Source organism: Asanoa sp. NPDC049475, from assembly GCF_040676915.1.
Classification (GTDB): domain Bacteria; phylum Actinomycetota; class Actinomycetes; order Mycobacteriales; family Micromonosporaceae; genus Asanoa.
In genome coordinates, this window is record NZ_JBFAPY010000011.1 from 113357 (window position 1) to 228699 (window position 115343).

A 115343-nucleotide genomic window follows, 5' to 3' on the forward strand; every position below is an offset into this window, starting at 1 on the left:
CCGCGACGGCGGTGTCGGCGGGCTGCTCATGGCGGCGGTGCTGGCCGAGGCCCGCACGCTCGGCCTGGAGCACGTGACGGTGCACTCCAGCGACCGTGCGGTTCCGTTCTATCAACGGGTCGGCTTCGCCCACGACCGCACGCTGCTCTACTGGACCCCCTAGGGGTGTCTCGTGGATCAGGCCGGCACCCCGCCTGGACCTCGCCAGGGCACCACCCTGATCCACGAGACACCCCTAGCCCGCGTGGGCCGCCAGGAACGTGTCCACGTCGGACTCGATCGTGCCGAGCATGTCCCAGCCGTGCAGGCGGCTGTCCTTCAGCTCGATCAGCTTCTTGTCGGTGGCCGCGACCGCGTCGAAGAAGCCCTGGTCGCCGTCGCCGCAGAAGGCTGACGGGTCCTCGTCGGCGCAGGCGAACAGCAGCGGCACCTTGATCGCCTCGGCGGCGTCGCCCGGCGTGGTCGGCGTGCTGGCGGCGGCCACGAAGGTCGGGTCGTGCGCCGAGAGCGACACCACCGCGTCCACGTCGGTCTCCGGATGCGCGGCGGCGACCAGCGCGATCGCGGCGCCCCGCGACGCGCCGACCAGCTGTACGGTGCTCGCGCCGGAGCGGCGTAGCTCGGCCACCGCGGCCGGCACGTCCGTCGCTGGCTCCGGGCCGCCGCACTCGCTGAGGCCGTCGCAGCGTTGGTCGAAGGCGAGCACCTGGTAGCCCTCGCCCGCCCAGCGCTGGGCCTGCGGGAACCAGCCGCACAGGTCGCTGCCGAGCTGGTGCACCAGGACCAGTCCGCGCGGGCCGGTGCCGAACCGGGCGGCGGCCAGCTCCACGCCGTCGCTGGTGGTCAGCACGACCTTGGCGACGTCGCCGGAGCCGCCGCAGCGCTCCGCGGGTGCGGGCGCCTCGTCGGCGGTGGACGGTGGGGTCGGTGGAACGTCGTCGCCGCTGCTGCCGCAGGCGCCAGCGGACGCGACCGTCAGAACAGCGCAGCACAGCAGGGCCGCCAAGCGGCGTGGGAGCGCTTCCATGCGCGCGAGTCTATCGTGGACAGACGCGCGTCATCGCCCCGTTCTCAGTCGGATATCCGCGCGAGATCGTGCAGGATGCGGCCCAGGTGGTCGCGGTCGGCGGGCGACAGGGAGCCGAAGAAGCGCTCGGACTCGGCCGTACGCGCGGTGCGGATCGCCGTCGCGGTGGACGTGCCGTCGGGCGTCAGGGCGACCAGCGTCGCCCGGCGGTCGGCCGGGTCGGGGTGACGCTCGACCAGCCCGCGGCGCTCGAGGTCGTCGACCACCTCGGTGGTCGAGCGGGGCGCGATGTGCAGCTTCTCGGCCAGGTCGCCGAGGCGCAGCGGGCCGTGGTCGACCAGGACGTTGATCGCCCGCCACTGGGCCGGCGTCACCTCCCAGGGCGCCATCGTCTCCCGATTGAGGTGCCGCAACCGCCGGGCCACGCCCCAGAACGCCTCGGAGAGGCTCTCCCCCTGGTCCACGCGGAATACCGTACCAACTGATCTGGTTGTAACCTCATGTTGAGGGAACCTCAGCAATGCACACGTGGGAGGAAAACCGGACCTTGCCTTCGTACGAACGTGGCCGACGCCCCAGCGAGGCCGAAAAGACCCAGGCGCGACAGGTGTCGCTGCGCCGGATCGGGCGGCTCTTCACGCCGTACCGCTGGCCCCTGGGCATTGTCACTTTGATCATCATCGTCTCGTCGATCATCGCGATGGCGTCGCCGTTCCTGTTGCGCGCCGTGATCGACCAGGCATTGCCGCAACAGAACCTGCGGCTGCTGGTCTGGCTGGTGATCGGCATGATCGGCGTCGCCGCCGCCACCGCCGCCCTCGGGGTCGTCCAGACCTGGATCTCGACCTCCGTCGGGCAGAGGGTGATGCACGCGCTGCGCACCAGCGTCTTCGGCCACCTGCACCGGCAGTCGGTCGGCTTCTTCACACGGACGCGCACCGGTGAGGTGCAGTCCCGGATCACCAACGACATCGGCGGCATGGAGGCCGTGGTCACCACGACCGCCACCTCGATCGCGTCGAACCTCACCACCACCATCGCCACCATGGCCGCGATGGTCGCGCTCTCCTGGCAGCTGTCCCTGGTCTCCCTGGTGGTGCTGCCCCCGGCGATCTACCTGACCCGCCGGGTGGCCCAGATGCGCCGCACGATCACCGAGCAGCGCCAGCGGGAGCTCGCCGACCTCAACGTCACCATCGAGGAGGGCCTCTCGGTCAGCGGCGCGCACCTGTCGAAGACGCTGTCCACCGGTGCCGCGCTGGTCGACCGGTTCACCGCGTCGTCGCGCCGGCTGATCGACCTGGAGCTGCGCTCGGAGCTCGCCGGCCGCTGGCGGATGGCCTCGATGAGCATCATCTTCGCCGCGATCCCGGCGCTGATCTACCTGAGCGCCGGACTGCCGTTCACCTCCGGTGCCCTGAGCATCGGCACGCTGGTCGCCTTCACCGCGTTGCAGTCCGGCCTGTTCCGGCCGCTGATGGGCCTGCTCAACGTCGGCGTCACGCTGACCAGCTCGCTGGCCCTGTTCGCGCGGATCTTCGAGTACCTGGACCTGCCGGTCGAGGTCGACGACCCGGCGACGCCCGTGCGGCTGGACCGCGTCGAGGGGCACCTGCGTCTGGAGGACGTCAGCTTCACGTACCCCGGGAGCTCGGTTCCCGCCGTGTCCGGCGTGACGCTCGACGTGCCGGCCGGGACGTCTCTGGCGCTGGTCGGCGAGACCGGTTCCGGGAAGAGCACCCTCGCGAGCCTGGTCGCCCGGTTGTACGACCCGACCTCCGGCCGCGTGACGATCGACGGCGTCGACGTGCGTGACCTGCGGCTGGCCGATCTGGCCGGGATCGTCGGTGTGGTCAGCCAGGAGACCTACCTGCTGCACACCACGATCCGGGAGAACCTGCGGTACGCGAAGCCGTCGGCGACCGATGCCGAGTTGGAGACGGCCGCGCGGGCCGCGCAGATCCACGACGTGATCGCCGGGCTCCCGGACGGCTACGACACCATGGTCGGCTCGCGTGGGCACCGGTTCTCCGGTGGGGAGAAACAGCGCATCGCGATCGCGCGTACGCTGCTGCGCGATCCGAAGATCCTGGTGCTCGACGAGGCGACCAGCGCGCTCGACACCGAGACGGAACGGGCCGTGCAGCGCGCGTTCGACCAGCTCGCCCGCGGCCGCACCACGGTGATGATCGCGCACCGCCTCTCGACGATCCGCGACGCGGACCAGATCGTGGTGGTCGACCACGGCCGGATCCTGGAGTCGGGCACGCACGAGACGCTGGTCGACTCGGCCGGCCGGTATGCGGCGCTGGCCGCCTAGGTCTCCGCTGGCCGCCTAGGTCTCCTCGTAGCGGGTGGGCGGGAACGGGTTGTCCGCGCTGAGCGGGCGGGTCTCGTCCTCGTCCTCCTGGCGCGCGGCGACGCCCTCGATGTCCTCGACCAGCGCCGAGTCGCTCAGGTCGGTGGGCACGGGCTCGTCGGTGGCCGGTGGCACGTCGTCGGGGTCGTAGTCGGACGTCCCGGCGTCGACCCGCTCCTCCGCGGTGCGGCGCGCCAGCTCGTCGTCGTCGAGCCGCTGCGGCGCGCCACCGTGGAACCGCCGGTCCCGCTGGCCCTCGGCCGCCTCGGTGGTGAAGTCCTCTTCCCTAGCCATCCATCCAGTCTTACCCCGGCCGCGGCTGGTTTGCCGGCTTTCAGAGCGGGTCGAGGCCGGCCGCGCGCAGGTTAGAGACGGCGTCGCCGACCTCCAGCTCGCTCGGCGCGGGAATGGGCACCCTCGGCGTCCCACCCGACTGCCCGTACGCCCTCCTGATGGCCTTGATCAGTCCCAACGGGGTCTTCCCCTCGCGCAACAAGGACCCGTGCGCGAACTCGCCCGCCGCCATGATCCAACCGAGCCGCTTCTGCGCGTCGTGCCACTGTCCTTTCTCGACGGCGACGAAGAACTCGTGCAGGTACGGCTGGCGCGGCGTCTGCAGGAAGAGCGCGCGGCTCGACCCCATCACGACGTCGGGCGCGACCTCGGGATAGAGCATGCGGGCGACCAGGAAGTACTCCTCGACGGGGCTGGTCACCATGACGTCCCGGCCGACCGCCTCCAGCGTCTCCAGGAAGACGTCGAGCCGCACCGCGCCGTCGAGCAGCAGCGCGATCTGCGGCCGTTGCGCCAGCTCGCGCAGCAGCGGCAGGTCCATCTCGTACCCGATCTCGGACAGGCTGGTGTTGTAGAACCCGAACGGCGCGGGCACCCGGCCGAGCACGTAGTCGAAGAAGGCCAGCACCCCGCCGTGCCCGCGTGGTCCGAAGAACGGCGGCCAGAGCATGATCATGCCGGCGCCGGACTCGGCCGCGTGCGTCGCGAGCTCGGCCGCGTCGTCGGGCGCGGTGTGCGTGGCCGACACCGCGACCGGGACCCGGCCCGCGACGGCGTCGAGCACGATCTCGGTCAGACGCTTGCGCTCGGCCACCGTCAGCAGCCAGAACTCCTGCCAGACGGAGCCCACGTAGAGGCCGCCGACGCCGGGGAGGCTCAGCGTGTACTCGACGTCGTTGCGCACCGCCGCCTCGTCGATCGCACCCGAGTCCGTGTACGGGGTGAACATCACCGGGATGTAGCCGGACAGGTTGGTCCGGGCCCACCGTTTCTCCTCGGTCAACGGACGCCTCCTCGTCTCACCATCGGTTCTCCAGCCACTGGTCGACGCGGGTGAGCGTCGCCAGGTCGACGGGGGTCAGCAGCGGCAACGGTCCGGGCTCGTCGGTCAACGCGGCCGCGAGCTCGTGGGTCATGCCGGTCACCGCGGACGCAATGAGCAGCTGCGACATCAGGTAGAGGCCGAACCCGAGCCGGCGCGCCTCGTCCACGGGAAGATGGCGCCCGGTGGGGGAGTGCACGACCAGGCTTTTCGGGGGTACGCGCTCGGTCAGGAACTGGTACGCGGACATCCGGCGCTCACGGTCGGCCGGCGTGTCCGGGTAGCTGAGGTAGCGGGTCATCAGCGGGAAGACCAGGTCGGCCCCGGCGTCCAGATAGGACTCACAGCGCGCCCGGGCGTCGTCGACGGACTCGCGCACGGCGTCCGTCCGCACGATCACGGTGGTCTCGCGGCCGACCTCGTGCCGGACGTCAGCGATCTCGCGGCCTACTTCGGCCATGGTCCGCAGCGGCCGGTCCTTGCCGAAGGCCTGACGATCCTCGATCACGAACCCGGCCGCGCCTGCGGAGAAGGCGTCCGCGGCCCGTTCCTGGGCGCTGCGGTTGCCCTCGAGGCCTGTCTGGCCGTCGACGATGATCGCGAGGCCGGAGGCGTCCACGAGCTCTCTGGCCAGGTCCAGGTAGCGCTCCCAAGGGTCGTGGGGGGCGTGCGGGCTGGGGGCGTCGGCTGCTTGGAAGCCGAACGGGGTGAGGTAGGCGGCCTCGAGGCCGGCTGCTTCCAGGACTCTTGCCCCCAGGACGTCGTAGCAGCCCGGGGCTACGACCAGGCCGCCGCTGGTGAGGGCGTCTCGGAGGATCGCTCTGGGCACGGGCGCCACATCGACCCCGTCGACCCCACTTCGATGCTGGTGCTGCTCTACGTCACCGACGCTTGCGGCAGCGCCCGCAGGCGGTGTGCTGTCCGCTGCGCGGTCGGTGCCGCAGCGCGCGGCGGCGTTGGCGGCGCCGGGGTTGTTTGGGGCGTTGCGGGCGACCCCGGCGGTGTCGGATCCCGTCGGGTTGTCGGCGTTGGCGGCGGTCCTGGCGTTGCGGGAAGCGGTGGGGTTGTTGGCGGCGCCGGCGTTGTCAGCGGGCGTGGCGCTGGCGGCGGGCGCGGCCCGGTCGGCGGGCGCGGCGTGGTCGGCGGTCCTTGCGTTGCCGGAAGCCGTGGGGTTGTTGGCGTTGCCGGTAGGTCGGTCACGGCCGCCGGTGGCATCGCCGGCGGGCGGGGTTTCGCCGTCGGCGGTCTCGTCTTGCACGTGCCGGCGGGAGGTGACCGGCACGCGCCGTTTTTCCGCGTCCAGGTCCGCGAAGCGCGACTGCTCGGTGCTGGGTGGGCGCCCCTCGTTGCGGCTGCTCCGGCCCCGCGCGATCATCAACTCGTCACCGAGCACTTACGGAACGCTACGCTGCTGCACCTCGGGCTCGCCACAAATGGGGCAATTTTGGGTTAGTGGTTGCCGCCATGTGGTGGTTGCCCCTACTCCGGGAAGTGGCGTGACCCCGCCGACGTGAACGACCGCGTCGAAGGCTGCCAGCGGATTGACCGGGGTGGCCTGTCCGCAAGTCGAGCGGATGGCGGCGAAGCCGCCGGTCCGCATGCCGCAATGACGAAGGGCGTCGCGGAGCGGGGCTCGCCTGGCTCGTCGGTACTCAGTACTACCGTGTAGCGGTACTCGGTGCTACGGTATAGCGGTACTCGGTGGTACGAGGTACTGAGGAGCCGCGGTGGAAGACCTGACGGAGATGCTGAAAGGCACGCTGGAGGGTTGCGTGCTCGAGATCATCAGCGGCGAGGAGACCTACGGGTACGCGATCACGCGCCGGCTGAACGAGCTCGGCTTCACGGACGTCATCGAGGGCACGGTCTACACGATCCTGCTGCGGCTGGAGCGCAACGGACTCGTCGAGGTGACGAAACGGCCGTCGGAGGTGGGCCCGCCGCGCAAGTTCTACGCACTCAACGAAGCCGGCCGCGCGGAGCTGTCGACGTTCTGGGCGAAATGGGAGTACGTCTCATCACGCATCGACGAGCTCAAGGAGGGCCGGAGATGACCTTCTGGGAAACCATCACAGGCAGCGATCTGACCAGGGAATGGAAGGCGTTCGAGGCCCGGGCGGAAGCACTGCCGGCCGACTACCGAGCGGCATGGGAACAGATCAAAGGAAATCTGTTCCCGTACGGCGACTTCACCGGCCGCAACCTGATGCCGATCCTCGACGCCGCCCTGGGCCTGCTCGAGTCGGCAGCGGCAGACGGCCAGTCCATCCAGGACGTACTGGGCGACGACATCCCAGGCTTCTGCGCGGCGTTGGCGGGGGGCCAGGGAGCCCGAACCTACCGCGACCGCTGGCGTGAGCAGTTGAACAGGAACGTGGCCAGGAAACTGGGCCGGCTAGGAGGCTGACGTGGGCATCCAGGACATCGTCGAAGGCAAGAAGCAGTGGCGGGCACACGTGGCCCGGGTCAAAGCGCTCCCGCCGGACTATCAGATCGTCTACAAGGAAATGCAGAAGTACCTGTTCAAGGTCGGCCCGATCGACCTCGCCGACGGGCGCCTACTCCCGGAGATCGTCGACTTCTTCGAAGAAGGCGCCGCGTCGGCCAAGGGAGTGCTGGAACTCATCGGCAGTGACGTGGCCGCCTTCTGCGACGACCTGATCAAAGACACCCGCACCTACGCGGACGTCTACCAGGAGTCCATCAGCGAGAAGCCGGGCACCAACGAGAGGTGACGCGAGCTCCGGTTCGCCCGCCGTAGGTGAGGCCGTTGTCCACCCAGCGCGCTTGTCGGCGCTTGGGCCTCGTCCGTCTCGGCGGCAGCCCTTTCAACCCGAATCCTGGAACGCTTGGGCGCGCGATTCGCGTGCGGTCAGTCCGGGAGCATCGGCATCTCCAGACCCGGATTGTGGCCGACCAGGACGCCGCGGGTGACGGCTGCTGAGCCGAAGCGGTCGCGGACCGCGTCGAGGGCTGCGTCGAGGGCGACACCGTCCTTCTCCTCGAAGGGGAGCGGGAGCTGCATGTAGCGGTCGTCGAGGTTGCCGACCGAGATGCCGATCAGCGTTATGCCGCGTTCCTCGATCATCGGTAGCGCCGCTGCCAGCAGGCGCCGAGTCGCGTCCAGGATCGTCTGGGTGTGCGACGTCGCGCGGGGGAGGGTGTGCGAGCGGGTCGCTCGGGTGAAATCCGTGAAACGCAACCGCAGCACCACCGTGCGGCCGGTGCGGCCGGCGCCGCGCATCCGCCGGGTCACCCGGTCGACCAACCCCGCCAGCATCGCGTCGAGTGCTGCTGGCGTGCGCGGAGATCTGCCCAGCGCCCGTTGGGCGCCCATCGAACCGCGGCGCTTGCCGGTCTGCACCGCGCGTGGGTCGCGGTTGTGGGCCAGCGCGTCGAGGTGCCGGCCCGCCGCCCGGCCCAGCAACGACACCAGGCCCGCCTCGCCCAACCGCGCCAGCTGCCCGACCGTGAAGATCCGGCGGTCGCGTAGCTTCGCCGCGGTCACCGGCCCCACACCCCACAATCGCTCGACCGGCAGCGGATGCAGGAAATCGAGCTCCTTCTCGGTGGGGACCACGAGCAGGCCGTCGGGCTTGGCGACCCCGCTCGCCACCTTGGCCAGGAACTTGGTGCGCGCCACCCCGACCGTGATGGGCAACCCGACCTGGTCGCGCACCGCCTTGCGTAGGTCGGCCGCGATCTCCGACGGCGGCCCCGCGATCCGCCGCAACCCGCTGACATCAAGGAACGCCTCGTCGATCGACAGGCCCTCGACCGACGGCGTGGTCTGCCGGAACACCTCGAAGACCGCCCGGCTCGCCCGCGTGTAGGCGGACATCCTCGGCTCGACGACGATCGCGTCCGGGCACAGTTGCCGGGCCGCACGGCCGCCCATTGCCGTGCGTACCCCTGCGGCCTTTGCCTCATAGCTCGCCGCCAGGACCACGCCGCCGCCGACGATCACCGGACGGCCCCGCAGCCGTGGGTGGTCGCGCTGCTCCACCGACGCGTAGAAGGCGTCGAGGTCGGCGTGGAGAATGGTCCCCTCGGGCATAGAACATATGTTCGCATGGGCAGGTCAAGCGATGTCCAGCGAGTGCAGGGATATTGCGGTGAAGAAGATCTGACTCCGTCGGTAGGCTGCCCGTCCGTGACCGATCAGGGCGATTTGGCGCGGCTGTCCGCGCGGGTTCTGCTGCTCGACGGCGACTCCCGCGTCCTGCTCCTGAGGTTCGCATTCGACCAGCGCGACGTGTCGGAATTCGGCGCATATGGATGGTGCGCGCCCGGTGGGGGCGTCGAACCCGGCGAGTCGTCCGCAGAGGCGGCCGCTCGGGAGGTGCGCGAGGAGATCGGGTTGGCGGTCGCGCCTGACGATCTCGGCCGGCCGGTCGCGTACGTCGCCGGATATGCAGACCTCGGCTGGGCGCGGGGCGTGTTCCGGGACGACTTCTTCGTGCTGCGGGTCGACGCCTTCGAGCCGGACACCTCAGCCATGCTCGATCACGAGGCCGCGTACCACGTCGGGCACCGTTGGTGGACGAGCGCTGAGCTGGCGGTTCCGTCAGAGACGGTCTTCCCGTACGGGCTGGCCGGGCTCGTCGGCGAGCTCGGGGCCGGGCGTCGACCGGTGCGGGCGGTGGAGTTGCCGTGGCATCACGGCGCCGACTCGAGATAACGATCCTGTGAAGGAGACCCCACCGTTTCTGTGCAATCGGTCCCCGGTGGCTGTCTGAAGAGGACGTTTGCGCCCGCGTACCCCCTGAATTGTCCGTCTGGTTCACCCGCTTGCAATGTCGTAGCCCTTCGGTAACGTCCCGTCCGTCGATGTCCGAGGGGGGAAGATGTCCATACCTGGATCCATCCGGCGCGTGGTCGGCCTGATCGCCGCGCTGGTGCTCGTGGCCACCCTGCCCGCCGCTCCAGCCGTCGCCGGGGGCCGCGACGACGACCTGCCCGCGCGCCATTCACTACGCGAGCCGGTGACCGACGAGAACTTCTACTTCGTCATGGCCGACCGGTTCGCCAACGGCGACACCGCCAACGACCAGGGCGGCCTAGGCTCCGACTCGCTGGTGTCCGGCTTCGACCCGACCCGCAAGGGCTTCTACAACGGCGGCGACCTCAAGGGCCTGCGCTCGAAGATCGACTACATCAAGGGCCTCGGCACGACCTCCATCTGGCTCACGCCCAGCTTCAAGAACAAGGCGGTCCAGCTCGAAGACGGGCCGTCGGCGGGCTACCACGGCTACTGGATCACCGACTTCACCCAGATCGACCCGCACCTCGGCACGAACGCCGACCTGCGCGCCCTGATCGACACCGCGCACGCCAAGGGCATGAAGGTCTACTTCGACATCATCACCAACCACACCGCGGACGTCATCGGGTACGCGGAGGGCGCGCGCAAGGGCTACGTCAGCAAGGACGTGGCGCCCTACAAGACCGCGTCCGGCGCGACCTTCGACGACCGCGACTTCGCCGGCAAGGCGTCGTTCCCGGCGCTCGACCCGGCGACCTCGTTCCCCTACAAGCCGGTGCTCGACCCCGCCGAGCAGAACCTCAAGGTGCCGGCCTGGCTCAACGACGTCACGCTCTACCACAACCGTGGCGACACGACGTTCGTCGGCGAGAACTCCTACTACGGCGACTTCTTCGGCCTCGACGACCTGTTCACCGAGAACCCGCGGGTGGTCCGCGGAATGATCGACATCTACAAGACCTGGATCCGCGACTTCGGTGTCGACGGCTTCCGCATCGACACCATGAAGCACGTCAACGACGAGTTCTGGCAGGAGTTCGGTCCGGAGATCCTCGACTACGCCCACCGCCAGGGCAAGCCCGAGTTCTTCATGTTCGGCGAGGTCTTCGACACCACGAAGAGCTTCACCTCGCAGTTCACCACCCGCGACCGGATGCAGTCGGTGCTCGACTTCCCGTTCCAGGACGCGGCCCGCAACTTCGCGTCCCGCGGGCAGCCGGCCGGCGCGCTGCAGACGTTCTTCGCCGGTGACGACTGGTACACGGACGCCGACTCGAACGTCTACCAACTGCCGACGTTCCTCGGAAACCACGACATGGGCCGGATCGGCGGATTCGTCCGGGGCGACAACCCCGGCGCGACCGACGCCGAGTGGGTGGCCCGCGACCGGCTCGCCCACGAGCTCATGTACCTGTCCCGCGGCAACCCCGTCATCTACTACGGCGACGAGCAGGGCTTCACCGGCCCCGGCGGCGACCAGGACGCGCGGCAGACGCTGTTCGCCAGCCGAGTTCCCGACTACCTCGACGACGACCTGCTCGGCACCGACGCGACGCATGCCCAGGACAACTTCGTCACGACCCACCCGTTGTACGCGTCGATCGGTGGCCTGGCCGCGCTGACCAAGCGGCACCCCGCCCTGCGTGACGGCGCCCAGCAGCACCGCTATGCGAGTGACGGCCCTGGCATCTACGCCTTCTCCCGGGTCGACCGGCGGGACCAGCGCGAATACGTGGTCGCGCTCAACAACAGCGAGACGGCCCAGTCGGCGGCGATCCCGACCTACGCGACGGGTCGGGCGACCTTCAAGAACGTCTACGGCGATGGGCCGAAGACGGTGCGCACGGGCAACGACGGTCGGCTGTCCGTGACGGTGCCGCCGCTGTCGGCGGTGGTCTACCAGGCTTCCGGCAAGGTGCCTGGCTCGCGCTCGGCGCCGTCGGTGTCGCTAGGCGCGCCGGCGCCGGCACCCGGCTCCCGCGGCCGGTTGCAGGTGACGGCCGACGTCGCGGGTTCCTCGTTCTACGAGGTCACCTTCTACGCGTCGGTCGCTGGTGGACCGTGGCGGCCGGTCGGCACCGACGACAACGCGCCCTACCAGGTCTTCGACGACGTGAGCGACCAGCGGGCCGGCACCTCGGTGCGCTACCGCGCGGTGGTGCTCGACAACAAGGGACACAGCCGGGAGTCGGGCGTCCGGTCCGGGGTCGTGCCGGCTCCGCTCGTCACGATCGAGGCGCCCTCCGAGGGCAGTGGCGTCCGCGGCACGGTCGAGGTGCGCGCGGTGGTCGACCCGGAGCGGGCAACCAACGTGGTCGCGATCGAGCGTCGCGTCGGCGACGGCCCGTGGACGCGGGTCGGCACGGACTCGTCCTCGCCGGCCTACACGGTGTTCGACGACCTGACGCCGCTCGATCTGGCGGCCAACACCCCGGTCGAGTACCGGGCGGTGCTCCTACCCGGCGGCCTCGCCGGCCCGGGTGCGACGTCCGAGCCACGCCGGGTCCGCGCTGCCGGCCCACCGGCCACCTCGGCGACGGTGCACTACTACCGACCGGCCGGCGACTACGGCGACCCGGCGGCGGGCTGGGGGCTGCACATGTGGGGCGACGCGGTGGCGCCGGAGGTGCTGGCCCAGATCGCCTGGGACAAGCCCTGGCCACGCTCGGGAGTGACCGACGGCTGGGCCGACTACGCGATCCCGCTGGCCAGCGACACGCAGCCGGTCAACTTCATCATGCACCTACCCAGCGGCGACTCGGTCCCGTCGACCAGAGAGCCGGGCGGTGACCGCTCCTTCCTACCGATCAACACACCGGAGATCTGGCTCATCCAGGGCGACCCCACGATCTACACGAGCAAACCGGCGGTCTAGCCGCCCGGCCACCTTGTGTCCCGCCGTCGCCCGCGCGGCGGCGGGACCAGGAAAAGGCGGCTCCCGCGGTGCCGGGGTGGCTCGGTCTTGCTGTCGGGGCGGTGCCCGGATCGCGAGCGCGGGTCGGGAGGTGGCGGCGTCTCGATCCCGCCTCCGCGCAACGGCGGGCCAGGAAGGCGGCTCCGGCGGTGCCGGGGGTGCCTCGGTCACGCCGCCGTCCAGCGGTGGGCTACCAAGCGGCTCCGGCGATGCCGGGGTGCCGTCGCCGAGCAGGACCAGAGCATGCGGTCATCGCCCTCAGGGGTGAGGCGGACCGCGACGCCGCCACGGGACTGTGCAGGCGGTGCGCCGGGAGTTCGACGGAGCGGGCGGGGCAGGTCGCATCGGTCCCGCCCCGCGCAGCAGCGGGACAGTGGCGCGGCTCTGGCGGTGCTGGGGAGCGTCGCCTGATCGTGGCGGTCGACACGGCCGGGAATGTGTTCCCCGCGTCAGGTGCTGGATCGAGTCGTGACTGTGACGCAGGCTACCGACGACCTCAGCGACGTGTTGGAACGGCTCCGCTGGTCGGTGGGCGCCTACCGCAAGGAGACGTTGCGAGCCGGCGAGCGGCGCTCCGTCGGTGGTGCGGGGATGCGATTCCACTTCGTCGCCCAGGGTGGGCTTGATGTGCGGGGCGTCACGGGGAAGCGGCTCGGCACAGGCGACTTTCTGCTGCTGCCGCGCGGCGGCGAACATGTGCTCGTCGCGCAAGGCGAGACGGTGGTGCACACGGGTGACCTGGAGTACGCCTCACCCGTCGCCGCCCAGGTGGCGGCCGTGATGCCGGACATGCTGGTCGCTTGCTGCTTCACGACCCGCGAGCCGGTGGTCGCCGCGCTGATCGAGGGCATGGCCGGCGAGGCGTGCGGCGAGCGGCCAGGCTCGCGGTCGGTGATCTCGCAACTCGCCAACATCGTCGCGGCCGCCGCTATCCGGAACTGGGTGGAGTCCGGGTGCGGGAGCCTGCCGCTGTTGGCGGTGCCGCTGCGGGATACCGACATCGCGCGCGCCGTGGAGGCCATCCACGACGACCCGGGCTCGCCATGGACGGTCGAGACGCTCGCGCGGGTCGCGCTCGCCTCACGGTCGGCGTTCGCCAAGCGGTTCCGGGACACGGTGGGGGACTCGCCCGCCCGCTACCTCGCCCGCATCCGGATGGAGCACGCGAAACGCCTGCTCGCCGAACGGGGAAGCGTCGCCGAGGTCGCGGTCCAGCTCGGGTACGGCTCCGAGGCCGCCTTCAGCCGCGCCTTCCGCCGGCACGCCGGCGTGCCACCCACACAGTGGCGGCACACCAGCGATGAACCGCTGAGACTGCCCGTCTGACAGGCGACCGTCGACCGATCGCGACCAGTGCGGGCATCGCGTTCGGACATCGCCATCGAACGGTGGACGATGCTGGTCGTGCGGGTGCTGAGGCTCGCGCAGCGTGCCCGTGCACCCGCGGTGTCGTGCCCAGGTAGGGCGCGGTGCGCCGGACGGCGCCACCAACACACGGGCCGGCGCACGGCCAGCCTGCCCCACCGGCCAGGACGCCGGACTGCTGGCCGCCCGCGGCATCGCGGTCGCCATCTCACCTCAGAAGCGGCGGGCGCTCGTGAACAGGGCGCCGCCGGCGATGGCGGCGACTCCGGCCACCACCAGGGCCACCTGGACGTCGAACGCGTCGACCAGGACGCCGCCGACAGCCGCGCCGAGGGCGATCGCTACCTGGAACATCGCCGTCGCCAGGCTGCCGGCCGGTTCCAGGCGGGTCGGTTCTACCCGGGCCACCCAGGTCAGTACCAGCGTGGGTAGGCCGCCGAACGCGAGTCCCCAGACGCCCACCGCGGCCGCGACCGCGCCGTACGAACCCGACATCACCGCGAAGACCGTTACTGCCGCGCCGATCAACAGGGGCGCCACCAGGACGCCGAGGCGGAGGCGGCGGTCGGCCAGGGGGCCGGCGAGCATCGTGCCGACGAAGGCCGCGATGCCGAAGATCGTCAGTAGGAGCGCGAGGGACGACGGCGTGATGTCGGGCACGCGCTCGGCCGCCGGCCGGATGTAGGTGAACGCCGCGAAGTGGCCGCCCGCGACCAGGAGGATCGCGATCATGCCCAGGATCATCGTGCGGCCGCGGGCCGTGTCGACCAGGGCGCGCAGCGGTGGTGCGCCGGAGGCGGCTACCGGTGGGAGCCAGGCCAGCAGCAGGAGCAGCGCGACGATCGCCATGCCCCCGGCCAGCCAGAACACCGGGCGCCAGCCCCAGGCCTCGCCGAGGTAGGTGCCGACCGGTACCGCCGTGACCGTCGCCAGCGAGACGCCCAGGTTGACCACCGTCATCGCGCGGCCCAGTCTGTCGTCGCTGACGAGTTGGCCTACCACCGCGAGCGCCATCGCCCAGAAGCCGGCAATCGCGACGCCGAGGATGAGGCGGCCGAGGAGCAGCAGCGGGTACCACGGGGCCAGCGCCACCAGCACGTCCGAGACGACCGCCAGCACGATCAGCAGGGCCAGGAGGCGGCGACGGTCCAGACGGGGTACGACGATCGCGATCGTCGGCGCCGTGATCGCTCCCATGATCGCCGTTGCGGTGACCGCCTGACCGGCCACGCCTTCGGTGACGTTCATGTCGGCGGCGATCCTGGGCAGCAGGCTCGCCGGCAGGAACTCACTGGTCACGAGGGCGAAGATGCTGAGCCCGACGGCCGCGACCGCGAACCACGGCGAACGCGCCGGACGTGCGGCGGCGCCGACCGCGGGCTCACGAAGATCAGAGGTCAGAGTCACCGCGCAAGCGTCGCCGCGAATGACCCGCAATGCTTGATCGTCCGTCGCCGCTGTTTGACGAATCGTCCACGTCTGGGCGACCGACGGTCGTAGCGTTCGAGGAGGAACCGGCGCTCCACCTCGTCGGCAGTCAGGGCCAAGGTCTCCTCGTGCGCCGAGGCCGCCTCCGAGACCCGACCAGCACCGTCGGTGCGGATCCCTCAGAGCGACCCGAGGCGTTCGAGAAGGAACCGGCGCTCGACGTCGTTGGACGTCAGGACCAGGGCCTCCTCGTACGCCGAGGCCGCCTCCGGGATCCGTCCGAGCCGCCGCAGGAAGTCGGCCCGCGCCGCGCTCAGGTAGGGATACGTCGCCAGCGCCGGCTCGCTCAAGAGCGGAGACAGCGCGTCCAACCCGGCAGACGGCCCGTCCCGCATCCCGACCGCCACAGCTCGGTTCAGCGCGACCACCGGAGACGGCCACAGCACGAACAGCCGCTCGTACAGCGCGACGATCTCCTGCCAGTCGGTCGCCTCCCACGACGGAGCGGAAGCGTGCGTGGCCGCGATCGCCGCCTGGAGTGTGTAACGGCTCGGCGGACCACGGCGCAGCGCCTCGACCAACAACGCGACGCCCTGCTCGATCAGCGTCGCATTCCACAGTGAACGGTCCTGTTCGGACAACAACAGCAGGCGCCCGGAGGCGGACACCCGGGCCGTGGCCCGGGAAGAGGTGAACAGCATCAACGCGAGTTGGGCCGAGACCTCGGCCGACGTCGGCATCAGCAGGTGCAGCAGCCGACCCAGGTCCAACGCCCGGTCGAGCAGGTCGTGCCGCACCAGTCCCGGCCCCGCCGGCGCCGTGTGCCCGGTGGTGAAGATGAGCTGCACCACCTCCAGCACCACCGAGAGCCGTTCGCCCAGCGACTCCGGGGGCGGCGTCCGGTACGGGATCCGGGCCGTCGCGATCTTCTTCTTGGCCCGGGTCAGCCGCGCCGCCATCGTCGCCTCGGACACGAGAAAAGCTCGGGCCACCTCGCCTGTCGACAGTCCGCAGACCAGCCGCAGCGTCAACGCCGCCTGCGCCTCCCGGGACAGCGCCGGGTGGCAGCACGTGAAGACCAGCCGGAGCCGGTCGTCGTCCAGCGCGGAGTCCGGCGGGGAGACGGAACCGTCGGTGACCAGCAACGGCAGGCGCTGCCGGAACGCCGCCCGCCGGCGCAGCTCGTCAAGAGCGCGGTTGCGGGCGACCCGGGTCAGCCACGCACCCGGCCGGTCCGGAACGCCGGACGTCGGCCACACCACCAACGCCGAGGCGAACGCCTCCTGGACGCACTCCTCGGCGAGGTCCAGGTCCCCGGTCGTCCGCGCCAGCACGGCCAGCAGCTGTGCCCACTCGCGGCGGTGGGCCAGTGCCACCGCCGCGTCGACGGACTCGCTCATCCGTGGTCGACTACTGGCCGGATCTCCACCGCGCTGTGCGAGGCCCGCACCTCCGGCAGCAGAGCCGCCAGCTTGGTGACCTGGTCGAGGTCGTCGGCCTCGACCAGGTAGTACCCGCCGAGCCCTTCCTTGGTCTCCAGGAACGGCCCGTCGGTCAGCAGCAGGCCGCCGTCGGAGCCGGCCCGCAGCGTCGTGGCCACCTGCGGCGACTCCAGTTGCGCGCCACCTTTGACGCCCGCACCGGCGGCGTCCCGGAACGCCTCGTGCGCGGCGTCGTGCGTCTTCCACTCCTCCGGCGTCATCGCGTCCCACTGGGCCTGGTCGCCAAAGATCAACAGCATGTACTTCGCCATGGGATGGCCTTCCGGACGTGGGGCCGCGGCGCGGCCCCCTCACCGCACCGACGAACCCCACGATGCCGGAATCGACGCCCGGACGGAAATTTCTTAGGGCCGGGCCTCGTACACCAGGTTGAACGGGGTCTCGGAGACCCGGCGGAAGCGCGTGAAGCCGGCCTCCGTCGCGATCCGGCGGATGGCCGCCTCGCCGGCCTGGGCGCCCAGCGCGTAGCCGCCGTCCTGCGAGAGCGCGTTCGGCACGCACAGGAACGTGGAGAACCCGTAGTAGACCCGCCCAACCGGGTTGAGGTTGTCGGCGACCGTGTCGCCGGCGATCGGCTCGACGATCATCCAGGTGCCGTCGGTGGCCAGCGACTCGCGGACGTGCCGGGCCGCGCCCAGCGGGTCGCCCATGTCGTGGATCGCGTCGAACGTCGTCACCAGGTCGTACGGGCCGCCGCTGAACGTCTGCGCGGTCGCCGCCTCGAACGACGCCCGTTCGGCCACACCGGCGTCCGCGGCCCGCTTGTGCGCCTGCATGATCGACTGGTCGTGGTAGTCCGAGCCCGAGAACCGCGACGCCGGGAACGCCTTGGCCATCAGCACGGTCGACGCGCCGTGCCCGCAGCCGATGTCGGCGACGCTGGCACCCGCGCGCAGCTTGTCCTCGACCCCGTCCAGCGCCGGCAGCCAGGCCGTGGTCAGGTTCGCCAGGTAGCCGGGCCGGAAGAACCGCTCGCACCCTTCGAACACCTCGGCGTCGTGCTCGTGCCAGCCCATGCCGTCGCCGCTGCGGATCGCCGCCGTGATCCGGGGCTCGGCCCGCAGCGCGCCCAGCGCGAGCTGGAACGCACCCGGCACGAACACCGGGCCTTCCGGGTCGGTGAGCGCGAACGCCTGCTCCTCGGTCAGCGAGTAGGAGCCGGTGGCCGCGTCGTACTGCACGTAGCCGCCGGCCGCCTGCCCGCGCAGCCACTCGTCGACGTACCGCGTGTCGGTGCCGGTCGCCTCGGCCAGGTCGGCCGGCGTGCGGGGCGCCGCGGCGAGCGCGCGGTAGAGCCCGAGCCGCTCGCCGACCACCACGTTGCCGGCCGCCATCGTCGCGCCCAGGTCACCGACGAACCGGCCGAGGAACTCCATCAACCGGTCGTTGTCCAAAGCCATGATCATTTCCCCCTCTGAAAGGTCGTGTCCGGGCATAGGTTCCGCAGCGTCGTTGCAGGGCGCTTGCAACCGCATTGCAATGCCGCCCGGCAGGCTTGCCGACATGCGGGCACGGGAACCAGACATCGAGGGGTACGTCAAACGCGACGGCGTCCGGATCGGGTACGAGGTGTTCGACCCGGGCGACCCCGACGCACCGACCGTCGTGCTGCTGCCGGCCTGGTCGATCGTCGACTCGCGGCACTGGAAGGCACAGGTGCCGTACCTGTCGCGCGAGTTCCGGGTGATCACGATCGACCCGCCCGGCAACGGCCGCTCGGACCGGCCGACCGACCCGGCCGCCTACAGCGACGACGCGCACCTGGGCTACCTGCTCGCGGTGCTGGACGCCGTCGGGGCCGACCGGGTGGTGCTGGTCGGCCTGAGCCGTGGCGGCTGGTGGTCGCTGGTCGGCGCCGCCCGCCTGCCCGACCGGGTGCTCGGAGCCGTGGCCATCGCGCCCGTCGCCCCGTTCCTCGACGAGCAGCCCCCGCACCGCCAGGTCGCGCACTTCGAGCGGCAGCGCGACTCGTACGACGGCTGGCAGATGTTCAACCGCCACTTCTGGCAGCAGAACCTGCGGGGTTTCGCCGAGTTCTTCTTCACCACGGTGATCAGCGAGCCGCACTCGACCAAGCAGATCGAGGACGCGGTCGGCTGGTCGACGCAGACCACGCCGGAGTCGCTGATCGCCGCGGAGCGCAGCCAGCGGTGCGTCCGCGACCGCGACGAGACCGAGGCGCTGCTGCGCGGGATCGACCGCCCGGTGCTGGTCATCCGGGGCTCCGACGACCACTGCCGCACCCCCGACGAGATGGCGCGCGCGGCGCGGTTGTCAGGCGCGCACGACGTGGTGCTCGACGGCGCCGACCACATGCCGCACACCCGCGAGCCGGTGGTGGTCAACCGGCTGCTCCGCGACTTCGTCCGGCAGGCGACCGCGACACCGCCGAAGCAGATCCGCTGGCAACGGCCGCTGAACCGGCCACGGCGGGTGCTCTACCTGTCGTCACCCATCGGGCTCGGGCACGTCGAGCGGGACGCCGCGATCGTCGACGCCCTGCGCCGCAAGCGGCCCGGCGTGCAGGTCGACTGGCTCGCGCAGCATCCGGTGACGGAGGTGCTGGAGCGGCGCGGCGAGCACGTGCATCCGGCCTCCCGGCACCTGGTCACCGAGTCCGCGCACATCGAGAGCGAGGCCGGCGAGCACGACCTGCACGCGTTCCAGGCCATCCGGCGCATGGACGAGATCCTGGTCGCCAACTTCATGGTGTTCGCCGACCTGGCCGAGCACGAGCCGTACGACCTCTGGGTCGGCGACGAGGCCTGGGAGCTCGACTACTTCCTGCACGAGAATCCCGAGCTCAAGCGCACCGCGTACGCGTGGCTGACCGACTTCGTCGGCTGGCTGCCGATGAACCCCGGCGAGGAGCATCTCACCGGCGACTACAACGCCGAGATGGTCGAGCAGATCGCCCGCTTCCCGAGGCTGCGCGACCGGGCCGTGTTCGTGGGCAACCCCGACGACCTGGTCGACGACCCGCTCGGGCCGGGCCTGCCGAGCGTCCGCGACTGGACGCTGGAGCACTTCGCGTTCAGCGGCTACGTCGCCGACTTCCCGCCGGTCGACGACGACGGACGCGCCCGGCTGCGGGCCGACCTCGGCTGGGCGCCCGACGAGCCGGTGTGCGTCGCGACCGTCGGCGGCTCCGGCGTGGGTGGCGACCTGCTGCGCAAGGTGGTCGACGCCTTCCCGGCCGCCCGGCGGGCGGTGCCGGGGCTGCGGCTCGTCGTCGTGACCGGTCCACGGCTGGACCCGGCTCCGATCGCCAAGCGCGAGGGGCTGGAGGTGCACGGCTACGTCCATGGCCTGCACCGGCTGCTGGCCGCCTGCGACCTGGCCGTCACGCACGGCGGCCTGACCACCACGATGACCCTCACCGCGCACCGCCGCCCGTTCCTCTACGTCCCGCTGCGCAACCACTTCGAGCAGAACCGGCACGTCCGGCACCGGCTCGACGCGTACCGGGCCGGTCAGCACGTCGACTATGGACAGACCGACCCGGAGAACCTGGCGGCGTTGATCGCCCAATCGATCGGCCGGCGCGTCGACTACCGGCCGGTGGAGACCGACGGTGCCGAGCGGGCGGCGGACCTGCTGGCCGAGCTGTTCTGAAGAGCCCGGGCGGCGGCCAGTGGTGCGCGCCAGCCGGTCCGCTCGCCGGCGGCCAGCAGCGGCGCCAGCACCGCGGCGGCGCGCTCGGGCTCGTCGCGGGCCAGCCAGGCCCGAGCCACCGACGTGTACGCGTCGGCGCCGTAGAGCCAGGCCGCGTCCGGTGGGGCGACGACCGAGCGGAGCAGGGCGTCGGCCTCGTCGAGCAGGTCCGGTGCGCCGGTCGCCTCGGCCAGCGGCGCGAGGCAGCGCAGCCGATAGGCGGCCGTGCGGTGCGACGCGGTGACGGCGAGGCCGCGCTCCAGCACGGGGATGGCCGCCGCGCGGTCGCCGAACTCGACCAGCGTGGTGCCGTGCATCGCGTCGACCGCGGCCGCGAACCAGGCGTGCGACTCCATCGTGGATGCCCGGTGTCCCAGCGCCAGCGCGTCGGCGCGGCGGCCGTCCAGGCGGGCGATCCAGCCGAGGTGGGCCAGGTACCAGGGCGCGTAGCTCCGGTAGCCGCTGCGCTCGTTGATCGCCATCGCCTCGCCGACCCGAGCGGCCGCCTCCCCCCAGCGGCCCGCCGCGAGGTGCGGAAAGGCCGACTCGAACCGGCACCACTGCAGGAGCGACAGGTCGCCCCGCACCAGCGGCTCGAGCTCGGTCAGCAGGGCGGACAGCTCGGTCACCTCGCCGAGATAGGCGTACGCCGTCTTCAGCCCGTCGAAGGCCGCCGCGAGCGCCGGGCCGCCGGGCGCCACCTCCCGTGCCCGCCGGCCGTAGGCGAGCGCTTCGACGAACCGCAGCTGGTTGCAGCTCAGCACGGCCAGCCAGCCGAGCAGCTCCGCCTCGGCGCCCCGGTCGCCCAGCTGCTCGGCGAGCGCGAGCGCGGCGCGCATGTGCCCGATGCCGTCCTCGACCGGCCGCCCGACCCCGGCCCAGGCCGGCCCGCCCAGCTCGCGCAGCGCGGCCATCTCGGCCCGGCGGTCGCCGGTCTCGCGGCTGAGCCCGAGCGCGACGGCGGCGTCGGCGAGCGCGTCGTCGTAGCGGAACATCGTCTCGCGTACCCGGGCGCGCAGCAGCAGCGCGGTCGTCCGCAGCTCGAGGTCGGCGCACCGGTCGGCAGCCGCGACCGCGTTGTCGAGCAACGCGTCGGCGTCGGCCGCGGCGTAGCGCTTGGCGGCCCGCTGCCCGGCGGCCAGCCAGGCGCGGCCCGCGCGGCGGTCGTCGCCCGCCGCCTGCGCGTGCCGGGCCACGGCCTCCGGGTTGTCGGCCAGCAGGTCCGCGGCGCGCAGGTGGTGGGCCAGCCGGGTGGGCGGCGGCGTCGAGTCGTAGAGCACCTCCTGGACGAGGTCGTTGGCGAACTCGTACGCCCGGCCGGCCACCCGGGTCAGCCGCGTCTCCAGCAGCCGCTCGCAGCGCAGCGTCGCCTCCGCCGCCCCGACGCCGAGCAGGCCCGCGACCGCTGCCGGCGCGAACGACGGGCCCAGCACGGCGGCGGCCCGCAGCAGCTCCTCGGCACCGGCGCCGGCGGCCCGCACCCGGGCCAGCACGCTGGCCCGCAGCGACTCCGGGACGCCGGTGTCGCCGGCCGCGAGCGCTCGCAGGGTCTCCACCACGAACAGCGTGTGCCCGCGGGTCCGGCGGGCGATCTCGGCCACGTGGGCCTGCTGCCCGGCCGCCTTGGCCAGCGCCGCGATGGCGGGCTCGTCGAGCGGCCCGAGCGGCACGGTCGCGGCGACGCCGTCGAGGGTGGCGACCGCCTGCCGGCCCTCCGCCGCCCGTACGGTCGCGACGACGAGCAGCCGGGCGGTGCCGGCGTGCCGGGCCAGGTAGTGCAGCAGCTCGACCGTGGCCGCGCCGGCGTGCTGGAGGTCGTCGACCACGAGCAGCACCGGACGCGGCTGGGAGAGCCGGAGCAGGAAGGTCGTCACCGCGTCGTACGCGGCCCGGCGCTCCGCCTCGGGGCTGCCGCGCTCGGCCGGCGGGGCCCCCAGGACGGCCGCCGCGGCGGGGACCAGGGCGGCCAGCGCTCCGGCCCGGCCGGTGGCGGCGGCACGCACCCCGTCCGGCGGGGTCGCCGTGACCAGCTCGCCGACCGCCTCGACCACCGGTTGCAGGAACAGTGAGCGTTCGGCGGCGTAACAGCGGACGGTGACCACGGTGCCGGGCGTCGCCCGGGCCAGCCGGGCCAGCTCCTGCGCGAGCCGGGTCTTGCCGATGCCGGGCTCACCGGTCAGCAGGACCACTCCCGGCCGGCCGCCGATGGCGTCCTGCCAGGCGGCGAGCAGCTCGCCGGTCTCGCGCTCGCGGCCGGCCAGCCTGTTGCGTCCCGCCCGCTCCGGGCCGACGGACGTGCCGCGCAGCACCGCCACGTGCAGGTCGCGGGTCGCGGGGGAGGGGTCGACGCCGAGATCCTCGGCGAGCACCGCGCGGAGTCGCTCGTAGACGGCGAGGGCGCGGGCCGGCTCCCCGAGCGCGTCGTGCGCACGGATCAGGGCGCGCGCGGCGTCCTCGTCGAAGGGGTCGACCCGCAGGGCGGCGTCGGCCGCGTCGCGGGCGCGGGCGGGCACCCCCGCCGCCAGGGCCGCCGCGGCGACCGTCTGCCGGGCGCGGCGCAGGTGACCGGCCTGCTCGGAGCGGACGGCCGCGGCCCAGTCGGCCGCCGGCTCGGCGATCAGTGCCGGTGCGGCGGCCAACACCGCTTCGGCGTGGCCCGCCACCTCCAGCGCGGCCGCGGGGTCTCGGGTCAGCTGAGCCTGCGCGGAGGTCACCAGGCGGGCCGCCTCGTGCAGGTCGACCGTGACCTCGTCGGCCAGCCGGTAGCCGCCGCGACCGCCCTCGACCAGCGCCTGGCCGAGCGCGGCCCGCACGCGGCTGACCAGCGTGGCGACGTTGTCGGCGGGCCGTTGCGGCGGCCGGCCGGGCCACAGCACGGCCACGATCCGGTCGACGGTGACGATCCGGCGCTCGGCGGCCAGCAGCGCCAGCAGCGTCCGGGCCTTGCGGCTGCCCACCTCGGCATCGGGCAGCACCCGCTCGCCGCGCGCCACGGCGAACGGCCCGATGAGCCGGATGCCCGTCGTCCCCACGTGGTCTTGCTACGTCGCCGGGTTCGGGCAGGTCAACCCTTCGTTCGGCAATCCGACGGTCAGGAGAGCACGGAGCTGTAGGCGTTGAGGGCCGGCTGGCCGCCGAGGTGGGCGTAGAGCACGTTGGAGTCGCGCGGGATCTCGCCCTCGCGGACCAGGTCGATCAGGGCCGCCATCGACTTGCCTTCGTAGACCGGGTCGATGATCATGCCCTCGAGCCGCGCGGTGAGCCGGATCGCGTCCACCGTGGACGCCACCGGGATGCCGTAGAGGTCGCCGGCCCAGCCCTCCAGCACCGTGATCTCGTCGGCGCGCAGGTCCCGGCCGAGACCGATCAGCTCGGCCGTGTTGCGGGCGATCTTCTCCACCTGGGCGCGGGTCTCGTCGATCTTCGCGGAGGCGTCGATTCCCAGCACCCGCCGTGGCCGGTCCTGGCCGGCGAAACCCGCGATCATCCCGGCCTGGGTGCTGCCGGTGACGCTGCAGACGACGACGGTGTCGAAGAAGACGCCGAGCTCGGCCTCCTGGCGCTGCACCTCGTAGGCCCAGTTGGCGAACCCGAGGCCGCCCAGCCGGTGGTCGGACGCGCCGGCCGGGATCGCGTAGGGGACACCGCCGGCGGACCGCACGTCGTCGAGCGCCCGCTGCCAGCTCTCCTTGAAGCCGATGCCGAAGCCCTCGTCGACCAGGCGCACGTCGGCGCCGAGGATGCGCGAGAGCAGGATGTTGCCGACCTTGTCGTTGACCGGGTCCGGCCAGTCGACCCAGCTCTCCTGCACCAGCACGGCGGCCAGCCCGGCGCGAGCCGCCACCGCCGCTACCTGCCGGGTGTGGTTGGACTGGATGCCACCGATGCTGACGAGCGTGTCGGCGCCGGTGGCCAGCGCGTCGGCGAGCAGGTATTCGAGCTTGCGGGTCTTGTTGCCGCCGTACGCCAGGCCGCTGTTGCAGTCTTCGCGCTTGGCCCAGATCCTGGGGCCGCCGAGGTGCGCGGTGAGGCGGTCGAGCGGGTGCACCGGGCTCGGGCCGAACAGCAGTGGGTAGCGCTCGAAGTCGTCGAGGGGCACGGTCACTCTCCTTGCGGCAGGAGCCAGGGGGTGACCCCAAGCAGCGGCATGCAACATATTGCACTCCACACATCGCCGGACGTCAAGACGTTCGCGGACCGCTGAACCTCGCTGCTGCCAGCAGCGCGGCCTGGTGGGCCGCCGTTCGACGAACGCATGGTGGGCTCACAGCACGCGACGTGAGGAGACACGCATGCAGAGCTTGACGGGCGGGATGTCGCTCGACGACCAGTTGGCGACCCGGCTGCTGCACCAACGGATCATCGTTCTCGGAGCGGAGGTGGACGACCCGATCGCCAACCGGTTGTGCGCGCAGTTGCTGCTGCTGTCGGCCGAGGACCCGCAGTCGGACATCAGCCTCTACATCAACTCGCCGGGCGGCTCGGTCAGCGCCGGGCTGGCCATCTACGACACGATGCGGGTGATCCCCAACGACGTGCGGACCGTCGCGATGGGGCTGGCCGGCAGCATGGCGCAGTTCCTGCTCTGCGCGGGCACCGCGGGCAAGCGGTTCGCCCTGCCGAACGCGCAGGTGCTGATGCACCAGGGGAGCGCCGGCTTCGGCGGCACCGCGGCCGACATCGAGATCTACGCCGGCCAGCTCGAGCGGATCGGGCGCACGCTCGTCGAGCTCATCGCCCGGCACACCGGCCAGCCGGTCGAGGTCGTCGACCGGGACAGCGGGCGGGACCGGTGGTTCAGCGCCGACGAGGCCCTCGCCTACGGGATGGTCGACCGGGTGGTGGACCGCGTCGACGACGTGCGCCCGGCGGTCACCCGCCAGCCGGTGGGGCTGTGAGCATGAGCCAGTACACGATCCCGACCGTCATCGAGCGCACCTCGACCGGCGAACGCGCCTTCGACATCTACTCCCGGCTGCTGGCCGAGCGGATCATCTTCCTCGGCACCGAGATCGACGACGGCGTCGCCAACGTCGTGATGGCCCAGCTCCTGCACCTGGAGTCGGCCAACAGCGACATGGAGATCGGCCTCTACATCAATTCGCCGGGCGGCTCGTTCAGCGCGCTGACCGCCATCTACGACACCATGCGGTTCGTACGCCCGAACATCGCCACGTTCTGCCTCGGCCAGGCGTCGTCGGCCGCGGCCGTGCTGCTCGCCGCCGGCACGCCGGGCAAGCGCGCGGTGCTCAAGCACGCGAAGGTGACGCTGCACCAGCCGTCCAGCCAGGCCCGCGGCACGCTGCCGGACCTCGCCGTCCAGGCCAAGGAGGTGGGTCGCGTACGCGCGGAGATGGAGGAGATCCTCGCCGAGGTCAGCGGACACCAGACCGGGAAGATCCGCGCCGACATCGACCGCAACCTGACGCTGTCGGCGGACGAGGCGGTGGCGTACGGCCTGGCCGACCACGTCGTGCGGAGCCGCAAGGGCGCGCCACTTGCCCGCGTCGGTTAGGCCGCGACCAGCAGCCGGACCTCGCCGGCGCGGCTCGTCGACGGGGGACGGCCCACGCGGGCGTCGGCCAGCCGCAGGACGGGTGCCACGGGCCGGGCGGCGAGGAGGTCGCGGCCCGCCGCGGCCAGCAGGTCGGGCAGGTCGATGCCGAGCGCCGTGCAGACGGCCGCGAGGACCTCGGACGACGGCTCCTTGCGGCCGCGCTCGACCTCAGAGAGGTATTGCGCCGAGACCCGTGCCCGTGCCGCCACCTCGGCCAGCGTGCGTCCCTGCCGCAGCCGGACCCGGCGCAGCAGCTTGCCGAACACCTCGCGAAGCGGCGGATCGGTCACGCGGCTGACTCTAGGCGGGTCCGCCCGCGAGGTGGCCCGGTTTCGCGCTCGGCGTAGCTAGGTTAATCACCATGACGAACGACGCCGCGCCGTTCCGGGACATCGACGCCTTGCCGGAGCCCGTCTTCGACGCGATCTTCGGCGTGCTGCGGGCGATGGCCGGACACCCGGAGATCCAGCGGGTACGCGCGGCCGCGTGGGAGGCGCTGCGTCCCGCACCGGGCCAGCGGCTGCTCGACGCGGGCGCCGGTGCCGGAGAGGTCGCCCGGGACCTGGCCGTCGCGGTCGGCCGGGACGGCGAGGTCGTGGCGATGGACGCGTCCCAGCGGACCCTGGCTGGCGCTCGGGCCTTGACACCGCCCGACCTGCCGATCCGGTTCGTCCAGGGCGACATCACCCACCTCGAGTTCCAGGCCGACACCTTCGACGGAGTCCGCTCCGAGCGCGTGCTCCAGCACCTCGCCGACCCGGACGCCGCGGTGCGCGAGCTGGTGCGGGTCACCCGGCCCGGCGGGCGGGTCTGCCTCGTCGACACCGACTGGGAGTCGCTGGCCGTCGACGGCATCCGGACCGACCTGACCCTCGCGTTGCGCGAGCGGCTCCTCGGCGTGGACCCGAACCATCACGACGACATGGGCCGCACGCTGCGCCGGCGCCTGGTCCAGGTCGGCCTCGCCGACGTGGCCGCCACCCCGGTGACCTGCTACTTCCCCGATCCCGCCTCGGCCGCCGTGGTGGTGCCGCTGTTTGACCCGGCGGTGCCGCCGGAGGCCAGGATGATCCCCGACGACCTGCGCGACACCTGGTTCTCCGAGCTCGCCGCGGCCGGCGAGCGTGGCGAGTTCCTGGCCGTGCTGACGATCTGGGTGGCCGCCGGAGTCGTCAGCTGAGCGCGGTCTTCAGCAGCAGCGGTGCCGCCGCGGCCCATGCCTGCGGTGAGCAGGAGTGCGGATAGGGGACCGGCGTCTGGCCGGCCCGGCGCGGCATGCCGGTCAGCACCTCGGGCAGTCGCCCGCCCGCGGACGCGGCCGCCGCGACCAGGCCGTCGGCGATCCGGGCGGCCGCGGCGGTGTGGCCGACCCGGGCCAGCCCGGCGACCGTCAGCGCCGTGTCGTGTGGCCAGACGCCGCCCCGGTGGTACGAGAGCGGATGGTACGGCGGCTGGCCCTCGGCCAGCGTGCGGATGCCCCAGCCGGAGAAGAAGTCGTCCTCGGCGAGCCGCTCGGCGACCAGGGTGGCCCAGGAGTCGTCGAGGATGCCGGACCACAGCACGTGGCCGGCGTTGGAGGCCAGCGCGTCGACCTGGCGGTCGGCGCCGTCCAGGGCCAGCGCCACGAACGCGTTCGGGAGCCGGAAGTCGGCGGAGAACATCGCCCGGAGGCGGTCGGCACGGCGGTCGAGCTCCGCGGCCCAGGTCGGGTCGCCCCACGCGGACCGGGCGAGCTCGGCGGTGCCGCGCAGCGCCCGGTACGCGTACCCCTGTGCCTCACTGACGGCGATCGGCCCGGCGGCGACCTGGCCGTCGGCGAAGACCATCGAGTCCGCGGAGTCCTTCCAGCAGTGGTGCACCAGCCCGGGGCCGTCGGTCCGGTATCTCAGGTAGCCGGTGGCCTGGATGCCGCCGTCGTCGAGCATCCACGCGACCGCGGCCCGGGCGGCCGGCTCCAGGTCCTTGGCCACGACCGTGTCGCCGGTGACCGTGTGGTGCTCGGCGAGCAGCACGAGGAACAGCGGCGTCGCGTCGACCGTGCCGTAGTAGCGGCCGTACGGGACCTCGCCGAGCGTGGCGAGCTCGCCCTGGCGCAGCTCGTGCAGGATCTTGCCGGGCTCCTCGACCCGCTCGGCGTCGGTCACCCGGCCCTGGGTCGCGGCCAGCAGCCGCAGCGTCCCCTCGGCCAGCTCGGGCCGGTACGGCAGGGCGAACAGCGAGGTCAGCAGGCTGTCGCGGCCGAAAAGGGTGAGGAACCACGGCGCGCCCGCGGCCGGCACCGCCGCCCCGGTGGGCAGGTCGACGCCGGCGATCGGCGGCAGGTCGGCGGCCGGCACGCGGAGGCTGTCGAGGTCGGCCAGGCCGCGCGCGACGCACCGGGCGAGATCGTCGGTCGGGGCCGCCGCGACCAGCGCGGGTGGCGGACCAGGAAGCGGCGCGGCGTCACCGGCGCTGACCACCGCGCGCAGCGTCACTGTGCCGTGTGCCGGCACCGTGACCGTCCACTGGGCACCGTCGGCGGAGAGCCGGGCCGGCGGCGACGCGGTGATCCTGGTCCGGCGGCGGAACCCCTGCCGGGCGTAGCCGAACACCAGCTCGGCCTCGGCGACCGAGACGTCGCGGACGGCGTCCGACTTGTCGAACAGGCGCGACGAGCGCAGCTCGAACTGGTCGGCGAAGTCGGCCTCGGCGGACAGCGCCACCCGCACCGTCTGCGGCGACGACACGAAGCTGGTCAGCGTCAGCTCCTCGACCAGCGACCCGGACCCGAGCCGCTGGACGCGGCGCAGCACGAACGGCGGGTTCTCGTTGCGGGCGGTCGGCGGCGCCAGCACCACCTCGCCGGCCGACTCGGCCAGGGCGCGCAGGGCGCGGCCGTGCACGGTCAGCACCCAGCGCGACAGGTGCCGGGTGTCGGCGACGAAGAGTCCGCCGGTGTCGGTGACGTTGCCGCCGGCGTCCGTCAGCAGGCAGGTGACGCCGGAAACCAGGGTTCGCATACCGGGGTCAACGACTCAGCGACGCGGCCCGGTGCGGATGAGGTCCAGGGTCAGCGCCGCCGTCCAGCTGAAGTCGTCCGTGCCGTGGCCGGCGCCGGTGAGCGGGTCGACGTACTCCCGGAAACCGCACGTCCGCACCCGGGCCAGCAAGCGGTCGCGCAGGTCGTCGGCGAGCGCGGTCTCGCCGTGCAGGCGCAGGCCGTGCCAGAAGAGCCAGCTGGTGTTGACCCACCCGGGGCCGCGCCAGTAGCGGCCCCGCTCGTGATCCTCGGCGGTGAGGTCGTAGCTCGGTATCGGGCACGCGTCGGCCAGCCGGAAGCGGTCGCCGAGCGCGGTCTTGACCAGGTCGGTCCCCACCGGCAGGTCCGGCACCACCAACGGCAGCAGACCCGCGATCGAGTACGACCGCAGGACCGCGTCGCCGAGGACGTCGTACGCGAAGAAGACACCAGCGCCGCCGTCCCACAGCTCGGTCATCAGCGCGTCGGTGACCTCCTGGGCGCGCACCAGGTGGCGGCTCGGGTCCTGCCCGAGCTCCGTGGCGATCGAGGCCAGCGCGTACTCGCCGGCCGCCAGCAGCCCGTTGCACAGCGGGTCCTCGACGGCGAAACCGGGCGTCGCCTCGTAACGGGAGTCGCGGTAGTCCCGGGCGAGCCGGATGTAGCGCCCGTAGTCCTCGTCCGTCGGGCGTTCCGTGGCGGCGGCGTGCGCGAGGTCGCGCCGGGCCAGGTCGGTCGGTGGCAGCGGCACGACCCGGGACAGCGGGAGGTCCCAGGCCGGGCTGTTGTCCATGCCGGACTCCCAGGGGTGCACCACGGACACCAGGCCGCGCCCGCGCAGGTCGCGCGCGGTCAGCAGCCAGTCGTGCCAGGCGACCAGCCGGGGGTAGAGCCGCTCCAGGAACCGCCGGGAGCGGGACACGGCCGGTGCGGCCCGGTGCGTCTCCCACGCGGCCAGGGCGTGCACGGGCGGCTGGACGATCCCGGAGGTCGGCACGCCCGGCGTGCCGGAGCGGTCGGTGGAGCGCCAGAACGCGGGACCGGGGAAGTACGCGTCGGCCGGCACCAGCGGGTCGAAGACGATGTGCGGCACCCGGCCGTCGGCCCACTGCGCACCGAACAGCGACTCGAGCTCGCGCTGCGCCCGCACCGGCGAGAAGTGCCGCAGCCCGAGCGCGATGAAGGCGGAGTCCCAGCTCCACTGGTGCGGGTAGAGGCCGCCGGCGGGCACCGTCGCGCCGCGCCGCCAGTTGGCCGCCAGCACGCGCCGCGCCGCCCGGTCGAGCGACGCGGACGGCGATATCGCGGTGCGGACCAGCGGCCGTTCGGGGGCGATGGTCACGACCACCTCCGCAGGAAGCCCGGGATCGCCGCGACCGCCGCCGCCGGCTCGCCGCGCAGCCGGCACTCGACGGCCAGGTGCCCGTCGTAGCCGACCGCGTCCAGCGTGCCGAGCAGCGCACCCCAGTCGATGTGCCCGGCGCCGGGTTGAAAGCGGTTCGAGTCGCTGACCTGGACGTGCCCGAGGTGGTCGGCGGCCTTGACCAGCGCGCTGGTGGGCTCGTCCTCCTCGATGTTCATGTGGTACGTGTCGGCCAGCACCCGCACGGAGCGCAGCCCGACCTCGTCGACCAGCGAGACGGCCTCGTCGAGCCGGTTGACCATATGGTCCTCGTAGCGGTTCAGCGGCTCCAGCACCAGCGTCACCCCGGCCGACTCGGCGTGCCGGCCGAGGTCGGTGAGGGCCGCGAGCAGCACCGCCCGGTCGGCCTCGGGGGAGCGGGGCGGCTCGAACGGGGGCAGCCGCCGGGAGAACATGCCGTACGAGGCGGGCGTGCAGGCCACCGTGCCGCCGATCTCCGCGAGCACGGAGAGCTGGGAGCGGAGCTGGGCGACGGCGTCGCGGCGCAGGTCGGCGTCGAAGGCGCCGATGAAGTGCAGCATGTCGACGCAGACCGAGGGCATGGGCACGCCGTCGCGGGCGGCCTGGCGCAGCTCGGGCAGCCGGTCGCGGAAGGCGAAGTCGCCCTTGGCCCGCAGCTCGATGCCGTCGTAGCCGGCGCGGGCGGCGAAGTCCCACTTCGCCTGGAGGCTCTCGCCGGGGAGCAGCTGCTCCTGGCAGGAGATCTTGATCATGAGAACTTCAACACCACCTGGAGTGCTTCCTGCGGACGGTGGTCGAGCATGGCGAACGCCTCCGCCGCCTCTTCCACCGCGATGACGTGCGTGACGAGGCCGACGGGGTCGACCGCGCCCTGCTGCGCGAGGCTCAGGAACGCCTGGTTGAGGCGGGCCTGGTTCCAGCGCCCGGCGAGCTCCGGCGGCACGCCCCCGATCTGGGAGGAGACGATCCGGACCCGGTTGTGGTGGAACTCGTCGCCGAGCCGCAGCCCGGCGCCGTCGCCCTGGTAGAAGCCGGAGGCCACGACCCGGCCGTCGACCGCGACCGCGCGGATCGCGTCGTGCAGGGCCGGGTAGTGGCCGCTGATCTCGATCGCCACGTCGGCGCCGCGCCCGTCGGTCAGCCCGCGCAGGGCGATCCCCACGTCGGTCGCGGCGGCGTCGACGACGTGCGCCGCCCCGTATTCACGGGCCTTCTCCAGCCGGGCCGGCAGCGTGTCGACCGCGACCACGGTGGCGCCGGAGAGCTGGGCCAGCCGGGTGGCGAGCAGTCCGAGCACGCCCTGGCCGAAGACCACGACCACCTCCGAGAGGTGGATGTCGGCGGCCAGCACGCCGTTGAGCGCCACCGCGCCGACCCGCGCGAAGGTGGCCGCGACCGGGTCGAGGCCCGGCGGCACCACGCAGCCGCGGACCTTCTCGATCGGCACCACGGCCTCGCCGCGGTGCCCCCAGATGCCCCACACCTGCTGGCCGGGGAGCGGATCTTGAGGATGGGGCTCGTTGGACAGCACCTCGACGACTTCGCCGACCTCGGAGTAGCCGAGGCCCGCCACCGGGTAGTTCAGCCCGCTGGACCCGTCGACGAACAGCCGCAGGTCCGGGTCCCAGTCGCGGTTGAGGTAGGGGTTGGTGCCCCGGTAGGCGGTGAGCTCGGTGCCGGCGGAGATCCCGGAGTAGCTGGTGCGGATCCGCACCTGCCCCGGCCGCAGCTCCACGTGGGGTTGGTCGACGACCTCCACGTGGCGGGGAGAGGTGAACTGCACTATCTGCGGCACGACGGCATTCCACCCATGCTCGAAGAGAGAAGCGCGCGACATAACGACGGGTCGTTCCGCCGAGATGTTACGCACTTATGTCTGGCAATCAAGTATAAGTCCGGATCGCCACCACCCGTGTCAAATGTGGACAAAGGACTCGCGGCCCCCGAACGTTACGTACACATGTCTTGCCTTCGCGTATAAGACCTTGGTGTTATTCGTCCGTAGATCGTGGACAAAGGAGCGAGATCGATAAATCGGACGAAGGAGCGAACCGCGTGAACGCGAGAAAGCTGCTCACCGCCCTGTGCGCGGCGACCCTGGTGACTGGCCTGGGCGCCTGCGGGGGCGACGACCCCGACGACGCCAGCGGCTCGATCACCGTGTGGAGCCTGGAGAACCAGACCGACCGGGTCCAGGCCACCCAGAAGATCGCCGATCAGTTCACCGCCGCGACCGGCATCCAGGTCAAGATCGTGGCGACCGACGAGAACCAGTTCACCACCCTGATCGCCTCGGCGGCCGGCTCCGGCGAGCTGCCCGACGTGGTCGGCGCGCTGCCGCTGGCGGCGGTCTCCCAGATGGCGACCAACGACCTGCTCGACACCGACGCCGCCAAGGCCGTCGTCGACGAGCTCGGCCGCGGCACCTTCTCACCGCGTGCCCTGGAGCTCACCGCGCAGGACGGCAACCAGCTCGCGGTGCCGAGCGACGGCTGGGCTCAGCTGCTGTTCTACCGCAAGGACCTGTTCGACAAGGCGGGGCTGCAGGCGCCGGACACCTTCGACAAGATCCGCGCGGCCGCGCAGAAGCTGAACACCGGCGGGGTCGCGGGCATCACGATGGCCACCGTCCCCAACGACGCCTTCACCGAGCAGACGTTCGAGAACTTCGCCCTCGGCAACGGCTGCGAGCTGGTCGACGACGCCAAGAACGTCACGCTCGACACGCCCCAGTGCGTGGCCACGTTCCAGCTGTACGAGGACCTGATCAAGAACTGGTCGGTGCCCGGCGCGCAGGACGTCGACACCACCCGGGCCACGTACTTCGCAGGCAAGGCCGCGATGGTGGTCTGGTCGTCGTTCCTGCTCGACGAGATGGCCGGGCTCCGCAACGACGCCCTGCCGACCTGCCCCGAGTGCAAGGCCGACCCGGCCTACCTGGCCAAGAACAGCGGCATCGTGACCGCCGTGGCCGGGCCGAACGGGCAGCCGGCCCAGTTCGGCGAGATCACCAGCTGGGCGATCACCAAGGACGGCCCGAGCACCGACCAGGCCCGCAAGTTCGTCGCGTACATGATGAACGAGGGCTACCCCGGCTGGCTCGGCATCGCGCCCGAGGGCAAGTTCCCGGTGCGCAAGGGCGACTCGGCCGATCCGGAGAAGTTCGCGACCGCCTGGAACACGCTGCCGGCCGGTGTCGACACCCGCAAGCCGCTCGCCGACAGCTACCCGGCCGACGTGCTGGAGGCGCTGCGCACCAGCCCTGACACGTTCAAGCGCTGGGCACTGCCGCAGAAGCAGGGCGCGCTGCTCGGTGCCACCCTCGGCGAGCTGCCCGTACCCAAGGCGGTCAACGCCCTGACCGGGGGCGAGGTCGATGCCGCCGGCGCGGCGAAACGCGCCGCGGACGACGTGCGGGCGATCCAGAAGTCGCTGGACTGATGGTCGCGACCCGCGAAGAGCGGCCGGCGGCGCCCGAACAGCGCCGCCGGCCGGCCCGGCCGCTCACCCGCCGCCAGCGGGAGAACCGCGCCGGCCTGGCCTACCTGTCGCCGACGCTCGTCGTCGTGCTGGTCGTGGTCGTCGTCCCGATCCTGTGGACGATCCTGCTGGCGTTCCAGCGGCTGCGGCTGATCAACATCCGGCGCACCGGCCTGTTCGGCGACTTCACCCTGCGCAACTTCGAGTACGTGTTCACCTCGCCGGGCTTCTGGAGCTCGCTGTGGACCACCCTGGTCTACACGGTCGGCGGCACCGCGTTCTCGATCCTGTTCGGGCTGATCGCCGCGCTCGCGCTGCGCAAGCGGTTCCCCGGTCGCACGCTGGTGCGGGCCAGCGTGCTGCTGCCGTACGTGGCGCCGGTGGTCGCGGTGACCTTCGTCTGGGAGATCATGCTCAGCCCGCAGTTCGGCGTCGCCAACGACTGGGGCCAGCGCTTCCTCGGCTGGGACCGGCCGATCGCCTTCCTCAGCCAACGCGAGTACAGCCTCTGGGGCGTCGACGTCCCGCTCGCGCTGATCACCGTGATCGCGTTCGAGGCCTGGCGCTACTTCCCGTTCGCGTTCCTGTTCATCCTGGCCCGGCTCCAGGCGGTGCCGAAGGACCTCGAAGAGGCGGCGGTGGTCGACGGCGCCGCGCCGACCCAGCTCTTCCGGCACATCCTGCTCCCGCAGCTCGGCGCCGTGATCGCCCTGCTGTCGGTGCTGCGCTTCATCATGACCTTCAACAAGTTCGACGACGTCTGGCTGCTCACGGGCGGTGGCGCCGGCACGCAGGTGGCCAGCGTCCGGGTCTACGACTTCCTCACCTCGCGCCTCGACATCGGCGCGGCCGCGGCCCAGGGCCTCGTGCTCGCCGCCGCCCTGGTCGTGCTGCTCGTGGTCTATCTCAAGTTCTTCGCGCCCCGGGAGGATGAGTCGTGATGGACCGGGCGACCTTCGAGACCCGCCTGTTCGGCGTGCTGCGCTGGGTCGTGATCGCGGTGCTGATCGTGGTCACGCTGTTCCCGTTCTACTACATGGTGCTGCTCTCGATCCGGCCGATCGAGGCGGTGCTGCAGGACCCGGGCAGCCTGTGGGCCGGCCCGGCGGAGTGGACCGTCTCCACGTACCGCGAGGTGCTCGGCTCCGTCTCCACCGGGGGCCAAGGGTTCGTGCGGCTGATCCTCAACACGCTGCTGGTCGCGGCGTCCGCCACGGTGCTGACGCTGCTCGTGTCGATTCCCGGCTCGTACGCGGTGAGCCGGTTGCGCTTCGTCGGCCGCCGGCAGGTGCACTTCCTGTTCCTGGCGGTGTACCTGTTCCCGGCGATCCTGCTGGCCATCCCGCTGTTCACCGTGTTCACGCGGTTGGGCCTGCGTGGCTCGCTGGCCGGGCTGATCGTGGTCTACATCGCGCAGACGATCCCCGTGTCGATCTACATGCTGCGCAACTACCTGAGCACGATCCCGGAGAGTCTCGAAGAAGCCGCCGCTGTTGACGGTTACACACGGTTACAAACCCTGCGTAAGGTAATCTTGCCGCTCGCGGCACCGGCCGTGATGGCGAACGCACTCTACGTCTTCATGATCGCATGGAACGAGTATCTGTTCGCCCTCCTGTTTCTGGTCGAGAACCGTCAAAACTGGACGGTCTCCCTCGGCCTCGCCCAGCTTGCCGGAGGCATCGAAGTGAGCAAGACGGTTTTGATGGCAGGGTCGGTGGTGCTTACCCTGCCCATCGTGATCATCTTCTTCGCGACGGAGCGGCTGCTGACGGAGGGGCTGACCGCCGGTGCCGACAAGGGATAGGCCGCCGGCCCAGGGCGGCCCACCCGGCTCGCCGGCCGTCGTCCGCGGTGGCACGGCCGGCAACCAGAACTCCGCCGGTCACCTCCTCGCGCTGGTGCGCACCGGCCGGGCACGGACCCGGTCGGAGCTCCAGTCCTACACGGGGCTGTCGCGATCGACGGTGGTCGCGCGGATCGACGCGCTGCGCGCGGCCGGCTACCTGCGCAGCTCCGGGGTGGAGGAGTCGACCGGCGGCCGGCCCGCCGAGCTGCTGGAGTTCGACACCGGCCACGGCGTGGTGCTGGTCGCCGACCTGGGCGCCAACCACGCCCGGGCGGCGGTGCTCGACGTGGGCGGCACGCTGTTGGGCGAGGAGCACGAGCACATCAAGATCGGCGAGGGCCCTTCGTTCGTGCTCGACTGGGTCGACGCCGCCTTCGCCCGCCTGCTGGCCGGGGCGGGCGAGTCCCGCGGGCGGGTGCGGGGGATCGGCGTCGGGGTGCCCGGCCCCGTCGAGTACGACGCCGGCGTGGTCACCGAGCCCCCGATCATGCCGGGCTGGGACGGCTTCCCGATCGCCGACCGGCTCCGCGCGACGTGGGGCTGCCCGGTCTTCGTCGACAACGACGCCAACCTGATGGCGCTGGGCGAGCAGGTCGCGTTCTATCCCGACTGTCCGGCGCTGCTGCTGGTCAAGGTCGCGACGGGCATCGGCGCCGGCATCGTGATCGACGGCCGGGTCTACCGCGGCATCGACGGAGGTGCCGGCGACATCGGACACATCCGCCTTGCCTCTTTCCCGGACGCTCGGTGCGAGTGCGGCCTCTACGGCTGCCTGTCGGCGGTGGCCAGCGGGTTGGCGCTGGCGCAACGGCTGACGCAGGGTGGCACGCCCACCCAGTCGGGTCCGGAGCTGGTCGAGCGGATCCGGGAGGGCCACGGCGAGGCGGTGCATCTTGCCCGCGAGGCCGGTCGCCTGGCCGGCGAGGTCCTGGCCACGGTGGTCTGCCTGGTCAACCCCGGCGTCCTGGTGATCGCCGGCGACCTGGCCGAGACCCATTTCGTCACCGGCGTACGCGAGATGCTCTACCGCTACGCCCTGCCCCGCGCGACCCGCCACCTGGAGGTCACGACGAGCCGGCTGGGTCCGCAGTCGGCGGTCACTGGCGCCCACGCCATGGTGCTGGACGAGATCTACTCGCCGAGCGCGGTCGACGCGGAGCTCGCCGCTGGTGATCTGTCCCGCAGTCGCTGACTACCGCGGGCCCAGCCATCGGAAGACGGCCGACCAGCGTGAGCCGTTCCTGTGTCGGGTCTGGGCAGCTTTGAGTTCCGTGAGCTCCGAGTGCAGCGCGTCCAGACGGCGATCGAGCCGCACACCCAGAGCGGAAAGATCGCTCAACTCCGACGAGATCGTGGCCACCGCCTGGGCGGTCGGTGCTCGTCGGGCGAGGAGACTCTGGAACAGCACGAAGGTCACCGCCGCGCCGAGCAACCCCGCTCCCAGATTCGTCAGGGCATCGGTCATGAACTCACCGGGACCGGCGCCGTTCAGGCGGCTCATCACGTAACCGGCCGTCAGCGCGGCGATGCCTACAGCGGCCACACCGCCGAAGAGCAGGCGGTCCGTGTCGGACGCATATCGGCTGTCTGCCGCCTGCTGTTGCAGTCGGGTCATCGAGAACAGGACGAGGACAGCCAGGAAACCCACGATCGTCACCAGTGGATCCAACGTGTCGGCCAGCCGGGTCGCCGGGCTCGTCACGGTGAGGGAGTGTACGAACCTCGTCGTGTCCCCGTAGCGGACCTCGAACCACAGCCCCTGACCCTCGACCACCTCGCCGTCGACGGCCCGCACGATGATCAACTGTTGGCCGCGATCAAGGGCAGCCGAGACGTCACATGACAACCTCGGGCAGCTGCGTAGGTTCGCCTCGTGACGGACGTAGGCTGCTTCCGCTCCGCCAACCTTCTCGAACGATTCGGCGGCCCATCGATACGCGAGGAATGCTCCGATCAGCGCGAGTCCTGGCAACAGGATTGCCAGCGGGCGCAGGAACACTGTTCCGGATCGCATGGTCAACGCCTCCTATGGGCTCAGGCGCGCGGGCGGGGAGCGGTGATCGTCCGCACCGCCCGAGACAGCACGCCGCTAGGCGGGGCCCAGACGTGCCGGTCCTCATACGACCAGGCGTAGGTCGGGTTGCCGTCCCGCACCAGGTGGCACAGGTCCGGCTGGTTGAGCTCCCGTGCGGACCACTCGTACAGCCGCTGGAGTCGGGGTTGGATCACGCCGTAGTCGAGGAGCCGCCCGAACCGGTTCTCGTGGTCGAGGTAGGACCGGAGCTCATCGTCCGCCGGATAGCGGTCCGGCAGGACACGCCGGAGCGAGAGGAACACCCCGGCGCCGCCGAGGCGAGGGTCGCCGACCGTCCTGCCGAGGATCGCGAACGGGCCGAGCGCCAGCTTCGGCGCGGCGACCAGGGCGTGGGTATAGAGGACCCGCAACAGCACGACGTTGAGGAAGAAGCGCTCCGGCGCGGGCTCCCGCTCGGCGAGGCTCCGGCTGGCCAGGTAGCCGGCGACGATGCTGGCGTTGTGGGCGCGGTACCAGTTGCCGGCCGTCGGCTCGTCGACGAAAGCCGTCCATTGGTCGACCGTCGGGTCGGAGCTCGCGCCGGCCAACCCGCCGGACCGGGCCATCGCCTCGCAACCATCGCGGATGAGCCGGTCGTTGACCGCCCGCCACCACTGGCTGCCGGTCGCGGGGTCGAGCACGCCGCGGCCCGCCTGCCAGCGCATGAACGACAGCGCCGCCCGCCGGAACGGCAGGTGTTTGGGCGCGTGGCCGAACGGGCCGTGGTAGGTGCGTGCCAGCAGCTCGATCCGCTGCCGCGGGTGGTCGCGCACGGCGGCCAACTGCGCGGCGGCCCAGTCCGCGGCACTCTCGGTCATCGCATCATGGTCTCGCGTGTTCGGCGGCCTCCGAAAGACATCGCCGGCTAGCTAGGCGACGGGCTGCTTCGCGCGGACCCGCGCGGTTGGCCGGGTCTCCGCGGCGGCGAGGTCTCGGACCGACGGCTCGCGGGGCGTCCGGACCGCGCCGACGCTGGCACTGATGACCAGGGCCGTGGCCAGCCCTTCGGTCGGGGTCAGGTGCTGGCGCAGCACGAGGAAGCCGGCGAGGGTGGCGATGGCCGGTCCGAGGCTCATCAGCACGGCGAAGGTGGCGGTGGGCATGCGGCGCAGGGCCGTGAGCTCGAGGGTGTAGGGCAGCAGCGACGAGAGGACCGCGACCGCGGCGCCCAGTGCGAGGACCGGTGGCTGCGCGAGCGTGGGGCCGATGCCCATCGGCAGGGTCAGCGCCGCGGCGACCGTCATCGCCAGGGCCAGGCCGTCGAGCTTGGGGAAGCGGCCGCCGACCTTCGCGCTGAGCATGATGTACGCCGCCCACATGGCACCCGCGCCCAGGGCGAAGGCGATGCCGGCCGGGTCGAGGTGGCCCGCGCCGGTGCGGCCCAGCAGCGCGACGCCGACGAGGGCGAGGCCGGCCCAGAGCCAGTTGGCGGCGCGGTGGCCGGTCAGGACGGAGAGCGCCAGCGGGCCGAGCACCTCCAGCGTCACGGCCAGGCCGAGCGGGATGCGGTCGATCGCGTGGTAGAAGAGCGTGTTCATGCCGGCCAGGGCCACGCCGAAGCCGGCGATCGCGGCCCAGTCCGCGCGCGCGTAACCGCGGACGCGGGGTCGGCACACGACCAGCAGCACGATCGCGGCGATCGCCAGCCGCAGCGTCACCACCGTCGACACGCCCGCCCGCGGGAACAGCAGCGCGGCGACCGCGCTGCCGAACTGCACCGACAACGCTCCGCCCAGCACGAGTCCGACGCCCGCGTGGCGCCCGGTATCTCTCACGAGTCGACGCTATGAGCCGGCGCACGACCCCGGAAATGCCGCTTCGGCTGTGGTTATGCTTCACGGTTATGACCGTCGAGGTGCGTCACCTGAGGGCGTTCCTCGCCATCGCCGAGGAGGGCACGATCACCCGGGCCGCCGCCCGGCTCCACCTGACCCAGCCCGCGCTGTCCCGCACGCTGCGCCAGCTGGAGACCCATCTCGGACTGAGCCTCGTCGAGCGGTCCACCCACCATCTGCGGCTGACGGCGGCGGGGGAGGCCTACCGTGACCGGGCGGCGGCGGCCGTCGCCGCCGTGGACGACGCACTCGACCCGGCGCGCGCCGGCACCTGGCCGCTGCGGCTCGGGCATGCCTGGTCGGCGCTGGGCGCGCACACCACCACGCTGCTGCGCCGGTGGCAGCAGGAGCACCCGCGGATCCCGCTGGAGCTGCTGCGCATCGACGAGCGGACCGGTGGCCTGGCACGCGGCGGTGTCGACGTCGCGATCCTTCGCGCGCCGGTCGACCTGCCCGACATCGAGGCGGTGGCCCTGACGAGCGAGGCGCGGGTGGCCGCGGTGCCCGTCGACAGCCCGCTCGCCGGCCTGCCGGTGCTGCGTCTGGCCGACCTGGCCGCGTACCCCATCGCCGTCAACTCCCTCAGCGGCACCACCACGCTCGACCTGTGGCCGCCGTCGCAGACTCCGGCCGCCGCGGTCGAGACCGCCAACACGGACGACTGGCTGGCCGCCATCACCGCCGGCCGGGCGGTCGGCGTGACCACGGAAGCCACGGCCGCCATGCATCCCCATCCGGCGGTCGCGTACGTACCCCTGGCCGATGCCCCGTCCGTCGCCGTCTCGCTCGCCTGGCGCCGGCCGCCCAGCCACCCGGCCGTGGCCGACCTGGTGGCCCTCGCCCGCGAAATCGTGCGCTGACCGCACCGGGGTTGGCATCGTAGGGACGTGACCACCTTCCGACAGGCGGCGAAGCTGCTGGCCGAGCGGGATCCGGTGATGGCGCGGTTGGTGGCGGGGGCACCGCCGCCGCGGATCCCGCTGTGGAAGGAGAGCAACTTCGAGTCGCTGGTACGCGGGATCGTGTTCCAGCAGCTCGCCCGGCCGGCCGCGGTGGCGATCCTCGGGCGCCTGATCGACGCGGCGGGTGGCTTCCTGACGCCCGAGTCGGTGCTGCCGCTCTCGGACCCGGTGCTGCGCGAGGTGGGCCTGTCCGCCCGCAAGGTGATCTCGCTGCGCGACCTGGCCACCAAGGTCCGCGACGGCGACGTGGTGCTCGACAACCGGCGGCTGGGCCACCTCGACGACGACGAGATCATCCGCCGGCTGTCGACGGTCAAGGGCATCGGGCCGTGGTCGTCGCAGCTCTTCATCATGTTCCAGCTCCGCCGGCCCGACGTGTGGCCGGTCGGCGACCTGGGCATCCGGCGCGGCTACGGGGTCGCCTACGACATCCCGACGCCGACGGAGCGCGAGCTGGAACCGCTCGGCGACCAGTTCCGGCCCTACCGCACCACGGCCGCCTGGTACTGCTGGATGGCAGAGGCCGTCGTCGCCGGCCGCACGCCGACGTTGCCGATCGGCGACGACCCGATCCTGCTGGCGCACGGCGTGGCGCGCCGGCCCGGGTCGCGTGGCAAGGCTTGAATGTCGACTGTGGAAGAGCCGCCGGTGCGGGTCGGCCTGGTCGGCGCCGGCCACTGGGCCGAGGTGATGCACGGCCCGACCCTGGCGGCCGGGCCGGAGACCGCCCTGGTCGGGGTCTGGGCGCGGCGTCCCGAGGCGGCGGGGCGGCTGGCGACCCGGCTGGGCACGAGCGCGGCGCCGTCGTTCGACGCGCTGCTCGACCGGTGCGAGGCGGTCGCGTTCGCGGTGCCGCCCGACATCCAGGCCGACCTCGCGGTGCGAGCGGCCGAGGCCGGGCGGGCGGTGCTGCTGGAGAAGCCGGTCGCCCTCACCGTCGCCGACGCCGAGCGGGTCGCGAAGGCCGTCCGCGAGAACGGCGTCGTCAGCCAGCTCGTGCTGACGAAGCGGTACCACCCCGCCACCCGTGCCTTCCTGGCGGCGGCCGCGAGCTTCCCGGCGATCGGAGCCCGGTCGCGGTATCTGCACGGCGGCTTCCTCGCCGGGCCGTTCGCCACCGGGTGGCGCCTCGACCATGGCGCGCTGTACGACCTCGGCCCGCACCTGCTCGACCTGCTCGAGGCCGCCCTCGGCCCGATCGAGGCGATCGACCGCCATGGGGCCACCCCTTGGCTGGAGCTGACCTGCCGCCACCGCGCCGGCGCGATCAGCCAGCTGTCGCTGTCGGGCGCGGTCGGCGGCCTCTCCGGTTCGCGGGCCGGGGTCGAGCTCTACGGCCCCACCGGCGTACTGGAGATTGACTTCGCCACCGTCGACCACGCCGAGTGCTGGCCCGTGCTGCGCGCGGAGTTCGCCCACGCCGTGCGCACCGGCACGCCGCACGCGCTCGACGCGGACCACGGCGTACACCTTCAGCGGTTGCTCGCTAGTTGTTGACCAGCCCGGCGAGCAGGTTGATCGCGCCGGCCACGATGGCGACCCCGAACACGTAGGACAGCAGGGCGTGGGCCAACGCCGTCCGGCGGATCGGGGAGCTGCGCAGGGTGGTGTCGGAGACCTGGTAGGTCATGCCGATCGTGAAGGCGAGGTAGGCGAAGTCGCGGTAGTTCGGCTTGTGCTCCGACACCGGCTCCCCGAAGTCGATCCTGCTGCCGTGGCTCTGGTAGTCGAGCTTCGCGTACCGCAGCGTGTAGACGGTGTTCATCGTGAACCACGCGGTGGCCACCGTGAGCACGGCGATCCCGATCAGCACGCCCCGGAACGCGCCGTGCTCGTTGGCGGCCTCGCCGAGTGCGAACCCGACGCCGAGCAGGCTGACCAGGCACGCCGCGACCAGCAGGGCCGTCGCGGAGCCGTGGGTCTGGTCCTCGCGGCCGGCCAGCTTCTCCGTCTTGGACCCGTCGGCGCTCATGAAGATCGGCCAGACCGACGCCAGGAAGGTCAGCGACGCCGCGTCGTAGCCGGCGATGACGGCGAGCTCCCAGTCGATCGGGCTGACGGCCAGCGCGGCGGCGACGATCACCCAGATGACGATCACCGCGCCGGCACGGCGGATCGCCGGGCCGTGCCAGCCCAGCATGCGGCGTCGCATCGGATCTGCCGGCGGGCTGGCCACATAGGAAGTCTGGCAGGGAAGTGGCGCGGCGATCCAGACACGCCGGATCTCGGTAACCGGACAAACTGGGCGGATAGGGCAGCATCGAGGTATGGCGTTGACCGAGAGTCGCCGGGACCACTTCCGCACGCTCGCGGCCGACTGGAACTGCGGCTACGTCGAGCTCAGCGAGGAGTGGATCGACCCCGAGGTGCAGGCGGGGTACGACCCGGCCGCGCTCGCCCGCGACGCCTGGCTGCCGCTGCACGTGGACGACGAGGGCTACGTGCTCGTCGCCGTCGCGGCCGAGCCCACGCCCGAGCGGATCGCGCTGATCGAGGAGGCTGTCGGCGCCCCGGTCTGCGTGGCGGTCACCAGCGATGTGGACCTCGCGGAGGCGATCCGGACGGCGTACCCGAAGCGGAACCGTCTCCGCTGGATCGCCGTGGTGGCCGCCCTGCTGGTCGTGGGGACCGCCCTCGTGACGGCGCCCGTGCCGACCGTCGTCGTGCTCGCCCTGGTCACCAGCGCCGGGTTCCTGGCCGGCGTCGCGGCCACGGTCACCGACCACCCGGCCGCGCCGCTCGCCCGCGACGTCGCCCTCCTGCTCACCCCGCTCCTGTACGCCCTGTTCGTCGCCGCCCTCGTGCTGCCCGCCGCGCGGGTGTTCCCGGCCTGGTCGGTCGGCATCACCATGGCCAGCCTGCTGGCCGGCAACGCCGCGCTGGTCTACGCCGACCTGCTGGACGCGTTCCGCGGCGGCGGCGCCGTCGGTCCCGCGCTGCGCGCCCCGCTGCGCTGGCTGCTCTACTCCGCCGTGGCCCTGCGGCGGCCCTCGACCCGGGAGAAGGCCAGGCATGGCGATCGCACCGTCCACAGTGGCAGTCCCTCGGTGGCAGCGGTGGAGCGAGGCTGAGGAACGCTGGCCGGCCGGCACCGTCACGCGCTGGCTGCTGCGCCTGGGTCTGGCGCTGCCCTTCGCGGGCCTCGCGCTCTACGCGGAGTCGCGCGGTTTCGCGCCCCGGTCGGCCGGGCCGTTGTCCGCCGTGGCCACCGCGCTCGGCCCGCTGGGCCTGGGCCTGGTCGCCGCGGCCGCCACCGGGTTCGCGCTCGCCGCGCTGGGGGAGCGGCTGGTGCGCTGGCAGGTCCCGGTCCGGGTCGGTGTGCCGCTGGTCCTGGGGCCGGCGCTGGCGTACACGGGCTCCGCCGACCCTCTGGCCGTGCTCACCGTCGCCCTCCTGGCGCTGGCCGTCGAGGGCTTCCTGGACTTCGCGGTCGCGGGCCAACCGGAGGGTGCGGTCCGGGCCGGGCTGATGCTCTCGGGAGCGGTGCTGTGTGACCCGGCCGCGATCGGGTACGCGCTCGCCTTCGCCGCCGTCGCGCCGTTCGTCGCCGCCGGTCGCCGCGGCCCGTCGATCCACGCGGCCCCCACCAGGGCCGTGCTGCTGTTCCCGCCGCTGGCCGTGCTCGTCGGCGCGGTGCTGCTCACCTGGCGCCTGACCGGCGTGGCCGGGATCGGCTTCGACTCCGCCGGACTGCTGGGGGCGCTCGGCGGCGCGGCGGTGGCGGTCGTGCACACGCCGCTCTACGCGGCGGTCGCGGTCGTCTACGCGGTACGCCGCCCGCGCGCCCTGGCCGCCTACTTCACCCCGGTCGCGGTGGTCTTCGTGACCCTGCTGGCGGGGCTGGCGTACTCGGCGGTGACGAACTACCTGCTCCTGACCACGATCGCGCTGATGGCGGTGCCGAGGTCCCCGAGTCGCCGCCTGGGCGCCTTCCTCGGCACGGTGGCGCTGCTGCAATGGGCACAGCTGATCACCTGGCCGCCGATGAGCCCGGCCTTCGAGGAGTGGCTACGCGTCGTGTGGGGGTTCTGAGCGCTTCCGGAACCAGCGCCGCGGCTTGGCTCTTGACGGCTTCTCGGGGTCCGGGGCTTGGCGGGCCGCGGCGAACCGGGCCTCCAGCGCCTCGCGCCACAGCGCCACCATCGCGTCGGCGTCGATCCGGCGGACCGGTACGAACGGGGGCGTCGGGCGCACCTGGTAGTCGAGGATGTCGCGGTTGAGCTCGGCGACCGTCTCGCGTACGCGCTGCTCCGAGGGAAGCTTGCGGATCTCCTCGGGGAGCCGCTCGACCTGTCGGGCGAGCTGGATCGACGGCGGCAGCATGGCGGCGCCGGTGATGCCCTCGCGGCGGACGAACTCCTTCAGCCACCACTGCTCGTCGTAGGGCTCCGTGTGGCCGGGCAGCGGCTTGCCGGCGCCCGGGAGATCGTCGAACTCGCCGTTCTCCCGGGCAGCACGGATCTGCGCCTCGATGATCGACTCGATGCGGTCGCCCATCGACCCAATATAACTAGAGCCTCGTCAACCGGATCGCGTCGGCGATCACCAGGCCTGTGCCGTTCGTCCAGCGGCTGACCGCGACCCGGTTCGCGTCGCCGGCGGGCAGGTTGAACGTGCCGATCGAGCGCCAGGCTCCGCCGCCCGTACGCTGGTCGACGTTGACCGTCTGGTTTCCGCTCGTGGTCGCCACGATGTAGGGGGCGGCGCTGTTGTAGCCCGCGTTCGCCGCGTACCAGACGTCGACCCGGTAGGCGCCCGCCGTCGGCACGGCGAACTTGTACCAGGCGGGGTCGCTGGCGGCGACCGGGTCGGCGAAGCGGTAGTCGGTGCCGTAGCGCTGCGTGGAGTACGAGGACGTGCCCCAGTTGGCGCTCGCGGTGAACCGGCCGGACGTGGTGTTGTCGACGATCGACGACCACGTACCACCGCCGCCGCTCATCTTCGCCGCGACGTCGGCGCGCATCACGTCGAGGTCGATGAACGACGGGTCGATCTTGCCCGTCGTGCTGGTCTCCCGGTGGCCACGGGCATAGCTGGAGTTGCGGCCGAGCCGGGTCAGCACGGCCGCCGTCGCGGCGATCGACGCGTTGTACTGCGCTGAGGTCATCGACTGGTTGACCCCGTTGTAGTCGATCTCCCAGCCGATCATGAGCGTGTTGCCGTCGCCGGCCGGGATCGGGCCGCTGCCGCGGCTCGTGCCCGCGTGGTTGGCGCGTCCGGCCGAGATCAGGTGGAACACGCCGTTGTAGTCGACCAGCGCCTGGCACAGCGGACCGGCCAGGTCGGACCGCCCGTTGATGCAGACGTTCAGCGCCGGGTGCGGGTTGCTGGCGCTGGACGTGGCGGCGGTGTGGTGCCAGAGCACGCCGATGGGGTCGAACGAGCCGGGGCGGTAGCGGTTGACCCAGTCACCTTCGGTGACGCACGTGACGCCGGCGCCGCGCAGGACGTCGAGCAACCAGGGGACGTTGGCCATCAGGCACCTCGCGCCAGGCTGGGTTCGGCGGTGATCAGGTCGGCGACGCACTCGGGCTTGGCGGCCGCGGGGGCCGCGGCGGCGGCCGGGTGGGCGGCGACGGTGACGGCTGCGGCGGCCAGGGCCGGCAGGCCGAGCACGACGCGCCGGCGGAACCGGCGGGGTGGGAAGTCGGTCACAGCACTCCTTCGGTCAGCGCGGGTGTGGTGGTGGTAGGTGAGGCGCACGCTATACCGTGAAGCCTGTCTATGTCGATAGTTGCCGATCTCTGACTTGATGCTGAAACTTACTTTCAACCAGGGCGTGATAGACCTTTCTCATGGAGTTCGGAGTCGGTTACTTCCCCACCTTTGACGGCATGAAGCCGGGCGAGGTCGCCCGGCTGGCCGAGGAGCGCGGTGCGGACGCGATCTATTTCGCGGAGCACACGCACATCCCGGCCGCCGAGACCGATCGCTTCCCCGGCCAACCCCTCCCCAACAAGTACTGGAAGACGTACGACCTGTTCGTCTCCCTCACGGCGGCCGCCGCGGCGACCACCCGCCTGCGCGTGTGCAGCGGCATCTGCCTGGTCATCGAGCGTGACCCGATCACCACCGCGAAGGAGGTCGCCAGCGTCGACCACCTCTCCGGGGGTCGTCTCGAGTTCGGCGTCGGCGCGGGCTGGAACCGCACGGAGATGAAGAACCACGGCACGGATCCGCGGGTACGCATGCGCGTGCTCAAAGAGCGCGTCGAGGCGATGAAGACGATCTGGACGCAGGACGAGGCGAGCTACTCGGGCCGCTACGTCAACTTCGAGAACATCTGGTCGTGGCCGAAGCCGGCCCAGAAGCCGCACCCGCCGGTCCTGGTCGGCGGCACCGGCCCGACGGTCCTCGACCGCGTGCTCTCCTTCGGCGACGCGTGGTTCCCCAACTACCACGACGGCATCCTCGACCGGATCGCCGAGCTCCGCGCCCGGGCCGAACGACCGATCGAGGTCCAGGTGATGAGCGTGCCGGCAGACCCGAAGATCTTCGAGCGACTTCGCGAGGCGGGCGTACGCCGGGTCGCGCGCTGGTTCCCCTCCGGCCCGCGGTCGCGCGTCGAGAAGGCGTTCGACCAGTGGGAGGCGGCGATCGCGGAGTACAACCCCGAGTGACCCCCGACGAAGCCCGGGCCCGGTTCGCCGAGGCCCGGGTGGCCCGCCTGGCGACGGTCTCCGTGACAGGCCAGCCGCACCTGGTGCCGATCACGTTCGCGCTGCGGGGGGAGACGGTCTACAGCGCGGTCGACGCCAAGCCCAAGCGGTCGACGACGCTGCGCCGCCTGGCCAACGTGGAGGCCAACCCGCGCGTGTCGATGCTGGTCGACGTCTACGACGACGACTGGTCACGGCTGTGGTGGGTCCGCGCGGACGGCACGGCCCGCGTCCTTTCTTCGGGCCCGGAGATGGACCTGGCCGCGGGTCTGCTCGGGGAGCGCTACCCGGCGTTCGCGCTGCGTGGCCCGGTCCTGGCCGTCGACGTGCGCCGATGGTCGGGCTGGTCGGCGGTGTGATCCAGCACTGAGCTCGGGACATCGCGCCCGAAAAGCCCCTAAATCACCCGACCGAGAGGGCGTGGCCTGGGTCACAACGCGGGTGGGGAACAGAGTGCATGCTTTGTAACTTGAGTACGGACATGGCAACTCTTCCCGTTCTGCCGTTGACCGATGCCGTCCTGCTGCCTGGCATGACCATCCCGGTCACCCTCGATAACAACACTCAGGCCGCTGTCGACGCCGCGCGCGCCGCTGGCGACAACCGTGTGCTTGCCGTGCCGCGTGTCGACGGCGAGTACGGGTCGGTCGGCGTCATGGCGCTGATCGAGAAGGTGGGCCGACTGCCCAGCGGCGAGCCGGCCGCCGTCATCCGTGGCGAGGCTCGGGCCAAGATCGGTTCCGGCGTCCCCGGACCCGGTGCCGCCCTGTGGGTCGAGGCCACCGAACTGACCGAGACGCCGCCTGCGGGCAAGGCCCGTGAGCTGGCGAGTGAATACAAGGCCCTGGTCAAGTCCGTGCTCCAGCAGCGCGGCGCCTGGCAGGTCATCGACGCCGTCGAGCGCATGACCGACCTGTCCGAGCTGGCCGACTCCGCCGGCTACGCGCCGTGGCTGACCCTCGAGCAGAAGATCGAACTGCTGGGGGCGCCGGACGTGACGGCCCGGCTCGAGCTGCTGGTCGGTTGGGTGCGTGACTACCTCACCGAGCAGGAGGTCAACGAGGGCATCGCCAACGACGTCCGCGAGGGCCTCGAGAAGTCGCAGCGCGAGTTCCTGCTCCGCCAGCAGCTCGCCGCGATCCGCAAGGAGCTGGGCGAGGACGAGCCCGACGGCTCGGCCGACTACCGGTCCCGCGTCGAGTCCGCCGACCTGCCCGAGAAGGTCCGCGAGGCGGCGATGCGCGAGGTCGGCAAGCTGGAGCGCGCGAGCGACCAGTCGCCCGAGACCAGCTGGATCCGGACCTGGCTCGACACCGTACTCGAGATGCCCTGGTCGACCCGGACCGACGACAACACGGACCTGAAGGCGGCGCGCGAGGTGCTCGACGCCGACCACGCCGGCCTGGCCGACGTGAAGGACCGCATCCTGGAGTACCTGGCCGTCCGCAACCGGCGTGCCGAGCGCAACCTCCAGGTGGTCGGCGGCCGTGGCTCCGGCGCGGTGCTGGCCCTCGGTGGCCCTCCCGGCGTCGGCAAGACCAGCCTCGGCGAGTCCGTCGCGCGGGCCCTCGGGCGCAAGTTCGTCCGGGTCAGCCTCGGCGGCGTGCGGGACGAGGCCGAGATCCGTGGCCACCGGCGTACCTATGTCGGCTCGGCTCCGGGCCGGATCGTCCGGGCGCTGAAGGAGGCCGGTTCGATGAACCCGGTCGTGCTGCTCGACGAGGTCGACAAGCTGGCCGTCGGTTACTCCGGCGACCCGGCGGCGGCCCTGCTCGAGGTGCTCGACCCGGCGCAGAACCACACGTTCCGCGACCACTACCTGGAGGTCGACCTGGACCTCTCGGACGTGCTGTTCCTCGCGACCGCCAACGTCGTCGAGAACATCCCCGGCCCGCTGCTGGACCGGATGGAGCTCGTGACGCTGGACGGCTACACCGAGGAGGAGAAGGTCGCCATCGGCCGTGACCACCTGTGGCCACGGCAGGTCGAGCGGGCCGGCCTGACCGCCGACGAGGTGTCCATCTCCGACGAGGCGCTGCGGGCGATCGCCGGCGAGTACACCCGTGAGGCGGGCGTGCGGCAGCTCGAGCGAGGGCTGGCCAAGGTCCTCCGCAAGGTCGCGGTCGCGCTGGCCAGCGAGACGGCCCCGGTGCGGGTCGACGAGACCGACCTGGTCCGCTACCTCGGCCGTCCCCGGTTCACCCCGGAGTCGGCGGAGCGCACGGCGACCCCGGGTGTGGCGACCGGCCTAGCGGTCACCGGCGCGGGTGGTGACGTGCTGTTCATCGAGGCGACCTCGATGGAGGGCGAGCCCGGCCTGACCCTGACCGGTCAGCTCGGCGACGTCATGAAGGAGTCGGCGCACATCGCCCTCTCCTACCTGCGGTCCAACGGCCGGAAGCTGGGCATCGACCCGAACGAGCTCGCCGGCAAGCGGATCCACCTGCACGTGCCGGCCGGCGCGGTGCCGAAGGACGGCCCGTCCGCGGGCATCACGATGGTCACCGCCCTGGCGTCGCTGGCGACGGGCCGCCCGGTCCGCCCGGAGTTCGGGATGACCGGCGAGGTCACCCTCTCGGGCCGGGTCCTGCCGATCGGCGGCGTCAAGCAGAAGCTGCTGGCGGCGCACCGGGCAGGCCTGACCGAGGTGATCATCCCGGCCCGCAACGAGCCGGACCTGGACGACCTGCCGCAGGAGGTCCGGGACGCCCTGACCATCCACGTGCTGGGTGACGTCAGCGACGTGCTGGCGCTGGCCCTGCGCCCGGCCGACGAGCGCGAGCTGCTCGCCGCCGCATAACTCCACAGCAAAGGCCGCCCTGGGCGTACGCCCAGGGCGGCCTTTGTCATGCCCGGCTGGTCGCCATCGGCGTCGCTGCGGTGCCCTCCCGGTCGTCGGCTTCGCGGTCCGGCGGGCGGGTCAGGTGCAATGCGGCCCAGACCACCACGACCGTCAGGCCGCCGGCCGTGGCGATCGCGGCGAGCAGGGCCAGGCCCGCGTCCGGTGCGACCGCGAGCAGCGCCATCATCAGCAGCGTCAGGCCGATGGCCAGGCAGAGGAAGCCGGACCAGTCGTCGGGTTGGTCCTCGGCGGCGCGGCGACCGGGCCAGCGGGCCAGGACGCTAGCGACCACGAAGTACACCGTCGCCACCAGCAGCAGGCTGCCGACCACGTCGCTGAACCGGTGCCAGCCCGCGATCATCGTGGCGGCGGCGATGACCGACACCCCCGAGGCTCCGGGAACCGCCGCCCACCAGCGCAGCCGCGCCGGGAGCACCAGCAGGAAGCCCAACAGCAGCGCGGCGGCCATGGCGACGTGGCCGCTCGGGAAGCTGTTGTGCGTCGACGAGCCGATGACGCCGAGCTCCGGCCGGGTGATCGCCTGCTTGGCCAGGCCGGCGGCGCCCGTCGACCCGATCACGACGACCGCGCCGGCGATGCCGGACCGCAGCCGGCCGGCCAGCACGGCCAGCACCACGATGCCGAGCACCAGCGCGCCGATGAGCAGCGGATTGCCGAACCGGCCGAGCACCCGGGCGGCGGGTCCCAAGAGGACGGTGTCCTGGGCGTAGCCACCACCGCGCTCCGACCGGGGCAGCACCCGGCCGTCGATCACCTGTCCCGTGGCGGTCCGCACGAACAGCAGCCAGGTGAGCCCGAACGCGACCATGGAAGCGGCGGCCGCCGCGAGCAGCCTGAGGGGTTGGGTTCCCAGGTTCACGCGAACCATCCTGGCGCCCGCTGTTCCGCATCCCGTCCGGAAAATGTCTTGGTTCTGTCACAAAGCGCAAGTCGGAGGTAGAGAAACAGTCCGCATCGTGCCGCTTCAGGGCAGCGGCCGTGGTGGATGTTCGCTGTGATCGTGGGATGCCCATTCCCGCGGACTCAGCGTCGGACCTGGAGTGGTTGTCGTTGGAGCAGGCCGGCGTCGTCACGTATCGGCAGGCGGTCGCCGAGCTCGGTCCAGGCGCGGTGCGGCACCGGCTCGCCTCGAACCGTTGGCGGCGGGTCTGTCTGGGTGTGCTCGTCACCCGACCCGGCCCGCTCGGTGTCGAACAGCAAGCCTGGGTCGCGGTGCTGGCGGCGGGTCCGGGCGCGCTGCTCGGGGGTCTCGCGGCGGCTACCGCGGGCGGGCTGCGTGGCAGGTGGCGACGCACCGCGATCGACGTGCTGGTGCCGGGTGACCGCAAGTCACCCGACCTGCTGCGTCGGTTGCCGGTCGACCTTCCCGCCGTCAAGGTGCACCGGACGTCGGTGCTCCCGGAGGAGGACCGGCAACGGGCGCGGCCGGATCGCACGAGCATGGCGCGGTCGGTGGTGGACGCCGCCGCGTGGGCACCGAGCGACGACGAGGCACGAGCGGTGATCGCGGCCGCGTGCCAACAGGGCCTCGTGCTGCCGGCGGAGATCATCGCAGTCACGGACCGGATGCCGCGCGCCCGACGCCGCCGGCTGGTGTCGACCACGGCGACGGACGTGGCGGGCGGTGCTGGTTCGCTGGCGGAGATCGATTTCGTGCGCCTCTGCCGCAGTCGCGGCCTTCCTCGGCCGGACCTCCAGCGCCGACGCACCGACGCGACCGGACGGACCCGTTACATGGACGCGTACTGGGAGGCGTTCGGCATCCATGTCGAGGTCGACGGCGGGCACCACACGGAGGCGAGGCAGTGGGAGTCCGACATGACCCGCCACAACGACCTCTGGATAGCCGGCGACCTTCTCCTCCGCTTCTCAGCGGCCCAGATTCGCTCAAACCCTGACAAAGTCACAACTCAACTCCTCCGCGCCCTCGTCTCACGCGGCTACACCCCGAGATCTAGGTAATCCATTGCACCCGTAGCGACAGCCGTTTACCTAGATCTGCTGGAGGTGCGGCGGGGCGGCGTGCGCCATGCCGGTGGCCAGAGGGAGTCGCGCAACGGGTGCGGGGTCCGCTGAGCTGATCTAGGGTGGTGGCGTGGGGGTCCGGACGTGGATCGAAGGGTGGCCGGTTTACCGGCAGCTCACCGGCACCGACCCGCTTGGACGCGGGCATGCCGCCCGTTCCGCGCGCACCGACGCGCTCGAGCCCCGCACCAAGACCGCTGACTCCGTCGCCAAGTCCGTCTGTCCCTACTGTGCCGTCGGGTGTGGGCAGCGGGTGTTCGTCAAGGACGGCCAGGTCACCCAGATCGAGGGTGATCCGGACAGCCCCATCTCGCGCGGCCGCCTATGCCCGAAGGGCTCGGCCAGCAAGAGCCTCGTGACCAGCGACCGCAGGATCAAGACGGTTCTCTACCGGCGGCCTTACGCGAAGGACTGGGAAGAGCTCGACCTCGACACCGCCATGGAGATGATCGCCGACCGGGTGGTCAAGGCGCGAGCCGACACCTGGGAGGACAAGGACGCTGACGGGCGTCCGCTCAACCGCACCCTGGGCATCTCGAGCCTGGGTGGCGCCACGCTGGACAACGAAGAGAACTACCTGATCAAGAAGTTGTTCACGGCGATGGGCGCGATCCAGATCGAGAACCAGGCCCGTATTTGACACTCCTCCACCGTCCCCGGTCTGGGGACCAGCTTCGGCCGTGGCGGGGCCACCGGGTTCCAGCAGGACCTGGCTAACGCCGACTGCATCATCATCCAAGGCTCGAACATGGCCGAGGCACATCCGGTCGGGTTCCAGTGGGTGATGGAGGCGAAGAAGCGCGGTGCGACGGTGATCCACGTCGACCCGCGGTTCACCCGGACAAGTGCCGTGGCCGACGAGTTCGTGCCGTTGCGGGTCGGCTCCGACATCGCGTTCCTCGGTGGGGTGATCAACTACATCCTGTCCAACGAGCTCGACTTCCGGGACTACGTGCTCGCGTACACGAACGCGGCCACGATCGTCAGCGCCGACTTCCAGGACACCGAGGACCTGGGCGGGCTGTTCTCCGGCTACAACCCCGAAACCGGCACGTACGACCCGGTCAGCTGGCAGTACCAGGGCCACGAGGAGCACGCACCGAGCCAAGGCGAGAGCCACACGCAACGGGAGACCGGCGCCGGCCTGCAGCAGGAGTCACACGGTCCGCCCGTGCCCGGAGGCACCGAGCGCGACGAGACGCTCCAGGACCCCCGCACCGTCTACCAGATCCTCAAGCGGCACTACTCCCGCTATACCCCCGAGGTGGTCGAGCGGATCTGCGGCGTCAGCCCGGAGCAGTTCCAGCGGGTCTGCGAGGCGTGGACCCGCAACTCCGGCCGCGAGCGCACGAGTGCCCTCGTCTACTCCGTCGGCTGGACCCAGCACAGCGTCGGCGTGCAGTACATCCGCACCGGCGCGATCGTCCAACTCCTGCTCGGCAACATGGGTCGCCCGGGCGGCGGCATCATGGCGCTGCGCGGGCACGCCAGCATCCAGGGCTCCACGGACATCCCGACGCTGTTCAACCTGCTGCCCGGGTACCTACCGATGCCCCACCACAAGCAGAACGAGACGTTCGACGAGTGGGTCGACGCCATAAGGCATCCGGGTCAGAAGGGCTTCTGGGCCAATGCCCGGTCGTACGCCGTGAGCCTGCTCAAGGCCTACTTCGGCGAGCACGCGACGGCCGACAACGACTGGGGCTACGGCTGGCTGCCCAGGATGACCGGCGACCACGGCACCTATCAGCAGGTGCTCAACATGATCGACGGGAAGATCCAGGGCTACTTCCTGCTCGGCCAGAACCCGGCGGTCGGCTCGGCGCACGGTCGGGCGCAGCGGCTCGGCATGGCCAACCTCGACTGGTTGGTGGTCCGCGACCTCTACATGATCGAGAGCGCGACGTTCTGGAAGGACTCGCCCGAGATCGAGACCGGCGAGATCGTCACGGAGGAGTGCCGCACCGAGGTGTTCTTCCTGCCGGCGGCGTCCCATGTGGAGAAGGAAGGCACCTTCACCCAGACCCAGCGCATGCTGCAGTGGCGCGAGAAGGCCGTCGACCCACCGCAGGACTGCCGCTCGGAGCTGTGGTTCTTCTACCACCTCGGCCGGCTGGTCCGGGAGCGCCTCGCGACGTCCACACTGGAGCGTGACGACGCCGTCAGGAACCTCGCCTGGAGCTATCCGACCAGTGGGCGGCACGACGAGCCCGACGCCGAGGCGGTGCTCAAGGAGATCAACGGGTACGACGTGGCCACCGGCGCGCCGCTGCCCGGCTTCACGTCGCTCAAGGACGACGGCTCCACCGCCTGCGGCTGCTGGATCTACAGTGGAGTGTTCGCGGACGGTGTCAACCAGGCCGCCCGGCGCAAGCCGGGCAAGGAGCAGAGCTGGGTCGCGCCCGAGTGGGGCTGGGCCTGGCCCGCCAACCGTCGCATCCTCTACAACCGCGCCTCGGCCGACCCGCAGGGCGTGCCGTGGAGCGAGCGGAAGGCGTACGTGTGGTGGGACGCCGACAAGGGCGAGTGGACCGGCCACGACGTGCCCGACTTCGAGAAGACCAAGGATCCCGCCTATCGGCCCGCGAAGGACGCGGCCGGTGTCGCCGCGCTGGCCGGGGACGACGCGTTCATCATGCAGGGCGACGGAAAGGGCTGGCTGTACGCGCCGCAGGGCCTGATCGACGGCCCGATGCCGACCCACTACGAGCCGGTCGAGTCGCCGCTGCGCAACCCCCTCTACGCGCAGCAGGCGAACCCCACCCGCAAGGTGTACGACCGGCCCGACAACCAGCTCAACCCGGCGCCGCCGGACGCGCACTCCGACGTGTTCCCCTACGTCTTCACCACCAGCCGTCTCACCGAGCACCACACCGCGGGCGGGATGAGCCGGCAGCTGGCCTACCTTTCGGAGCTTCAGCCGGCGATGTTCGTCGAGGTCTCGCCGGCGCTGGCCGAGGAGCGCGGGCTCGAGCACATGGGCTGGGCGCATGTGATCACCGGCCGGGCCGCCGTCGAGGCGCGGGTGCTGGTCACGGCCCGCCTCCGCCCGTTGCGGCTCGACGGGCGGGTCATCCACCAGATCTGGCTGCCGTACCACTGGGGCGGTTCGGGTCTGACCACCGGTGACTCGGCCAACGACCTGTTCGGCATCACCCTCGACCCCAACGTGCTGATCCAGGAGAGCAAGGTCGGCACGTGCGACATCCGACCCGGCCGCCGGCCGACCGGACCGGCCCTGCTCGACTACGTCGCCGACTACCTGCGCCGGGCCGGGCTGGACGCCTCGCACTACGCGCCTTTGGAAACACCGGGAGCGGGGGAGTCATGAACAGCCTCTACGGACCGGTCGACCCGGCACCCGACGCGGGCTACACCGACGCGCCGCCGCGGATGGGCTTCTTCACCGACACCAGCGTCTGCATCGGCTGCAAGGCCTGCGAGGTCGCCTGCAAGGAGTGGAACGCCGTCCCGGACGACGGCTTCGACCTGCTCGGCATGTCGTACGACAACACGGGTGGCCTGTCCGCCAACACCTGGCGGCACGTGGCATTCGTCGAACAGGCCGCACCGAGCCCGGCGGCCATGGACGTGCTGCGCGAGGCCGAGTCGACGGTGTCGACCCAGTTCCTCGGGATGCCGTCGACGACGCTGCCCGGCGCGACCGGCCGCGAGGGCCGCGACCTGCGCTGGCTGATGATGTCGAACGTGTGCAAGCACTGCACGCACGCCGCCTGCCTCGACGTCTGCCCGACGGGGTCGCTGTTCCGCACGGAGTACGGCACCGTCGTCGTGCAGGAGGACATCTGCAACGGCTGTGGCTACTGCGTCCCCGCGTGCCCGTACGGCGTGATCGACCGGCGGGAGGACGACGGCCGGGCCTGGAAGTGCACGCTCTGTTACGACCGGATCGGCGAGGGCATGACCCCCGCGTGCGCGCAGGCGTGCCCGACCCAGTCGATCCAATACGGCGAGCTCGACGAGCTCCGTGAGCGGGCGGCCGAGCGGGTCGAGGTGCTGCACCAGCGCGGGGTGACCGAGGCGAAGCTCTACGGCCACGACCCGAACGACGGCGTCGGCGGCGACGGCGCGTTCTTCCTGCTCCTGGACGAGCCCGAGGTGTACGGCCTGCCGCCGGATCCGGTGGTCACCACGCGCGACCTGCCGAGCATGTGGAAGCATGCTGGCGTGGCAGCGTTGAGCATGGCGGCCGCGGCGGTCGTGGCGTTTCTGGGGCGGCGGCCGTGACGAAACCTGACCGGGCCGCGCACCAGAGTGACAAGCGGGTCCGCGGCGGCAAGGGCGACCGGGTCATGGTGCCGCCCGCCGAGTTCCGGTCCTACTACGGGCGTCCGATCGTCAAGGCGCCCGTCTGGACGCACGACATCTCCGCCTACTTCTTCACCGGCGGGTTGGCGGCCGGCTCCGCCCTGCTCGCGGCCGGGGCTGACCTGACCGACCGGCCCGCGCTGCGTGCCACCGGCCGCCTCACGGCCCTGGCCGCGCTCGGTGCCAGCGCCTACTTCCTGATCGTCGACCTGGGCCGGCCGAGCCGCTTCATCAACATGCTGCGGGTGGCCAAGCCGACCTCGCCCATGTCGATGGGCACCTGGATCTTCAGCGCGTTCGGTGCGGCCGCGGGCGTGGCGGCCGCCGCCGAGGCCGCGCCCTACCTGCCCCGCCGGGGTGCGCTCGGGCTGGCCGCCCGCGCGCTGCCGACCGTCGGCCGGGCCGGCGGGCTCGCCGCCGCCGCTCTCGCGCCGGCCATGGCCACGTACACCGCGGTGCTCATCTCCGACACCGCGACGCCCGCCTGGCACGAGGCGTACCCCCGGCTGCCCTTCGTCTTCGCCGGCAGCGCGCTGGCCAGTGGCGGCGCCGCCGGCCTGATCGGTGCACCGACGGCCCAGGCCGGCCCGGCGCGGACCCTCGCGGTGGCCGGCGCCGCCATGGAGCTGACCGCCACCCACGGGGTCGAGCACCGGATGGGCCTGCTCAGCGAGCCCTACCGCACGGGCAAGGCGGGCAAGCTGCTGCGCGCCGCCCGGGTGCTGACCGCCGCCGGGGCCGTCGGTGCCCTGCTCGGCTCGCGGAGCCGCACGGTGTCGGCGCTCGCGGGAGGTGCGCTGCTCGCCGGCTCCCTGGCGACCCGCCTCGGGGTCTTCGAAGCGGGCCTGGCGTCGGCGGAGGACCCGAAGTACACCGTGGTGCCGCAACGGGAACGTCTGGGCGCCTGACCGTCGATGGGTCACGACCACCCGCCCGCGCCGCGGGCGCCCCGCCGCCTGCGGATCATCCTCGCCGCCGTCCTGGTGCCCGCCTTCGTGGCGACCGCCATCGCCACCGTGCTGCTCTGGCCGCGAGACGTGCCCAAGCCCGATCAGGCCGACCCGGTGCCGCGTTTCCACGCCACGGTCACGTCGATCGTGACGTCGCTCTGCCCGCCGACCCCGTCGGGTGAGTCGGAGCCGGGGCCGTGCGGCGCCGCCACTGTCACCCTGGACTCCGGCCCCGACAAGGGGCAGACGCGGGAGACGGAGCTGCCGTCCGGCCCGGGCGCACCCAGCGTCGAGGTCGGCGACGCGGTGATCGTCACCCCGCTGACCGACTCCGAGGACCCGACGGCCACGGTCTACACGATCGCCGACCACCAGCGCGGTTCGCCTTTGCTCTGGCTCGTGGTCGCGTTCGCGGCGGCGATCATCGCTTTCGGGCGTTGGCGGGGGCTGGCCGCGCTGGCCGGGCTCGCGGTCAGCTTCGCGGTGCTGCTCGGCTTCATCCTGCCGGCCATCCTCGGCGGCGGCCCACCGCTGCCGATCGCGGTCACCGGCGCCGCGTTGATCATGTTCGTGGTGCTCTACCTGACCCACGGCCTCACCGCCCAGACCTCGGTCGCGGTGCTCGGCACCCTGGCCAGCCTGGTGCTCGCGGGCGGCGTCGGCACGCTGGCGATCGCGTTCTCACACCTCACGGGGTACGGAGACGAGAACGCGATCACCCTCTCCCTGCTGCACGGCGACGTGGACCTGCACGGCCTGCTGCTGGCCGGCATCATCATCGGCTCGCTCGGGGTGCTCGACGACGTCACGGTCACCCAGGCGGCGACGGTCGGTGAGCTGGCCCGGGCGAACCCGTCGCTGAGCCGGCGCGAGCTCTATCGGGGCGGCACCCGCGTCGGCCGGGCGCACATCGCGTCGACGGTCAACACCATCGTCCTGGCGTACGCCGGTGCCTCCCTCCCGGTCCTGCTTCTGGTGATCGCGGGCGGGCGCGGGGTCGGCGAGGTCCTGACCGCGGAGTTCATCGCCCAGGAGATCGTGCGCAGTGTCGTCGGCACGCTGGGTCTCGTGGCCGCGGTGCCGATCACGACGGCCCTGGCCGCGTTCGTGGCGACGGCGAGCAACCGGCCGCCTCGTGCTGGTCGCCCTCCGAAGCCGCGCACCGACCGCTCGGAAGTACTGGCCGCGTTGGCCCCGGACGAGAAGGTCGACCGGTGACCGCTGTCGCTGCGGTGCTAGACCGGTCCGACCGCGACCTTCGCGCGGTGGTGCCTCGGTCGCTCGGTCTCGTCGACCACGGCGACGGCCAGATCCGCGTACGCGAAGAGGATGTCGCCCGTCGGTAGCACCTGGTTGTCGCCGCCCGTTCGGTAGGTGCCGGTGCCGTTCGCCGCGTCGTCGAGCAGGGTGGGTGGTGGCACGAGCAGGACCCAGTCGAGGTCGGCCGCTCGCAACACGTCGACCTGGGCGGCGTGGCCGAGGGAGAAGGCGCGGTGCTCGGCCGGGAAATCGGGGGTGTCGTGGACGGCCAGTCCCGGCGCGACCTCCAGCGTGGTGCCGATGCCGATCGCCACGAGGCGTGGGACGTCGGCTTCGGCCAGGCCGGCGACGAGCGCCCGTGCCGCGTCGGCGAAGAAGTCGGCCTGGTCGATCCGCGCGGCGGCGTGCACGGCGGCGTCGTGGCCCTTGCTCAGGGCGGCGACCTGTCGGGCGTCGGTCACGTCACCGCTCACGGCGGTCCCTTCGAGATCGGGATGGCGCGCGGGGTCGCGGACGACGGCGGTGACCCGGTGGCCCCGGGCGATTGCTTCGGCGACGATCCGCCGCCCGGCCCGCCCACCGGCGCCGAAGACGATGATGCTTTTCATGGCGCGGACGGTAGCCCTCGGTATGCCGGTTACCGCAACGAAACTGGCTACGGTTGCTGATGTGACCCTGGATCCGGACCTCTTCAGCGACTGCACCGCGGACCGCCCGCTGATCCGCATCGGTGACAAGTGGACGATGAAGATCATCGTGTGCCTGCGCGACGGCCCACGCCGCTTCGGCGAGCTGATCGTGCCGTTGCGTGTGACGGCGAAGGTGCTCACGGAGTCGCTGCGGGCGATGGAGCGCGACGGGCTGCTGACCCGCACCGCGTACGGGGAGAATCCACCAAGGGTCGAGTACGCGCTGACTCCGCTGGGCCGCACCCTGCTGGAACCGCTGGCGGCCATCTGCGCGTGGACCGCGGCGCACCAGCCCGAGGTGCTGCGGGCGCGCTCGGCATGACCGCGCCGACGATCGGGGTCGACATCGGGGGCACGAAGATGCTGCTGGTGGCCCGCCTTCCTGGGGGCTCGATCATGGCCTCGTCGCGGGTCCCGACCGGGCCGTCGGCTGGTCCGCGGGAGCTCGAGGAGCACCTCCGATCGTTCGCGGGTTCGCTGCCGGTAGCGGCGCGAGCCGTTGGGGTGGCGGTCCCCGGTCTCGTCGACGACGGGCGGGTCGAGATCTCCGACGTGTTGCCGCGCCTGGCCGGCTGGCGGCCTGGCGACCTGCTCGGGGTGCCGCAGATACTGGTCAACGACATCCGCGCGGCCCTGGCGCAGGTGGGCCGGACGTTGCCCGCTGACGCGACGGCCGCGGTGCTGGTAGCCGGCACGGCGATCGGAATGGCCTGGATGGCCGAAGGCCGCGTGGTCAACGGGGTCAGCGGCTGGGCGGGCGAGATCGGCAGCATCCCGGTGCCGTCACCTGGCGGCGGCGTGAGCCGGCTCGACGAGGTGGCCGGTGGCGCCGCGATCCTGACGGCGACGGGGCTCGCGCCGGCCGGGGTGCACGCGGCACTGCGGGTGGCCGACCCGCGCGTGGGTGAGGCCGTCCGTGTCGCCGGCGAGGCGTTGGGCCGAGCCATCGCGACGGTCGTGAACCTGCTGAACCCGCAGGCGGTGGTCCTGGCGGGCGGCACGCTCGAGTATGCGGGTTACGTGCGGGCGGCATTGCGGGCGGCGGAGGAGTACGCGCTGCCGCAGCTCTGGCAGGCCTGCACCGTGCGGCAGGCCGAGGACCCGGCCAACCTCGTGGTCCTGGGTGCTCTGCACCTGGCCGAGCAGGTGGGATCGAAGCACATTCCCACCGTCTCCCCATGAACCTTTCGGCTGGTCAGGCGAAGCGGGCGTGGGTGAGGGTCGCGAGACCGAGCGGGCGCAGGGCGTCGGTGCGGGACCACATCGATGCCGGGACCGCGACGTGGGCGTCGGGCTGGGTCAGCACCTTCCAGCCGTGTCGGGCGAGGAGGGCGGCCGCGTCGGCGGGTGACCACGTCGAGCGCCACGGCTCGCCCCCGGCGGCGGCTACGGCGCCCACCTGCTCCGCATAGAGGTTGCCGTCCGCGTCCCGGAGGTCAGGCGGGAGCATGTGGTCGAAGACCAGTTCCGAGCCAGGCGCGAGGGCATCCGTGAGCAGCGCGATCGTGTGATCCACCTGGTCCGGCGACAGGTACATCACCACACCGAGCCAGCTCACGAACGTCGGCCGGGAGCGGTCGAGGGCGGGCAGCGGCGCGCCGGCCGCGAGGTCGACCGCCGCGAACGTCACGTGGCTGGCGTCGACGCCGGCAGCCGACAGCGCCGCACGTTTCGCGGCCTGGGTGGCCGGGTGGTCGATCTCGACGACCGGCGTCCCGTTGAGGTCCAGCCGGTAGGCGGAGCTGTCGAACCCCGCGCCGAGCACGACGTACTGCGCGGGTCCACGATGGACAAGACTGCCCAACGCGGCCTCGGCGAAGGCGCTGCGGACCACGGTCTGCGCCCGGGCGCCGGCCAGGATCGGGTGGTCGCCGTGCAGGCGGTGGTATGCGAGCAGTTCCTCGGCCCGGTCGCCGAGCAGCGGCTCGGCCAGGTAGTCGTCGAGGATGTGGGGCGCGCTGTCGACGAGGCGGTGGGCCGCGCGGGCGGCGGCTGCGAGGAGAGCGGTTTGGCTGGTCTGCACGGACCGAAGGCTAGCCACCAACAACGGACATCATAGCACAAAAAGGAATTTGTTTCAAGACCCGTCCGGGTCGGTGGGTGCCAGGAGAGCGGCTACCTCGGAGTGTCCGAAGAACCGCGCCCAGTCGCCCGGAGTGGCGCCGAAGCGGGCGTCGCGCACCGCCTGGTCGGCGCCGCGGGCCAACAGGTCCCGGGCCAGCGCCTCGTCGCCGGTCTCCGCTGCCGCGTGCAGTGCCGTCTGCCACGGGTCGTCGCGCGGCAGGTCGGTGCGGCCGAGCGCGTCGACCGGCCAACCGGCGTCGAGCAGCAGGCCGACCGCACCGGGGCGGCCGTGGGCGGCGGCCCAGACCGCCAAGCCGGGCCGGTGGGCGCGCAGCCTCGCCACGACCGCCGGGTCGGCCGCCTCGCAGGTCGACCGGTCGGCCGCCAGGGCCGCGGCCACGAACGCGTCCGCCGGCGCGAGCTCCGGCGTCGGCACCTCGAGGGCGGCGACCAGCTCCGGGTAGCCCGACGTCAGCGCCAGCACGGCCGGGGTCGGCCCGCCATCGAACGGAGTGGTGAGGTCGACGTGGTGTGCGGCGAGCAGCCGTACCCGTGCGGTCATGCCATGCGTCACCGCCCAGTGCAGCTGGTAGCGCAGCAGTGAGCGCCCGGCGTCGCTCGAACCGAGGCCGTAGGCGAACAGCAGCTCCAGGTGGCTGTCGTCCGCGGTGAACATCCGGTTGTAGAGGGCCTGCCCGTCGTCGGGGTCGGCACCGGCGTCGAGCAGCACGCGCGCCAGTGCCGTCGCGTGCGGGTGGGGTGGCTGGCCGCGCTCGCCGCCGCCGAACGCACCGGTCAGCGCCGTGAACGGCGGGTCCAGACCGCGCCAGTGGAACCGCGCGTTCGGGTCCGCGCCGGCCGACAGCAGCAGCCGGGCCGTGGCCAGCACGGCCGCTTCGTCCAGGGCGGGATCGTGCCGGGCGAAACAGAGATAGAGCAGGGGCGGCCAGTCGTACGGTCCGCCGGCCCGATCGGCCGCGCCCGGGTCGGCGTCGAGCAGCTTCCGCAGCGAGTCCACATCGGACGCCGCTGCCGCGACGTGCGGGTCGGTGCGGGGCAGGTCCGGATGCTCGGCGAGGACCCGGGCGGCGGCCAGCGCGCGCTGCGGCGCCTCGTCGTCGTCCTCGGCGTACGAGAGGCAGGCCAGTCGCAGGTACGCGGCACCGGGCGGCTGCACCATCCCAACCTAGCCCGTCTAAGGTCGGCTGGTGACCAGCACCGCCCTTGAGTTGGTGACCGGCGCGGAGATCGCGCGGGTCGCCGACCTGATCCGTCCGTACGTCCGGGAGACTCCCGTGCTGACCGTCGACCGGGCGGACTTCGGCCTGTCGCCCGGTCCGCTCGTCCTCAAGCTGGAGTTCCTCCAGCATTCGGGCTCGTTCAAGGCACGCGGCGCGTTCGCCAACCTGCTGTTGCGCCCGGTGCCGTCGGCCGGCGTCGTCGCCGCGTCCGGAGGCAATCACGGCGCCGCCGCGGCGTACGCGGCCCGCGCTCTTGGCATCCCCGCCCACGTCTTCGTGCCGACGGTCTCCTCACCGGCCAAGATCGAACGGATTCGGGGGTACGGAGCGGAGCTTGTCGTCGAGGGCGACAGCTACAACGACGCCCTGGCGGCCAGTGAGCGCTTCCGGGCCACGTCGGGCGCGCTGCGGCTGCACGCGTTCGACGAGATCGAGACGATGCTCGGCACCGGGACGATCGCGGTCGAGGTCGCACGCCAGGTGCCCGGCCCGACCACGCTGCTGGCCGCCGTGGGCGGTGGCGGCCTGCTCGCCGGTCTGGTCGCCGGCCACCCGGGACCGGTGTACGGGGTCGAGCCGACCGGCGCGCCGACACTGCGGGAGGCGCTGGACGCGGGGGCACCGGTCGACGCGCCGGTGGGCAGCGTGGCGATCGACTCGCTGGCGCCGCTCCGGATCGGCGTCAACACGTACCCGGTGATCGCCGCTGGTGTCCGGGATGTCCTGTTGGTCTCGGACGACGAGATCCGCGCCGCCCAGCGGGCCCTGTGGGAGACCCTGCGGGTGGTGGTGGAGCCCGGCGGCGCGACGGCGTTCGCGGCCCTGCTCAGCGGCCGTTATGCGCCGGGACCCGACGAGGTGCCGGTGTTCGTCCTGAGCGGCGCCAACACCACGGCGGTTGATCTCTAGCTCGCCGGGCGAAGCGGCGGCCTGATCGTTGAACCTTCCGCCGCTCCACCGGTACTCATCACCATGAGCGCCAAACTGGTCCACCGCGCGTCAGCGCACCTCCAGCGCCACTCCGTCGGCTCGGGCTGGCACGAGCTCGCCGACCACCGGATAGCCCGGCAGTTCGCCCGCCACCAGGAGGCCGCCCGAGGTCTGGGCGTCGGCGAGCAGGAGGAGCTCGTCTTCCGAGATCGATCCTGGGTCCAGGTGCGGGCGCACCCAGTCGAGGTTGCGCTTCGTGCCACCACTGACATAGCCGGCGGCCAGGGCGTCGCGGGCGCCGGCCAGATACGGCACGGCGGCCGCGTCGATGCGGGCCGTGACACGGCTGGCTCGGGCCAGCTTGTGCAGGTGGCCGAGCAGCCCGAAGCCGGTCACGTCGGTGGCACAGACGGCGCCGGCCTTCAGCGCCGCCGCAGACGCGTCGCGGTTGAGGGTGGTCATTGCCGTCACCGCCTCGGGGAAGACCTCGCCGGTCTGCTTGTGGCGGCTGTTGAGCACCCCGACGCCGAGCGGCTTGGTCAGCGTGAGCGGCATGCCGGCCGCGCCGCGGTCGTTGCGCAGCAGCTTCGCCGGGTCGGCGATGCCTGTCACCGCCATGCCATATTTCGGCTCCGGGTCGTCGACGCTGTGGCCACCGGCGACGTGGCAACCGGCCTCGCGGGCGACGTCGAGACCGCCCGCCAGCGCATGGGCGGCGAGTTCCATCGGGAGCACGTCGCGGGGCCAGCCGAGCAGGTTGACGGCTACGAGGGGGGTGCCGCCCATCGCATACACATCGGATAGCGCGTTGGCCGCCGCGACGCGGCCCCAGTCGTAGGCGTCGTCCAGCACCGGCGTGAAGAAGTCGGCGGTGGCGACCACGGCGGTGTCGCCGTTGATTCGCACGACCGCGGCGTCGTCGCCGTCGTCGAGGCCGACCATCAGCTCGCCTGGGCCGTCCGGGGGAGTGCCACCGACCAGGCCGGCGACGACCGTCTCCAGCTCGCCGGGCGGGATCTTGCAGGCACAGCCACCGCCGTGCGCGTACTGGGTCAGCCGGTAGGTCATGCGTCAATCCTGCCCCGGCGGTGGCAGAGTTGCGGGGTGCACGTCGTCGCCACGGCGGGTCACGTCGACCACGGCAAGTCGACGCTGGTCCGCGCGCTCACCGGGATGGAACCCGACCGCTGGGCCGAGGAGCGGCGGCGGGGGATGACGATCGACCTCGGGTACGCGTGGACCGACCTGCCGTCCGGCGCCACGCTCGCGTTCGTCGACGTGCCCGGCCACGAGCGGTTCGTGCCGAACATGCTGGCCGGCGTCGGCCCGGTCCCGGCCGCGATGCTGGTGGTCGGTGCCGACGAGGGCTGGATGCCGCAGTCCGCGGAGCACCTGGCGGCGCTCGACGCGCTCGGCGTCACCCGCGGCCTGCTCGTGGTCACCCGGGTCGACCTCGCCGACCCCGAGCCGGCGCGCCGCCAGGCCGCCGCCGAGATCGCGAAGACCTCGCTCGGCGCGGTCGAGTCGGTCGCGGTCAGCGGCGCGACCGGCGCCGGGCTCGACGACCTGCGGGCCGCGCTGGACCGCCTGGTCGCCGCGCTGCCGCCGGCCGACCCGCACGCGCCCGTGCGGCTGTGGGTCGACCGCGCCTTCACCATCCAGGGCAGCGGCACGGTCGTCACGGGCACGCTCGGCGCCGGCACCCTGCGGGCCGGCGACACGCTCGCCCTCGGCGAGCGGCACGTGCGGGTCAAGGGCCTGCACTCCCTGGGCCGCCCGGCCGACCGGGTGCCGGCGGTGGCCCGGGTGGCGGTCAACCTGCGCAACGTGCCCAAGGACGCCGTCGGTCGCGGCGACGCACTGCTCACGGTCGACGCGTTCCGCCACACGGACCTGCTCGACGTGCGGGTCCACGGCGACCCGGTAGCCGACCTGCCGGCCGCCCTGGTGCTCCACGTCGGTTCGGCGGCGGTCGCCGCCACGGTCCGCCCGCTGGGCAAGGACACGGCGCGCCTGCGCCTAGGACGATCGTTGCCGCTGCGGATCGGCGACCGCGCCCTGCTCCGCGACCCGGGCCGCCACCACGTCGCGGGCGGCGTCACGGTGCTCGACCCACTGCCACCCACACTCCGGCGCAGAGGAGCGGCGGCGGCCCGATCCACCGAACTGATGACCATGGACGGCCGCCCGAACGCAGCCAGCGAACTCCGCCGCCGCGGCCTACTCACCGGAGCCGCGCTACGCATGCTGGGCGTCCCGCTGCCGCCAGCACCGGCACCCACCGAACAGCACGCGACAGAGCTGGTAGGCCCGGTTGTCGGTGACTGGTACGTCGACCCGGCGCTCTGGGAGCGGCTGGGAGCCAGCCTGATCGAGGCGGTCGATCGGCACGCGGCCGCCCACCCCCTCGAACCCGGCATGCCGGTGGAAGCTCTTCGCCGCGCGCTCGGCCTACCTGACCGCGCCCTCGTAGAAGCCCTGGTCAAAACCCCGCTGGTCACGCGCGACGGCCGGGTTGCGCGGCCCGGTAACCCCGGGCTGCCAGAACCGATCCAGACGGCGCTCGACCAGCTCGCCGCCGACCTAGCCGAAAGGCCGTTCCACGCACCCGAAGCCGACAGGCTGCGGGCGGTCGGACTCGGCCCACGCGAGCTGGCCGCCTCGGTCCGCGCCGGCGCCCTCGTGAAGATCGCCGACGGCATCGTGCTGCCGCCGCAGTCGGTGGAGCAGGCCGTCGAGGTGCTGCGCGGGATAGCCCAACCGTTCACCCTCAGCGCCGCCCGTCAGGCGCTCGGCACCACCCGCCGGGTTGCCGTGCCCCTGCTCGAGCTCCTTGACCGTCGTGGCGCGACGGTTCGCGACGCCGATGACCGGCGGTCGGTGACGTGACGGTCCGCCGGCCGAAAGCGGCCGGCGGACCCTCGTCCCGGGGGTGGAGACGGGTCAGAAGACGACCAGGGGGTCGCCGAAGAAGTCGGCGATGAAGTTCACGAAGAAGAAGCCGAAGAACAGGACGTTGATGACCAGCAGCACATAGTGCCACGGTCGTGGCCGGGCCGCCCTCGGCAGCCGGGCGTTGAGGTAGATGAGCATGAACGGGTAGATCAGCGCGCCGAAGTTCGACATGTTCGCCGACCACTGGACGAGGTTGACCGGCACCGCCAGGTGCAGGACCACCCCGATCACGACCAGCAGCAGCAACATGAACGGGTAGTAGAACCGCCGCGGGTCACCCTCCAGCAGGCGGCGCAGCCGCGGGCTGGTGGCGTGGGCCGCGTCCGTGGTCACCCGCACCATGCCCTCGAAGATGCCGAGCTGGGTGCTGAACAGCACCAGGACCCCGAGCACCAGAGCCAGGTAGAACATCCAGCGGCCGTACTCGGCGTCGAGCGCTGAGGCGACGAACGTCGGCACCGAGGCGGCCGTCGGTCGCTCGCCGGAGAGGTTGACGGCGTGCGCCATCAGGATGGTCGGCAGCAGCATGCCGAGCATCGCGCCGATGAAGAAGACGCCCCACATGTCCGTGAGCAGCAGCCGGTACCAGCGCTTCCAGCGGGCGGTGTTGGCCGCGTCGTCGGGGAACGTGACGCCGCTCGCCAGCATCTCCTTGCGGTCGCCGCGCAGGCCGGAGATGTAGCCCGTGCGGAAACCCATTCCGTAACCCTTGTCGCGGTAGTGGCCCATGACGTACCAGTTGAGGCCGGACGCCAGCGCGGTGAAGCCGGCCAGGCCGCCGAGCTGGGTCGCGGTAATGCCTGAGGGCGGGGCCGCCGGGGTGAAGAAACCGCGAATGCCCTCCCACCACAGGTCGAACGGCACCACGAACAGGTCGATCAGCAGCAGGCCGACCAGGATCGCGCCGACCATCACCCAGTTGGCCAGCTCCAACGCGCGGCTGATCCGCTTGGCCGCGACCGTGATCAAGAAGACCAGCAGCAGCAGGCCGATCGCCCACAGTCGTGGCTCCTCGGCTCCCGAGGGTGCGACGGCGCCGTGCACGAGCGCGTACACGCCCTGCCCGGCCGCGGCCGCCCAGCCGCCCGCGATGAAGGAGAAGATCACCACGAACACCGACAGTGGCACCCAGAGCTTGAAGCCGGGCGGCACCCGGCCCCAGCCGACGACCGGCGCCTCACCGGTTGCCAGCACGTAGCGCGAGCACTCCACGTTGTAGAAGGTCTGCAGCACGGCGGAGACCAGGATCACCCAGCCCACGCCGACGAAGCCGTACTGGCCGACGGCCTGCGGGCCGAGCAGCCATTCGCCACTGCCTATCGAGATGCCGAGCGCGATCAGGCTCGGCCCCACGGCGTACTGGAAAAGCTCGCGGGGTCCGATCCGCCGGACCCCGAACACCTCCTCGGGATCGGGCAGGTCGGCGACGGCCAGCGGCGGCCGGCTCACGCCGAGCGGCCTGGTGTCGTCAGATGAGGGACGGACGTCGAACGCTTGGTCCATGGCGCCTCCTCGCGTGGAAGAGCCCCCGGGCAGAGATCCATAGTCGTATATGAATGGCGGTCAAAGCAACAGGCGCCGCGCGGGCGTAAGGTCAAGGGGATGGACGGGCGTGAACTGGTCGAGCGGCTCCGCCGGGTGGTCGGCGACCGTTGGCTGCTGCTCGACGACCATGACCTGCGCACCTACGAGTCCGACGGCCTCCTCCAATATCAGCAGGTCCCGCGCCTGGCGGTGCTCCCCGGCACCGCCGAGGAGGTGCGCGCGTGTGTCGCCGTCTGCGCGGAGGAGAACGTCCCCTGGGTGGCCCGCGGCGCCGGCTCCGGCCTGTCCGGCGGCGCGCTGCCGGTCAAGGACGGCGTGCTGATCGTGCTGTCCCGGCTCACCCGCATCCTCGAGGTCGACCTCGACAACGGCCGCGTCTGCGTCGAGCCCGGCGTCACCAACGCGTCCGTCTCCGCCGCGGTCGCGCCGGACTTCTTCTACCCGCCCGACCCGTCCAGCCAGATCGTCTGCACGATCGGTGGCAACGTCGCGGAGAACTCGGGCGGCGCGCACTGCTTCAAGTACGGCTTCACCACCAACTACGTGACCGGGCTCGAGGTGGTGCTGCCCGACGGCGAGCTGGTCACCATCGGGGGCAAGGAGCTCGACACTCCCGGGTACGACCTGCTCGGCGCGTTCGTCGGCTCCGAGGGCACGCTCGGCGTGGCGACGAAGATCTGGTTGCGGGTGGTGCCCGTGCCGGAGGCGACCCGCACGCTGGTCGCGTTCTTCGACTCGACGCGACAGGCGGGGGAGGCGGTCTCGGCGATCGTGCAGGCCGGCATCGTGCCCGGGGCGATCGAGATGATGGACGCCACCACGATCAAGGCGACCGAGGCGATGGCGCACGCCGGCTACCCGGTCGGCCGGGGCGCGGCGCTGCTGGTCGAGCTCGACGGCGCCGAGGCCGAGTGCGACGCCCAGTTCACGCAGGTCACCGAGATCTGCGCGGCACAGGGCTCCGACGACGTGCGGGTCAGCCGCGACGAGGCCGAGCGCCAGCTGTTCTGGAAGACCCGCAAAGCCGCGTTCCCCGCGATGGGCCGGATCTCGCCCAACTACTTCGTGCAGGACGGCGTCGTGCCGCGCACCACCCTGCCGGACGTGCTGGTCCGCATCGACGAGCTGGCCGCCGAATACGGCCTGACGGTGGCCAACGTCTTCCACGCCGGCGACGGCAACCTGCACCCGCTGGTCTGCTTCGACGCCGGCGTGGACGGGCAGGCCGCGCGGGCGGAGGAGCTGGCCGGCCGGATCCTCGACGTGTGCCTGGAGGCCGGCGGCTCGATCACCGGGGAGCACGGCGTCGGCGTCGACAAGCGCAAGCACATGGCCAAGATGTTCGCCGAGGACGACCTGGCCGCGTTCCAACGCCTGCGCTGCGCCTTCGACCCCGACGGCCGCGCCAACCCGGGCAAGGTGATGCCGACACCCCGGCTCTGCGGCGAGGTGCCAGGCGTCTACCGGCAGCACCCGCTCGAAGCGGCTGGAATCGCGGAGCGATTCTGAGATGGCGCAGCCTGGAGGTCCGATGCCCGCGGAGCGGGCCATGACGACGCCGAGCAGCCTCGACGAAGCCGCGGCCACGATCAAAGAGCTTTCGAGCCAGGGCGCCACGATACGCCCGGCGGGCAACGACAGTCGCAAGGAGTGGAGCGGGGAGGACGCGGCCGGCACCGTCACCGTCCATACCGGAGGGTTGAGCCGGATCGTCGCCCACAACCCCGGCGACTTCACCGCCATCGTCGAGGCGGGCGTACCGCTGGCCGACCTGCAGCGGCAGCTGGCCCGTGAGGGTCAGTGGCTGGCGCTCGACCCGCCGGACCGGGGCGGCACCGTCGGCGGCCTGGTCGCCACCGCCGACTCGGGTCCGGCGCGCCATCGCTACGGCGGAGTCCGCGACCTGGTCATCGGCATCACGGTGGTGCTCTCGGACGGCTCGGTCGCCCGCTCGGGCGGCACGGTCATCAAGAACGTCGCCGGGTACGACCTGGGCAAGCTGTTCGCCGGCTCCTACGGCACGCTCGGCCTCGTCACCCAGGTCGCCCTCCGCCTGCACCCGCTGCCGGCAGGCACCGCTACCCTGGTCGCTCGCACCGACGACCCGGCCGCGCTCACCACAGCGGTGCTGACGATGTCCCGGCACCCCCTCGAAGCGATGTCCCTCGACGCGTCCTGGCGCGCGAAGTCCGGCCGGGTGCTGGTCCGCTTCGGCGGGGTCACCGCGGCCGAACGGGCCGCCCATGCGGCGAAGCTCCTCCAGCCCGTGGACACCGACGTCGTGCTCGACGACGAGTCGATCTGGGCCGCGCAACGAGCCGCCCAACGTGGTGAGGCCGTGGTCAAGGTCTCCGCGCTGCCGACCGACCTCCCCACCGTGATCGCCGCGGCCGGCGACGCCACCGTCGTCTCCCGTGCCGCCCTCGGCGTCTCCTGGCTGTCCTTCCCGCCCGGCGAAGACCTGAGAGAACGGGTCGAGGCCACCCGGGAAGCCCTGCGACCACGGAAGGCAGCGGTGCTCGACGGCGCCGGACTGGTCGACGAGCCCTGGCCCGCGCCGGACCAGGGCACCCTGGCCCTGATGCGCCGGGTGAAGGCCCGCTTCGACCCGGCCGGCACGTTCCGCCCCGGCACGTACGTGGGAGGCATCTGATGACCGACACCGCCTGGGACGAGCGCCGCCCGCCGGACCCGGAGCTCATCAAAGACTGCGTCCACTGTGGTTTCTGCCTGCCCACCTGCCCGAGCTACGCGGTGTTCGAGAACGAGATGGACTCGCCGCGCGGCCGGATCCTGCTGATGCGGGTCGGCCACGAGGACCCGCTCTCGTCGTCCATGGTGGAGCACTTCGACCGCTGCCTCGGCTGCATGGCCTGCGTGACCGCGTGCCCGTCCGGAGTCCAGTACGACCGGCTCATCGAACAGGTCCGCCCGCAGCTCGAGCGCAGCCCGCTGCGCTCGCGCAAGGAGCGCCTGCATCGGGCCGCCATCTTCGCGCTGTTCACCCACCCCGGGCGGCTGCGCGCGATGGTGCCGGCGATCGCCGCCCAGAGCCGAATGGGGCTCGCGAGGATGTTCGGTGACCGCGCCCTGCGTACCCGGATCGGCGCGATGTTGTCCCTCGCACCCAAGGTGCCGGTCCGGGCGGCCACCCAGCGCCTCGCGGTGGTGACCCAGGCCAGCAAGACCGTCGAACCCCGCGGTCGGGTGGCCTTCATGCAGGGCTGCATCCAGCGCGTGCTCTACGGCGACGTCAACGCGGCCACCGTGCGCGTGCTCGCCGCCGAGGGCTGGGAGGTGCACGCGCCCCGCAAGCCGCGCTGCTGCGGCGCGCTGCAGCTGCACTCGGGCCTGGAACCCGAGTCGCTCGCGCTGGCCCGGCAGACGATCGCCGCCTACGAGGGCTTCGACGCGATCGCGGTCAACGTGGCCGGCTGCGGCTCGGCGATGAAGGACTACGGCCACCTGCTGGCCGACGACCCGGCGTGGGCGGCGCGGGCGGAGGCGTTCTCCGCCAAGGTGCGCGACGTGCACGAACTGCTCGACGCCCACCCGGCCCAGGCCGCCCGGCACCCGGTCGCACTGAAGTTGGCGTACCACGACGCCTGTCACCTGGCGCACGCGCAGGGTGTGCGGATCCCGCCGCGGGCGCTGCTGCGCGGCATACCCGGCATCACCCTGGTCGAGCCGAGGGAATGGGAGCTGTGCTGCGGCTCGGCCGGCGTCTACAACCTGCTCCAGCCGGACGCGGCGGCGAAGTTGGGCAAGCGCAAGGCCGACAACCTGGCCGCCACCGGCGCCGACGCGATCGCGGCCGCCAACCCGGGCTGTGCGTTGCAGATCACCGCCCATCTCGGGCGCGACCGGGCTGTTCCGATCTACCATCCGATGACCCTGTTGGACGCATCCATCCGAGGAGTCGCGCCATGACGCTGCGCGCAGTCGACCACCCCGACCTGAGCGAGCGCGGCCGCGCCGAGATCCTCTCCTCCGAGGCGCTCGCGTTCCTCGGTGACCTGCACGAGCGGTTCGACGGCCGCCGCCGCGAGCTGGTGGCCGCCCGCCGTGAACGGGCCGCGCCGTCCGACTTCCTGCCCGAGACCGCCGACGTGCGCGGCGGCGACTGGCGGGTGGTGCCGCCGCGGCCGGACTACGCCGACCGCCGGGTCGAGATCACCGGTCCGACCGACCGCAAGCTGGTGATCAACGCGCTCAACTCGGGTGCCAAGGGCTTCATGGCCGACTTCGAGGACGCCAACAGCCCGACCTGGAGCAACCAGGTCGAGGGACAGGCCAACCTCATGGACGCGGTACGCGGCACGATCACCTACGACTCGTCCGACGGCCGGCACTACGCTCTGCGGGAGCAGACCGCCACGCTGCTGGTGCGGCCGCGCGGCTGGCACCTGCCGGAGAAGCACCTGCTCGCGGAGGACGGCAGGACGGCGTCCGGCTCGCTCGTCGACTTCGGGCTCTTCGCGTTCCACAACGCGCAGGCGCTGCTCGACCGGGGCAAGGCGCCCTACCTCTACCTGCCCAAGATGGAGCACCACCTCGAGGCCCGGCTGTGGAACGAAGTGTTCGTGTTCACGCAGGAGGCGCTCGGCCTGCCGCACGGCACCTTCCGCGCCACCGTGCTGATCGAGACGCTGCCGGCCGCGTTCCAGATGGAGGAGATCCTCTTCGAGCTGCGCGACCACTCGTACGGGCTGAACGCCGGCCGCTGGGACTACATCTTCTCGATGATCAAGTCCTATCGGGACAACCCCGCCTTCGTCCTTCCCGACCGCCTCTCGGTGACGATGACGGCGCCGTTCATGCGCGCGTACACGGAGCTGCTCGTCGCCACCTGTCACCGCCGCGGCGCCTTCGCGATGGGCGGCATGGCGGCGCTGATCCCGTCGCGCACCGACGCGGCGGCCAACGAGCGGGCGATCGACGCCGTGCGGGCCGACAAGCGGCGCGAGGCGGGCGCGGGGTTCGACGGCACGTGGGTCGCCCACCCCGACCTCGTGCCGGTCGCGACCGCGGAGTTCGACGCCGTGCTGGGGGAGCGCGCGAACCAGATCGACCGGCAGCGCGACGACGTCGCGACCAAGGCGGGCGACCTGCTCGACGCGGCCGCGACGCCGGGTGCGATCACCGAGGCCGGGCTGCGCAACGACGTCAGCGTCGGCTTCCGCTACATCTCGTTCTGGCTCTCGGGCCGCGGCGCGGCCGGCATCAACAACATGATGGAGGACGCGGCCACCGCCGAGATCGCCCGGAGCCAGCTCTGGCAGTGGATCCGGCACGGCGTCACCCTCGACGACGGCCGGCAGGTCACCCGGGAGCTGGTCGCCCAGGTCCTCGACGAGGAGATGGCGGCGATCCGCGCCGAGGTCGGCGACGACGTCTGGCACAAGGGCCGGCCCGAGGAGACAAAGGCCGTCTTCACGGCGGTCACGCTGGGCGAGACGATGCCGGACTTCCTGACCATCGACGCATACGAGATTCTCTAGTGTTTGCCGCACAGTCCTGATCGGGTATCAGGCCACACCCGCGCAGCGCGGGAACAGCGGACCTGGGAGGAACTGTGCGCACCACGGGAATCGGTGGGTTGATAGTCGTGATCTGGCTGATCATCGGCGCGATCGCGGCAGGACAGCGCGGCTACTTCAGCAACGACGACACGAACTGCGCCGAGGCCAGCAACACCGTCGTGACGATCATCGCGGGCCCGCTCAACTACTTCGGCGTCAACCCAAAGGTCGACTGCGACCTTCCGCAGCCGTCGAAGTAGCCGCCGCCTCGGCCCAGCGGATCGTCGGGCGCGTCCAGTCCGGTCCGACGGTCACGCCGCGCAGGTAGGTGTCGACCAGGTGCGCCTCGTCGCACAGGCGCACGGGATCGACGCGGCCCGACGACCGTCTCCGGTCGTAGAGCCGGCCGAGCACGAGCACGTCTAGCTCGTCGGCGGGCACGGCCCGGCTGCACCGGCAGATGTACCGCCGGAGACCTCGGATCGTCTCGGCGGTCATGTCGGCGCCACAGGTGCCGCAAAGGACAAGGCCATTCAAGAGCCCGCGGGCGACCGCGGGCTCTTGCGCGTTTTCGGTTCCCATTGGCCACCAGGTTATTCACCTGGTGTTCATCGTCACAGTAGGACGCCGCACGGGTGCCACTCCGGCGTCCGATCGCGTCCGCACGGCCCATCGCGTACGCCGATCAAACGATCCCGATCGGGTGTCTGACCAGGCGCAACTTGCACTTCGCGAATGCCGGGCGCGACTTGCTCAGTTGCCGGCGGGCGGTTCCGTCGGCTCGTTCGTAGCCGGCGGGGTGGGCGGCTGCGTCGTCGGCGGATCCTGGGTCGGCTCGTCGTCGTCCGGGGACTTGGTGGCACTCGCGGGGGGCTTGGTGGTCGCCGGCGGGTTGTTGTTGCGCGGAGAGGTGGTGTTGCGCGGTCGCGTCGTCGTGACGTCGCTGGGCCTGCTGGTCACCGTCGGGTCGACGACGCTCGGCTCGATCGACGCCTCGGCGGGCTGTGTCGGTGCCGGACCGCCGTCCTTCGTCTTGTCGCCCATGTTGGCCAGCGCGATCGCCATGACCACCGCGGCCACGCCGATCAGCGCGGTCGCGATGATGCTGGCCCGTTGGGTCGCGCTGAGCCGCTTGCGCCGGCCGGGCGGTGGCCCGCCGGGGCCGGGTGCGCCGACGAGCCCCGCGGGCGCGGGGCCGACGCCCGTCCGGCTGCCGGTCGTCCGGGGGTCGCTGCCGGCGAACGTGTCACCGGGTCCGCGGCCGACCGGGGCGGCACCGGACGCGTAGCCCGGTCGTGGGCGGGTCGTCGCCGGGCCGCCGGCGAGCAGCGCCGTCGCGCCCGCGCGGGTCAGCGCCGTCGCGGTGTCGGAGCTCCGCGTGCCGATCGCGGCCTCGGCGATCTGCGCCATCGCCGCGGCGTTCTTGAACCGGTCGTCGGGATCCTTGGCCATCGCGGTCGCAATCACCGTGCGCACGGCCTGCGGCACGTCGTCGGGCAGCGGTGGCGGTTCCTCGTCCAGGTGGGACAGTGCGATGGTCAGCGCGTTGTCGCCCATGAAGGGCGGGTGCCCGGACAGGCAGTGGTACGCCACCGCGCCGAGCGCGTAGATGTCGGTGGCCGGGGTGATCGCCCGCTTGGCGACCTGCTCCGGTGCCATATAGAGCGCGGTGCCGACGAGCTCGTTGACGCCGGTCAGCTCGGCCGCCTCGGCCGAGCGCGCGACGCCGAAGTCGACCAGCACGACCTGGCCGTCGGGGCGCACGATCAGGTTGCCGGGCTTGACGTCCCGGTGCACGACGCCGGCGTCGTGCGCGGCCTGCAGGGCGTGCGCGGTCTGGGCCACGATGGCCATCGTCTCGGCGGGGCTGAGCCGCCCGGCCGCCTTGATCCGCTGTGCGAGGGACTCTCCGTCGACGAAGCCCATGACGAGGTAGACGACGGTCTTGTCGTCGGGGTCGGTGTCCTCACCGAAGTCGTAGACGTCGACCACGCCCGGGTGGCGGAGGGTGGCCATGGTGCGTGCCTCGCCCCGGAAGCGGGCGCTGAATCCGGGGTCGCCGACGGCGCGGGGATGCAGGACCTTGACCGCGACGGTGCGGCCGAGCACCTCGTCGCTGGCACGCCAGACCTCACCCATACCGCCACTGGCGATGGGCTCTGCCAGCCGGTAGCGCCCGCCAAGCGCGTCTCCGGGATTGAGCATCATGCCTCCGTACCCCGTGTTGCGAGGTGTTAGGCCCCGCCAGGGCAAGCCTGTGCCCTCCCCCCGCGCAACCTTAGCGGCCCTGGCCCAGTGGACGCGGGGCGCGGGGGTCCGTCCGAACGGACAGCGTCCCCTGTCCGGGCGGTGTCACGATCGATGTCCGATCCGTGACTGCCGTCACGTCAGCGTCCGACTAGCGTCGGTCCGTCCACAGGCGAAGGCGGTGTCCGGTGAGTGCGATCTTCGGTGAGACCCTGCGGTTCCAGCAGCGAGACGGCGACGACGTCGCGCTGGTCGTGCTGGGTGACGAGATGTACGCGCGGTACGAGACCCCGGACGGATACACCGCCGTCTACGACCACGCGGCCGGCGCCTACTGCTACGCCGACCTCGACTCCGGCAGCTTCGCCTCGACCGGCCGGCGGGTGGACGCCGGGCCGCCGCCGACCGGCGTCCAGCGGCACCTGCACGAGGCGGCCGCCGTTCGTAACGGTCGGGTAAAGGCCCGGCACGAGGCCATGGTGCCGCCGGGGGAGGTGGCCGGCGGCCGCGAGAAGTTCCTGACCTTCGGCCCGAGCGGCGGTCTGCTGCCCGGCCGGCGCCTTAGCTCCGGCACCGTGACCGGTTTGACCATTCTGGTGGACTTTCCGGACACGCCGGCCGCGGTGGGCACGTCCGAGGTCGACGGCCTGCTCAACGGGACCGGCTACACGGGCGGCGGCAACGCGGGGTCGGTGCGGGGCTACTTCCAGACCATGTCGACCGGTCGGCTCGACTTCGGCAACGTGGTCGTCGGCCCGTACCGGATGAGCCGTCCCCGCCTCGCCTACGCCAACACCGACGGGCTGCTGGTCCCGGAGGCGATCCAGCTCGCCGTCGACGCCGGGGTCGACCTGTCCCGCTTCGACTCGTGCGGTGAGGGGATCGTCGACTCGCTGTGCATCATGTACGCGGGCCAGACCGAATACAAAGGCGACCTGTGGCCGCACAACTTCGTGCACCGCAAGGAATACAACGGTGTGCGCACCGAGCTCTACATCGTCACCAGCGCCGGGCGGCGCGCCGAGGACCTGAGCATCGGCACGTTCTGCCACGAGGCCGGGCACATGCTCTGCCGCTTCCCGGACCTCTACGACTACGGGCTGGCCGAGCGCGAGGGCGACGACTTCAAGAGCGCGGGCGTCGGCATGTACTGCGTGATGGGCGCCGGCAACCACCTCGACCGGGGCAAGACGCCGGCGCCGATCAGCGCGTACCTGCGGCACCTGGTCGGCTGGACGGGCAACGAGGTCGACCTCAACGCGGGCGGCCGGTTCGATGCCAGGCAGGGTGACTACGACACCGTCATGCGCTACCGGACCGACCTCGAGAACGAGTACTTCCTGGTCGAGAACCGGTCAAGGGCCGGCTTCGACCTGCACCTGCCGTCGAGCGGGCTGGCCGTCTACCACTGCGACATCCGCGGCTCCAACGAGTTCCAGCAGGGCACCCGCGAGCAGCACTACCAGTGCGCGGTGCTCCAGGCCGACGGCCACCTGGACCTGGAGGCCAACGCCAACCAGGGCGACGGCGGCGACCTGTTCGGCCGGGTCGAGGGCACGGCGGTCTCGCACTCCACCCGCCCGGCCACCCGGCGCTGGGACGGCAGCGAGTCGGGCCTGACGATCTCGGACGTGAGCGCGCCGGGCGAGGTGATCTCGTTCCTGGTCGGCGAGGTCGGTGACGCCGGCGCCACGGTGGTCGGCAAGAGCGAGCCGCGGGCGGCCATCCCCGACGGCGATGCCAACGGCGTGGCCGACACGATCACCTTCGACTCGCCGGGCACCGTGCGGTCGATGACCTTCGAGGCCGACATCACCCACCCGTTCGCGGGTGACCTGCGGATCGTGCTGCTCTCGCCGACCGGCCGGCGGGCGGTGCTGCACGACCGGGTGCGCACCGGGCGCAACCTGCACGTCGAGCTCGACACCGAGCCGCCGTCCGCACTGGCCCCGATGGTCGGGCAGCCGGTTGCCGGGCCATGGTTGCTCCGCGTGACCGACTTTTCACAGGACGACGCGGGCACGCTGGACCGCTGGCGGATCGAGATCACCGTCGGGACGTAAGGCCTTAGTCCATATTTGCCAGGAACTTCATAGCCGGTCCTCATCTTTCCCCCAGCGGGATGACGCAGAGTGCTCCGAGTCCCCTAACGGCTTGGAGAGAAACTCATGCGACGACCGAAGAAGATCGCGCTGGTCGGTGCCGGTGCTGCCGGTCTGCTGGCGGTCGGGATCAGCGTCCCGGCCTTCGCGGCGGCCAACGACAGCCCGTCACCGGCGCCGTCCACGTCTTCGTCGGCCCCGGCTCACAAGGACTCGGGCAAGGACTGGCAGGACAAGGCGAAGCAGGCACGTGCGGACCGGCAGGAGAAGCTGGCCGCGGCCCTGGCCAAGGAGCTCGGCATCGACCAGAAGAAGGTCGCGGACGCCCTGACCAAGGTGCAGAAGGACCTCGCGGCCGACGCCAAGTCGGAGCACGCCGACCAGCTGAAGGATAGGCTCGCGAAGGCGGTCAAGGACGGCAAGCTGACCCAGGCCCAGGCCGACGCGATCATCGCGGCCGCCGAGAAGGGCGTGTTCCCCGGCGGCGGTGCCGGTGGCTGGGGCGGCGGGCACGGCTTCCGCGGCGGCCCGGGCGGCCACGACTGGAAGTAGATCTCAGGTAACACCCCTGCCCTTGGGCGCCGAACCCGCGCGCGACCTGTGCCAACCCCCCGACACTGGTCTGCGTGCGGGTTCGGTGGTTGGTGGCGGCGATCGCGGTGCTGGCCGTCGCGAGCTACCTGGACAACGTCGCGCTGCCCTCCGCGTACCCCTGGATCTCGGTGGTCTGGGTCCTCGTGCTCCTGGTGCTGGCCCGGGCGGCGGGGCTGACAGCCGCTGACCTCGGTCTGGCCCGCTCGACCTGGCGGCGCGGTCTGCGGTGGGCCTTCGTCGCGGCCGGCCTCGTGCTGGTGGTCTACCTGTTGGCGCTGGTCCTGCCGGCGGGGCGCGACGCCTTCCTCGACCAGCGCGCGCGACTCGGTCCCGGGGGCGCGCTCTTCGCGGCCTTCGTGAGCGTGCCGGTGGGCACGGTGCTGCTCGAGGAGGTCGCCTTCCGCGGCGTGGTCTGGGGGATGGTCGCGCGGCTGCGCGGACCGGTGTGGGCTACTGGGGTTTCGTCCGTTTTGTTCGGACTGTGGCACGTGCTGCCGTCGCTCCGGCTCGGGCGAGCCAACGAGCTGGTCGGTTCCGTGTACGGGTCGGCGGCAGGCGTCGCCCTGACCACCTCGGCGGTGCTGGCCACGGTGCTCGCCGGACTCGTCCTCGCGGCGCTGCGCCGGCGGTCCGGGAGCCTCCTGGCGCCGATCGGCCTGCACTGGGCCACGAACGCCCTCGGGTACCTGATCGGCGCGGCGATCTGGACCGTTTCCGGTTAATTCAGTTTCACATTTGGTACGAAGAAGGTGTGGGCGATCGCCTGGTGCGCTGGGGGCTCCCACGAGCCGCCAATGCCGTGCCCCTGCTGATGGAGTTCATCGTCGTCACCGTGGCGACGGTGCTGTCCATCCGGCTCGCCCTGTTCATCACCGGCTATCCCCAGCTCGGTGGCAACGGCCTGCACATCGCGCACGTCCTCTGGGGCGGCCTCGCGATGGCGGTCGGCGTCATGGGGCTCCTGTCGTTCAACGGGCGGGTGATCAGGCCCATCGGGGCCTTCCTGGCCGGGGTCGGCTTCGGCCTCTTCATCGACGAGGTCGGCAAGTTCCTGACCAGCGACAACGACTACTTCTTCACCCCGAGCATCGCGATCATGTACGTGGTGATCGTGTTGCTGGTCCTGACGATCCACGCCGTGCACGGGCGGCGGCCACTGAGCCCGCGCGAGCTGTACGCGGCCGCGCTGACCTCCGCCGCGGCCGGAGTCACCAACGGGATGACGGACCACTCACGGCAGATGGCGCTCCGCCGCATCAACGCCGCCGGAGACCTGCCGGGGGCCACGGCCGCGGCGGCCCTGGTGCAGCAGATCCCGACGGGGCGCGACGAGAAGTACGACGTGAGCCAGATGGGCTCGCGCGTGGCCAGCCGGATCGCCAAGGCGTTGCGTACCCGGCCCGCGATGATCACGACCATCGTGCTCCTGCTGATCCAGGCCGTGTCGACGCTCGGCATCGCGCTGCTGATCCTGTCGACGTTCCTCGCGCGGGAGGCCGGCGCCAACGCCGTGCTGGTGTTCGACGACCCAGTGCCGACCGCGATCGGCGGCGCGAGCTCGATCGTCGCGGCCGCCTGCGTGGTGTACGGCCTGGTGCGCCTGCGGCAGGGGCGACGGGTGACCGGTTTCCGGTGGATGCAGCGCGCGGTCCTGATCGACCTGCTGCTGACCCGGGTGTTCGAGTTCGCCACGTACCAGTTCGCGGCCATCCCGGCCCTGGCGGTCGACCTGCTGCTGCTGGCGGCGCTGGAGTTCGCGATCCGGGACGCCGTCCGGAACGAGGCCGCCGTCGACGACGCCACGGCAGAGGCCGAGGAGGCCGGGCACTGGACGCCTTCGCCGGCGCGCACCGCCGCGACGGCTGGCGCGGGGGCCGGGCTCGGTGCGGCCACGGGGCCAGCTCCGACCCGCTCGTGGTCCGTTGGCGACTCTCCGGCGTTGGCCGGCGCCGCGTCGCTCGACGCCGGGCAGGGTGTTCCCTCAGGTCTCGACGATCTCGGGCCGGGTGTCTACCCCGGGCCGGTCTCCGCGTCGTCCGGACCGGCGCCCGGGTACGCCATGCCGATCGCGGCTCCCTCGCCGGTCGGTCCGCCGTCCGGGGTCGTGGCCGAGCCGTCGCCGGCGGGCCAACCGCTGCCGCCCGAACCGCCCGCCCTCGGTGGGCCGGCGTCGCCGCCGATGGTGGTGCCGGGCGTGCCCGCGGTGGGTGGGCCGGGTCCGTACTTCGCGTCCCTTCCGGTCGCGTCGGCCTCGGCCGGGTCCGGTGGGTATGCGCTCGGCGGGGCTCGGGCGTTCGCCGACGCGGGCGGATCGCCAGGACCTGCCGCGCCGCCGCACGTGCCCGGGGGCTGCCACTCGCACGGCGGCGTGATCGGGGGAGCGACGGCGGCCGGTTGCGGTGCGTTCGCGGGCGGGCTGGTGGCGGGAGTGTCGACCCGGTCCGCCGCGGCGGAGGACGCCGGGGAGATCGTCGGCGAGGTGCTGGACGACTCACGCTCCGGCGACCACGAGGTCGTACCCGCGTTCGAGGCTCCCCGTCCGGAGCCTCGTGCCGAGCGCCGCCCGGGCCTGCTCGACGACGAGGCCGGGCGGTCGCCGCGGAGCGTCGGTGGGCAGCCGCCGCCGGCCACCTGGGTCGGCAGCCGGCGCGCCAACTCGGGCGAGAAGCGCTATGCGGGCGGCCGCCGTACGCCCGAATCCACTGTGGAAGATTCGCCGAAGGTGACCCCGCCTCCCTTGTCGTAAAGGTTTTTCGCGTTATCCTGCGCGCCAAACGCCTCGGACGTAACGTGAGCCCATGGCGGTTATCGGCATTGACATCGGCGGCTCCGGCATCAAGGGCGCGCTGGTCGACATGAGGCGTGGCGAGCTGACCGGTGAACGCTTCCGGGTCGACACGCCGCAGCCTTCCAACGTGAAGAGCGTCGTCGCGGCGGTCGGCGAGGTGGTCCGCCACTTCAAGACCCGGCCCCAGCGCGTCGGCATCACCTTTCCCGGCGTGATCCAGAACGGTGTCGTCCGCACCGCGGCCAACGTCGACAAGTCGTGGATGAACACCGAGGGGGCGAAGCTCTTCTCGCAGGAGCTGCATCTGCCGGTCGCGCTCGTCAACGACGCCGACGCCGCCGGCATGGCGGAGATGGAGTTCGGTGCGGGCAAGGGCCGCAAGGGCAAGGTCGTGATGCTGACCTTCGGCACCGGCATCGGCAGCGCCGTCTTCATCGACGGCATGCTGGTCCCCAACACCGAGTTCGGCCACATCAAGATGCACGGAGTCGACGCGGAGAAGCGCGCGGCAGCCCGGGTGCGCACCGACGAGGATCTTGGTTGGGGTGCCTGGTCGAAGCGGGTCCGCAAGTACCTCCAGCATCTCGAGCAACTGCTCAGCCCCGACCTGTTCATCGTCGGTGGCGGGGTGAGCCGCAAGTCCGACAACTTCCTGGACCGGCTCGACATCGAGACCGAGGTCGTGCCCGCGATGCTGCTCAACAACGCCGGCATCATCGGCGCGGTGCTCGCGTCGCCGCAGGCCGCCGACGGCCGCATGCTGAACGGGGCCGGTGGCGCCCGCAAGACGGCTTCGGCCGGGGGTGCGCGTAAGGCGTCCACCGCGCGGAAGGCCGCTGCCGGGCCTGGTGGGGCTCGTAAGGCGACCAAGTCGGCCACGCCGCGCAAGGCGACGAAGTCCTCGACGGCGCGCAAGGCTTCGACGGCTCGTAAGTCCACGACGGCGGGCACGTCGACGACTGCTCGTAAGTCGACGACGGCGGGCACGTCGACGACCGCCCGGAAGTCCACGACGGCCCGGAAGTCTTCGACGGCGCGGAAGTCCACGGCGGGTCGGAAGGCTACGACGGCGCGGAAGTCGACGACGGCGAGCAAGGCTGCGACGCCGAGCAGGTCGACGGCGGCGAAGTCGACGACGGCGCGTAAGTCGACGACCGCGCGTAAGTCTGCGACGGCGAGCAAGGCTGCTACGCCTAGCAAGTCGACGGCGGCTAGGTCGACGGCGGCCAAGTCGACCGCGGCCAAGTCGGCGTCGGCGCGGAAGTCGACAGGTCGCAAGGCCACGACGGCGCGGAAGTCGACGGCGGGCCGGAAGGCTACGACCGCACGGAAGGCGACGACCGCGCGCAGGGCGCCCGCCACGCGCAAGTCGACGACGGCCCGGAAGGCCACCGCGCCCCGCAAGGCGTCGACGGGTCCGGCTCGCCGGTCCGGGAGTGCGCGCAAGGCCAGCACGGCTCGCGCCGGCGCCGCTCGCAAGTCGAGCACGGCGCGCAAGTCGACGGGCCGCAAGTCCACATCGGCGGCGCGTCGGTCCACCTCGGCGGCGCGGAAGACGACGAGCGCGGCGCGGAAGACGACGAGCGCGGCGCGGAAGGCCAGTTCGACCGCGCGGGCGACCAGCCGGGTGCGTAAGGCCGCACCGCGCGGGTCGCGGTCCAGCCGGTAGCTGCTCTGGTGGCGCCGGGGTGCGGTTCGACCGACACCCCGGCGCTCCACCATGTGCGGCACGGTCGTCCGGATCGGAATGCGGACGGGTCACGTCCTGAATCGATGGGACGGGCGACCGGCACGGAGCGGCGGACGCGGACCGCGTAACCTGCCGATAACGGAGGTCGTACCCGGGGCGCCGTGGCGCCGGACGGGCTATACCCTTGCTAGGTGGCAACGATTGACGACGCCTCCGTCACCTTGACGGTCAGCCGGGATGACCGGCCGGACGTGGTGGTGTTGCGGCTGGCCGGGGAGCTCGACCTGAGCACCGCCCCGCACCTCAGCGAGCGCATCGACGAGGTGATCGGCGACGGGCGTACCCACCTGGTCATCGATCTTCATGAGGTGACTTTCTGTGACTCGACCGGAATGTCGGCCTTCATCCGTGGCCACCACCTCAGTTCGGCGGCGGGCGGCTACCTGCGCCTGACGGGCGCGCGGGGAGTCGTCGCCCGCGTACTCAAGATCAGTGGTTTGGACACCCTGCTGAGCGACGACACCTGACGCTCCAGACGACACGCCCGAGCACGGGCCAATGTGGATTTAATTCCGCAAAACGCCCCGAAACGAGGTAATGCCTCGGGAGGATGGCCGGGAGGGGAAACGACTGGCTGCTTGGGGGCGAGCTAATGGACTTCTCCATCGTCGAATCCGGCTACGACCGCGAAGAGGTCGAAAGTTGCCTCTTGGACCTGGGCGAGCAGCTCGCGAGCGCGACCGCGCAAGCTGAGAGCGCCGCCAGCATGCGGGTCGAGCTCGGAATGGTCCGGGCGGAAGCCGAGCGCCTGCACGAGATGCTGCGGGCGCGGCCTGCGGTCTACCGCAACACGCACCGGGTGCAGCAGATGGTCGCCCTGGCCGAGGAAGAGGCCGCCGACATCGTCGCGGAGGCCCGCGAGGTGCTGGCCAAGGCACGCGAGGACGCACAACGCATCCGCGCGGAGGCCTACAACGACGCGGTAAAGGCCCGCCGCGACTTCGAGCTCGCCCTGGCCGCCCGCCGCCGCCGCGAAGAAGCAGCGGACGCCGTCCTCTCCACGATCTCCTTCGACCCGGCACCGGTCGGTGCTGCTGCTGCTCCTGCCTCCGTCGTGAGCTCGACCGCTGGTGGCGCCCCCGCCAGCGGTAAGGCCGCGAAGGGCAGCCGATCGACCGGCTCGGCCACGGTGACGAAGGGCGCCGCCGGCGCCGCCGCCGCAGGCGCCGCGGGTTCTGGTGCCGCAGGTGCGGGCGCTGCCGCCTCGGGTGCGGCCGGTGCGGGCGCTGCTGCCGCGAGCGCGGCCAGTCCAGGTAGTGCGGGCGCACGGGGTGCGAGCGCGGCTGGCGTGGCCGGTGCGGGTGCCGCGGGCGCGGGCGGTGCTGCCGCGGGCGCAATCGGTGCGAATCCCGCGGGCGCGGCTGGTGGGTCTGCGGCGGTAGCGGGCGGTCCGCAGCGCAACGACGGTGGCCGCCACCATGACTCGAGCCAGGCCGGGGTGAAGGGCAACTCCGCTGCGAGCAGGCACGACGCGGCACAGACCGGGCGTCCGTCCCCGACGCCGGTCAACGGTGAGATGGCCCCCGTACTCGACGCCGCCCCCGTCACCGGCTCCTCCGAACCAGCGTCGAAGCCTGGCAAGGGCGGCCTGTTCGGCAAGAACGGCCTCCTGGGCAAGGGCCGAACCAAGGGCGCGTCGACCAAGAAGGCTAAGTCGGACGGCCAGGCCGCGAAAAGCCCGACCGACGCCGGCCCGACGTCCCCCGGCGACCGCCCGAAGGCCACGGGCCGGGCCGGCGTTCCCGACAGCGCGAAAGCCACCCCCAGCTCTGGGAATGCACCGGCTTCCGGATCGGCGGCATCGAACGGGGACGCCGGCCTTGGTCCGGCGAAGACACCCGCGTCCCCAAGCGGGCAGACAGGCTCCAACGCTCCCGCCGGCCCTGCTTCGGCGAAGACCCCGGCGGGCTCGAGCGCGAACGGCTCCGAGTCGGGGAAGACCCGGGCGACCGATTCTGCGGCCGCCAACGGCCCGGCGACTGCGAACGGCACAGCTCCGGCGACCCCGGGCGCGACCAAGGTACCGGCGACATCGAGCGGGGAGGCCGGTCCTCCCGGAACCGCGCCTGCCGCCGCTCCCTCGGCTGCCGGCGGACAGCCGGGCGCGCGCGGCAATGGGTCTGCCGCCGCTGCCGGTCGTGGCGTCGAGAGTTCTCCGGTTGGCTCGGCTGCGGGTGCTGGGAGCCGCAGTGGGTCCGCGCCTACTGCCGGTCCTGGCGCGGCGAAGGCTCCGCAGGCCGGTGCGGCTGGCTCGCCTTCCCAAGCTGGCGTGAGCGGCTCTGCTCCTGCTACCGGACCCGGCCCAGCCACGACCGCAGCGGCTGGCCCGGTCGGGGCGGTGGGGGGTCGCAGCCGCAACGGATCTGGTCCTGCTGCCGCTTCAGGCGCGGGAAAGGCTCCAGCGGCTGGTTCGGCCTCGAAGGGAAACGGCGGCGCTCCCGTCGCCAGTCCTGGAGCGGCCAAGGCGCCGGCGGCGTCGACCAGGCAGCCCGGCTCGAGCGGGAACGGCACCACCCCCGTGGTCAATCCGGCGTCTGGAAAGGCGCCGGCGGCTGGGGCGGCGTCGAGCCGGCAGCCCAGCTCGAACGGAAACGGCGCCCAGCCTGCGGGCGGCCCCGCGGCCGGGTCGGCTGCGGCGACGGCCAGTGGGCAGGCGGGTTCGAACGGCTACGTCGGCCAGCCTTCCTCCAGTTCTCCGGGCGGCAACGGTGCCAGCAGCGGCGCGGGTCGTGCGGCCGGTCAGGGCGCCGCTGGTCAGCCTGCGGCGGCCGGCGGGGGGAGTGCGGCGGGGGGCTCGGCAGGTAGTGCCGGCTCGGCCTCCCAGGCTGGCCCTGGTCGGGCCGGCGTGGGCGGTGCCGGTCGGGCGCCGGCTGGCAACGGTGGTGGGCGGGCCGCTACCTCGGGGCGTCCGGCCAACGGCGACCGGCGCAACGGTGGTGGTCGGTCCGCGCAGGGCGGTGGGCGGCCGTCCGGGAACGGTGGGCGCCAGAGTGGCTCGGCGGCCAGCGGGCAGGGTGCCGCGGGCAACGGCGGGGCCGGCAAGCCGGCCGGTGGTGGGTCCGACTCCGGGAAGTCGGCGGAGAGCGCGGACAACAGCCCCTCTGGCCATACCGGCGCCCCACGGGCCTCGGAGCGACCGGCAGGAGACGGCAAGCGACCGGGAAGTTCAACAAGCGACGGCGTCGCTGGTAGGGCCGATGATCGGGTCGGGCCGGCGGGGCTCTCCGCACGGGCTGACGTCGGTGACAACGGGCTGGGGCCAGAAGGGGGATCGCTGCCCAGGCTGCGGTCCGGAGCGCCGGACGCTGAGGCGGGGGCCGCGGGCGGCCCTCGGGCCAGCGCGGTGGGGGAGCCCAAGGCGCCGCGGTCGGCCGTACCCGGGGATGAGTCTGATGCCCCTCCTGAGGGCGCGCACAAGTCGGAGAGCGGCGATGCCGCGGACGGCGACGACACGCAGGGCAAGGGCAAAGGCAAGTGGCCTCGGCTCCGTGGGCGGCGGACGTCCGTCATTCGCTGAGACGGAACGACCCGGGCGGCCCTGCGGCCACCCGGGTCGTCTGCCCGTACCACGGATCAGGTCAGGGCCAGCACCACCGCGGTGGCGTTGGCCTCGTGCTGGGCGTACGCGTCGGGGAACGCGGACACCTGCACCGCCTGGGCGGCGCCGGCGATGGACATGTTCTGCCAGCCGTACACCTGCTGAAGCGCGGCGAAGAACTTCGACGCCGAGATCGACGGCGTCATGAGCTCCTGGACCGTGCCCCATCCGGTGCTGGTGCGCTGCTGGAACAGCCCGACCGAGTCGTGGTCGTAGCCGGTGCCCTCGTTCGGGTAGTTCAGCGACTCCGGCAGCCCGGTGTTGGCCAGGTTCAGGAGCCGGCTCTCCTGCATCGAGGTCGCGATCGCGACGATCAGACCCCGTTGCGGGATGCCCATGCTGACGCCGGTCTTGACGATCGTCGCAGCGTTGTTCATCTGCGCCTGCGTCAGGCCGGCCACCGGCGCGACAACGGTCGGCTTCGGCTTGGGCGTGGCGGCCTTGGTGGTCGTCGTCGCCCTCTTGGTCGTGCGGGGGGTTGGCTTGCGGGTGGTGGTGGTCTTGGTCGGGGCCGGGGGTGCGGGGGTGGTGGCCGTCGACGTGGGGTTTGGGCTGGGGGATGTGGGGGTGAGGGCTTCGCGGGCGCTCGACCGGGAGGCGCGTTCCTGCGCTTCGGTCAGATTGCGCTCCGCCGCGGCCTGCGCCGCCGCCTGCTCCGCCGCGGCCACCGAGGTGATGGCCCGAGCGGGCTGGTTCGCGTCGCGGGTTTCGACCGCGGCCGCGAGGCCGAGGCAGCACGCGAGCCCGGCTACGAGGCCGATGCGCGCGGCGGGAGTCTTGAACACGGGTTGAAGCCGGTTACGCAGCTTGGTCAGCTCATTCGACTCGACCTCTCGTCTGTGGCGCCCGGTTGACTGTTCGCCTGGGGCGACCTCAACCGAACGGCTAGTCGGGTGTATTCCGTCATGTCGATGTTTTCCGATTTCCTTGCGCGGCACCCGGAGAGGTTAGACGGGGCTCGCACCAGTTTGACCAGGCACTTTTGTGGCCTGCACCACACTTGCTTGCTCTCCACCTAGTCAGGTGGGACGACGGTGGGAGGGCTCGGGCCGGCAAGGTGCCATACCGTCTTGTCCGTTTAGTACATACACACGCGGACAAGCCGGGCAGTTCGGAAGCGTCCACCCGCAATCGGGGCCGAAGCGGCTGCCTCGGCCGAATGGGGGAGTAGCGGACGCCGTCGGTACGAGCCTTGGGTCGGGCCGTCGTATGGTCGTCGCCCGTTGGCTGCTCGACGTTCACTCCCGGACGCGGTTGGGCGCTGGGCTTCTTTGTCTCTAGTGACCGATGAGCCTGTTTGGTGGTGCTTCGCTCGATCTCGTGTGGGTATTCGGCGTCGCTTGGTTGCCGCTTTCCTGGCGGTGGCGGCCCGCTGACGGGGCGGTCCTCCGGGGCTGGTCGGCGCGCGATCTTAAGTGGAGCCTCGTGTCCGTCAGGGCTGAATGCCGGAAACCGGCAGTTTGCCCGCGAATTTCTGGTGTCCTGTGGCTACCGGTGACCGGCGGGGGTTGGTGGCGATGAGGCGCGGTTGGTGCGGCGCGGGGGTGTCGCTCGTTCGGCGAAGCGCGGGTCTCTGCTCGCTGTCTCGCCGGCGCGTCGTGCTCGGCGCGCCGGTGGTGCTGTTGTTCGTGCTGGCCGGCGCCGCACCGGCGGCCGCGGATGCGACCGTGTTCGCGCCCAACGCGGTCCCGGGCCGCACGACGGTGATCGACGTGTGGTGCGGCGCCCGTGCGACCTCGGCGAGCGTCAACGTGGTGCCGTTCGGCGGGCCGCCGGAGCTGCCGTTGAAGCCCCACCCGGCCGGCGGCCCAGGCGCCTTCCGCGTCTCCTACCTGGTCCCGGCCGACGCCACCCCGGGCCGTTACGACCTGCTCGCCGAGTGCAACGACGGGCTGGCCGGCGACGCGACGCTGGTAGTCGGACTTCCGGCCGCATCGAACGAGAGCGAACCCGGAAGCAGCCGCACCGTCCTGCCTTTGCTGGCCTCGTTCGCGATCGTGGCCACGGTGGTGGGCGGCGGCCTCGCGCTCGTGCGCCGATTCGGTCCCCGCTCGCGCCTACGCACCTGACGCGAGCCGCGTGAAGGCGCCACGTGCGGGACCGCCCCTCGAGGATGGCCGGTTCGACGGCGTGTTCTGGGTGGCCCGCGTCCCTATTGGCGGTCGTCGACGAGGACGATCCAGTCGTCGTCCTCCTTTTCTGCCGTGGTGCCGGACGGCCAGACGTGGTTTTGGTCGGCGGCGGCTCTGACGTGGTCGATGTTCGGTCGGCGGCGCATCGTCGTGCCGGCGAAGCTCGCGCGGGCGTGGAACTCGGCTCGGCCCAGGTTCACGGCGCCTTGGAACACGGCGTTCTCGAAGTAGGCGTCGCCTTCGAAGGCCGTCCAGCGGAAGAACGCCATGTCTTCGAACGTCGCGGTGCGGAAGCCCGCGTAGGCGGCGAACGTGCCGCGCTCGATCGAAAATCCACTGTGGAAGATGGCGTTGCGGAAGGAGGCCGTGTCGGTGAAGGTGGCGCGGTCGAGGGTGACCGTCTTGTCGAACACCGCCTCGGTGAACGAGGCTGAGGCGAAGCGGGCGCGCTTGGCGGATAGCTCTCCGCCGAAATGGGCGCGGTCGAAGGTGGCCTCGGCGCTGAAGACCGCGTCGTCCATAACGAGCTCGCCGGTCGTGGTGAGCCCGTCGAAGGTGGCTTTCTCGAAGCTGGCTCGGGTCAGCGTCAATCGACCCTCGGCACGGGCGCCGGTCAGGCGGGTGGTGCCGGTGAGTTGGGCGCCCGTGAAGTCGGCGTCGACGAGCGTGCAGCCGCTCGCGTCGAAGTCGACCAGCCTGGTGCCGGCCAGGTCGAGGCGGATCTCCGGCCAGTAGCTGTCGGCCAGATCCGCGTGCAGGTGACGGGTCAGCAATCGCTGGGCGCTGCGGCGTACCTCGTCTTCATGGGTTGTGGCGCCGTCCTCGTCGTCTTCTAGCTCGTCGCTCATGCGTAGGTAGGCGCAGACCACGGCGACCACCGTCTGGCGCTGGCCGGCGTTGTCCTGAGCCAGCCGTTCCAGCGCGTAGAGGCCACCTAGCCGCACCGCCGCCTTGTCGCTGCCCAGCAGGTCGACGGCCTTGGTGAACAGGTCGGTCACGCGACGCTGCGTCGCGTCGTGTTCCGCGATGCGGGTCTGCTCCTCCTGATGCCGCTGGGTGGTCGTGGCGACCTGCTCGGCGTGCGCCTGGATGCGTTCGCGGTGCGAATGGTCGCGGGTGGTGACGAACTCCTGGTGGCGTTGGGCTCGCTCGCTCAGCCACTGCCGGCGTGCGGCCAGCAGCAGGGCCAGCCCGCCGCCGGTGCCTGCCACCACCGTGAGGCCGGTGCGGATCGCGTCGACGCGGAGCGTGGCGCGGGTGTCGACGGCGGTGGCGCGGTCGGCCTCGCCCAGTAGCCAGTCGAGGACCAACCAGCCCAGGGTGATGGCCAGGAGTACGCCGACGAGCACGTACCACCACGGCATCACGCGAAGGTCGTCGGTGCGCTTGGGTTCTGCCACGGCGGAAAGCATGCCACCGATCGGTCAAGCGGGCGGGTCGGCCTGTGGATAACTCTCGCTTGTGGATAACGGAATCTCGCGGCGTGTGAGGACTACCGTTACCGCCACCTGAATCGCGAACACCACCGCGATCACCTGGACGGTGGCCGGCACGAGCGGTGCGATCAGGATCAGCACGACGCCGACCGGCGGCGTCAGGAGAAGGAGGCCACGCTCATGCGGCACATAGTGCAGCACCCACACGGACAACGTGTAGATCGCGACCGGGATCGCCACCGCATACCCAGCGGCGGTGTCCGAGATATGCGCCTCACCGGTGTGGTGGATGACGTTCACCGCGAGGCCGGCGCCGACCGCGGCGGCTGACGAGAAGATCAGGTAGTGGCCGTAGCTCCACACGAAGGCCCACTTGGGCTGCGGTCGGGTCTCGCGGTCGAAGTAGATCCACCACATCCCGAACACGATGACGATGCCGGCCGCCGCGAGCCAGATCAGGTCCGCGTCGGCGCCGCTGCCGAGACCGCTCTCGAACGCCAGCGATGCGGCCAGCACGGCTTCACCCAGCACGATCAGGGTGAACAGGCCGTACCGTTCGGCGATGTGGCCGGGGTGCCAGGCGGTCATGCCCGTCCGCTCGGCCCACATCGGGATCAACAGCTCGGCGATGACGAGCCCAAGGAAGGTCCAGTACGCGGCGGTGCCGCTCGCGAGCAGCAGCAGCCACCAGCCGATCTGCACGACGACGGTGCCGACGGCATAGCGGGTGGACGCCTTTCGATGCGTCGGGTCCGAGATGGCGGCGCGGATCCACTGGCCGACGTTGGCGAACCGCATCACCGAATAGCCGACGATGACGACCAGGAAGTCCTGGCTCTCGAAGGCGCGCGGGACACCGGCGGCGATGATCAGCGCGCCAACGATCGCTACCAGCACGCTCAGGCGATAGATGTCGTCGTCGGTGTCGTAAGCCGAGGAGAACCAGGTGAAGTTCATCCAGGCCCACCAGATGGCGAAGAAGACCATGGCATATGAGCGGAGGCCATGACCGAAGTGATGCTCGGCGACGTCGTGCTCGAGCAGCGTGGCCGCCTGGGCGACGGCCACCACGAAGCACAGGTCGAAGAACAGCTCCAACGGCGTCGACGCACGATGGGCCTCGGTCGAGGACCGGGACCGCATGGGCCTGTACCAGGTGCGGCGTGGTGCAGTCGTCACGCAGGCACCTTTTCACAGGGTACGGAGAAAGGGGGTGGTGTCACGGGTGCGGCGAGTCGGGGTGGCGCGCCCCAGCAGGTCGCGGCCGAAGCGGGGGGCGCGGGGCCAGGCGGCGACCGCACGTCCCTCAGGACTTCGCGCCTGTGGTGGTGAGGATGAGGTCGGCTACCAGGTCTGGGTCGTCGCTCATCGGGACGTGTCCGCAGCCCACGAGCTCGACATGCCGCGCGTCCGGTAGGTCGCGACGGGCCACGGCCGACTGGCGGGGCCGCAGGATCAGGTCCCGGGTGCCCCAGGCGACGGTGATCGGCACAGTCGGGCGACCGGTAAAGGCGTACCCGCGGCTGGCCCGCGCCACCGCCCGGAAAGCTGGCCCGTCCCGCAGGGCTGCGGTGTCGGCCAGGGCGCGTTCGAGGGTGATCCGGCCCGGCCGAGACAGCAGCATGCCGAACGCGGCGGCGCGCAGGCGAGGGGAGCGGAGCACGGTGCGTACGAGCGGAGTAGGGAGGTGCGAGATCAGGCGAAGGGAGGTGAGCACCGCGACCGCATAGCGGAGCTGCCCAGCGCTCGCGAAGCCCGCGGGCGACAGGGCCGTGGCCGACGCGACGTGACCGGCGGCGGCGAGCTCCAAGGCGAGCGCGCCGCCCAAGCTGTTGCCGGCCACGTGCGGGCGCGGGTCGCCAGGCGACGTCGCTCCGAGGCCGAGGGAGGTGAAGAAGGAGGTCAGGGACGATACGAGGGCGGGCATTCCGGCGGGTCCGGACGTGGACGCCGGCGACCGGCCGAAGCCGGGCAGGTCGACCGCGATCACGTCGTGGTGTTCGGCCAGGCGGTCGAGCACCGGTTCCCAGGCGCGCCAGTGGTGGCCGATGCCGTGCAGCAGGACCAGCGGCGGCCCCGCACCACGTCGCTCGTGGACGAGGTGGACGCCGGTCATCGGGACTGCGGCGCGGTGTTGCGGCCGTAGCCCCGGCCGAGGGCGGCCAGTTGGTCTTCGAGCTCGGGTACGGACGTGGCGGCGGCGCGGCGGCCGACCCAGCTTCCGAAGGCGCCGTTGGCGACCGAGCGGAAGGCCGAGGCCACCGCGACCGAACGGGGCACGTAGACCCGGCGCCGGCGGTGGGCGACCGCGTCCACGAACGCGGCAGCGCAACGCTCGACTGGCACGCTGCGACCGAACGGTCCGGGCAGGCGCTCCAGGGCCGCGCGGAACGTGGGCAGGTCGTCCTTGACGTCGCGGACCATGTCGGTGTCGACCCAGCTCATGTGGGCCGTGCCAACGGCGACGCCGCGGTGGGCGAGCTCGAGGCGGATGGCGTTGCCGAAATGTTCGACGCCCGACTTCGCCGCGCAGTAGCCCGACATGCCGGGCAGCGCCGCGAAGGCGGCGGCTGACGAGACGAGGAGGTAGTACCCACGGCGGGCGGACACCGCCGCGACAGTGGCGCCGACCGTGCGTACGGTGCCGACGAGGTTCACCTCGATGGTGCGGACCAGCGCCTCCAGGTCACCGACCGCGATCGTGCCGCGGTTGGCGATGCCGGCGTTCGCTACGACGGTGTCGATGCCGCCGAACGCGTCGACGGTGCCCTGGACCGCGGTGTCGAGGGCGGCCTGGTCGGTCACGTCGGCCTCGAACCACCGCGCGGCGCCGCCCAGCGAGGCGGCCAGGTCGGCCAGGCGGTCGGGTTCCAGGCCGACGAGGGCTACGCGCGCACCGCGGGCGACGGCGAGCCGCGCCGTGTGCGCGCCGATCCCGCGCGCGGCACCCGTGATGAACAGGACGGTGTCCTTCATGCGATCGCCTCCGTCGAGGTCGGGTTCGGGTTCGGGGTCAGGGTCACGCGGCGGTACGCGGCCGGGGTGAAGCGGCGGGTACGCAGCCAGTACGACCAGGTGTGCCCCGGCCAGAGGGCGGAGACACGGCCGTTGCGGTCCTGGTACCAGCTGTGACACCCGCCCGAGTGCCACACCGTGCCCGTCATCCGGCGGTCGACGAAGTCGACGTAGCCCGCCTGCGCCGCCGGTGTCGGCTCCCACGCGCCGCCGCCCGCCGCGTCGATGTGGCTCAGCAGCCGCAGCAGGTGGTCCAGCTGGCATTCGATCATGAAGACCACCGAGGTGTGCCCAAGCCCCGTGTTCGGGCCGAGCAGGAGAAACAAGTTCGGGAAGCCGTTGACGCCCGAGCCCAGGTACGCCCGCATGCTGCCGTTCCACGTCTCCGCCAGCGTGCGGCCGTCGGCGCCACGAATGAGCGAGGCCAGCGGGGGATCGGTCACCTGGAATCCCGTACCGAAGATGATCGTGTCAGCGGGGTGAAAACCGCCGTCCGCGGTGACCAGACCCGCCGCCGTGACCGACGCGATGGGCGACGTCACCAACGTGACGTTCGGTCGGGTCAGTGCCGGATAGAAGTCGTCGGAGAGCAGGACCCGCTTGCAGCCCATCCGGTACGCGGGGGTCAGCGCCCGCCGCAGGTCGGGGTCCGCGATCGACGCCGCGAGATGGCGGCGGGCCGTCCGCTCGGCCAGGCGCATCATCGGCGGGTGCAGGAAGCCCAGCGCGGCCAGCTCGCGTCCCCAGTAGACGCCGGCCCGGGCCAGCCGTCGCAGCGCCGGGACCTGGGCGAACGCGCGCAGCTCCCGCGCGGAGAAGGCGCGGTCGCGGCGCGGCACCACCCACGGCGCCGTGCGCTGGAACAGGCTCAAACCGGCGACCGCCGGCGCGATCCGGGGCACGAACTGCACCGCCGACGCGCCCGTGCCGATCACCGCGACCCGCCGTCCGCGCAGGTCGAGGTCGTGATCCCACCGCGCGGAATGGAACGTCGCGCCGCCGAACGAGTCCAGGCCCGGAAGGGTCGGCACGACCGGCGCGGACAGCGGCCCACCGGCGGCCACCAGAAAATCCGCCGTGTACGAGCCCTGGGACGTGTCGATCACCCACCGCCCCGACTCCCACGCCGCCCCGAGCACCTCGTGGCCCAGCCGCAACCGCGGGCGCAGGTCCTGCGCGCACCGTCGCAGGTACTCCCAGATCTCGGGCTGGCCCGAGAAGCTCCGCGTCCACCCCGGGTTCGGCATGAACGACAATGAATACATGTGGGAGGGAACGTCGCAGGCGCAGCCCGGGTACGTGTTGTCGCGCCAGGTGCCGCCGACGTCCGTACCCCGGTCGAAGATCAGAAAATCTGTGTGCCCAGCCGCGCGCAGCCGCAGGCCGGCCGCGATGCCGCCGAAGCCGGCGCCGATGACGGCGATCCGACTGTGTCGGGGTTCTGCCGGCGTGGCGTCGCTGCCCATGATCGGCTCACCTCCACAAGCAGCCATCCGGAGGCGACACCCATGACCGCCCCGCGCACCGCGGCCGCCGTCCGCGCGAGCCTGGAGCTCGCCCTCGCCAACGCCGTTGCCGAGAAAGGCTACGCCGCCACCACGATCGCGGACATCGTGGCGAACGCGCGCGTCTCGAAACGAACCTTCTACGAGCACTTCACCGACAAGGAGGAGTGCCTGATGGCGTTGTACGGCGCCGCCTGCGCCCGGATCATGGCGGTGCTCCGGGCGACGGGCGACCCGGGTGAGCCCTGGCCCGTCCAGATCCGCGCCCTGACCGACGCCTACCTCGCCACCCTGGACGCGATGGTCAACCGGGCGATCGTGGTCGAGATGCAGGCCGCCGGCGTCCGTGCGTACCAGATGCGGCAGCGCATCCAGCGCGAGTTCGCGCAGACGCTGGTCGACGTCGTCGAGCGCGCGCGTGCGGTCAACCCCCGGATCACGCCGCTCACCTCCCCGATGGCGCTCGCGCTGTGCGGCGGCATCAACGAGCTCATGCTCGACGTCGTCGGGCCGAGCGGCGCACCCGGCGCCGACTTCGCCGGCCTGCGGGAGCCGGTGGTCGCCCTGTTCGCCGCGGTCGTCCCCGAGCGGCCGTCCGCATAGGACAGCGACGGGACAGCGATGAGACAGCAGCGCGACAGCAGGCTCACAGGTGGGACACAGGAAACCGCTAAACGGCGCACAGGGTACGCCCCCACGATGAGGGGCATGGTCACGATCGGTGATGGGCGACTGGCGGACTTCCGGCGGCTGGACGGAGCGCCGATCAGGGTGCTGGTCGTCGACGACGAGGCGACGCTGACCGATCTGCTCCAGCTGGCCCTGCGGTACGAGGGCTGGGAGGTGCGCGCCGCCGGCAACGGAGCGGACGCCGTGCAGGAGGCCCGTCAGTTCGAGCCCGACGTGGTCGTACTCGACGTGATGTTGCCGGATTTCGACGGGCTCGAGGTGATGCGACGGCTGCGGGTGAGCGCGCCCAACGTGCCCGTCCTGTTCCTCACCGCGCGCGACGCCGTCGAGGACCGGGTCGCGGGGCTGACCGCCGGCGGCGACGACTACGTGACCAAGCCGTTCAGCCTCGAAGAGGTCGTGGCGCGACTGCGGGCACTGATGCGCCGCGCCGGCGTCGGGGTCAGCTCCCGCGAGGAGGCCATGCTCACGGTCGGTGACCTCACCCTCGACGAGGACTCGCACGAGGTACGCCGAGCCGGTACCCTGATCGCACTGACCGCGACGGAGTTCGAGCTGCTCAGGTTTCTGATGCGCAACCCGCGGCGGGTGCTGAGCAAGGCGCAGATCCTCGACCGGGTGTGGAACTACGACTTCGGCGGGCAGGCAAATGTCGTGGAGCTCTACATCTCGTACCTCCGGAAGAAGATCGACGCCGGAAACGCACCGATGATCCACACGCTGCGCGGCGCGGGGTATGTCCTCAAGCCCGCCGACTGAGCCGCCGGAGGCGCTCTCCCCAGCGCCTCCGGCGCCTCGTGGGCGACGGCGCACCATGCGCGCGCGGCTGCTGCTCACGGTGGTCGCGCTGCTGGCGATCGTCCTGGTGACCACCGGCGCGATCACCACGGTCGCGCTGCGGCGGTCGCTGGTCGGGCAGGTCGACCGTCAGCTCGCCGCCAGCCAGTCCCGCGCGGGCCTCCCACCCACCGGCGAACGCCCCCGCGACGCACCACCCGACGACGGCCGGCCCGGCGGCGGGCAGCCAGGCGACGACCAGCCGGGCGGCGGGCAGTCCGGCGGCGACCAGCCGCGGGACACTCAGTCTGGCAGCGGCACGCAGAACGGCGGCCAGACCGAGAGCGCCGGCGGCAACGCCACGCCGAACGGCGGGACCCGGCCACCACGGCCGCCGCGCGGCGGTCCGCCTCCGCCGCCACCCCCGGACGCCTGGGTCGATGTGGGTCCGGCCATCAACGGTCAACCGCCGGACATCGTCGGCGCGCTCGTCCACAACGGCGAGGTCACCCTCTCCGGCCGCCGTGACCCGGACTCCCGGACCGGGATTCTCGAGATCGACCCGTCGGCGCACGCGGCCCTCGCCGGCATCCCCGCCGACGGCGTCGCACACACTCGCGACCTGGCCACCCTCGGCCCGTACCGGCTGACGGCGAGGGTCGACGACGGCTACACCATCGTGATCGGACTCCCGCTCGACCCGACCAACGACACCGTGCGCGACCTGCTGATCGTCGAGTCTCTGCTGGCGCTGGCCGCCCTGCTGCTCGCCGGCGGTGCGGGCGCGCTGATCGTGCGGCGGGAGCTACGCCCGCTGGAACGCGTCGCCGCCACGGCAGCCGAGGTGACCGCCCTGCCGCTGCACCAGGGCGAGGTCGCGCTCCCGATGCGCGTACCCGCCGAGGACACCGACCCCACCACCGAGGTCGGCCGGGTCGGAGCCGCGCTCAACCGGCTGCTCACCCACGTCAGCGACGCGCTCGCCGCGCGCCAGGCCAGTGAGACGCGGGTACGCCAGTTCGTCGCCGACGCCAGCCACGAGCTGCGTACGCCGCTGGCCGCCATCCGCGGCTATGCCGAGCTGACCCGCCGCAACCCGGGTCCGGTGCCGGACGACGTGGCGCACGCGATCCGCCGGGTCGAGTCGGAGAGCGCCCGGATGACCTCCCTCGTCGAGGACCTGCTGCTGCTGGCCCGCCTCGACGCCGGCCGGCCGCTCGCCGACGGCGCCGTCGACCTGACCGCGATGGTCGTGGACGCCGTCGGTGACGCGCACGTCGCCGGCCCGGGACACCACTGGCGGCTCGACCTGCCGACCGAGGCGATCGTGGTCGGGGGCGACGGCCTGCGACTGCACCAGGTGCTGGCCAACCTGCTCGCGAACGCGCGTACGCACACCCCGCCGGGCACGACGGTGGTCACCGGGCTGTCCAGCATCGACGGTGCGGCCGTGCTGACCGTCACCGACGACGGCCCCGGCATCCCCGCCGAGCTGCAGGGCGAGATCTTCGACCGCTTCGCGCGGGGCGACTCGTCGCGCTCCCGGGCCGCGGGCAGCACCGGGCTGGGTCTCGCGATCGTGTCCGCCGTCGTCGGAGCGCACCGCGGCGAGGTCACGGTGGTGAGCGAGCCAGGTCGGACGGCCTTCACCGTACGACTGCCGTTGTTCGAGGAGAGCGACGAAACAGACGAATAGCGCGAGAGGTCCAGTTTCCCGCAGGACAGCCGAGGGTACGGGCGACGAAGGACGGAAGGAGCGCCCGTGTCCCGAAGCCGAACCATGACAGCGGGGATCGCGCTCGGCCTGGTGATCGGCATCGCCCTCGGCTTCGGCGACAACGACGAAGCTCGGGACAGGGACGACTAGAACTGTCGTACCCCACTGCCATGCTCCAGGACATGAGCCCGCACGAGTCACGCGCACCCCGCACCGGCGGGGTGATCTGGCAACGCGTGGTCACCGCGACCAGACAGGCCCGCATCCTGCCCGACGGCTGCACCGACCTGATCTGGTCGAGCCGCACCGGCCTGACGATCGCCGGCCCCGACACCACCGCCGCCCTTGCCGACCTGACGGCCGGCGACCGCGTGGTCGGCCTACGCTTCCCGCCGGGCACCGGCCCGGCGGTCTTCGGCGTCCCGGCGGCGGAGTTGACCGACCAGCGGGTTCCGCTGGACGCGCTCTGGTCGGCCGCGACGGTCCGGCAGCTAGCCGAGGCAATGACACGACGCGCCGACGGCGACCTGTTGGACCGGGTCGCCGCGGCCCGGCTGACGACCGTCGGCGGCCCCGACCCGCGGGCCAGGGCGATCACCCACGCGCTGAGCGAAGGCCAGTCGGTCGCCCGCACCGCGGCGCACCTCGGGTTGACCGAGCGCCACCTGCACCGGGCCAGCCGGCACCTGTTCGGCTACGGCCCCAAGACCCTGGCCCGCATCCTGCGCATGCGCCGGGCACTGGTCCTGGTGCGACGAGGCATGCCGGCGGCCCAGGCGGCCGCCGAATCGGGCTACGCCGACCAACCACACCTATCCCGAGACGTCCGCGCCCTGGCCGGCGTCCCACTCAAGGAGCTACTCAGCTGAGGGACGGCGGAGGGCTTGGCGCTGCGCGCATTGACCTGGCGTGCGGGTCGGCGGGCCGGTCATCTGAGGGCTGGCGCTGCGCGCCATGACCCGGCGGGCTAGTCAGCGGAGAGCTTGGCGCTGCGCGCCTTGACCCGGCGTGCGGGTCGGCGGGCTGTTCAGCTGAGGGGCGCGAACAGGTCGACCGCGTTGCCGTCCGGGTCCGTCAGGGTCGCGTAGCGCTGGCCCCAGAACGCGTCGAACGGTTCGAGCTCTCCGGTGTGCCCGTCCTTGGTCATTCGGGCGTAGACCTCGTCGACCTCGGCCGGCGAGTCGCAGTGGAAGGCGAGTGCCATCCGGGCCGAGCCGGTCGGCGGCCGCCAGCCCGGGTGGAAGGAGCGGATCGTCTCCACCGTGTCGAAGGCGAGCCGCAGTCCGCCGGGCAACGAGACCTCGGTGTGCGGCGCGTCGTCGGCCTCCGGCGGGATCGACAGGCCCAGCGCGCGGTAGAACGCGAGCGATCGGGCCATATCGGCCACGACCAGCCCGAACAGGTCGATGCGAACAGTCATGCGCTCACCGTAGGTCGGCGCCGCGCGGCATGTCTTGAACGAATCGGCCCAGGCATGTCGGACAAAACATCTCAGACGGTACGCTGCGGACGCTGCGCGGATGCGATCTCAAGCGTAGGGTCGGGGCACGGCACATGACATTCAACCGTCAGGGTGGGAAACGGGTGACGTCAGCGCGATGACGCGGTGCCGGGGAGGACGGGGCAGTTAACACCGCAGGCTTGCGCCGACCGCGGGGGCGGTCGCGTGGGCGCGGGTGGCGAAAGAGGGAGGAGAGGGCGGGATGGAGTCGCATCTGGCCTATCTGGACGCGGGATCCGGCAGCCTGATCGTGCAGGCGCTGGTGGCCGGCACGGCCGGTGTGGTGGTGGCCGCGAAGCTGTACTGGCGGCGGGTGACCAGCGTGTTCCGCCGCAAGACGCCGGCCGAGGCACCGGTCGAGGCACCGGTCGAGACGCCAGCTGAAACACAGACCGCCACCCCGGCGGCGGCGACGGCCGACAAGGACTGAGCGCTCGGTGACACCAGAACACACCCGGCCCGTCCCGGAGCCGGGTTCTTTCCGCGACCCCCAGACCCGCGTCTTCCACGCCGACGGCGAGGTGCTGCGCGGGCTGGGGGCGCAGGCCGCCCAGGACTGGAAGGCCCTGCGCGACAGCGAGTTCTTCGCCCGCACCCAGGCCGACAAGACGGTCACCGCGACCGACGAGGTCGAGCGGGAGCTGCCGGGCGAGCCCGGCACGTGGAGCGCCACCCTGCGCCACGAGCCGCTGCCGTTCGTGACCTATCCGTACGAGTGGTCGCACACGATGCGCCAGGACGCCGCCGCCCTCCACCTCGACCTGCTCCAACAGGCGCTCAAGGCCGGCTTCACGATGAAGGACGGCTCCGCGTACAACGTGCAGTGGCGGGGCGCGAAACCCGAGTTCATCGACGTGGGCTCCTTCGAGCCCGCCAAGCCCGGCGAGCCGTGGGCCGGCTACCGGCAGTTCTGCCAGACGCTGCTCTACCCGCTGATGCTCCAGGCGCACCTCGACCTCGACCCCCGGGCGCTGCTCCGGTCGCAGATCGACGGCGTCGAGCCCGCCCAGATGCGCCGGCTGCTCGGCGGCACCAAGCGGCTCGCGGCCGGCGTGCTCAAGCACGTCCACCTGCACGACAGCATCCAGTCCCGCAACGCCGACCGGAGCACCGGCGCCGTTCGTGAGCAGCTGCGCGACGCCGGCTTCAACAGCGAGCTCGTCGCGGCGGCGGTGCGGGCGATGGCCAAGCTGGTCGCCAAGCTCGAGTGGGCGCCGCCGGCCACGCACTGGGGCGACTACCGCGAGACGTGCAGCTACTCCGACGACGACCGCGCGGCCAAGCAGCAGTTCGTGGACGCGGCCCTTGACGCAGCCCGAAACAGGGAACTCGTCCTCGACCTCGGCGCCAACGACGGCGTGTTCTCGAGGCAGGCCGCCGCGAAGGCCGGCTACGTGGTCGCCGTCGAGGCCGACCCCGCGGTCGTCGACACCCTCTACCGGCAGCTCCGGGCCGAGGGCGAGAAGCGGATCCTGCCGATCGTGATGGACCTCGCCGACCCGTCGCCAGGCGGCGGCTGGGCGGGCCACGAGCGGGCCGGCTTCGCACAACGGGCGGCCAAGGCCGACGTCACGCTGGCCCTCGCCCTCGTGCACCACCTGGCCATCGGCCGCAACGTGCCGCTGCCCGCGATCGTCGACTGGCTGGCCGGCATGGGCCGGACCGTCGTCGTCGAGTTCGTGCACGCCGAGGACCCGATGGCCCGCAAGCTGCTGGCCAACAAGCCCGACGGCCTGTTCCCCGACTACCACGTCGAGACGTTCGTGCGGCTGCTCGGCGAGCGCTTCGACATCGCCAAGCGGGAGACCCTGCCCGGCGGCACCCGCACCATGATCGCCGGCGTCCGGCGTGACTGACCAGGCACCCCAGGACAAGAAGAACAGGGTCAAGACCTGGGCCAGGAGCGAGGTGGCCCCGCTGCTGGAGATCCTGGCCCTCTGCGGGCTGGCGATCACCCAACCCCTGCTCGACGTCACCGGCCAGAGCCCCGACTTCTTCCTCTTCTACGGGGCTGGCCGGGGCGAGATCCTGCTGCTCGTCGCCATCGTCACCCTGGTGCCACCGCTGGCACTCTGGCTGGTCGGCGCGCTCACGAGAAGCCTCGGGCAGAAGACCAGGAAGATCACCCACGCCGTCACGGTCGGCATCCTGGTCGCCGCCATCGCGGTCCAGTTCGGCAAACAGCTGTTCCCGATGCGCGGATGGCCGCTCGCCGCGATCGGCATAGCCGTCGGAGCCGGCATCGCGTACGCCTATTGGCGCTGGCGGGTCCCGGGCCAGCTCATGCGGATCGCGGCGCTCGGCCCGCTGGTGTTCGTGGCCCTGTTCGCCTTCGCGTCGCCCACCTCGGCGGTGGTGCTGCCCTCGGCCGCCCTGAAGGCCCGCGCCGACGTCACCCAGACCAGACCCACCCACCCTCCCGTCGTCATGCTGATGCTCGACGAGTTCCCGCTGGTCTCGCTCCTGGACAAAGACGGCAAAATCGACCAAGCCAAATATCCGAACATCGCCGAGCTGGCCAACGGGAGCACCTGGTACCGCAACGCGACCGGCGTCAGCGGCTGGACCCCGTACGCGATGCCCGCCATGCTCACTGGCCGCCACCCGGCCAAGGAGGTCGCGCCGCACTACGCCGCCTACCCGGACAACCTGTTCACGCTGCTCGGCGGCACGTACGACACCGACGTGCAGGAGACCATCACCGAGCTGTGCCCGCCCAGCGAGTGCGGCGACGGGATCAAGCGCGAGGGTGGCCTGCCGGCGCTGCTGCGCGAGGTGGCCGGCCTGCTCCGGCAGATCGCCTCGCCCCGCGACGAGCCGGCCAGCGACCCCGAGGCCTCGTACCGCGAGAACACGCTCGCCGAGGCGCGCTCCGGCGTGGCGCCCGACGACCCGAAGTTCCGCTGGGACACCCTCGACGACAACCAACCGTCGAGGTTCACCCGTTTCCTCGACGGGCTCGTGCCCACGCCGCGGCCCACGCTGCACTTCCTGCACCTGCTGATGCCGCACACGCCCTGGAACTACCTGCCGTCCGGCACCCGCTACGAGGCGCCCGAGGACTTCCCGCTCGACGGGCCGGGCTGGGTGGAGACCGCCCGGGACCGGCACCTGGCCCAGGTCGGCTACACCGACCTGCTGGTCGGCAAGATGATCGACCGGATGAAGCAGACCGGGCTGTGGGACAAGGCCGCGCTGGTCGTCACCGCCGACCACGGCGTGTCGTTCACCATGAACCACCAGGGCCGTGGGATGGGCCCGGTGGAGGCCTCGCCCGAAGAGGTGCTGTGGGTGCCGCTGTTCGTCAAGACTCCGGCGCAGCGGCAGGGCGCGGTCGACGACCGCAACTGGCAGCACGTCGACCTGCTGCCGACGGTCGCGGACCTGGCCGGTGTGGCGGTGCCGTGGGAGGTCGACGGCCGCCCCGCCTCGGCGTCGCCGCGGACGACGCACGACCACGTCTACAGCGACCTGCCCGGAAAGCCCGTGAATATCTCCGATAGCACCACTTTTCCGGACATAATCTCGGGCACAGCCGGCCCGCACATGGCCCCGGCGATCAGGCCGGATCTGATCGGTAAGCAGATAGACACGCTACGGGTCAGCGCGACACCGGGTCCGCGGGTCAAAATCGACAATGCCTCCGCGTACGCCGACGTCGCTCCCGACACCGGCCGGCTTCCCGCACTGGTCTATGGTCACCTTCCGGCCACGATCCGTGACGGCACGCCGCTGGCGATCGCCGTCAACGGCCGGATCGGCGTCACGACCCAGGCGACCTGGGCCGACAAACAGGGCAGGCGGTTCGCGGCACTGGTCTCCGACGAAGGGCTCTTCCGCCCCGGGGCCAACACGGTAGAGCTCTACGAGATCGCCGGTGACGAGCTCAGGCGGCTCCCGAGCTGAGCCCAGGTGTGGCATATCCCTCGCCGTTGGGGACCAGGGCGCGATTCCGGCGGATCATGTCGAACGATTACCGTTGTACTGAGGCGTAACAACGACGTGACATCCCCCCACCCGTCAAAAGCGAGGACCAGATGACCGATGTCAAGCTAGACCACCCGGCCGGACAGCTTTCTATGGCGGTGCGCCCGGCCGTGGAAGGCCCAGCGGGCCTCGACGTCGGCGCGCTGCTGAAGGAGACCGGATACGTCACCTACGACCCGGGTTTCGTCAACACCGCCGCGACCCAGTCTGAGATCACGTACATCGACGGCGACGAGGGGATCCTCCGCTACCGCGGCTACCCGATCGAGCAGCTTGCCGAGCACTCCTCGTTCCTCGAGGTCACCTACCTGCTGATCTACGGTGAGCTGCCGACCGCCGATCAGCTGGCCGAGTTCACCGACAAGATCCGCATGCACACCCTGCTGCACGAGGACTTCCGCGGCTTCTTCGACGGCTTCCCGCGCGACGCGCACCCGATGCCGGTGCTGTCGTCCGCGGTCAGCGCGCTGTCGACCTTCTACCAGGACAGCCTCGACCCGTTCGACCGCGACCAGGTCGAGATCAGCACCATCCGCATGCTGGCCAAGGTCCCGACCATCGCGTCGTACGCGTACAAGAAGTCGATCGGTCAGCCGCTGCTCTACCCGGACAACTCGCTCGGCTACGTCGAGGACTTCCTGCGGATGACCTTCGGCGTGCCGGCGACGAAGTACGAGGTCGACCCGGTGATGGCCAAGGCCCTCGACATGCTGTTCATCCTGCACGCCGACCACGAGCAGAACTGCTCGACGTCGACGGTGCGGCTGGTCGGCTCGGCCAATGCCAACATGTTCGTGTCGGTCGCGGCCGGCGTCAACGCGCTGATGGGTCCGCTGCACGGCGGTGCCAACCAGGCCGTGCTGGAGATGCTCCACCAGATCCAGGCCGACGGCGGCGACGTCAAGGCGTTCGTCAACAAGGTCAAGAACCGCGAGGCCGGCGTGAAGCTGATGGGCTTCGGGCACCGGGTCTACAAGAACTACGACCCCCGCGCGGCGATCGTGAAGAAGTCGGCGCAGGACGTTCTGTCCCGCATGTCGAAGGCCGACCCGCTGCTCGACCTGGCCATGCAGCTCGAGGAGATCGCGCTCGCCGACGACTTCTTCGTGTCGCGCAAGCTCTACCCGAACGTCGACTTCTACACCGGCCTGATCTACAAGGCGATGGGCTTCCCGACGAAGATGTTCACCGTGCTGTTCGCCCTGGGCCGGCTGCCCGGGTGGATCGCGCAGTGGCGCGAGATGATCAGCGACCCGGCTACCAAGATCGGCCGCCCGCGCCAGCTCTACACCGGTGCCGCGCAGCGCGACTACGTGGGGATCGAGCAGCGCTAACGGCAAATTCCGGCAAAGCGCGTGAACGTCGTCACGGCATGCCGGTGGATTGACGCTACCGTCGGTGGGGAAGTAAGCGGCACCGGTCGAGACCCGGCCGGTGCCGCTCGTCCACCACAGGAGGCACGCGTCACATGCAGGTCTGGCCCGGCCAGCGGTACCCCCTCGGGGCCACCTACGACGGCACCGGCACGAACTTCGCGCTCTTCTCAGAGGTCGCGGAGGGCGTCGAGCTGTGCCTGTTCGACGAATGGGGGCTCGGCAACGAACGCCGGGTCACCATGCAGGAGGTCGACGCCTACGTCTGGCACGCCTACCTGCCTGGTGTGGAGCCCGGCCAGCGCTACGGCTACCGCGTGCACGGCCGCTTCGACCCCGGCGCCGGCTTGCGCTGCAACCCCAACAAGCTGCTGCTCGACCCGTACGCGAAGGCGATCGACGACGACGTCCGGTGGGACCCGGCGGTCTACGACTACGACTTCGACGACCCCAACCGGATGTCGACCACCGACTCGGCCCCGTTCGTGCCGAAGGGCGTCGTGGTCAACCCCTACTTCGACTGGGGCAACGACCGGTCGCCACGGATTCCGTACCACGAGTCCGTGATCTACGAGGCCCATGTGAAGGGCCTGACGAGGCGGCACCCGGGGGTGCCCGAGGAGCTACGCGGCACGTACGCCGGAATCGGTCACCCGGCGATCATCGACCATCTCAAGAAGATGGGCGTGACGGCGATCGAGCTCATGCCGGTGCACCAGTTCGTGCACGACAACCGGCTGGCCGACCTGGGCATGCGCAACTACTGGGGCTACAACACCATCGGCTTCTTCGCGCCCTACCACGGCTACTCGGCGATGGGCCGGCTCGGCCAGCAGGTGCAGGAGTTCCGCGGCATGGTGAAGACCCTGCACGCGGCCGGCATCGAGGTCATCCTCGACGTCGTCTACAACCACACCGCCGAGGGCAACCACCTGGGTCCGACGCTGGGCTTCAAGGGCATCGACAACCCCAGCTACTACCGGCTCTCCGAGCAGGACCGGCGCTACTACGTCGACTACACGGGCACCGGCAACAGCCTCAACATGCGCAGCCCGCACTCGCTTCAGTTGATCATGGACTCGCTGCGGTACTGGGTACAGGAGATGCACGTCGACGGCTTCCGGTTCGACCTGGCCGCGACCCTGGCCCGGGAGTTCTACGAGGTCGACCGGCTCTCCACGTTCTTCGAGGTCGTGCAGCAGGACCCGGTGGTCAGCCAGGTCAAGCTGATCGCCGAGCCGTGGGACATCGGCCCGGGCGGCTACCAGGTCGGCAACTTCCCTCCGGTGTGGACGGAGTGGAACGGCAAATACCGCGACACGGTACGCGACTTCTGGCGCGGTGAGCCGGCCACGCTCGCGGAGTTCGCGTCCCGGATCTCCGGCTCGGCCGACCTCTACCAGGACGACGGCCGCCGCCCGTTCCACAGCATCAACTTCGTCACCTGCCACGACGGGTTCACGCTCAACGACCTGGTGTCCTACAACGACAAGCACAACCAGGCCAACGGCGAGGACAACCGCGACGGCGAGAGCCACAACCGGTCCTGGAACTGCGGCGTGGAGGGCCCGACCGAGGACCCGGGCGTACTCGCGTTGCGCGCCCGCCAGCGCCGCAACTTCCTGGCCACGCTGCTGCTCTCGCAGGGCGTGCCGATGATCGGGCACGGCGACGAGCTCGGCCGGACCCAGCGCGGCAACAACAACGCGTACTGCCAGGACAACGACCTGAGCTGGGTCGACTGGGAGCACGTCGACGAGCACCTGCTGGAGTTCGTCCGCAAGCTGACCGCGTTCCGGGCACGGCACCGGGTGTTCCGCCGTCGCCGGTTCTTCAGCGGCCTGCCCGTGCAGACCCGCAGCGCCGGGGCGCCGCTGCCCGACCTCGCCTGGTTCACCCCGGAAGGCCGCGAGATGACCAACGAGGACTGGGGCAACCACTTCGGCCGCGCCGTGATGCTGTTCGTCAACGGCGAGGGCATCCGCGAACGCGGCCAGTACGGCCAGCGGCACCTCGACGACTCGTTCCTGCTCTGCTTCAACGCGCACGACGCGGGTCTGCGGTTCACCGCGCCCGGGCACGAGTACGGCCAGAAATGGGAGGCCGTGATCAGCACGGCCGAGTATCCCGGAGAGGGGCAGCAGGTGGTGGAGGCAGGTGCGTCGATCGTGGTACCCGACCGATCTCTCGTCGTGCTCGACCGCACGGTCTAGGCCTCGTCGATGGCGACGCCGACCGGCACCTACCGCGTCCAGATCCGCCCCGACTTCACCTTCGACGACACGGCCGGCCTGGCCGGCTACCTCTCCGACCTCGGCGCCAGCCACCTCTACAGCGCCCCGCTGCTGACCGCGGCGCCCGGCTCGGCGCACAACTACGACGTGGTCGACCACCGGGAGGCCAACCCGCAGCTCGGGGGTGAGGCCGGGCGGCAGCGGCTGGTGACCGCCCTGCGAGCCGCCAAGCTCGGCTTCGTCGTCGACATCGTGCCCAACCACGCCGGCATTGCCGTCCCGGAGGCCAACCCGGCGTGGTGGGACGTGCTGCGCAACGGGCGTTCCTCCGCGTACGCGGACTGGTTCGACATCGACTGGTCCCGGGACCGGATCCTGATCCCGGTGCTGGGCCACGACGGCGACGTCGACGCGCTCCAGGTGCGCGACGGGGAGCTCCACTACTACGAGCACCGCTATCCGATCGCCCCGGGCACGGGTGCCGGCACGCCGCGGGAGGTGCACGCCCGGCAGCACTACGAGCTGGTCGGCTGGAAGCGCGGTGACAGCGAGCTCAACTACCGGCGCTTCTTCGCGGTCAGCGACCTGGCCGGGCTGCGGGTCGAGGACCCGGCCGTGTTCGAGGCGACGCACGCCGAGGTGCTGCGCTGGGTCGCCGCCGGCGACGTCGACGGGATCCGCGTCGACCACCCCGACGGGCTCCGCGACCCGGTCGGCTACGTGGTGCGGCTGCGCGACGCGGCGCCGGGCGTGTGGCTGGTGATCGAAAAGATTCTCGAGTACGGCGAGGAGTTGCCCGCCTGGCCGGTCGACGGGACGACGGGGTACGACGCATTGCGCGAGGCTGGCGGCGTCTTCGTTGACCCCGCGGGGGAGCGGGCGTTCAGCGCCCTCGACGCCGCGCTGACCGGGGTCGCCGTGTCGTGGCCCGAGCTGACCCACGCCTGCAAGCTCGAGATCGCCCAGCGGATGTTCCCGGCCGAGCTGCACCGGCTGGCCTCGTTCGTCCCGGGGCTGCCGGACGCCGCGGCGGGGCTCGCCGAGCTCGCGGCCAACTTTCCCGTCTACCGGTCGTACGGTGCGGAAGGTTTGCGTCATCTCGCCCGTGCCCGCTCCGAGGCCGGCCGGCGGCGCCCCGACCTGATCCCGACCCTGGACGCGCTGACCGCCCGGCTGCGCGACCCGGCCGACGAGCTGGGGCAGCGGTTCTCGCAGCTCACCGGCGCCGTGATGGCCAAGGGGGTCGAGGACACCGCGTACTACCGCTGGACCCGGTTCGTCGCCCTCAACGAGGTCGGTGGCGCGCCGGAGCGGTTCGGGGTCGGGCTGGGCGAGTTCCACGCGGCGGCCGCGCGGCGCCAACGCAGCTGGCCGCGGGGGATGACCTCCCTCTCGACGCACGACACCAAGCGCGCCGAGGACGTGCGTGCGCGGCTCGCCGTGTTGTCCGAGGTGCCGGACCGGTGGACGCGAGCCCTGCGGGGCTGGCTGGAGGCGGCGCCGCTGCCCGACCCGTCGTTCGCCCACCTGCTCTGGCAGACGGTGGTGGGTGCCTGGCCGTTGACCCGGGAGCGGCTGCACGCGTACGTGGAGAAGGCCGCCCGGGAGGCGTCGGTGTCGACGTCCTGGGTGGCGCCGTCGTCGACGTTCGAGGGTGCCCTCCACGCCGTGGTGGACCAGATCTTCGACGACCCGGCGCTGACCAACTCCGTGTCCACCTTCGCCGCCGAGATCACCCCGGCCGGCTGGTGCAACTCGCTCGGCCAGAAGCTGGTGCAGCTCACGATGCCCGGCGTGCCGGACGTCTACCAGGGCAGCGAGCTGTGGGACTACTCGCTGGTGGACCCCGACAACCGGCGTCCGGTGGACTTCGCCGCGCGTGCGGCGCTGCTGGCCCGGCTCGACGGCGGGTGGCAGCCGCCGGTCGACGAGACGGGTGCGGCCAAGCTGCTCGTGGTGTCGCGGACGCTGCGGCTGCGGCGGGACCGGCCGGACCTGTTCGCGAGCTACCGGCAGGTGCCGGCGTTCGGCCCGGCGGCCGACCACCTGGTCGCGTTCGACCGCGGCGGCGCGCTGGCGGTGGCCACCCGACTGCCGGTCGGGCTGTCGCTGCGGGGCGGCTGGGGCGAGACGTATCTGACCCTTCCGGGCAATTCTTCCCTTCCCGATGACTCTGCGTCTTCGCGGCGTTTTACGGATTCGTTCACCGGCCGGGTCTACAGTGGTCGACGGGTCCCGGTGTCGAGCCTGCTCGACCGCTATCCGGTGGCCCTGTTGACCCCCGCCGAACCCGTGGTGGCGCCGTGACTGTGTTCTCCGTGTGGGCTCCCGACGTGTCGCGGGTGCGCGTACGCGTGTCGGGGTCGGACCTCCCGATGGACCATGACGCTTCCCGGGCGGGCTGGTGGACGCTCGACGTGCCGTCGGCCGCACCGGGCACCGACTACGCGTTCCTCCTGGGCGACGAGGACCTTCCGCTGCCGGATCCGCGCTCGGCGTGGCAGCCGGCCGGGGTGCACGGCCCGAGCCGGGTCTACGACCAGTCGGCGTTCTCCTGGTCCGACTCTTCGTGGAAGGGTCGCCAGCTCCCCGGCAGCGTGCTCTACGAGCTGCACGTCGGCACGTTCACCCCGGAAGGCACCTTCGGCGCGGCCATCTCGCGGCTCGACCATCTGGTGGAGCTCGGCGTCGACCTGGTCGAGCTGCTCCCGGTCAACGCCTTCAACGGCGAGCACAACTGGGGGTACGACGGGGTCTGCTGGTTCGCGCCGCAGGAGTCCTACGGCGGCCCGGACGGCCTCAAGCGCTTCGTCGACGCCTGCCACCAGCGCGGCCTGGGGGTGGTCCTCGACGTCGTCTACAACCATTTCGGCCCTTCGGGGGCTTACGCGCCGATGTTCGGCCCGTACCTGTCCGAAGGCCCCGGCAACAGTTGGGGCTCCTCCGTCAACCTCGACGGCCCGCTCTCGGGCGAGGTCAGGTCCTACATCGTCGACAGCGTGGTCGGCTGGCTGCGCGACTACCACGTCGACGGGCTGCGGCTGGACGCCGTGCACGCCCTGGTCGACCGCGGCGCGGTCCACCTGCTCGAGGAATTGGCGGTCGCGGTCGACGCGCTGTCGGCCCACGTCGGCCGGCCGCTGTCGCTGATCGCCGAGTCGGACCTCAACGACCCCCGCCTGATCACCCCGCGTGAGGGTGGCGGCTACGGCTTGACGGCGCAGTGGGACGACGACGCGCACCACGCGCTGCACACCCTGTTGACGGGGGAGCGGCAGGGCTACTACGCCGACTTCGGCTCGCTCCAGACGCTGGCCGACGTGCTGACCGGCGCCTTCTTCCATGCGGGCACCTGGTCGTCGTTCCGCCAGCGGGTCCACGGCCGCCCGGTGGACCGGACGAGAGTCCCCGGTTACCGCTTCGTGGCGTACCTGCAGAACCACGACCAGATCGGCAACCGCGCGCTGGGCGACCGCCTGACGGCGTCGCTGTCGCCGGGCCTCCTCCGCGTGGGCGCGGTCCTGCTCTTCACCGCGCCCTTCACGCCGATGCTGTTCATGGGCGAGGAGTGGGGCGCCAGCACGCCGTGGCAGTTCTTCACGAGCCACCCGGAGCCGGAACTGGCCGCCGCGGTCGCCACGGGCCGCCGGCGCGAGTTCGCGGCCCACGGCTGGCCGGAGGGCGACGTGCCGGACCCGCAGGACCCGGCCACGTATCTGCGGTCGCGGCTGGACTGGGCGGAGCTGGACAAGCCGGAGCACGCGGAGACCCTGGCGTTCTACCGCCGCCTGATCGCGCTGCGCAAGACGCACCCGGACCTGTCGGACCCGCGCCTCGACAAGATCGAGGTGACGCACGGAGACCAGTGGCTGGTCATGCACCGGGGCGGGGTGGCGGTAGCGGCGAACCTGGCGAGCAAACCGCAACGCCTCACCCTGCCCGGCTTCATCCGCACGGTCCTCCTGTCCACGGAGTCCGGCGCCACGGTGATGCGCGACGGAGTCCAACTCCCCGCCGAGTCCGCGGTCGTCGTCGCGCTGGCCTGAGCTAGAGGACGGACTGGTCCGCCGGCTGCGACATCCAGCGCTGTGCGCGGCCCAGGGCGGCCGCGAGGGCCACGAACGCCAGGTAGGGCCACCCGTTCTCGTCGACGGTGAGAACGAAGGTCAGCGCGCCGGTCACCGTCGCCGCCAGCCAGGCGCGCCAGTCGGGGAGCAGCACCGACACGAGCCCGACGACGAGTGCGACGGTGATCAAGCTTCCGACCGTGGACGCGCCGGCGACGGCGGCCACCACGCCGGCGGCGGCGACCGCGAGCGAGCCGCCGAACGCGGCCGGGATGATCGAGATGCGTCGGTGCTCGTGGGCGATGGACATCGAACCGTTCCAGGGGTGTGTCGGGGGCTGGGAAGCGCCACCTCCATGTCACCGCCTCGGCCCCGCCCGCGCCAAGCACTTTGACGGAACCCATACGCCCCGGATCGTGGGCCCGGTCACGCCTGTGTAGCTAAGGCGTCAAGAAAGCGTCAGGCCGCGTATGGGAAGCGTCTGGACCCGTTCCCCCGCGGGACGAGAGCCGATTTCATCCTTCCGGCGCCTGTCCGACCTCCAGGCTGCCCCGGATTCGATGAATAGGAGTTATGCACGTGTATGACGTGCTGTTGGTACTGGTGACGGTGGCTTGCTTCGCCATCCTCGGACTGGTCGTGCGAGGGGTGTCGAAGCTGTGAGCGCCGTCAACCTGATCGGCCTGATCGTCTCGGCCGTGCTCGCGGTCTTCCTGTTCGCCGCGCTGCTGTTCCCGGAGCGTTTCTGATGAGCATGACTGCCGCGGGCGTGGTGTTCGTCATCGCCCTGCTCGCCGTTCTGGCGGTCGCCTACAGGTTCTTCGGCGACTACCTGTACCGGGTTGTCGTCGGCAGACGGCATTCGGTGGTCGAGCGCGGCATCTACAAAGTGCTGCGCGTCAACCCCGAGGGCGAGCAGAGCTGGAAGGCGTACGCGGGCAGCCTGCTCGCCTTCTCCGCGATCTCCCTGCTCTTCCTCTACGCGCTGCTGCGGCTCCAGAGTGTCCTCTGGCCCAACCCGGACTTCCCGGGTGTCACGGACCACGTCGCCTGGAACACCGCCGTCTCCTTCGTGACCAACACGAACTGGCAGGCGTACTCGGGTGAGTCGACCATGACCTACCTCTCGCAGATGGCCGGCCTGGCGGTGCAGAACTTCGTCTCCGCCGCTGTGGGCATCGCGGTGGCCGTCGCCTTCGTCCGCGGCTTCGCCCGGCGCCGGACGAACGAGCTCGGCAACTTCTGGGTCGACCTGACCCGGATCACGCTGCGCGTCCTGCTGCCTGTCGCGGTGGTCGGCGCGGTCGTCCTGATCGTCGGCGGCGTGGTGCAGAACTTCTCCGGCGGCCACGACGTCTCCACGCTGACCGGTGGCACGCAGTCCTTGACCGGCGGCCCGGTGGCCAGCCAGGAGGTCATCAAGGAGTTCGGCACCAACGGCGGCGGCTTCATGAACACCAACAGCGCGCACCCGTTCGAGAACCCGACGAGCTGGACCAACTGGTTCGAGCTGTTCCTCATCCTGCTCATCCCGGTGGCCATGCCGCGGGTGTTCGGGCGGATGGTCGGTCAGAACCGCCAGGGGTACGCGATCCTCGCCGTGATGGGCATCCTGGCGATCGCCAGCATCGCCCTGACCAACGTGTTCGAGATCGGCGGTGCCGGTACGGTGCCGCACGCGGTCGGCGCGGCGCTGGAGGGCAAGGACGTCCGGTTCGGCGTCTCCAACTCGGCGACCTTCGGGGCGATCACCACGCTCACCTCGACCGGTGCGGTCAACTCGTTCCACGACTCGTACACCGCGCTCGGCGGCATGATGCCGATGTTCAACATGATGCTCGGTGAGGTGGCCCCCGGCGGTGTCGGCGCTGGTCTCTACGGCATGCTCGTGCTCGCCGTGATCACGGTCTTCGTCGCCGGCCTGATGGTCGGCCGGACTCCGGAATACCTGGGCAAGAAGATCGGCGCGCGTGAGGTCAAGTTCGCCTCGCTCTACATCCTGATCACGCCCCTGCTGGTGTTGACCGGAGTGGCGGCGGCGATGGCGACCAGCAACCACACGACGATGCTCAACGTCGGCCCGCACGGCTTCTCCGAGGTGCTCTACGCCTTCACCTCGGCGGCCAACAACAACGGCTCCGCGTTCGCCGGCATCACCGTCAACACGGGCTGGTGGGACACCGCGCTCGGCCTGGCCATGCTCTTCGGCCGGTTCCTGCCGATCGTCATGGTGCTCGGCCTCGCGGGATCCCTGGCGAGCCAACAGCCGGTGCCCGAGTCGAAGGGCACGCTGCCGACGCATCGGCCGCTGTTCGTCACGATGCTCGTCGGCGTCACGGTGATCGTGGTCGCGCTGACGTTCCTGCCCGCCCTCGCCCTCGGCCCGCTGGCCGAAGGCCTCTGAGCCGCCGTCCACAAAGGAAACCAGGAGATGACTGTCATTACCACGCCGGCCGGCGCGGGTGCGCCGCGCCGGATCGGCGGCGGCCTGCTCGATCCCGAACAGCTCTGGAAGTCGCTGCCGGGGGCGCTTCTCAAGCTCAACCCGCGCACGCTGTGGCGCAACCCGGTCATGTTCATCGTCGAGATCGGCGCGGTATTCACCACCGTGCTCGCGATCGGCGACCCGTCGCTGTTCGCCTGGCTGATCACGGTCTGGCTGTGGCTCACCGTGGTCTTCGCGAACCTCGCGGAGGCCGTGGCCGAAGGCCGCGGCAAGGCCCAGGCGGCCACGCTGCGGGCGGCCAAGCGCGACACCGTCGCCCTGCGGCTGGCGCAATGGTCGCCGGGCCAGGACCGCACCCGCTACCGCGAGGAGTCCGTCGCGGCCTCCGAGCTACGCCTGGGCGACATCGTGTACGTCGAGGCCGGCCAGATCATCCCTGGCGACGGTGACGTCGTCGAGGGCATCGCCAGCGTCGACGAGTCGGCGATCACCGGCGAGTCGGCCCCCGTCATCCGGGAGTCGGGCGGCGACCGCAGCGCGGTCACCGGCGGCACCAAGGTGCTATCGGACCGAATCGTCGTCAAGATCACCCAGAAGCCGGGCGAGAGCTTCATCGACCGCATGATCGCGCTGGTCGAGGGTGCCTCCCGGCAGAAGACGCCCAACGAGATCGCGCTCAACATCCTGCTGGCCGCGCTGACCATCATCTTCCTGTTCGCGACGGTCACGCTCCAGCCGATGGCGATCTTCGCAAAGGCGTTCCAGGGCGCGGCACCCGACACGGCGTCGCTGTCCGCGGACGGCATCTCCGGCATCGTGCTCGTATCGCTGCTGGTCTGCCTCATCCCGACCACGATCGGCGCGCTGCTCTCGGCGATCGGCATCGCCGGCATGGACCGGCTGGTCCAGCGCAACGTGCTGGCCATGTCGGGCCGGGCCGTGGAGGCGGCCGGTGACGTCAACACGCTGCTGCTCGACAAGACCGGCACGATCACCCTCGGCAACCGGCAGGCGTCGGAGTTCCTGCCGGTCGACGGGGTCACGCCGGAGACGCTCGCCGACGCGGCCCAGCTGTCCAGCCTGGCCGACGAGACGCCCGAGGGCCGTTCGATCGTGGTGCTGGCCAAGCAGGACTACGGTTTGCGGGCGCGCGAGGAGGGCGTGATGCCGAACGCGACGTTCGTGCCCTTCAGCGCCGAGACCCGGATGTCCGGTGTGGACCTGACGGACCGTCGGATCCGCAAGGGTGCCGCCTCCGCGGTCATGAAGTGGGTACGCGAGAACGGCGGCCACCCGACGGAAGAGGTCGGCGAGACCGTCGACGCGATCTCCGGCTCCGGCGGCACCCCGCTGGTCGTTGCGGAGCACGCCCCGGGCCAACCGGCCCGCGCGCTCGGCGTCGTGCACCTCAAGGACGTCGTCAAGGCCGGCATGCGCGAGCGGTTCGACGAGATGCGCCGCATGGGCATCCGTACCGTCATGATCACGGGTGACAACCCGCGCACCGCGAAGGCGATCGCGGACGAGGCCGGAGTCGACGACTTCCTCGCCGAGGCCAAGCCCGAAGACAAGATGGCCCTGATCAAGAAGGAGCAGGAGGGTGGCCGGCTGGTCGCCATGACCGGTGACGGCACCAACGACGCGCCCGCACTCGCGCAGGCCGACGTCGGCGTCGCGATGAACACCGGCACGTCGGCCGCGAAAGAGGCCGGCAACATGGTCGACCTGGACTCGGACCCGACGAAGCTCATCGAGATCGTCGAGATCGGCAAGCAGTTGCTGATCACCCGGGGTGCGTTGACCACCTTCTCGATCGCGAACGACATCGCGAAGTACTTCGCGATCATCCCGGCCATGTTCGCG

98 protein-coding genes and 1 pseudogene (2 of these 99 running past the window's edge) are annotated in these 115343 nt (G+C 71.7%); 59 read left to right on the forward strand and 40 right to left on the reverse strand.

The annotated features are described in order from the left end of the window. Positions 1 to 163, forward strand: partial view of a GNAT family N-acetyltransferase gene (locus AB0J88_RS35790; RefSeq protein ID WP_364355031.1) — the 3' portion only. It extends 287 nt beyond the left edge of the window; only the last 163 of its 450 coding nucleotides appear in the window; its start codon lies off the left edge, out of view; the stop codon is at positions 161 to 163. Positions 164 to 235: 72 nt separating this feature from the next. Here the strand turns inward: AB0J88_RS35790 and AB0J88_RS35795 are convergent, their stop codons facing one another. Next, complete coding sequence (locus tag AB0J88_RS35795) at positions 236 to 1027, reverse strand: alpha/beta hydrolase (RefSeq protein ID WP_364355028.1); 792 nt, start codon at positions 1025 to 1027, stop codon at positions 236 to 238. Positions 1028 to 1071: 44 nt separating this feature from the next. Then, on the reverse strand, positions 1072 to 1491 hold the full coding sequence (locus tag AB0J88_RS35800; RefSeq protein WP_364355025.1) for a MarR family transcriptional regulator: 420 nt from the start codon (positions 1489 to 1491) through the stop codon (positions 1072 to 1074). Between the two features lie 56 nt (positions 1492 to 1547). Here AB0J88_RS35800 and AB0J88_RS35805 point away from each other — a divergent pair, with 56 nt between their 5' ends. Then, positions 1548 to 3347, forward strand: a complete 1800-nt coding sequence (locus AB0J88_RS35805) for an ABC transporter ATP-binding protein (RefSeq protein ID WP_364355023.1) — start codon at positions 1548 to 1550, stop codon at positions 3345 to 3347. Positions 3348 to 3362: 15 nt separating this feature from the next. On the opposite strand, the gene AB0J88_RS35810 is transcribed toward AB0J88_RS35805, so the two are convergent. The 3 genes from AB0J88_RS35810 to AB0J88_RS35820 are packed head-to-tail and all read right to left on the reverse strand — an operon-like array spanning position 3363 to position 6115. Beyond that, positions 3363 to 3680: a hypothetical protein gene (locus AB0J88_RS35810; protein WP_364355021.1), complete on the reverse strand. Its 318-nt coding sequence runs from the start codon at positions 3678 to 3680 to the stop codon at positions 3363 to 3365. Positions 3681 to 3720: 40 nt separating this feature from the next. After that, positions 3721 to 4683, reverse strand: a complete 963-nt coding sequence (locus AB0J88_RS35815) for a dihydrodipicolinate synthase family protein (RefSeq protein ID WP_364355018.1) — start codon at positions 4681 to 4683, stop codon at positions 3721 to 3723. 16 nt (positions 4684 to 4699) lie between these two features. After that, on the reverse strand, positions 4700 to 6115 hold the full coding sequence (locus AB0J88_RS35820; RefSeq protein WP_364355015.1) for an isocitrate lyase/phosphoenolpyruvate mutase family protein: 1416 nt from the start codon (positions 6113 to 6115) through the stop codon (positions 4700 to 4702). Positions 6116 to 6449: 334 nt separating this feature from the next. On the opposite strand from AB0J88_RS35820, the gene AB0J88_RS35825 reads away from it, so the two are divergent. The 3 genes from AB0J88_RS35825 to AB0J88_RS35835 are packed head-to-tail and all read left to right on the forward strand — an operon-like array spanning position 6450 to position 7457. Then, complete coding sequence (locus AB0J88_RS35825; RefSeq protein ID WP_364355013.1) at positions 6450 to 6776, forward strand: PadR family transcriptional regulator; 327 nt, start codon at positions 6450 to 6452, stop codon at positions 6774 to 6776. After that, the gene (locus tag AB0J88_RS35830) at positions 6773 to 7129 is read left to right on the forward strand and encodes a DUF1048 domain-containing protein (RefSeq protein WP_364355010.1); all 357 of its coding nucleotides are present in this window, start codon (positions 6773 to 6775) and stop codon (positions 7127 to 7129) included. Before AB0J88_RS35825 ends, AB0J88_RS35830 begins: the two co-directional genes overlap by 4 nt. A gap of 1 nt (position 7130) precedes the next feature. Then, positions 7131 to 7457, forward strand: a complete 327-nt coding sequence (locus AB0J88_RS35835; RefSeq protein ID WP_364355007.1) for a DUF1048 domain-containing protein — start codon at positions 7131 to 7133, stop codon at positions 7455 to 7457. A gap of 137 nt (positions 7458 to 7594) precedes the next feature. On the opposite strand, the gene dinB is transcribed toward AB0J88_RS35835, so the two are convergent. Beyond that, positions 7595 to 8779: a DNA polymerase IV gene (gene dinB / locus AB0J88_RS35840; RefSeq protein ID WP_364355004.1), complete on the reverse strand. Its 1185-nt coding sequence runs from the start codon at positions 8777 to 8779 to the stop codon at positions 7595 to 7597. A 96-nt stretch (positions 8780 to 8875) separates the two neighbouring features. Here dinB and AB0J88_RS35845 point away from each other — a divergent pair, with 96 nt between their 5' ends. From AB0J88_RS35845 to AB0J88_RS35855, 3 genes are all read left to right on the forward strand, one after another. After that, complete coding sequence (locus tag AB0J88_RS35845; protein WP_364355001.1) at positions 8876 to 9403, forward strand: NUDIX domain-containing protein; 528 nt, start codon at positions 8876 to 8878, stop codon at positions 9401 to 9403. Between the two features lie 166 nt (positions 9404 to 9569). Further along, the gene (locus AB0J88_RS35850; RefSeq protein WP_364354999.1) at positions 9570 to 12362 is read left to right on the forward strand and encodes an alpha-amylase family glycosyl hydrolase; all 2793 of its coding nucleotides are present in this window, start codon (positions 9570 to 9572) and stop codon (positions 12360 to 12362) included. Positions 12363 to 12869: 507 nt separating this feature from the next. Continuing rightward, positions 12870 to 13727 (forward strand): AraC family transcriptional regulator, encoded by an 858-nt coding sequence (locus AB0J88_RS35855; RefSeq protein ID WP_364354997.1) that lies wholly within the window; start codon positions 12870 to 12872, stop codon positions 13725 to 13727. Between the two features lie 252 nt (positions 13728 to 13979). Here the strand turns inward: AB0J88_RS35855 and AB0J88_RS35860 are convergent, their stop codons facing one another. From AB0J88_RS35860 to AB0J88_RS35875, 4 genes are all read right to left on the reverse strand, one after another. Then, positions 13980 to 15173, reverse strand: coding sequence for an MFS transporter (locus AB0J88_RS35860; RefSeq protein ID WP_364354995.1), 1194 nt, complete (start codon positions 15171 to 15173; stop codon positions 13980 to 13982). A 200-nt stretch (positions 15174 to 15373) separates the two neighbouring features. Then, positions 15374 to 16594, reverse strand: coding sequence for a sigma-70 family RNA polymerase sigma factor (locus tag AB0J88_RS35865; protein WP_364354992.1), 1221 nt, complete (start codon positions 16592 to 16594; stop codon positions 15374 to 15376). After that, positions 16591 to 16935, reverse strand: a complete 345-nt coding sequence (locus tag AB0J88_RS35870) for a YciI family protein (RefSeq protein ID WP_364738144.1) — start codon at positions 16933 to 16935, stop codon at positions 16591 to 16593. The genes AB0J88_RS35865 and AB0J88_RS35870 overlap by 4 nt, the downstream gene beginning before the upstream one ends. 105 nt (positions 16936 to 17040) lie before the next feature. Further along, complete coding sequence (locus AB0J88_RS35875) at positions 17041 to 18096, reverse strand: class I SAM-dependent methyltransferase (protein ID WP_364354986.1); 1056 nt, start codon at positions 18094 to 18096, stop codon at positions 17041 to 17043. A 103-nt stretch (positions 18097 to 18199) separates the two neighbouring features. On the opposite strand from AB0J88_RS35875, the gene AB0J88_RS35880 reads away from it, so the two are divergent. Further along, a complete protein-coding gene (locus AB0J88_RS35880; RefSeq protein WP_364354983.1) occupies positions 18200 to 20311 on the forward strand; it encodes an alpha/beta fold hydrolase in 2112 nt (703 codons plus the stop codon). Here the strand turns inward: AB0J88_RS35880 and AB0J88_RS35885 are convergent. Together AB0J88_RS35885 and AB0J88_RS35890 are read right to left on the reverse strand one after the other, a co-directional pair. Next, complete coding sequence (locus tag AB0J88_RS35885) at positions 20248 to 23382, reverse strand: AAA family ATPase (RefSeq protein WP_364354980.1); 3135 nt, start codon at positions 23380 to 23382, stop codon at positions 20248 to 20250. The two genes, AB0J88_RS35880 and AB0J88_RS35885, sit on opposite strands and share 64 nt — an antisense overlap. 59 nt (positions 23383 to 23441) lie before the next feature. Then, a complete protein-coding gene (locus AB0J88_RS35890) occupies positions 23442 to 24449 on the reverse strand; it encodes a 1-aminocyclopropane-1-carboxylate deaminase (RefSeq protein ID WP_364354977.1) in 1008 nt (335 codons plus the stop codon). A 193-nt stretch (positions 24450 to 24642) separates the two neighbouring features. On the opposite strand from AB0J88_RS35890, the gene AB0J88_RS35895 reads away from it, so the two are divergent. Together AB0J88_RS35895 and AB0J88_RS35900 are read left to right on the forward strand one after the other, a co-directional pair. Then, complete coding sequence (locus AB0J88_RS35895; protein ID WP_364354974.1) at positions 24643 to 25248, forward strand: ATP-dependent Clp protease proteolytic subunit; 606 nt, start codon at positions 24643 to 24645, stop codon at positions 25246 to 25248. 2 nt (positions 25249 to 25250) lie between these two features. Next, the gene (locus tag AB0J88_RS35900; RefSeq protein ID WP_364354971.1) at positions 25251 to 25865 is read left to right on the forward strand and encodes an ATP-dependent Clp protease proteolytic subunit; all 615 of its coding nucleotides are present in this window, start codon (positions 25251 to 25253) and stop codon (positions 25863 to 25865) included. Between the two features lie 125 nt (positions 25866 to 25990). Here AB0J88_RS35900 and AB0J88_RS35905 read toward each other — a convergent pair. Beyond that, positions 25991 to 26197 (reverse strand): annotated as a pseudogene (locus AB0J88_RS35905) (helix-turn-helix transcriptional regulator); the annotation flags it as partial. A 71-nt stretch (positions 26198 to 26268) separates the two neighbouring features. Between AB0J88_RS35905 and AB0J88_RS35910 the strand changes: the two are divergent. Next, complete coding sequence (locus AB0J88_RS35910; RefSeq protein WP_364354968.1) at positions 26269 to 27087, forward strand: methyltransferase domain-containing protein; 819 nt, start codon at positions 26269 to 26271, stop codon at positions 27085 to 27087. On the opposite strand, the gene AB0J88_RS35915 is transcribed toward AB0J88_RS35910, so the two are convergent. Genes AB0J88_RS35915 through AB0J88_RS35930 form a run of 4 tightly spaced genes read right to left on the reverse strand, consistent with a single transcriptional unit; the run spans position 27080 to position 32084 of the window. Beyond that, complete coding sequence (locus tag AB0J88_RS35915) at positions 27080 to 28906, reverse strand: glycogen debranching N-terminal domain-containing protein (RefSeq protein WP_364354965.1); 1827 nt, start codon at positions 28904 to 28906, stop codon at positions 27080 to 27082. The two genes, AB0J88_RS35910 and AB0J88_RS35915, sit on opposite strands and share 8 nt — an antisense overlap. 15 nt (positions 28907 to 28921) lie before the next feature. Continuing rightward, a complete protein-coding gene (locus tag AB0J88_RS35920) occupies positions 28922 to 30247 on the reverse strand; it encodes a trehalase family glycosidase (protein WP_364354962.1) in 1326 nt (441 codons plus the stop codon). Continuing rightward, complete coding sequence (locus AB0J88_RS35925) at positions 30244 to 31041, reverse strand: sugar phosphate isomerase/epimerase family protein (RefSeq protein ID WP_364354959.1); 798 nt, start codon at positions 31039 to 31041, stop codon at positions 30244 to 30246. Before AB0J88_RS35925 ends, AB0J88_RS35920 begins: the two co-directional genes overlap by 4 nt. Further along, positions 31038 to 32084, reverse strand: coding sequence for a zinc-binding alcohol dehydrogenase (locus AB0J88_RS35930; protein ID WP_364354956.1), 1047 nt, complete (start codon positions 32082 to 32084; stop codon positions 31038 to 31040). The genes AB0J88_RS35925 and AB0J88_RS35930 overlap by 4 nt, the downstream gene beginning before the upstream one ends. A 260-nt stretch (positions 32085 to 32344) precedes the next feature. Here AB0J88_RS35930 and AB0J88_RS35935 point away from each other — a divergent pair, with 260 nt between their 5' ends. Genes AB0J88_RS35935 through AB0J88_RS35950 form a run of 4 tightly spaced genes read left to right on the forward strand, consistent with a single transcriptional unit; the run spans position 32345 to position 36810 of the window. Beyond that, positions 32345 to 33730, forward strand: coding sequence for an extracellular solute-binding protein (locus AB0J88_RS35935; protein WP_364354953.1), 1386 nt, complete (start codon positions 32345 to 32347; stop codon positions 33728 to 33730). Further along, a complete protein-coding gene (locus AB0J88_RS35940; protein WP_364354950.1) occupies positions 33730 to 34710 on the forward strand; it encodes a sugar ABC transporter permease in 981 nt (326 codons plus the stop codon). The genes AB0J88_RS35935 and AB0J88_RS35940 overlap by 1 nt, the downstream gene beginning before the upstream one ends. Beyond that, a complete protein-coding gene (locus AB0J88_RS35945) occupies positions 34710 to 35576 on the forward strand; it encodes a carbohydrate ABC transporter permease (protein ID WP_364354947.1) in 867 nt (288 codons plus the stop codon). The genes AB0J88_RS35940 and AB0J88_RS35945 overlap by 1 nt, the downstream gene beginning before the upstream one ends. Then, positions 35560 to 36810, forward strand: coding sequence for an ROK family protein (locus AB0J88_RS35950; RefSeq protein WP_364354944.1), 1251 nt, complete (start codon positions 35560 to 35562; stop codon positions 36808 to 36810). Before AB0J88_RS35945 ends, AB0J88_RS35950 begins: the two co-directional genes overlap by 17 nt. Here the strand turns inward: AB0J88_RS35950 and AB0J88_RS35955 are convergent, their stop codons facing one another. From AB0J88_RS35955 to AB0J88_RS35965, 3 genes are read right to left on the reverse strand one after another with little or no spacing between them, the layout of a single operon-like run. Further along, a complete protein-coding gene (locus tag AB0J88_RS35955) occupies positions 36811 to 37617 on the reverse strand; it encodes a hypothetical protein (protein ID WP_364354941.1) in 807 nt (268 codons plus the stop codon). It abuts the gene before it with no gap. 35 nt (positions 37618 to 37652) lie between these two features. After that, positions 37653 to 38510 carry a hypothetical protein gene (locus AB0J88_RS35960; RefSeq protein ID WP_364354938.1) on the reverse strand — a complete coding sequence of 286 codons (858 nt, stop codon included), beginning with the start codon at positions 38508 to 38510 and terminating at the stop codon, positions 37653 to 37655. 51 nt (positions 38511 to 38561) lie between these two features. Further along, positions 38562 to 39467: an EamA family transporter gene (locus AB0J88_RS35965; protein ID WP_364354935.1), complete on the reverse strand. Its 906-nt coding sequence runs from the start codon at positions 39465 to 39467 to the stop codon at positions 38562 to 38564. 68 nt (positions 39468 to 39535) lie between these two features. Here AB0J88_RS35965 and AB0J88_RS35970 point away from each other — a divergent pair, with 68 nt between their 5' ends. From AB0J88_RS35970 to AB0J88_RS35980, 3 genes are read left to right on the forward strand one after another with little or no spacing between them, the layout of a single operon-like run. Beyond that, positions 39536 to 40387 (forward strand): LysR family transcriptional regulator, encoded by an 852-nt coding sequence (locus AB0J88_RS35970; protein WP_364354932.1) that lies wholly within the window; start codon positions 39536 to 39538, stop codon positions 40385 to 40387. 27 nt (positions 40388 to 40414) lie between these two features. Further along, positions 40415 to 41113, forward strand: a complete 699-nt coding sequence (locus AB0J88_RS35975) for a hypothetical protein (protein WP_364354929.1) — start codon at positions 40415 to 40417, stop codon at positions 41111 to 41113. Then, the gene (locus tag AB0J88_RS35980; protein ID WP_364738146.1) at positions 41114 to 41986 is read left to right on the forward strand and encodes a Gfo/Idh/MocA family oxidoreductase; all 873 of its coding nucleotides are present in this window, start codon (positions 41114 to 41116) and stop codon (positions 41984 to 41986) included. Here the strand turns inward: AB0J88_RS35980 and AB0J88_RS35985 are convergent. Beyond that, the gene (locus AB0J88_RS35985; RefSeq protein ID WP_364354923.1) at positions 41976 to 42641 is read right to left on the reverse strand and encodes a DUF1345 domain-containing protein; all 666 of its coding nucleotides are present in this window, start codon (positions 42639 to 42641) and stop codon (positions 41976 to 41978) included. The genes AB0J88_RS35980 and AB0J88_RS35985 overlap by 11 nt on opposite strands. Before the next feature lie 115 nt (positions 42642 to 42756). Between AB0J88_RS35985 and AB0J88_RS35990 the strand changes: the two genes are divergently transcribed. After that, complete coding sequence (locus AB0J88_RS35990; RefSeq protein WP_364354920.1) at positions 42757 to 43560, forward strand: hypothetical protein; 804 nt, start codon at positions 42757 to 42759, stop codon at positions 43558 to 43560. After that, positions 43502 to 44521: a hypothetical protein gene (locus AB0J88_RS35995; RefSeq protein WP_364354917.1), complete on the forward strand. Its 1020-nt coding sequence runs from the start codon at positions 43502 to 43504 to the stop codon at positions 44519 to 44521. Before AB0J88_RS35990 ends, AB0J88_RS35995 begins: the two co-directional genes overlap by 59 nt. On the opposite strand, the gene AB0J88_RS36000 is transcribed toward AB0J88_RS35995, so the two are convergent. Genes AB0J88_RS36000 through AB0J88_RS36010 form a run of 3 tightly spaced genes read right to left on the reverse strand, consistent with a single transcriptional unit; the run spans position 44498 to position 46144 of the window. Then, on the reverse strand, positions 44498 to 44986 hold the full coding sequence (locus AB0J88_RS36000; RefSeq protein ID WP_364354914.1) for a DUF1992 domain-containing protein: 489 nt from the start codon (positions 44984 to 44986) through the stop codon (positions 44498 to 44500). The two genes, AB0J88_RS35995 and AB0J88_RS36000, sit on opposite strands and share 24 nt — an antisense overlap. Positions 44987 to 44999: 13 nt before the next feature. Further along, positions 45000 to 45965, reverse strand: coding sequence for an N-acetylmuramoyl-L-alanine amidase (locus tag AB0J88_RS36005; protein ID WP_364354911.1), 966 nt, complete (start codon positions 45963 to 45965; stop codon positions 45000 to 45002). Then, positions 45965 to 46144 carry a hypothetical protein gene (locus AB0J88_RS36010; RefSeq protein ID WP_364354908.1) on the reverse strand — a complete coding sequence of 60 codons (180 nt, stop codon included), beginning with the start codon at positions 46142 to 46144 and terminating at the stop codon, positions 45965 to 45967. The genes AB0J88_RS36005 and AB0J88_RS36010 overlap by 1 nt, the downstream gene beginning before the upstream one ends. A 140-nt stretch (positions 46145 to 46284) precedes the next feature. Here AB0J88_RS36010 and AB0J88_RS36015 point away from each other — a divergent pair, with 140 nt between their 5' ends. From AB0J88_RS36015 to lon, 3 genes are all read left to right on the forward strand, one after another. After that, positions 46285 to 47109: an LLM class F420-dependent oxidoreductase gene (locus AB0J88_RS36015; protein ID WP_364354905.1), complete on the forward strand. Its 825-nt coding sequence runs from the start codon at positions 46285 to 46287 to the stop codon at positions 47107 to 47109. Further along, positions 47106 to 47507 carry a TIGR03668 family PPOX class F420-dependent oxidoreductase gene (locus tag AB0J88_RS36020; RefSeq protein WP_364354902.1) on the forward strand — a complete coding sequence of 134 codons (402 nt, stop codon included), beginning with the start codon at positions 47106 to 47108 and terminating at the stop codon, positions 47505 to 47507. The genes AB0J88_RS36015 and AB0J88_RS36020 overlap by 4 nt, the downstream gene beginning before the upstream one ends. Before the next feature lie 122 nt (positions 47508 to 47629). After that, the gene (gene lon, locus AB0J88_RS36025) at positions 47630 to 49948 is read left to right on the forward strand and encodes an endopeptidase La (protein WP_364354899.1); all 2319 of its coding nucleotides are present in this window, start codon (positions 47630 to 47632) and stop codon (positions 49946 to 49948) included. 46 nt (positions 49949 to 49994) lie between these two features. Here the strand turns inward: lon and AB0J88_RS36030 are convergent, their stop codons facing one another. Beyond that, a complete protein-coding gene (locus tag AB0J88_RS36030) occupies positions 49995 to 50870 on the reverse strand; it encodes a phosphatase PAP2 family protein (RefSeq protein ID WP_364354896.1) in 876 nt (291 codons plus the stop codon). A 146-nt stretch (positions 50871 to 51016) separates the two neighbouring features. On the opposite strand from AB0J88_RS36030, the gene AB0J88_RS36035 reads away from it, so the two are divergent. The 5 genes from AB0J88_RS36035 to AB0J88_RS36055 all read left to right on the forward strand — a co-directional run bounded on the left by AB0J88_RS36035 (position 51017) and on the right by AB0J88_RS36055 (position 58533). After that, positions 51017 to 51973, forward strand: coding sequence for a DUF559 domain-containing protein (locus AB0J88_RS36035; protein WP_364354893.1), 957 nt, complete (start codon positions 51017 to 51019; stop codon positions 51971 to 51973). 133 nt (positions 51974 to 52106) lie between these two features. Beyond that, the gene (gene fdh / locus AB0J88_RS36040) at positions 52107 to 55367 is read left to right on the forward strand and encodes a formate dehydrogenase (protein ID WP_364354890.1); all 3261 of its coding nucleotides are present in this window, start codon (positions 52107 to 52109) and stop codon (positions 55365 to 55367) included. Continuing rightward, the gene (locus AB0J88_RS36045) at positions 55364 to 56284 is read left to right on the forward strand and encodes a 4Fe-4S dicluster domain-containing protein (RefSeq protein WP_364354887.1); all 921 of its coding nucleotides are present in this window, start codon (positions 55364 to 55366) and stop codon (positions 56282 to 56284) included. The genes fdh and AB0J88_RS36045 overlap by 4 nt, the downstream gene beginning before the upstream one ends. Positions 56285 to 56349: 65 nt before the next feature. Continuing rightward, positions 56350 to 57273 carry an NrfD/PsrC family molybdoenzyme membrane anchor subunit gene (gene nrfD / locus AB0J88_RS36050; RefSeq protein WP_364355325.1) on the forward strand — a complete coding sequence of 308 codons (924 nt, stop codon included), beginning with the start codon at positions 56350 to 56352 and terminating at the stop codon, positions 57271 to 57273. 6 nt (positions 57274 to 57279) lie between these two features. Then, entirely contained in the window at positions 57280 to 58533 is a 1254-nt protein-coding gene (locus AB0J88_RS36055) for a YibE/F family protein (RefSeq protein WP_364354884.1), read from the forward strand. A gap of 17 nt (positions 58534 to 58550) precedes the next feature. Here AB0J88_RS36055 and AB0J88_RS36060 read toward each other — a convergent pair whose 3' ends face one another. Continuing rightward, positions 58551 to 59183 (reverse strand): NAD(P)H-binding protein, encoded by a 633-nt coding sequence (locus AB0J88_RS36060; RefSeq protein ID WP_364354881.1) that lies wholly within the window; start codon positions 59181 to 59183, stop codon positions 58551 to 58553. A gap of 61 nt (positions 59184 to 59244) precedes the next feature. Here AB0J88_RS36060 and AB0J88_RS36065 point away from each other — a divergent pair, with 61 nt between their 5' ends. Continuing rightward, positions 59245 to 59586: a helix-turn-helix domain-containing protein gene (locus AB0J88_RS36065; protein WP_364354878.1), complete on the forward strand. Its 342-nt coding sequence runs from the start codon at positions 59245 to 59247 to the stop codon at positions 59584 to 59586. Continuing rightward, positions 59583 to 60446: an ROK family protein gene (locus tag AB0J88_RS36070; RefSeq protein ID WP_364354875.1), complete on the forward strand. Its 864-nt coding sequence runs from the start codon at positions 59583 to 59585 to the stop codon at positions 60444 to 60446. Before AB0J88_RS36065 ends, AB0J88_RS36070 begins: the two co-directional genes overlap by 4 nt. A 13-nt stretch (positions 60447 to 60459) precedes the next feature. On the opposite strand, the gene AB0J88_RS36075 is transcribed toward AB0J88_RS36070, so the two are convergent. Both AB0J88_RS36075 and AB0J88_RS36080 read right to left on the reverse strand, forming a co-directional pair. Then, complete coding sequence (locus AB0J88_RS36075) at positions 60460 to 61287, reverse strand: SAM-dependent methyltransferase (RefSeq protein ID WP_364354872.1); 828 nt, start codon at positions 61285 to 61287, stop codon at positions 60460 to 60462. Positions 61288 to 61341: 54 nt separating this feature from the next. After that, a complete protein-coding gene (locus tag AB0J88_RS36080) occupies positions 61342 to 62508 on the reverse strand; it encodes an ankyrin repeat domain-containing protein (protein ID WP_364354869.1) in 1167 nt (388 codons plus the stop codon). Between the two features lie 28 nt (positions 62509 to 62536). Between AB0J88_RS36080 and AB0J88_RS36085 the strand changes: the two genes are divergently transcribed. Then, on the forward strand, positions 62537 to 63478 hold the full coding sequence (locus AB0J88_RS36085) for a serine/threonine dehydratase (RefSeq protein ID WP_364354866.1): 942 nt from the start codon (positions 62537 to 62539) through the stop codon (positions 63476 to 63478). Positions 63479 to 63568: 90 nt separating this feature from the next. Here AB0J88_RS36085 and selD read toward each other — a convergent pair whose 3' ends face one another. Then, positions 63569 to 64567 (reverse strand): selenide, water dikinase SelD, encoded by a 999-nt coding sequence (selD, locus tag AB0J88_RS36090; protein ID WP_364354863.1) that lies wholly within the window; start codon positions 64565 to 64567, stop codon positions 63569 to 63571. A 36-nt stretch (positions 64568 to 64603) separates the two neighbouring features. Between selD and selB the strand changes: the two genes are divergently transcribed. Next, positions 64604 to 66388 (forward strand): selenocysteine-specific translation elongation factor, encoded by a 1785-nt coding sequence (selB, locus tag AB0J88_RS36095; protein ID WP_364354860.1) that lies wholly within the window; start codon positions 64604 to 64606, stop codon positions 66386 to 66388. Between the two features lie 54 nt (positions 66389 to 66442). On the opposite strand, the gene AB0J88_RS36100 is transcribed toward selB, so the two are convergent. Beyond that, entirely contained in the window at positions 66443 to 67957 is a 1515-nt protein-coding gene (locus AB0J88_RS36100; protein ID WP_364354857.1) for an Nramp family divalent metal transporter, read from the reverse strand. 99 nt (positions 67958 to 68056) lie between these two features. Between AB0J88_RS36100 and AB0J88_RS36105 the strand changes: the two genes are divergently transcribed. The 5 genes from AB0J88_RS36105 to AB0J88_RS36125 all read left to right on the forward strand — a co-directional run bounded on the left by AB0J88_RS36105 (position 68057) and on the right by AB0J88_RS36125 (position 73781). Continuing rightward, complete coding sequence (locus AB0J88_RS36105) at positions 68057 to 69508, forward strand: FAD-linked oxidase C-terminal domain-containing protein (protein ID WP_364354854.1); 1452 nt, start codon at positions 68057 to 68059, stop codon at positions 69506 to 69508. 40 nt (positions 69509 to 69548) lie between these two features. Then, positions 69549 to 70652 (forward strand): FAD-binding oxidoreductase, encoded by a 1104-nt coding sequence (locus tag AB0J88_RS36110; RefSeq protein ID WP_364354851.1) that lies wholly within the window; start codon positions 69549 to 69551, stop codon positions 70650 to 70652. Further along, a complete protein-coding gene (locus tag AB0J88_RS36115) occupies positions 70652 to 71929 on the forward strand; it encodes a heterodisulfide reductase-related iron-sulfur binding cluster (protein ID WP_364354848.1) in 1278 nt (425 codons plus the stop codon). The genes AB0J88_RS36110 and AB0J88_RS36115 overlap by 1 nt, the downstream gene beginning before the upstream one ends. Continuing rightward, entirely contained in the window at positions 71926 to 73500 is a 1575-nt protein-coding gene (gene aceB / locus AB0J88_RS36120; RefSeq protein ID WP_364354845.1) for a malate synthase A, read from the forward strand. Before AB0J88_RS36115 ends, aceB begins: the two co-directional genes overlap by 4 nt. Before the next feature lie 74 nt (positions 73501 to 73574). Continuing rightward, positions 73575 to 73781, forward strand: a complete 207-nt coding sequence (locus AB0J88_RS36125) for a hypothetical protein (RefSeq protein WP_364354842.1) — start codon at positions 73575 to 73577, stop codon at positions 73779 to 73781. Here AB0J88_RS36125 and AB0J88_RS36130 read toward each other — a convergent pair. Next, positions 73738 to 74019, reverse strand: a complete 282-nt coding sequence (locus AB0J88_RS36130; RefSeq protein WP_364354839.1) for a hypothetical protein — start codon at positions 74017 to 74019, stop codon at positions 73738 to 73740. The two genes, AB0J88_RS36125 and AB0J88_RS36130, sit on opposite strands and share 44 nt — an antisense overlap. Before the next feature lie 255 nt (positions 74020 to 74274). After that, positions 74275 to 75729, reverse strand: coding sequence for a serine/threonine-protein kinase (locus tag AB0J88_RS36135; RefSeq protein WP_364354836.1), 1455 nt, complete (start codon positions 75727 to 75729; stop codon positions 74275 to 74277). A 227-nt stretch (positions 75730 to 75956) separates the two neighbouring features. Between AB0J88_RS36135 and AB0J88_RS36140 the strand changes: the two genes are divergently transcribed. The 6 genes from AB0J88_RS36140 (at position 75957) to AB0J88_RS36165 (ending at position 83469) form a co-directional block, all read left to right on the forward strand. Next, entirely contained in the window at positions 75957 to 77831 is a 1875-nt protein-coding gene (locus tag AB0J88_RS36140; protein WP_364354833.1) for a M6 family metalloprotease domain-containing protein, read from the forward strand. A 105-nt stretch (positions 77832 to 77936) separates the two neighbouring features. Beyond that, complete coding sequence (locus AB0J88_RS36145; RefSeq protein WP_364354830.1) at positions 77937 to 78422, forward strand: hypothetical protein; 486 nt, start codon at positions 77937 to 77939, stop codon at positions 78420 to 78422. Between the two features lie 74 nt (positions 78423 to 78496). Beyond that, positions 78497 to 79186: a CPBP family intramembrane glutamic endopeptidase gene (locus tag AB0J88_RS36150; RefSeq protein ID WP_364354827.1), complete on the forward strand. Its 690-nt coding sequence runs from the start codon at positions 78497 to 78499 to the stop codon at positions 79184 to 79186. Positions 79187 to 79215: 29 nt separating this feature from the next. Further along, on the forward strand, positions 79216 to 81210 hold the full coding sequence (locus AB0J88_RS36155; protein ID WP_364354824.1) for a hypothetical protein: 1995 nt from the start codon (positions 79216 to 79218) through the stop codon (positions 81208 to 81210). A gap of 52 nt (positions 81211 to 81262) precedes the next feature. Next, positions 81263 to 82921 (forward strand): polyphosphate--glucose phosphotransferase, encoded by a 1659-nt coding sequence (gene ppgK, locus AB0J88_RS36160; protein ID WP_364354821.1) that lies wholly within the window; start codon positions 81263 to 81265, stop codon positions 82919 to 82921. 212 nt (positions 82922 to 83133) lie between these two features. Then, complete coding sequence (locus AB0J88_RS36165; RefSeq protein ID WP_364354818.1) at positions 83134 to 83469, forward strand: STAS domain-containing protein; 336 nt, start codon at positions 83134 to 83136, stop codon at positions 83467 to 83469. A gap of 3106 nt (positions 83470 to 86575) precedes the next feature. Here AB0J88_RS36165 and AB0J88_RS36170 read toward each other — a convergent pair. Beyond that, complete coding sequence (locus AB0J88_RS36170; RefSeq protein WP_364354815.1) at positions 86576 to 87385, reverse strand: hypothetical protein; 810 nt, start codon at positions 87383 to 87385, stop codon at positions 86576 to 86578. Between the two features lie 759 nt (positions 87386 to 88144). Between AB0J88_RS36170 and AB0J88_RS36175 the strand changes: the two genes are divergently transcribed. Beyond that, positions 88145 to 88669: a hypothetical protein gene (locus AB0J88_RS36175; protein ID WP_364354812.1), complete on the forward strand. Its 525-nt coding sequence runs from the start codon at positions 88145 to 88147 to the stop codon at positions 88667 to 88669. 83 nt (positions 88670 to 88752) lie between these two features. On the opposite strand, the gene AB0J88_RS36180 is transcribed toward AB0J88_RS36175, so the two are convergent. The 5 genes from AB0J88_RS36180 to AB0J88_RS36200 all read right to left on the reverse strand — a co-directional run bounded on the left by AB0J88_RS36180 (position 88753) and on the right by AB0J88_RS36200 (position 94649). Beyond that, complete coding sequence (locus tag AB0J88_RS36180) at positions 88753 to 90132, reverse strand: pentapeptide repeat-containing protein (protein WP_364354809.1); 1380 nt, start codon at positions 90130 to 90132, stop codon at positions 88753 to 88755. A gap of 24 nt (positions 90133 to 90156) precedes the next feature. Beyond that, positions 90157 to 91347: a low temperature requirement protein A gene (locus tag AB0J88_RS36185; protein WP_364354806.1), complete on the reverse strand. Its 1191-nt coding sequence runs from the start codon at positions 91345 to 91347 to the stop codon at positions 90157 to 90159. 127 nt (positions 91348 to 91474) lie between these two features. Continuing rightward, positions 91475 to 92284: an alpha/beta fold hydrolase gene (locus AB0J88_RS36190; RefSeq protein WP_364354803.1), complete on the reverse strand. Its 810-nt coding sequence runs from the start codon at positions 92282 to 92284 to the stop codon at positions 91475 to 91477. Further along, on the reverse strand, positions 92281 to 93144 hold the full coding sequence (locus AB0J88_RS36195; RefSeq protein ID WP_364354800.1) for an SDR family oxidoreductase: 864 nt from the start codon (positions 93142 to 93144) through the stop codon (positions 92281 to 92283). The genes AB0J88_RS36190 and AB0J88_RS36195 overlap by 4 nt, the downstream gene beginning before the upstream one ends. Continuing rightward, a complete protein-coding gene (locus AB0J88_RS36200; RefSeq protein ID WP_364354797.1) occupies positions 93141 to 94649 on the reverse strand; it encodes an NAD(P)/FAD-dependent oxidoreductase in 1509 nt (502 codons plus the stop codon). The genes AB0J88_RS36195 and AB0J88_RS36200 overlap by 4 nt, the downstream gene beginning before the upstream one ends. Positions 94650 to 94691: 42 nt before the next feature. On the opposite strand from AB0J88_RS36200, the gene AB0J88_RS36205 reads away from it, so the two are divergent. The 4 genes from AB0J88_RS36205 to AB0J88_RS36220 all read left to right on the forward strand — a co-directional run bounded on the left by AB0J88_RS36205 (position 94692) and on the right by AB0J88_RS36220 (position 98741). Then, the gene (locus tag AB0J88_RS36205) at positions 94692 to 95291 is read left to right on the forward strand and encodes a TetR/AcrR family transcriptional regulator (protein WP_364354794.1); all 600 of its coding nucleotides are present in this window, start codon (positions 94692 to 94694) and stop codon (positions 95289 to 95291) included. A gap of 105 nt (positions 95292 to 95396) precedes the next feature. Further along, positions 95397 to 96137 carry a response regulator transcription factor gene (locus AB0J88_RS36210; protein ID WP_364354791.1) on the forward strand — a complete coding sequence of 247 codons (741 nt, stop codon included), beginning with the start codon at positions 95397 to 95399 and terminating at the stop codon, positions 96135 to 96137. Positions 96138 to 96192: 55 nt separating this feature from the next. Further along, the gene (locus tag AB0J88_RS36215) at positions 96193 to 97851 is read left to right on the forward strand and encodes an ATP-binding protein (RefSeq protein ID WP_364354788.1); all 1659 of its coding nucleotides are present in this window, start codon (positions 96193 to 96195) and stop codon (positions 97849 to 97851) included. A gap of 203 nt (positions 97852 to 98054) precedes the next feature. Then, positions 98055 to 98741 carry a helix-turn-helix transcriptional regulator gene (locus AB0J88_RS36220; RefSeq protein WP_364354785.1) on the forward strand — a complete coding sequence of 229 codons (687 nt, stop codon included), beginning with the start codon at positions 98055 to 98057 and terminating at the stop codon, positions 98739 to 98741. A 158-nt stretch (positions 98742 to 98899) separates the two neighbouring features. On the opposite strand, the gene AB0J88_RS36225 is transcribed toward AB0J88_RS36220, so the two are convergent. Beyond that, positions 98900 to 99292, reverse strand: a complete 393-nt coding sequence (locus tag AB0J88_RS36225; RefSeq protein WP_364354782.1) for a VOC family protein — start codon at positions 99290 to 99292, stop codon at positions 98900 to 98902. Between the two features lie 283 nt (positions 99293 to 99575). Between AB0J88_RS36225 and AB0J88_RS36230 the strand changes: the two genes are divergently transcribed. The 7 genes from AB0J88_RS36230 (at position 99576) to treZ (ending at position 111013) form a co-directional block, all read left to right on the forward strand. After that, positions 99576 to 99803 (forward strand): hypothetical protein, encoded by a 228-nt coding sequence (locus tag AB0J88_RS36230; protein ID WP_364355349.1) that lies wholly within the window; start codon positions 99576 to 99578, stop codon positions 99801 to 99803. A 7-nt stretch (positions 99804 to 99810) separates the two neighbouring features. Beyond that, positions 99811 to 101229, forward strand: coding sequence for a methyltransferase (locus AB0J88_RS36235; RefSeq protein ID WP_364354779.1), 1419 nt, complete (start codon positions 99811 to 99813; stop codon positions 101227 to 101229). Then, a complete protein-coding gene (locus AB0J88_RS36240; protein ID WP_364354776.1) occupies positions 101222 to 103279 on the forward strand; it encodes a sulfatase-like hydrolase/transferase in 2058 nt (685 codons plus the stop codon). The genes AB0J88_RS36235 and AB0J88_RS36240 overlap by 8 nt, the downstream gene beginning before the upstream one ends. 131 nt (positions 103280 to 103410) lie before the next feature. Then, positions 103411 to 104694: a citrate synthase gene (locus AB0J88_RS36245; RefSeq protein WP_364354773.1), complete on the forward strand. Its 1284-nt coding sequence runs from the start codon at positions 103411 to 103413 to the stop codon at positions 104692 to 104694. Positions 104695 to 104828: 134 nt separating this feature from the next. Continuing rightward, positions 104829 to 106946, forward strand: a complete 2118-nt coding sequence (gene glgX / locus AB0J88_RS36250; protein ID WP_364354770.1) for a glycogen debranching protein GlgX — start codon at positions 104829 to 104831, stop codon at positions 106944 to 106946. 9 nt (positions 106947 to 106955) lie between these two features. Further along, complete coding sequence (gene treY, locus AB0J88_RS36255) at positions 106956 to 109274, forward strand: malto-oligosyltrehalose synthase (protein ID WP_364354767.1); 2319 nt, start codon at positions 106956 to 106958, stop codon at positions 109272 to 109274. Next, positions 109271 to 111013: a malto-oligosyltrehalose trehalohydrolase gene (gene treZ / locus AB0J88_RS36260; RefSeq protein WP_364354764.1), complete on the forward strand. Its 1743-nt coding sequence runs from the start codon at positions 109271 to 109273 to the stop codon at positions 111011 to 111013. The genes treY and treZ overlap by 4 nt, the downstream gene beginning before the upstream one ends. 1 nt (position 111014) lies before the next feature. Here the strand turns inward: treZ and AB0J88_RS36265 are convergent, their stop codons facing one another. Then, complete coding sequence (locus AB0J88_RS36265) at positions 111015 to 111344, reverse strand: hypothetical protein (RefSeq protein ID WP_364354761.1); 330 nt, start codon at positions 111342 to 111344, stop codon at positions 111015 to 111017. A 349-nt stretch (positions 111345 to 111693) separates the two neighbouring features. Here AB0J88_RS36265 and kdpF point away from each other — a divergent pair, with 349 nt between their 5' ends. The 3 genes in view from kdpF to kdpB are tightly spaced (at most 27 nt apart) and all read left to right on the forward strand, a layout consistent with a single transcriptional unit that may run on beyond the window. Next, the gene (kdpF, locus tag AB0J88_RS36270; RefSeq protein ID WP_364354758.1) at positions 111694 to 111783 is read left to right on the forward strand and encodes a K(+)-transporting ATPase subunit F; all 90 of its coding nucleotides are present in this window, start codon (positions 111694 to 111696) and stop codon (positions 111781 to 111783) included. Beyond that, positions 111783 to 113438 (forward strand): potassium-transporting ATPase subunit KdpA, encoded by a 1656-nt coding sequence (kdpA, locus tag AB0J88_RS36275; RefSeq protein WP_364354755.1) that lies wholly within the window; start codon positions 111783 to 111785, stop codon positions 113436 to 113438. Before kdpF ends, kdpA begins: the two co-directional genes overlap by 1 nt. A 27-nt stretch (positions 113439 to 113465) precedes the next feature. Beyond that, positions 113466 to 115343, forward strand: the 5' portion of a protein-coding gene (gene kdpB / locus AB0J88_RS36280) for a potassium-transporting ATPase subunit KdpB (RefSeq protein ID WP_364354752.1). 255 nt of this gene lie beyond the right edge of the window; only the first 1878 of its 2133 coding nucleotides appear in the window; its start codon is at positions 113466 to 113468; its stop codon lies off the right edge, out of view.

Coding starts and splice junctions, on each gene's coding strand:
- AB0J88_RS35795 (WP_364355028.1), bottom strand. CDS start 1,027: ATGGAAGCGCTCCCACGCCGCTTGGCGGCCCTGCTGTGCTGCGCTGTT.
- AB0J88_RS35805 (WP_364355023.1), top strand. CDS start 1,548: ATGCACACGTGGGAGGAAAACCGGACCTTGCCTTCGTACGAACGTGGC.
- AB0J88_RS35810 (WP_364355021.1), bottom strand. CDS start 3,680: ATGGCTAGGGAAGAGGACTTCACCACCGAGGCGGCCGAGGGCCAGCGG.
- AB0J88_RS35830 (WP_364355010.1), top strand. CDS start 6,773: ATGACCTTCTGGGAAACCATCACAGGCAGCGATCTGACCAGGGAATGG.
- dinB (WP_364355004.1), bottom strand. CDS start 8,779: ATGCCCGAGGGGACCATTCTCCACGCCGACCTCGACGCCTTCTACGCG.
- AB0J88_RS35850 (WP_364354999.1), top strand. CDS start 9,570: ATGTCCATACCTGGATCCATCCGGCGCGTGGTCGGCCTGATCGCCGCG.
- AB0J88_RS35865 (WP_364354992.1), bottom strand. CDS start 16,594: ATGAGCGAGTCCGTCGACGCGGCGGTGGCACTGGCCCACCGCCGCGAG.
- AB0J88_RS35870 (WP_364738144.1), bottom strand. CDS start 16,935: ATGCTGTTGATCTTTGGCGACCAGGCCCAGTGGGACGCGATGACGCCG.
- AB0J88_RS35875 (WP_364354986.1), bottom strand. CDS start 18,096: ATGGCTTTGGACAACGACCGGTTGATGGAGTTCCTCGGCCGGTTCGTC.
- AB0J88_RS35880 (WP_364354983.1), top strand. CDS start 18,200: ATGCGGGCACGGGAACCAGACATCGAGGGGTACGTCAAACGCGACGGC.
- AB0J88_RS35895 (WP_364354974.1), top strand. CDS start 24,643: ATGCAGAGCTTGACGGGCGGGATGTCGCTCGACGACCAGTTGGCGACC.
- AB0J88_RS35900 (WP_364354971.1), top strand. CDS start 25,251: ATGAGCCAGTACACGATCCCGACCGTCATCGAGCGCACCTCGACCGGC.
- AB0J88_RS35910 (WP_364354968.1), top strand. CDS start 26,269: ATGACGAACGACGCCGCGCCGTTCCGGGACATCGACGCCTTGCCGGAG.
- AB0J88_RS35915 (WP_364354965.1), bottom strand. CDS start 28,906: ATGCGAACCCTGGTTTCCGGCGTCACCTGCCTGCTGACGGACGCCGGC.
- AB0J88_RS35925 (WP_364354959.1), bottom strand. CDS start 31,041: ATGATCAAGATCTCCTGCCAGGAGCAGCTGCTCCCCGGCGAGAGCCTC.
- AB0J88_RS35940 (WP_364354950.1), top strand. CDS start 33,730: ATGGTCGCGACCCGCGAAGAGCGGCCGGCGGCGCCCGAACAGCGCCGC.
- AB0J88_RS35945 (WP_364354947.1), top strand. CDS start 34,710: ATGGACCGGGCGACCTTCGAGACCCGCCTGTTCGGCGTGCTGCGCTGG.
- AB0J88_RS35960 (WP_364354938.1), bottom strand. CDS start 38,510: ATGACCGAGAGTGCCGCGGACTGGGCCGCCGCGCAGTTGGCCGCCGTG.
- AB0J88_RS35970 (WP_364354932.1), top strand. CDS start 39,536: ATGACCGTCGAGGTGCGTCACCTGAGGGCGTTCCTCGCCATCGCCGAG.
- AB0J88_RS35980 (WP_364738146.1), top strand. CDS start 41,114: ATGTCGACTGTGGAAGAGCCGCCGGTGCGGGTCGGCCTGGTCGGCGCC.
- AB0J88_RS35985 (WP_364354923.1), bottom strand. CDS start 42,641: ATGCGACGCCGCATGCTGGGCTGGCACGGCCCGGCGATCCGCCGTGCC.
- AB0J88_RS35990 (WP_364354920.1), top strand. CDS start 42,757: ATGGCGTTGACCGAGAGTCGCCGGGACCACTTCCGCACGCTCGCGGCC.
- AB0J88_RS35995 (WP_364354917.1), top strand. CDS start 43,502: ATGGCGATCGCACCGTCCACAGTGGCAGTCCCTCGGTGGCAGCGGTGG.
- AB0J88_RS36000 (WP_364354914.1), bottom strand. CDS start 44,986: ATGGGCGACCGCATCGAGTCGATCATCGAGGCGCAGATCCGTGCTGCC.
- AB0J88_RS36005 (WP_364354911.1), bottom strand. CDS start 45,965: ATGGCCAACGTCCCCTGGTTGCTCGACGTCCTGCGCGGCGCCGGCGTC.
- AB0J88_RS36015 (WP_364354905.1), top strand. CDS start 46,285: ATGGAGTTCGGAGTCGGTTACTTCCCCACCTTTGACGGCATGAAGCCG.
- lon (WP_364354899.1), top strand. CDS start 47,630: ATGGCAACTCTTCCCGTTCTGCCGTTGACCGATGCCGTCCTGCTGCCT.
- AB0J88_RS36035 (WP_364354893.1), top strand. CDS start 51,017: ATGCCCATTCCCGCGGACTCAGCGTCGGACCTGGAGTGGTTGTCGTTG.
- AB0J88_RS36045 (WP_364354887.1), top strand. CDS start 55,364: ATGAACAGCCTCTACGGACCGGTCGACCCGGCACCCGACGCGGGCTAC.
- nrfD (WP_364355325.1), top strand. CDS start 56,350: ATGGTGCCGCCCGCCGAGTTCCGGTCCTACTACGGGCGTCCGATCGTC.
- AB0J88_RS36055 (WP_364354884.1), top strand. CDS start 57,280: ATGGGTCACGACCACCCGCCCGCGCCGCGGGCGCCCCGCCGCCTGCGG.
- AB0J88_RS36060 (WP_364354881.1), bottom strand. CDS start 59,183: ATGAAAAGCATCATCGTCTTCGGCGCCGGTGGGCGGGCCGGGCGGCGG.
- AB0J88_RS36070 (WP_364354875.1), top strand. CDS start 59,583: ATGACCGCGCCGACGATCGGGGTCGACATCGGGGGCACGAAGATGCTG.
- AB0J88_RS36080 (WP_364354869.1), bottom strand. CDS start 62,508: ATGGTGCAGCCGCCCGGTGCCGCGTACCTGCGACTGGCCTGCCTCTCG.
- selD (WP_364354863.1), bottom strand. CDS start 64,567: ATGACCTACCGGCTGACCCAGTACGCGCACGGCGGTGGCTGTGCCTGC.
- AB0J88_RS36100 (WP_364354857.1), bottom strand. CDS start 67,957: ATGGACCAAGCGTTCGACGTCCGTCCCTCATCTGACGACACCAGGCCG.
- AB0J88_RS36105 (WP_364354854.1), top strand. CDS start 68,057: ATGGACGGGCGTGAACTGGTCGAGCGGCTCCGCCGGGTGGTCGGCGAC.
- AB0J88_RS36110 (WP_364354851.1), top strand. CDS start 69,549: ATGACGACGCCGAGCAGCCTCGACGAAGCCGCGGCCACGATCAAAGAG.
- AB0J88_RS36115 (WP_364354848.1), top strand. CDS start 70,652: ATGACCGACACCGCCTGGGACGAGCGCCGCCCGCCGGACCCGGAGCTC.
- aceB (WP_364354845.1), top strand. CDS start 71,926: ATGACGCTGCGCGCAGTCGACCACCCCGACCTGAGCGAGCGCGGCCGC.
- AB0J88_RS36130 (WP_364354839.1), bottom strand. CDS start 74,019: ATGACCGCCGAGACGATCCGAGGTCTCCGGCGGTACATCTGCCGGTGC.
- AB0J88_RS36135 (WP_364354836.1), bottom strand. CDS start 75,729: ATGATGCTCAATCCCGGAGACGCGCTTGGCGGGCGCTACCGGCTGGCA.
- AB0J88_RS36145 (WP_364354830.1), top strand. CDS start 77,937: ATGCGACGACCGAAGAAGATCGCGCTGGTCGGTGCCGGTGCTGCCGGT.
- ppgK (WP_364354821.1), top strand. CDS start 81,263: ATGGCGGTTATCGGCATTGACATCGGCGGCTCCGGCATCAAGGGCGCG.
- AB0J88_RS36190 (WP_364354803.1), bottom strand. CDS start 92,284: ATGACCGGCGTCCACCTCGTCCACGAGCGACGTGGTGCGGGGCCGCCG.
- AB0J88_RS36195 (WP_364354800.1), bottom strand. CDS start 93,144: ATGAAGGACACCGTCCTGTTCATCACGGGTGCCGCGCGCGGGATCGGC.
- AB0J88_RS36200 (WP_364354797.1), bottom strand. CDS start 94,649: ATGGGCAGCGACGCCACGCCGGCAGAACCCCGACACAGTCGGATCGCC.
- AB0J88_RS36205 (WP_364354794.1), top strand. CDS start 94,692: ATGACCGCCCCGCGCACCGCGGCCGCCGTCCGCGCGAGCCTGGAGCTC.
- AB0J88_RS36210 (WP_364354791.1), top strand. CDS start 95,397: ATGGTCACGATCGGTGATGGGCGACTGGCGGACTTCCGGCGGCTGGAC.
- AB0J88_RS36215 (WP_364354788.1), top strand. CDS start 96,193: ATGCGCGCGCGGCTGCTGCTCACGGTGGTCGCGCTGCTGGCGATCGTC.
- AB0J88_RS36220 (WP_364354785.1), top strand. CDS start 98,055: ATGAGCCCGCACGAGTCACGCGCACCCCGCACCGGCGGGGTGATCTGG.
- AB0J88_RS36225 (WP_364354782.1), bottom strand. CDS start 99,292: ATGACTGTTCGCATCGACCTGTTCGGGCTGGTCGTGGCCGATATGGCC.
- AB0J88_RS36230 (WP_364355349.1), top strand. CDS start 99,576: ATGGAGTCGCATCTGGCCTATCTGGACGCGGGATCCGGCAGCCTGATC.
- AB0J88_RS36245 (WP_364354773.1), top strand. CDS start 103,411: ATGACCGATGTCAAGCTAGACCACCCGGCCGGACAGCTTTCTATGGCG.
- glgX (WP_364354770.1), top strand. CDS start 104,829: ATGCAGGTCTGGCCCGGCCAGCGGTACCCCCTCGGGGCCACCTACGAC.
- treY (WP_364354767.1), top strand. CDS start 106,956: ATGGCGACGCCGACCGGCACCTACCGCGTCCAGATCCGCCCCGACTTC.
- AB0J88_RS36265 (WP_364354761.1), bottom strand. CDS start 111,344: ATGTCCATCGCCCACGAGCACCGACGCATCTCGATCATCCCGGCCGCG.
- kdpA (WP_364354755.1), top strand. CDS start 111,783: ATGAGCATGACTGCCGCGGGCGTGGTGTTCGTCATCGCCCTGCTCGCC.